This window comes from Rhizobium sp. CFBP 13644 (assembly GCF_014842165.1).
GTDB lineage: Bacteria > Pseudomonadota > Alphaproteobacteria > Rhizobiales > Rhizobiaceae > Agrobacterium > Agrobacterium tumefaciens_C.
Genome location: NZ_JACYVF010000005.1, coordinates 115,344 through 230,686, shown reverse-complemented (window position 1 = coordinate 230,686; position 115,343 = coordinate 115,344). Strand labels below are relative to the sequence as shown.

Genomic DNA, 115,343 nt, shown 5'->3' with positions numbered 1-115,343 from the left:
CAGGGCTCGATCTGCTCATCGCTCCAGATGCCTGCGCAGCCGGGAGTAATACGACCTTCCGGTGAGACGGCAGTGGCCTCGGCAACGATCAAACCTGCGCCGCCGCGCGCCAGGCCAGCCAAGTGGACATAATGCCAATCATTGATCGTGCCGTTCTCGGCCGAGTATTGGCACATTGGCGATACGACGATGCGATTTCGCAATGTCACGTCTTTAAGGGTGAAGGGGGTAAAAAGGGATGACATGATTGCTCCAACTGATAATCAGGAACCATCATATATGCTTTCGGTATTTCGATTACAATCGAACTATCCAATAAGATTTTCAAATGCTAGGTTACGTCATGCGCGCAATTCCACATCCCTGCATGAAAGACGTCACGCTCACTCAGGTGCTCTACGCTCTCAGCGATCCTGTAAGGCTGGGCGTTGTGCGTCAGTTGGCGAATGACGGGCAGGCCACATGCTCTGCCCTTGATGGGGGAAGACCGAAGTCCAGCATGTCCCACCATTTCAAAGTCTTGCGCGAGGGTGGCCTTGTTTTCACGCGCACGGACGGGCCATCGCACTTGAATGAGTTGCGTCGTGCAGAGATCGATGAGCGCTTTCCCGGCTTGTTGAACGCTGTCCTTGCCGCATCGGATTAGCAGGGTTGATGGCCACGCTCTGCCACGAGCCTGTCAAAAGAGCGGCTCGCGCAACCTGCTTCTAGTCCGGCAGGTCTTTAAGGATCAGGAGCCGATTGCCTGGCGCGTAGGCCACGACCTTTTCTTGCTCAAACGCATCCAAAACGGCAACGATCTCGCTTTGCGAGAAGCCTGCCGCATTCATTGGCATTGCGATGTCGTTCAAATTGAACGACATTTCCGGTGATGCCTTGAGCGTACGCAGACGCTCCAGCAAAGCGACTTCTGTTTCAGAAAATCTGTTCATGTGAGCGTTTATAGGCCTATTTCCACTCGCATGTCTTTACCTGATCGGCGTTTATCCATCTACGCAGTGGTCTGCGTGCGCCGCCGCTCATAGGTAATGTAGAATTTTACAGTATTGTTTATGTTGAAATATATAAAGCTAATATATCAGTATAAAATATCGATAAAAAGCGTATAATCTGCGCTTATTGCTATAAAAAATAAATTTTGAACGTTTCAATTAAGATTATTTTTACAATCCGGCCTAAGAATGAATTGGCGGAAACAGATACTCGCCATGGTCGAAATATCCTTGCGGATGGCATGTGACTGACTTTACCTCTCATTGGAGGTTCGGCCTTTTACTTTCGGGCAGGGGTGGAAGAGGTGCAGTGCGCCGCATATGTGCAGGTCGATGTAGACCTTGCTGCCGGCGGCATGATGCCAACTTCTCCTGGAAGGTATCATGTTCAATTTTCGAGACAGATCCCGCATCGAAGCTATCGTCTGGATCGTGGCTTTTATTGTCATTGCGACTTTTGCAGTCATGCTCGATGCCCACGAGGAGATCGATGCGTTTTTTAGATCTCACGAACATTATCAATTGGACGAAATCGTCACTGCGCTTGCTATCGCTGGTGCCTTCGGCCTTGCTTATTCCGTTCTGCGCTTGAAAGACCTGTGGGTCGAAGGCAACCGACGTCGTCTCGCCGAAGAAAAGGCCGCAAATGCCGCTTACCACGACGGTCTGACGGGTCTGCCCAACAGACGCTCACTCGACGCCGCCATCAGTGAATTTGACACGCGAAAGTCCAAGCGATCCAAGCATGCGGCTTTTTCCATAGACCTGACCGGGCTGAAGAAGGTGAACAGCGAACTGGGGCAGGCTGGCGGAGATGCTGTTCTAAAGGAAATTGCTATTCGGCTGCTGCACCTGGAGCCTGACGATAAGGTATTCCACGTTGGCGGTGATCGCTTCATGCTCGTCACCAACAGCCCAAGTTTTTCCAATCCTGAAGCTTATGCCCAACGGATCCTATTCGCTATCTGTCGACCGATTGAGTTTCAGGATGTCTCGATAGAGATCGCCGCAAGCCTCGGCTACGCATCCTTCCCCGACGACGCGAAGGATTTTTCGGGTCTCGTGCGGTTTGCTGAGAGCGCCATGTACGCGGCCAAGAAAAGTGGTCCCAATGTGATACTGGCCTTTACGCCTGCGATGGACAGGAAGGACCGTGAACGTGCGCAAATGCTGGCTGATTTGAAAGCAGCAATTCAAGCCAATACGATTTCTCCCCATTATCAGCCGCTGATAGATTTGAAGACCGGAGAGATTGTGGGTTACGAGGCATTGGCCCGGTGGGAAATTCGGCCTGCTCAATTTGTTCCGCCGTGCGATTTCATTCCCTTGGCTGAGGAGACTGGACTGATCTCGGCGCTGACCGAACGCCTGTTCCTGCAAGCATGCAAGGATGCAATGACGTGGCCCCCGCACACGATCCTCGCCTTCAATCTATCGGCTTCCCTGTTGGCAGACCGACTCCTAGGCCTTAAGATCCTGAAAATCATCAATGAAACGGGCTTGGCGCCACAGCGCGTTGAACTTGAGGTGACGGAAAGCGCGATTATTCTGGATGCCGAAAGCGCGCAATTCGTTCTCAACAATCTTGTTCAAACAGGAATCAAGCTTGCTCTTGATGATTTTGGCACGGGGTATTCCAGTCTTTCGCAACTCTCGAGTTATCAGTTCCATACGTTGAAAATCGACCGTAGCTTCATTTCGAGTTTTGAAGTGTGTGAGAAGCAGGACAAAATCGTGAAAGCGATTATTGCCCTGGGGGCAGGCTTGGGAATGAAGGTGACGGCTGAGGGCATCGAGAACGAGGGTCAACTCGCAAAGCTGGAGGCGCTGGGCTGTGATCTTGGGCAGGGTTATCTGCTGGGCAAACCGATGTCCGCGAAAGCCTTACGGTCACACAAAGTGTTCCGCATCCATAACCTCATGCCAGCAGCCAACAATCATTCAGCGTAATGCCCGGCACCCTGATATCGCTGCATAACAGCATGGATCATTAACCATGCCAACGTGATCGCCCCGACCATTTACCTCTTGCAAAGAGAAATGACCGAGGTTGTGGCTCGCTGGAATGAATACCAGGAGCAATGGAAAATGGCGAAAATTCTGATTACCGAAGATGAAGACGCATTGCGCGTCTTCGTGGCCCGCGCATTGCGCCTGGATGGCCACGAAACCCACGAAGCCGCTGATGGTGAGCAAGGGTTCGAGAAGCTGAGCGAACATACGTTCGATCTTCTGCTCTCTGATATCCGCATGCCGGTCATGGACGGGATCGAGCTGGCGCATCGCGCTTCATCGCAATTTCCGAACCTCAAGATCTTGTTGATGACGGGCTATGCCGAACAGCGTGAACGCGCCGATGACCTGATGGAAAAGATCATCGACGTTGTTCCGAAGCCTTTCGCGCTGCCTGATATTCGCAAGGCGGTCGCACGCGCACTCGCTGCGCCCCATGCTTGACGTGAATGCTAGTCGGATTTTGCGTCCGCAAGTGCGTTCAGTCGACCGATGATGGCGGAAAAATCATAGGGCTTGGAGAAGAATTCTGCCGATTCTGGCAGGTCGATATCATCGGGTGTCAGTCGGCCTGATGCCACGATGATCCCCGCCTCCGGGAAACGCTCAGCCACGACGTGGGCCAGGTCGATGCCGGTCAGTTCTCCTGGCATCTGAATATCTGTGAACAGCAAGTGCACGGTGTGCTCGGAGATGAGAACCATCGCCTCGTCAGCCGTTTCAGCCTCAATGATGCTGAAACCAGCGTCTTCGAGGGCATCAATCAGCGTCAACCTTATTAAAGGCTCGTCTTCCACCACCAGCACTGTACGCACACGTCACCTCCATTGAAGTCTTGTGCAGGAACCCGTAGAGCTTGGATGGGTTCCATGTCGTTTTTCGACAAGAGGGTGCCTTTGCGATGTGCCTGCCATGTTGACACAGCGCCTCGGTGACCCCGCCAGCAAATGCCAAGAGCGCCCGGACGTATGTCCGGTGCGGTCAGTTTCGAGAGGGAGACGCTTCAATGACGATCCAGGGACCAGCCCAGCCTGAGTGGAATGCAAGGGAGCTGCGCAATGCCATCAAGTCAGCGGGTGTTGCACTCTGGACATGGAGCGTGGGTGACGACAATTTCGTGATGGATGCCAAGGGCTATGAGCTGTGGGACCTCTCTGCGAAGGCGTCGTTGAAGTTTGAAGACCTGTCCATCAAGGTTCACCCTGCCGATCGAGACCGAGTAAGGGCATCGTTTGTTGCTGTCAAAGCCTCTGATGGGCCATTCGAAATCGATTTTCGCATTTTGACGAGCAATGAGGAGGTGCGTTGGATTTCTGCGCGCGGCGAGGGGAACGAAGGTGGCGCCGACTCCGACAAGATGTCGGGAATTTTTCTGGATGTGACAGGCCGCAAACAGGCAGAGGAAGGTCATGAACTGCTTGCCGGTGAAATGAGCCACCGCGTTAAAAATCTGCTGGCACTCGCATCGGGCTTGACGACCATCACTTCCCGCTCAACCGCGACGAAAGAGGAGATGGCGCTGCAGCTGACCCAACGCTTGGCCGCGCTTGGGCGCGCACATGATCTCGTGCGGCCTTTGCCCGATGGGCAGGGAAGTGCTGCGTTGCTGGGAGATTTGTTTGCCGTGCTGCTTGAACCTTACGATGACACGGGTGCATTTTCCGGCCGGGTGCGCGTGGCTGTGCCGCGCATGGGCCTTGGGGAAAAGGCAGCAACGGGCATCGCTTTGATGATCCACGAACTGGCCACCAACTCCCTTAAATACGGTGCGCTTTCCACCGCGGAAGGATTGCTGGACATTTCGGGAAGCAAAACCAATGACGACATTGAGATTGTCTGGTCCGAACAGGGTAGAAAGGCAGCTCCTCCTAAAACCACTGAAGGATATGGTAGCAAATTACTGAACCGCACCGTCACAGGTCAACTCGGCGGCTCTATCGAGTATAACTGGACCGATGGCGGCGTGTTGATAACGCTGCGCATGAAAGGCAGCTTTCTGGCCCGCTAAGGCCATAACGGTTCCCGTGTGTCAGCGCGCAACGAGCTGCATGTTGAGTGGTTTTTCAGGGCGCAGCGTTAGCCGCATGATCGGCTTTGGAGCGTGTGTTTGAATGGTTGCAAGGCGTACCTTCTGCAAAAGCACCGCCAGAATGGCCACAGCCTCCATCACGGCGAAGGCATTGCCAATGCAAACGCGGGGTCCAGCGCCAAACGGCATGTAAGCGTATCGATGCCTTGATTTGCTGGCCTCTGGATTGAAACGCTCCGGATCGAAGACCTCGGCGTCAGGCCAGATCGAGGCATGTCGATGGACCGCATAGATCGGCACCATAAGGACGGTGCCGGCGGGAATGAGATATTCACCGAGGCGGAAATCCTGCAAGGCCGTGCGCGTGATGACAGGTGCTGGTGGATAGAGCCGCATTGCCTCGGAAAAGACCTGGCGTGTATAGGTCAGCTTTGAGATGTGTTCGGCAGTCAGATCCTCGCCTTCCGTCAACCCGTCGATCTCGCTCAGAACCTTTTCCTCAATCTCTGGATGGCGAGCCAGCAGGTCGAATGTCCAGGCCAGTCCGAGCGCCGTTGTCTCATGGCCTGCGGTGATGAAAGTCATCAGATTGTCCACGATTTCCATGTCGGTCATCGTTCGGCCTGTCTCAGGATCCGCTGCCGAGAGAAGCATTGAGACCAGATCGGTCCGTTCCGCGGGCGCAGCGCGCCGTGTCTCGACAACGCGCATGAGGCTTGAACGCAGGAATTCAACAGCCGCCCTTGCCTTGCGGCGGCCGGGATAGGGCAGCCACTCCGGTGCTTTCAATATACCAAGAGCAAGGGTCCAGCCCGTTGGTTTCAGAAAATCGGAAATGCTGCGTTCCACCCTCTCGACGTCAATGCCATGGCCGCCGGACATCATGGTCTCCACGATGATGTCGAATGTCGTGTGCATCATCTCGTGACCGATATCGATATTCTTCGAGCTGTTCGCTAGCCACTTGTCTCGCGTCCGCTGTGCTGCCGCAATCATCACCGGCTGCAACTCCAGAAGCTTATCGTGCCGAAATGCGCCAGCAACGGATTGGCGCTGCCATTTCCAATGGGCACCATCGGCCGTCAACAGGCCCTGGCCAAGGGCTGGCCCCAGTGCGCGTCGAACCTGATCGCCTTTGCACAAGGCGTCCGCATTTTTGACCAGTGCTTCATGGATGAGGACCGGATCGGCAATGTGCACGGTTATCTGTCCGGCGGTCTTTGAGAAGACAACGGGTTCCGTAAAAATCGACGGAGGAATGGCGTCGAGCGGATTGCGAATGATGGCCGCAAGAATTCTGGGCGTTGATTGCGGGGTGACAGGAAAACGCTTCGCCGTTTGTTCCTCAGCTCCGGTCGTCATGTCCATGGCATCTTTCCTTGATTGCGGGCGGCAACAGCTATAACTCACTAAGGTGTTCACCCAAACAAAAGTAAGGTGCACACCTTAATTCTGCAAGAGGGAATGCGATGAAATCGACGATGCGTGGGGGGAGCGACAAAAAACCAAGCACGCGAAATCGTATTCTCAAAGTGAGCCTTGCCTTGTTGAATGAAAAAGGGCCGGATCGAGTGACGACGGCGGAAATTGCGCGTACGGTCGGGATCAATGAAGGGAACCTTTATTATCACTTCAAGACAAAAGAGGCTCTTCTGGTCGCTTTGTTTCAGCAACTCGAAACCGATGCGATCGCGTTTTCATCAGCCATTGGTGCCAATGAGATAACCGAGGCTGGCGCCTATCCAGCCTTCATGCGCGACTGGTTTTCGATTGTCTGGACGCATCGCTACATGTTCCGTGATCTTCCCGGCGTCATGGCCAACGCGCCTTCCCTGAGAGAGCCAATCGGCGTTTTGAGTGGTGCCATACGTCTTGCTGTGCAAGCGGGGATCACACAAATGGGGGATGTCGGTCTGATCGACATTCCGGAGGGTGAGGCCGCCGCACTCTTGGCAAATGTCTGGATCGTATCCACCTATTGGGCGGTCTATCTCAGCCTGCAGGAAGGTGTTGAGGACTTGCGTCCGCACCATCTCGATTGGGGGCTAAACCAGGTAACCAGCCTCTTCAGGCCTTATCTTTCACCCAGCGCATTGCAAGAATTGCAAGCGCTGCTGGCGCAACCTTTCGCAACAGGCGAGCGGTCCTGAGCAAGCTATGTCTTTTTGCATGGCTGCGGTGCAATGTCGTCTGTTTATTGTGCGCTCGAATTTGGTATGTTGTTTTCATCGAAGCGATGCACCTCCTCCCGCAAAGCTTCGAATTCAGGCGGCCCACTCCTCCTCCCAGGGCACGTCTGTCGGAACAGCGGCACTCCTCCTCCCAGCCGTTGTTCGGTTCTTTTCGAAAAGCCTGCCGCACCTCCTCCCGCGGCAGGCTTTTTCGTTTGAAATTATGCTGGGGCGGCTTTCAAAATCCGATCACATCATTGGTCAAGCCGCAAATGCCTGCTCGCCGCCAATCCATGTGCTGATGATGGCGTGGTCCTCATCCAGAACGACGAAGTCAGCGTCGCATCCGGGCTTCAACGATCCTTTCGTGTCGCCGACACCTGCGGCTTGCGCCGGATAGACCGTCGCCATGCGGATGGCTTCCGAAAACTCGATACCGAGCACTTTGTGGATGAAGAGCACGGAGGACAACATGTCGATATCGGCACCGGCAAGAGTCCCGTCGGCAAGCGTCAGGCGTCCGTCTTTCCGATAAATCTGCCGATCGTTCAGCAAAAGACCGTCAAGATCCGTTCCAATCGTCGACATGGCATCGGTGACGAGGAAGACATGGCCGGGGCCGCGCTTTGCACGGATCGCGGCACCCAAGGACGCAGGGTGCACGTGAAAGCCGTCTGCGATGATGCCACAGGAAAGCTCACCCAGATCGAGCGCGGCTCCAACTAGGCCGGGCGAGCGGTTTTCCAGCGGGCTCATGGCATTGAAAAGATGTGTCACCACGCGCGCGCCAGCATCGGCATAGGTCTTGGCGGTCTCGTATGTCGCGTTGGTGTGACCCAGGCTGACGATAAAACCGGCCTCTGCGAGTGACTTCACTTGCTCAACCGTTGTGTTTTCCGGCGCGACCGTAATCATCAGCGCATCGAACTTGTCTGCGACAGCGAGCAAACGCTGAAGATCAACATCCTCCATCGGCCGGATCAGCGCAGGATGATGCGTGCCTTTGCGCGCCACGGAAAGATGTGGCCCTTCCAGGTGCAGGCCAAGGAAGCCTGGAACACCAGCCGTCTTCGCGTCAAGGCCAGCCTTGATTGCCGCAGCCGTAATCTCGGGCGTATCCGTTATCAGCGTCGGCAGAAGTGCTGTGGTGCCGAATTTGGCATGGGCCGCGCAGATCTGGCGTATGCCCTCGACGGATTGGTCGTCGTTGAGCATGACGCCGCCGCCGCCATTGACCTGCAAATCGACAAAGCCGGGAATGATGGTCGCGCCATTGGCGTCAATCCGCTCACGCCCTGATGGCGTCTCTGCCATCGGTACGAGGCCGGAAACCTTGCCGCCGCTCAGCAAAAGGGCACTGTTCACATGCCAGGAAAAGCCATCGAAAATCCGGGCGTTTGTCAGCACTCTTTCCATGGTCAGTGGGTCTCCGTGACTTTTTTAAGAGCAGGCGGCGCGTCAGGGTTGAAGCCCCTCGACCGAGACCATGCTTCCACGAAACCATAGAATGGCACAATGAGAGACAGTGCGTCGGTCAGCGGGTGACCTGTCGCTACAAAGGGAAGACGCCGCGCATGGGATGCGCCATCAGCCGTGATGAAGGAAAGTGCGCCCTTCTCGCCAAGACTGTCTGCGGTCGCAAGGACGGAGGAAAACGCGGCATCGCGGGCGGCGAATGTCACCACGGGAAATCTCCGGTCGACAAGCGCTACCGGGCCATGCAGAACCTCGGCGCTGGAATAGGCCTCCGCATGCATTTCCGAAGTTTCCTTGAACTTCAGCGCTGCCTCGCTGGCAATGGCCAGAGATGGGCCACGGCCCAGCATGAATAGCGATTCAGCATTGCCCAACTCGTCCGCCAAAGCCTGCCAATCCAGCGTTATCGCCTGCGCCAGTTTTTCCGGCAATTCTTGAATGGAGCGTTGTAGCTCAGCGTCTGCGGTCCATTCAGCGAGAATGGCGAGGCCCGCCAACACGGAATTGAAGAAGGACTTGGTCGCCGCAACGGCAAGCTCAGGGCCTGCATTGATATCGACAGCATGTTCTGACGCATCTGACAAAGGCGAGGGCTGGGTGTTCGTCAACGATATCGTCAGCGCACCAGATGCGGCTGCTGATTGGGCAAGTGCCACAATATCGGGACTTTTGCCGGATTGCGATATAGAGATGGCCGCTGCGCGATCCAGTTTCAGCGATTTGCCATAGATCGAGGCTAGCGAAGGCCCAATCGAGGCCACGGCACGGCCTGCCTGCTGCTCAATCGCATATTTCAGAAAATGAGCCGCATGGTCTGACGACCCTCTGGCGATGGTAATGAGAAAATCAGGGTTGCGATCTCGCAATGCTTTGCCAGCCCGTTGCAAGGCATCATGCGAGTGGCTGAGAAGACGGCTGGCGGCCTCGGGTATTTCATCAATTTCCTGGCGCATATGCGTTGGCATAGTATTCTCTTTTCTGTCAGTTCAATGGCCGCATCAGCCGTCAGTCAGGGTCATTTCCGCAACGAAGTCATAGGCATCACCGCGATAAAGCGAGCGCGTCAGTTCCACCACACGGCCGGAATCCAGATAGGAAATGCGCTCGATGGCAAGGCCCGCAGAGCCTTCCGGCACCGCCAGCAAGGCGGCATCCTCGCGTGTCACATTGCAGGCTGAAATACGCTGTACGGCACGAACCGGCTTAAAACCTGTGCGATGCAGTTCAGCGTAAAGCGATGATGTCACCGCATGCGGGTCAGGCAGGATATCGGAAGCAAGGCTCGCCCGCTCGATGGCAAGCGGCAATTCATTGGCAATGCGCAGCCGCTCCAGCCGCGCCACCATCATATCGACCTTAAGACCCAACATCATCATCTCGTCCGAAGAAGGATGGAAAAGCCCCCGGCCAAGCCATTCAGACCGGGTCACATAACCGCGCCGCGCCATGTCTTCGGTAAAGGAGGTCAGCCGTGACAAGGGTTGTTGCAGACGCGAAACGGGTTTCATGACGAAGGTGCCGGAGCCGTGCTTGCGGTTCAGTAATCCGTCCTTCACCAGATCATCGACGGCCTTGCGCACGGTAACCCGGCTTACATTGGCAAATTCTGCAAGATCGCGTTCCGGCGGCAGCGCCTGTCCGTGGCTGAGTTTGCCAGACAGGATTGCATCCTCCAGCGATTGGCGGAGCTTCATGTACAGCGGTCCCGATCCGCTGGATTGAAGATCATCGGGAGAGAGAAACTGCGACAGGCTTTCCATCATGCAGCCCCTTCCATCGCATTCACGAAGGTTGCTTTCGCAAGGGCGACAGCGCCTGCTAGCGCATCGTCAACCGCATGTGCAAGTCGTTCACGGTGACGGTCTGAGAGATAGGGCGCATAAAGTGTCGATAAGCCACCTAGCAGACACAGCCTGCCACCGCTCGTCATCTCGGCTACGCGATCAAGCGATGCGTCGATGAAGCCCGCGGCTTGTTTCAAAATGGAGAGTGCTGCCGCATCGCCAGCGGTGGCAAAATCGAACACGCGGGGTGCAAAGCGCGCATAATCGCCGGGCTTTGCGCTCTGCGAAAATGCGACCATCTTGCGCGGTTGATTGGCGAATTCGTCAAGAAGCGCACGCGTCATTGTCGTTTGCTGAGCGATGCCGTCATAGGCGAGCAAGCTTTCCTGCAATGCCATCTGGCCCAAACGTCCGCCACTTCCCAGATCTCCGAGATGATAGCCCCAGCCGCCCACATAGTGGATAACGCCTGCGCTGCGGGCGATATAGATCGTCCCGGTGCCGAGAATAGCCACCGCCCCATCTCCGTCCCCCAGCGCGCCCTGAAGCGCAATCAGCCCGTCTGATTCGATGACAGAACGGCGAAAGGGCAGGCGTGGCATCACATAGGCGACGGTGTTTTCGACGTGGTTACCCGCAAGGCCGAGATAGGCACTGGCATTTTCAATGAGGCTTGCATCGAGCCCAGCATCTACAAAAGCTGCTTTCGCAGCATCCGCGATATTTGCGACGGCAGTATCCGGCGCTGTCATGATGTTGGATGCGCCGCTTTTGCCACGACCGAGAATTCGGCCTGATGCATCAGCGACTGCCGCCCGGCAACTTGTGCCGCCACCGTCGATTCCCACGAGATATCGCTGCATGAAACTGTCTCCTGAAAAGAAGATACCAAAAAAATACCAATATCCAAGAGGGAAAAATTGATTTCCATTAAAATCTAAATAAGCAATAAAAACCAATCAATTAAGCAGACGTTTCTCGCTTCCTGGCCTCAAAAGTAAATCTAATATGAAAAGATGCTGGACAATTGGTATTTTTTTGGCATTAAATTCGGCGGCAGGGAGTTTTTCGATGAGCGCTGGCGGAACTGAAGGTTTGCACGAAAAGGCGAAGGGCCTCGACACCATGGTGCCGGGTGACATCCTGTCGCTTTTGAGCGCGGGCCAGCAGGAGGCGGCGCAGTCTGTCAATGCCGCTCATGACGCCATTGCGCGTGCATCGGCACTTGCTGCAGATGCAATCGCGGCTGGGCGCATGCTGGTCTATGTCGGCGCGGGCAGTTCAGGGCTGATGGCGATGGCCGACGCATTGGAATTGCCCGGCACTTACGGCATCGGGCGCGAACAGATCGCCATCCTGTTTGCCGGAGGCGCCAGCAATCTCTCTGATATGCCCGGCGCGCCCGAGGATGATGTCGAGCAGGCGAAGATCGACGCTGAGATCATCTGTGAAGGTGACTGTGTCATTGCAATCACGGCAAGCGGATCGACGCCTTATGCATTGGCTGTCGTGCAGGCCGCGCGGGAAAGAGGCGCGAAAGTCGTAGCGATTGCCAATAATGTCGGCGCAAAAATCTTCGATATGTCCGATGTCTCGGTTCTTCTTAAAACTCCGCCGGAATTTGTATCGGGTTCAACCCGCATGGGCGCTGGAACGGCGCAAAAAATCGCGCTCAACATGTTTTCGACATTGATGGCCATTCGCCTCGGTCATGTGCATGACGGCTATATGGTCAACCTGCGGGCGGACAACAAGAAACTCGTCGAGCGCGCTGCACGGATTGTATCCGGCGTGACCGGCGTAGATATAAGCGAAGCTGGACGATTGGTGGAAAAGGCGTCCGGCTCTGTGAAGATCGCAATCCTGCTTGCAGCAGGCGCGAAGACGAAGAATTCAGCTGAGCATATGCTGGAGGAAAGCGGCCACAATGTGCGGCGCGCACTTCAGCTGATCGGCGAATGAGACTGGCAAAAATCACAGTTGTTGAGCGCCTTGAGGGCGTTACATCAAGAGGGAGAACAAGATGACCCGCACTATCACCAAGGCCCTGCTGCTGGGCGCAAGCCTTTTTGCCTATGCAGGGCTCGCATCTGCGCAGGACGTGACGCTGACGATCGAAAGCTGGCGCAACGACGATCTTGCGATCTGGAAGGACAAGCTTATTCCAGCGTTTGAAGCCAAGAACCCCGGCATCAAGCTCTCGTTTCAGCCTATGGCACCGACTGAATACAATGCGGCACTGAATGCCAAGCTGGAATCCGGTTCCGCTGGCGATCTCATCACCTGCCGCCCCTTCGATGCTTCGCTTGAGCTTTTCAAGAAGGGCTATCTCGGTGACCTGACCAAGAATGCCGGCATGGCGAACTTCTCCGACGTGGCAAAGACCGCATGGTCTACGGATGATGGCGCTCAGACATTTTGCGTGCCGATGGCCTCCGTTATCCATGGCTTCATCTACAACAAGGACGCTTTTGAAGCGTTGAAGATCGAGGTGCCGAAGACGCAGGCCGAGTTCTTCGCCGCTCTCGACAAGATCAAGGCTGACGGCACTTATGTTCCGATGGCGATGGGCACCAAGGATTTGTGGGAAGCCGCGACCATGGGTTACCAGAATATCGGTCCCAACTACTGGAAGGGCGAAGAAGGCCGTCTTGCGCTGATCAAGGGTGAGCAGAAGCTGACCGATGCCGATTGGGTCAAGCCTTACGAAGTGCTGGCCAAGTGGAAGGATTATCTCGGCGACGGTTTCGAAGCGCAGACCTATCCTGACAGCCAGAACATGTTCACGCTGGGCCGCGCCGCGATTTACCCGGCCGGTTCCTGGGAAATTTCTGGCTTTAACGCGCAGGCGCAGTTCAAGATGGGCGCATTCCCGCCACCGGTCGAGAAGGAAGGCGATACTTGCTACATCTCAGACCATACCGATATCGGCATGGGCATGAATGCAAAGTCGAAGCACCCTGCTGAAGCCGCGAAGTTTCTGGAATGGGTTTCTTCGGCAGAATTTGCCGACCTCTACGCGAACGCCCTGCCGGGCTTCTTCAGCCTGAACAAGACAGCCGTGAAGATGGCTGATCCTGTTGCGCAGGAATTCGTGTCCTGGCGCGAAAAGTGCAAGCCAACCATCCGCTCCACCTACCAGATCCTTTCACGCGGCACGCCTAACCTCGAAAACGAGACCTGGGTTGAATCCGCCAATGTGATCAATGGTACGGATACACCGGCTGTCGCCGCTGAAAAGCTGCAAAAGGGCCTCGACGGCTGGTACAAGCCTTCCAAATAAGTCGATTTGTTCAGGGCGTGGCGGTTCAGAAGCCGCCATGCTCTGGAACATCGTCTTTGTCGCATATTATAGCCGGATCATCGATTGCGCGGGCATGGTTCCGGGTAACACGGCTTCCTTTTTCCAAGAGTTCGGACTGGTCCCATGAGCGCCGATATGACTTCAGACGATCAACGACCGATTAAGCGGCCCGTGCGCTGGCACATTTTCGTGTTCATGCTGCCGGCCTTTCTTGTCTACACCGCCGTCATGATCATTCCCTTGGGCAGCACGCTCTGGCTTTCCTTTTTCAATCAGGTGGATGGTCAGAGAATTTTCGTCGGCCTGCAGAATTTCAGAACGCTGTTTGGAGAGGAGCGCTGGTCTGCCGATCTCTGGAATGCGCTCCTCAACAACACGATCTTCTTTATTATTCATATGCTGGTGCAAAACCCCATCGGCGTGGCGCTCGCAGCTTTGCTTTCGCTGCCGAAACTCCGGTTCTCTGCCTTTTACCGCACCGCAATCTTTTTGCCGACATTGCTGTCTTTCGTCATCGTCGGCTTCATCTGGAAGCTTATTCTATCGCCGCTCTGGGGTGTTGCGCCCACCCTGCTTGATCTTGTGTACCTGAAATCGCTGTTTGCGCCGTGGCTTGGCAAGCCCGGCTCGGCACTGATTGCGGTGTCACTGATTTCGGTCTGGCAATATGTCGGCATTCCCATGATGCTGATCTATGCGGCCCTATTGAACATTCCCGATGAGGTGATCGAGGCTGCGGAAATGGACGGCATTACGGGCTGGAGCCAGTTCTGGAAGATCAAGCTGCCGCTGATTCTTCCCTCCATCGGCATCATTTCCATCCTGACCTTCGTCGGCAATTTCAATGCCTTCGACCTGATCTACACCGTGCAAGGCGCGCTGGCCGGGCCGGATGGATCGACGGATATTCTGGGCACGCTGCTGTACCGAACCTTCTTCGGCTTTCAGTTGCAGCTTGGAGATCGCTCCATGGGCGCGACGATTGCAACGGTCATGTTCCTCATCATCTTGGCCGGTGTCAGCCTCTATCTCTTCGCCATTCAGCGCCGCATGCGCCGCTATCAGTTCTGAGGGGAAAAGCCATGTCGAAAGCCCGCTCATCTTTAGCTCGCACGCTCGGTGCCCACGCAGTTCTCATTACCTATACGGCCATCGCACTGTTTCCGGTGGTTCTGACCATCATCAACTCGTTCAAGTCGCGAAATGCGATCTTCCGCAATCCGATGCATCCGCCGCTTCCTTCGACCTTCGATCTGGTGGGCTACACAACAGTCTTGGGGCAGGGAGATTTCGTGCACTACATGCAGAACTCGCTGATCGTAACTGTCGTGTCGATTGCGCTTGTGCTGCTCTTCGGTGCCATGGCCGCATTTGCGCTCTCGGAATATCGGTTCAGGGGTAATACGTTGCTGGGCCTCTATATGGCGCTGGGTATCATGATCCCCATCCGTTTGGGCACCATCGGCATTTTGCAGGGCATGGTCGCAACAGGACTGGTTAACACCCGAACCGCCCTTGTTCTGGTCTATACCGCACAAGGCTTGCCGCTTGCCATTTTCATATTGTCGGAGTTCATGCGCACCGTTTCCGATGATCTCAAAAATGCCGGGCGTATCGATGGGCTATCGGAATACAAGATTTTCTTCCGCCTTGTCCTGCCGCTGATCCGCCCTTCCATGGCAACGGTTGCCGTTTTCACTATGATCCCGATCTGGAACGATCTTTGGTTTCCGCTCATCCTCGCCCCCAGTGAGGCAACGAAAACCATCACGCTCGGTACGCAAATCTTCATCGGGCAGTTCGTGACCAACTGGAACGCCGTGCTCGCCGCGCTTTCGCTGGCAATCGCGCCAGTTCTTGTTCTCTACACGATTTTCTCGCGGCAATTGATCCGTGGTATCACAGCAGGAGCGGTCAAATGAACGCGCAACCTCTGAAGGTTCTCGTCGCCGGTCTTGGCAATATGGGCATGAGCCACGCGCTTGCCTACGCTGCTAATCCGGGCTTCGAGATTGTCGGTCTCGTCAATCGCTCTGCGGTCCCCTTGCCCGAACCACTGGCAAACTATCAAATCCTCCCATCCTTTGAGGATGCTCTGGCGGAACTGAAGCCGGATCTGTGCTCGATCAATACCTATTCCGATAGTCACGCGGCCTTTGCCATCAAAGCGATGGAAGCAGGCTGCCATGTGTTTGTGGAGAAACCGCTGGCAACCACGGTGGAAGATGCGGAGCGCGTGGTCGCATGCGCCCGTGCCAATGGCCGCAAGCTTGTCGTCGGTTACATTCTGCGCCACCATCCATCGTGGATGAAGCTCATCTCGCTCGCACGCGACCTTGGTGGCCCCTATGTTTTCCGCATGAACCTCAACCAGCAGTCTTCGGGCAAGACCTGGGCCACCCACAAGGCGTTGATGCAGACGACACCGCCCATCGTTGATTGTGGCGTGCATTACGTCGATGTCATGTGCCAGATCACGGACGCCAAACCGGTCTCAGTGCGCGGCATGGGCCTTCGCCTCTCCGACGAGATTGCGCCAGACATGTACAATTACGGCCACTTGCAGGTCACGTTCGATGACGGTTCGATTGGCTGGTATGAGGCGGGCTGGGGGCCGATGATTTCGGAGACAGCTTTCTTCGTAAAGGACGTGATGTCGCCCAAGGGTTGCGTGTCCATCGTGATGGACCCGAACGCAAAATCCGACGACATCGACACCCACACGAAAACCTCGACAATCCGCCTGCACAAGGCCGCGACCGGCCCGGATGGCACCTTCAAGGAGCCAGACCAGTTCCTCCAGATGGAAGGTGAGCCGGGGCATCAGGAGCTTTGCGACCGCGAGCAAGCCTATGTGCTGAAGGCCATTCGCGAAAACATCGATCTGAACCGACACATGACCGACGCCGTTCAATCGCTGCGCATCTGCCTTGCGGCGGATGAGAGCGCGCGAACCGGCCGCATGGTCGACCTGTGAGACTGGAGAGCATCCGTGGGTAATCTGACACTCAAATCCGTCGCCAAATCCTTCGGCACTGTCGAGGTGCTGAAAGGTATTGATCTGGAGGTCAAGGACGGCGAATTCGTCATCTTTGTCGGTCCATCGGGATGCGGTAAATCCACACTGCTACGCACCATTGCGGGGCTTGAAGATATCAGTTCTGGCCAGATCGTCATCGACGGGCGCGAAGTTTCAGCTGTCCCACCAGCCAAACGCGGCATCGCCATGGTCTTCCAGTCCTACGCGCTTTACCCGCATCTGACGGTCAAAGACAATATGGGCCTCGGCCTGAAACAGGCGGGAACGCCGAAGGAAGAGATCGAGACGCGGGTAGCGAATGCATCCAACTTGCTGTCGCTCGGGCCATATCTTGAGCGGCGCCCGGCGGAGCTTTCTGGCGGGCAGCGTCAACGCGTGGCTATTGGCCGTGCGATTGTGCGTGAGCCAACGCTCTTCCTGTTTGATGAACCGCTGTCCAATCTCGATGCGGCATTGCGTGTTCAAACCCGGCTTGAAATTGCGCGCCTGCACCGGCGCCTGAAGGCGACGATGATTTACGTCACCCACGATCAGGTCGAAGCCATGACCCTGGCCGACAAGATCGTTGTTCTGAACGCCGGTCGCATCGAGCAGGTTGGCTCGCCGATGGAGCTTTATAATCGTCCAGCCAATCTGTTCGTCGCGGGTTTCATCGGCTCTCCGCAGATGAATTTCATCGACGCTGATCGCCTCGGTGAAACCGGCTACAAGACGCTTGGTATCCGTCCGGAACATCTCGTCTTGTCACGTGATAGCGGGACCTGGTCTGGCAAAGTCGTGCATGTCGAGCATCTGGGCGCAGATACGATTGTCTATCTGGAAAGCGAAACCATTGGCTTGCTGACCGTGCGCCTGTTCGGCGAACACGCCTATGCTCCAGATGATATCGTCCATGCGTCGCCCAGCGGCGGTGCTACCCATCGCTTTGGCGAAGACGGCAATATCGTCGCCTCCTGATCACCCTTCCATAGTGAGGCCTCTGGTCCATGGCTGATATTCTGCTTGAGGTCTGCGTCGATGACGTTGCGGGGCTCCACGCTGCCATCGAGGGTGGCGCGGACAGGATTGAACTGTGCAGTGCACTTGCGGTGGGCGGGCTGACGCCCTCGGTCGGGCTGATGAGCCTTGCGGGTCGATGCACCGTTCCGTGCTATGCGATGATCCGACCGCGCGCGGGAGACTTCGTCTACTGCGAGGATGAACTGGCCGTGATGGAGGACGATATTAGATTTGCCGCGACATGCGGTATCTCCGGCATCGTCTTTGGCGCAAACCACGCCGATGGACGTTTGGACGAAGAGGTTTTGAAACGACTGTCGGATTTGGTCGACTCCATGCCACGTACCCTTCACCGGGCCTTCGATCTAGTTCCTGATTTGCCGCAAGCCGTTGATATCGCCGTTGCCTGTGGGTTTGAGCGTATCTTGACATCAGGCCGCGCGCCTTCCGTTATCGAAGGATTGTCCGATCTAAGAGCCACTCTGGATATTGCGGGTGATCGCATCTCCATCATGCCTGGCGCTGGCGTCAATCTTCAAACCGTCGATGCTTTGCTGGATGGCGTCACGATTAAAGAGGTGCACTCTTCGTGCTCTTCGAGTGTGGCTGTCGAAAAGCCCGCTGTCACGGCCTTCGGCTTTTCAGATACTTATATCAAGGGCACCGACATTGCCATCGTTCGCGCCATGAAAGCCCGATTGGCAAATTAAACGAGCGATCCCCGAACAACAAAAAGCCGCAGGCTACCCTGCGGCTTTTTCGTTTGAACTCTGGATGAGGCTTATACAGCCTCTTCCATCTTGTAGTCGGTATTCGCAGGCTCTTCCTTATGCTGGATGAGCGGCCGGTTGCCGGACATTTTTCGCACCAGCACATAGAAGACTGGCGTCATGAAGATGCCGAATATCGTGACCCCGATCATGCCTGAGAACACCGCGATGCCCATGGCCGAGCGCATTTCCGCACCGGCACCAGTCGAGATGACAAGGGGAACGACACCCATGATGAAGGCGAGCGATGTCATCAGGATCGGGCGCAGGCGAAGGCGGCTTGCTTCGATGGCTGCAGCCACAGGCGTTCGGCCTTCAAACTCCAGTTCGCGGGCAAATTCCACAATGAGGATCGCGTTCTTTGCCGAGAGACCCACAAGAACGATGAGGCCGATCTGGGTGAAGATGTTGTTGTCACCGCCTGTCAGCCAGACGCCCGTCATCGCCGCCAGCACACCCATCGGCACGATCATGATGATCGCCAAGGGCAGTGTGAGGCTTTCATATTGCGCGGCCAGCACCAGATAGACCAGCAAAAGCGCCAGCGGGAAGACGAGGAAACCCGAGTTTCCGGCAAGGATTTGCTGATAGGTCAAATCGGTCCACTCGTAGGCGATGCCGGCTGGCAGCGTCTCATTGGCGATGCGCTCTATGGCAGCCTGCGCCTCACCCGATGAGAAGCCCGGAGCCGGACCACCGTTGATATCGGCGGCGAGAAATCCGTTGTATCGCGTGGTGCGTTCAGGTCCGGTCGTGGCGTCAACTTTCAGGAGGGCCGAAAGCGGTATCATCTGACCGTTGGACGATCGCACCTTCAACTGACCAATATCGTCTGCCTGCGCCCTGAACTTCGCATCTGCCTGCACCCGCACACTGTAGGTGCGGCCAAAGGCGTTGAAGTCATTGACGTAAAGAGAGCCGAGATAGATCTGCAATGTCTCAAAAACATCAGTCACGGATACGCCGAGCTGCTCAGCCTTTGCGCGATCCAGATCGGCATAGAGTTGCGGCACATTGATCTGGAAGCTGGAGAACAGCCCTGCCAGTTCCGGTGTCTGATAGGCTTTCGCAAGGAAGGCTTTGGTCACCTCGTCAAGCTGTTGATATCCGAAGCCAGCGCGGTCCTCGATCTGCATCTTGAAGCCGCCCGTGGTGCCGAGACCGTTGACCGGTGGTGGCGGGAACATGGCGATGAAGGCATCCTGAACAGCGCCGAATTTCTGGTTGAGCGCCATTGCAATGGCCCCGCCAGAAAGTTCCGGTGTCGTGCGCTCCTCGAACGGGCTGAGCGCCACGAAGACGACGCCCGCATTGGAGCTGTTGGTGAAGCCGTTGATGGAGAGGCCGGGAAACGCAATCGCGTGTTCGACGCCGGGCTGCTGCATGGCGATCTCGCTCATGCGCTTGATGACGTCTTCAGTGCGGTCAAGGCTCGCCGCATCCGGCAATTGCGCAAAGCCGATCAGATACTGCTTGTCCTGTGCGGGCACGAAACCGCCGGGCACCGCGTTGAACATGCCATAGGTAGCGCCCGCCAGCACGACATAAACGATCATCACGATGCTCTTGCGATTGAGCAGCCCGCCCACGCTTTTGCCGTAACCATTCGAGGCGGCACCAAAGGCGCGGTTGAAGCCCCGGAAAAAGCCGCCAAATACCTTGTCCATGCCCCGTGTCAGCCAATCCTTTGGCGCATGGTGATCCCTGAGAAGCAAGGCAGCCAGTGCTGGAGACAGGGTCAAGGAGTTGATGGCGGAGATGACGGTGGAAATCGCAATCGTCAGCGCGAACTGGCGATAGAATTGGCCCGACAGGCCTGAGATGAAGGCGAGCGGTACGAAGACCGCGACCAACACCAGCGCGATCGCAATGATTGGGCCAGAAACTTCCTTCATGGCGCGATAGGTTGCGTCGCGCGGAGAGAGGCCGTTTTCTATGTTGCGTTCAACGTTTTCCACCACCACGATGGCATCGTCCACGACGATACCGATGGCCAGCACAAGCCCGAAGAGGCTCAGCGCATTGATCGAGAAGCCGAAGACATACATGACCGCAAACGTACCGATAATGGATACGGGAACGGCAATCAGCGGGATGATCGAGGCGCGCCATGTCTGGAGGAACAGGATAACGACGATCACGACAAGCGCGATGGCTTCCAGCAGGGTATCGATGACCTTGTCGATGGAGGCGCGCACGAACTGAGTCGTGTCATAGACGATTTCGTATTTCACGCCATCGGGCATCGCGGCCTGCAAATCCTGCATGGTTGCGGAAACCTGATCGGAAATGGTTATTGCGTTGGAGCCCGGAGCCTGAAAGACGGGAATGGCAACCGCCGATTCACCATCCAGCAGTGAGCGTAGGGCATAATCCGCAGCGCCGAGTTCGACGCGAGCCACGTCACGCAGGCGGGTGATCTCGCCATTCGTGCCGCTCTTCACGATGATGTTTCCGAACTCCTCCGGCGTTGAAAGGCGGCCCTGCGCGTTGACGTTGAGCTGAAGATCGACGCCCGTGAGGCTTGGCGAGGCGCCGATGGTGCCTGCAGCAGCCTGCACGTTTTGTTCGCGAATGGCATTGCTGATATCGCTGGCAGCCAGATTGTGTTCAGCAGCTTTTTGAGGATCGATCCAGACGCGCATGGAATAATCGCCAGCGCCGAAAATCTGCACCTGTCCCACGCCTTCAATGCGCGCCAGACGGTCCTTGATGTTGAGGACGGCATAGTTGCGCAGATAGGTGAGGTCATACTGATTGCCGGGCGAGACCAGATGCACGACCATCATCAGGTCTGGCGAGCTCTTGACGGTGGAGACGCCAAGGCTTCTGACTTCCGCGGGCAAGCGTGGCTCTGCCTGCGAAACACGGTTCTGCACTAACTGCTGCGCCTTGTCGGGGTCCGTTCCGAGCTTGAACGTCACAGTTAGCGTCATTACGCCGTCAGATGTCGCCTGACTGGACATGTAAAGCATGTCCTCGACGCCGTTGATCTGCTCTTCCAGCGGTGTTGCAACCGTTTCAGCAATGACCTTCGGGTTTGCGCCTGGATAGGTGGCACGAACCACGATGGAAGGTGGAACGACTTCTGGATATTCGGAAATCGGAAGCGCGCGCATGCCGATGAGGCCTGCCACGACGATAAGGACCGATAGAACGCCAGCAAAAACTGGCCGGTCTACGAAAAATCTGGAGATGTTCATGATTTAGCCCTCTCCGGGTGAAAATCTGGACGCAAAGGACCGCTCCGGTGGCAATAGTCACCGGCAGGTCTTCGTGTCCTGTTCTGATCAATGGGACGGCGGACCCCTTGGGAGCAGGCCCGCCGGATTTTTTATTGCGAGGCCGCGACCTTGTCTTCGGTCTGTGGTGCTACGACAGCGCCGGGGCGAATGCGCTGCAAACCGTTGACGACAATCTTGTCTCCGGCGGCGAGACCGCTTTCAACGACCCGCATGCCATCCGCAGATGGGCCGGGCTTGATCTGTCTGTAGTCCACCTTGTTCTCGCCATCCACGACGAAGACATACTTCTTGTCCTGATCCGTGCCGATGGCGCGATCGCTGATAACGATGCGGTTTTCGGACTTTGGCTCACCCATGCGAACCCGTACGAACTGGCCGGGGATCAGGCGCCCATCCGCATTGGCGAATACGGCGCGAACACCAATTGTGCCGCTTGCGCTGTCCACCTGATTGTCGATCAGGTGCAGGGTGCCCTTGATCGGCGTGCCTTCATCAGCCAGCGTGCCCACTTCAACTGGAATTTGCTCCAGAGCCTGAAGCGCCCCATCCGATACGGGCAATTGTGACAAGGCTTTTGAGACCATTTCTTCGCTTGCGTTGAAGCCCGCATAGATTGGATCAACGGAGACAAGGGTGGTGAGTGCTGGCGAGGTTGAGCCAGCGGCCACAAGGTTGCCAACGGTAATTTCGAGCTTTCCGACACGCCCAGACACAGGAGCGCGCAGTTGCGTATAGTCAAGGTCCAGTTGCGCTGTTGTCAGTGCCGCCTTTGCGGCCCGTGCCTGCGCCTCAGCGTCAGCAACATTGCTCAGCCGCTGGTCGAGATCACTTTGTGAGATGGTCCGGTTCTCAGACATCCGGCGACCACGTTCAAGTTCGGTTCTTGCAAGGCTGACTTTGGCTTCGGCGGAGGCAACCTGCGCTTCCGCACCGGCAACTGTTGCCTGGTAAGGTGCAGGATCAATTGTGAACAGGGGATCACCGGCCTTTACCAATGCGCCTTCACGAAAATGAACTGCTTGAATCTGGCCGGCGACACGAGAGCGGATCTGGACGCGCTCGACAGCTTCCAGCCGTCCGGAAAATTGCTGCCAATGCGTCACATCGCGGCTTTCGACCACCGAGACAGTCACGGGAATTGCAGGCGTTTCAGCCGGTGCGGATGCAGCTATGGCATCGTTTTTCATGGGAAGATCGAAGAGAAATGCGGCCGCTGCTACGGACACGGCAAGGCCTAAGCCGGCACCCGCAAGGGCACGGCGCTTGTTCTTGAGCGTCATGGGATACTCCTTGGCTTCGTCTGAAGCCGATCAGTGATTGTGGGTCTGACTGCTAGTTCTTAAGGTCTTGAATAAAATCCGCAAATTCGGTGCAAACAGCAGAGAGCCACTTGCCACCTTCCCCGCGATAAAGTCCCGTCCAGCCATCGCCGGAAGGGAAAACATGTTGCCGAACCGTCACTCCCGCCGCGATGAGGCGACTTGCGTAGTTGACGGTCTCATCGTGCAGAGGATCATCCTGCGCGGTAAAAATGAGTGCCGGTGCGACACGGTCGAGCCGCGTGCACTGGCACGGTGCGGCATAAGGGTGCACAGAACCACATGCCTTTGCCAGATAACGGCTCCATCCCTCGGCCCACCGCTGGCGCATGCCAATCTTGTCGGCGTCGCGAAAAGAGATCGATGCCATAAACGGGTCGATCATCGGTGACAGCAAAATCTGCCCTGCGACCTTTCCCGGCATCCGATCCCGCGCCTTCAGCGCCAGACCGGCAGCAACGTTGCCTCCGGCCTCTTCACCGGCCACAAACAACAGCGACTTTGCACCACCATATTGCTTTCGGGCGCTGCTCAAGCAATCCAGCGCCTCAAAAGCACAATCGATCACGGCCGGAAATTCGTTGCCCGACAGCGTGGTATAGTCGGCCTCGATGACAACCGCACCCTGATCTGCCAGTGCTCTCGCGACCGGTAGTTCCAGTCGCTGGCAGCCCTGTTCCTGAAACGACCCGCCGCCGAGATAAAGCACCAGCGGCGGAGAGCGGTTTTCACTTTCGCTCCTGTAGATACGCACGGAAAGAGGTGGCTGCTTTGAGCCGCTGCTTTCCATAGTATGCCACTGCGTGTTCATCTCTTGCCCTCGGCAGGTTGTTCGAAAGAACCGCTCTTGCCGTCACTTCCAAAATCGATATTATTGTTCGGAAGAAAATGCGCAAGTACGCAAAAATGGAAACACTATTCCAAAAATATGGATAATAAAGATTGGGAGGGCGTCATGGATCAGCTTTCGGCAATGCGTGTCTTTGCACGCGTGGTGGAAACGGGCAATTTCACACGCGCAGCCGCGGCGTTGAACATGCCAAAGACGACCGTGACGAATATGGTGCAGGGTCTGGAGGCGCATCTGCAAACCACCCTTTTGAACCGCACCACACGCAGGGTGATGGTCACGACCGATGGTGCCCTCTATTACGAACGGGCGATCCAGATCATATCCGAAGTGGACGAGCTGGACGCAAGCCTTTCGAGCGCCAATGTTCAGCCCTCGGGCCGATTGCGTGTGGAGATGGCAGGTGCATTCGCCGATAATGTCATCATACCCAACCTGTGTGACTTCCACGAGCGTTATCCTCTCATCCGGCTCGACCTCGGCGTTGGGGACAGGCTTGTGGATTACATCGCCGAAAACGTGGACTGTGCCTTGCGGGTGGGAACGCCGCGCGACCAGTCGCTCATCGCCCGTAAGGTGTCTGATCTGGATTTCGTGACATGCGCCGCTCCGCGCTACATCGAAAAATTCGGTATGCCGTTGCAACCGGAGGAGCTGGAGGGCGATCACTACAGCGTTGGATATCTGAACGCGACCACCGGACACATCATGAATTTCGCATTCGATAACGGCACGCGCTCAATTGAGGTCAATCCGCGTTACATCATTGCCGCTAATGACAGCCGCACCTATCAGAATGCGGTGCTGGCCGGTCTGGGCATCGGTCAGCTTGCACCCTTTACCATCCGCGACGAGCTGGCAAAGGGAAACCTTGTGCGCATTCTGCCTGAGTGGAACCATAAGCCAGTGCCCATCTACATTGTCTACCCGCAGACACGGCATGTGACCAACAAGGTGCGTGTCTTCGTGGATTGGGCCGCCAAGTTGCTCAACAGAAATGCCTTGGGCGCACTTTAGATGCTGACGGCAAAGATGGACGTGCCATCCACTGAATAAGTCATCAATGCGGGGAACGTTGCCCCGCCCATATCGTTTGCTGCACACACACAGGAGACAGATATGACCAGTTCAGACACAGATATCGGTAAAGTTTGGGAACTCGCTGACAAAATCGGGTTTTGCATGCTGACAACCCAGACCGGCACGGATTTGCGTGCCCGCCCCATGTCGGCCTATTCCGAACAGCTTGAGAACGCTTTCTATTTCCTCACAGATGTTGCAAGCCACAAGGATGAGGAAATTTCCCGCTCTCCCAATGTCTGCCTCGCATTTGCCGATTCCAAAGGTCAGAAATATGTTTCTATCTCCGGCGTCGCAGAGGTGCAGAATGACCGTGAGAAAATTAAGGAATTGTGGGCCACGCCCGCAAAGGCCTGGTGGGATAGCGCAGAAGATCCATCCATTCGGATTTTGAAAGTGACGCCATCCTTCGCAGAATATTGGGACAGCCCAGGCACTGTCATCAGCTATATTAAAATGGCTGCAGCCGCCGTCAGCAACACGCGTCCCGACATGGGTGAGAACGCAAAAGTCGAAATGTAGGGTTTCACGAAATCTCAGATTTTCAATAACTTTAGCATTCTGGTTGGCGGAGGCTCGCGCCTTCGCCAACCTCGCGCTTCCGATAGGCTTTCACACTCCTACATGGGGCGGAACCGCCCTCAGAAATCCGTCGGCTGGTTCATGCCAACGCTACCTTAGGTAGTTCTTTATTATAAAATTAGCATGGACGGGTGAGCGACTCACGTTCCTCGTAGTCAATCATCGACCCCAACTCCTTTCCCCTGCAATTTTGATGGGCCTGACGGAGCTAACCTAGTCTGTCATTTTTTTGAAGTAAATTTAGATGCATGCGTCCCCCGACGCAGCATTTAAATCAATGAGTAAGAATATAATGCTATTTCATAACTACTTCTATGCTGGATGGGCCCGGCACGGTCGTGCGTTTATTCGGGGGAATTTTAATGGCGCGCATATTTTCTTACTTTTCTTTCAGGTTACTTCTCACGTTTTTGGCGAGTTTGCCGCTAGCAGCCGTTGCGGTGCTAGGGGCCATCGTCACATTGGATACATATCGGGCGTACCAGAAGCTCTTGGACGCTTCGGTGCTTGAAAGTCTCGCTGCCAATGGCGGTCGGCTAATGATTAATCTACCCGTAGAAAGTGCAGCGTCTGCTGAGCAGCGCTCCCAGGCGCGTAAGAATACGGATGACGCCTACAACGCAGTTGTTCAGAGCTATGATAAAGTGGTCGAGGTAGGCTATGCGGATCCTCTGCTTCTTCAGATCAAGCGTAACGTTGATGAACGATACGCCAAGCTTGCCGAATTTCGAACGAAAGTAGACACGGGAACTGCCGAACCACTGGCAAGTCTGGCATATATGCAGCCGCTGTCTTCAGCCTCGATCCGTCTGGCAAGCCGTGCCGGTAACCTTATGGAAGACCGCGACCTTTTGCATGGTGTGACCGGCTATAATGCGTTTTCGCAATACAACGAAGGTTACCTTGTGTTGAACCGCCTCGGTATACAGTATGCGAAAAATGGAACCCTTTCGCTTGATGAGTATGCGCGGGTCCATGCAGCTACCACTCAAATTCGCATCTTTAATCAAGGCGTCCAGGAATTTGTCGCCCCTGAAGTTGTTGGTCGTCTCGATGCCTTCATGCAGTCCCCTCCAGGACTTATGATCCAAAAGGCCATAGACGGTATGTCGAAGAACACCACCTTCACTCCAGTGCCGGCTGACCTGGAAAACTGGACAAAGGCGATGGTTGAGCGTCGCGATCTGGTCAAGGACCTGCTGCTCGCAACCTCCAAAAACGTTAGGACAACGGTCACGTCGAAGCTCGACAAGGCCTATGAATCTCTTCTTGTGTCCCTGTCTATCCTCGCAGCCTTCATCATCGTTGCGATCAGTCTTTCCGTAGCGACCGCGCGGTGGCTCTCAAGCGCGATCCGCCGCGTCAGTTCTCGCATGTCTGATCTTGCCGCTGGCAACACACAGGATCACATTCCCTTTGCTGACCGCAAAGACGAAATTGGGGACATTGCACGCTCTGTTGAAATTTTCAGGGATGCCGCAATTCGCAATCAGGCGCTTGAAGCCGAAGCTGAAGATAGTCGTCGCCGGTCTGAAGGTGAACGTTTGAACCTTCAGCGGCAGGCAGAAGCCGATGCCGAAGCACGCCTCAACCAGGCAACGGCATCGCTTGCTGCCAGCCTTCGTCGTCTTGCCGACGGTGATATGCAGTGTGAGGTCCGTGAAGCGCTGGCGCCTCAGTTCGAAACACTGCGCGAAGACTTCAACGCGTCCGTTCGCCAACTGCGTGACGCGCTGCTCAGCGTCAATAATTCTGCCACGACGGTAGCCGGCGGCTCGAAAGAGATTTCGGACGCATCCGACGATTTGGCGAAGCGCACAGAACAGCAGGCTGCGTCGCTGGAACAGACCGCGGCGGCTCTGGAAGAGATCACCTCTAACGTGGTCGCCACAACAAGCCGCACATCAGAAGCTCGCGATGTTGTGCGCAACGCTCGGTCTCGTGCAGATGAATCAGGCTTGGTTGTGCGTAACGCCGTTGCGGCCATGGAACGTATTGAAACGTCGTCGCAGCAGATCGGTCAGATCATCGGTGTCATTGATGAGATTGCCTTCCAGACGAACCTGTTGGCTCTGAATGCGGGCGTTGAAGCTGCCCGAGCAGGTGAGGCAGGCAAGGGTTTTGCTGTTGTTGCTCAGGAAGTTCGTGAATTGGCGCAGCGGTCGGCGAAAGCGGCCAAGGAAATCAAGACGCTTGTCTCAAATTCAGCTGTCGCCGTTTCGGAAGGCGTGAAGCTTGTTAGTGAAACGGGTGAGGGGCTCACGGCCATCAAGGACCTCGTCCAGACCGTGACGGCCCACATGGATGCTATTGCCACGGCCGCTCAAGAGCAGTCGCTGGGTCTTGCCGAAGTGAATACAGCCGTCAACCACATGGACCAGGCCACGCAACAAAACGCTGCGATGGTGGAAGAGATGAATGCTGCCGGTGCCGCGTTGGCGCAGGAAAGTGGTTCGCTGAGCGAGCTACTCTCCCAGTTCAAGCTCGGAACAACAGGCAGGATGAGCTCATCGGCTGGCCAAATGGAGCGTCAGGCCGTTCAATACAGGCGAAGTGCATAATTGCCAGGCCGCTAAAGCGTTGGTTTGCGTCCTCCGTTTGTTCGCAAGGACAAATGGGGGTCGCCATGCCAGCACGGCTAACCGCCAGACTGACNCAATTCCGGCAGCTACTCAATCCAAAGGAACAACCTGTTCTGAAACACGTTCAGGCTGGCAGCAAACGTTACGATTAAAGTACGCTAACGTTCTCAGCCTTAGACTTGCCCGTCTTGCGGTCCTGGCCGACTTCAAAGCTGACCTTGTCGCCTTCTCTCAGCGATCCACCGCGCTGCAAGGAAGACACGTGAACGAATACGTCCGTGCCGCCATCCTCTGGCGTGATAAAACCAAAGCCCTTGTCGTCGTTAAAAAATTTTACAGTGCCAGTTGGCATGACAGTTCCTTTCGAGTTCCTGAAGCGATTGCCTTCGCTGCGGACTTTTATAATGCAATTGCCCATCAATCAACTGCCATAGCGACGACGCAAAAGCTATGGTGAATTGATACAGATGTTGATGTTAGATGATTTTTTGCCCTGACAGCGAGGGTGCTGCCAGGGTCGAGGCGTTACAACGTCCCGCCAAGCTCATCTTCGATATGCGCACGGATGATTTCGTCGAACGAGGTCTCTGCCGTAAAACCTAGAGACTTGGCGCGTGTCGCCTCAAATCCCGGTGCCCAACCGGCAACCATTTTCATGATCATTTCATCCGGTTCGCGGCGGATTAGGCCAACAGCACTCTCTCCCGCAACCCTTCGCAATGCTTCGATCTGTTCACCCACGGTGGCGCTCAGCCCCGGCATGGAGAGTGCGCGGCGGGGGCCGACCTTATCGAGGCCAATCGTTGCGCCATGCAGAAGAAAGCCCACGGCAGAACGGGGCGATGTATGCCAGTGGCGCACGTCGTCCGAAACCGGGAGTACGGCTTCGCGACCGATCAGAGGCTCCCGCAATATGTTGGAAAAGAAGCCGGATGCAGCCTTGTTCGGGGTGCCGGGGCGAATGCAGATTGTTGGTAGCCGAATGGCGATACCATCAAAAAAGCCTCGGCGGCTGTAATCAGACAGTAGGAGTTCGCAGATTGCCTTCTGGGTGCCGTAACTCGTCAGCGGCGTCGTGTGGTAATCGTCTGAAATCGGGTAGGGCACGGGTGCGCCGAACACTGCGATGGAAGAGGTAAAGACGACGCGGGGCTTGTAGCCATCGACGCCATGGGCAAGGCGAATGGCGTCAAAGAGATAGCGGGTACCATCCAGATTGATGCGATAGCCCTTGTCGAAATCAAGCTCTGCTTCGCCAGATACAATGGCCGCCAGATGAAAAATCACATCGGGGCGCGTTGCTACGAGCTTTTCGGCCTCGCCCACCGTGGACAAATCTGTTTCTCGCGCGTCGACAACGCCATCAAAACCAGCGGGACCTTCCGGCGCGATGACATCGACCAATGTCATTTTGGAGACCTGATCTCCGCCCAGATGTCCTTCGCTTGCCAATTTGGCCGCGAGCTTGCGGCCTACCATGCCAGCCGCGCCTATGATCAGAACATGCATTTCGTTTCCTCCTCCACACATATGCTCAATGCCCAACGGCATTCACAATGCAGCCGAACATTTCTATTGTAAGGTTGTCTGATAACCATATATTGCTGGCTTGAAAACAGGGATTTGGCCATATCCCATCGAAAATGGCTCCCATGCGTCAATTAACGTGGTGGGTCGGCGTAGATTTAATTGAAAGGCAGGACCATGAGTGCAGATGTCGGGACTTCAGTCGGGCGTCGCCAAGCCTCTTTGTCTGCGGCACTTGGCAACGATATGGTGCTCGTTGACCCCGTAGAAATGTTGCGGTTTTGCCGGGATTGGCATGGGGATGTGACAAGCGGCGCGATTGCCGTTCTGCGCCCTCGCTCTACCCAAGATGTCTGTGCGGCGGTCAAGCTATGCCGTGAATTGGGAATTTCCATTGTCCCGCAGGGCGGCAACACGGGTCTCGTGCTCGGCGGGATTCCCGATCAGCCAGAAGCACAGGCCATCCTGAGCCTGGAGCGCATGAACTCGGTGCGCAGGATTGATGCGGATGATTTTTCCGCCGTGGTCGAGGCGGGTTGTGTGCTTTCGGAGTTAAAAGATCGAATTGCCGAAAAGGGGATGTTTTTTCCTCTGGCGCTGGGCGCGCAAGGCTCTTGTCGCATTGGCGGTAATGTTGCCACCAATGCCGGCGGCATCAACGTACTTCGCTATGGCATGACCCGCGAACTGGTTCTGGGGCTAGAAGTTGTGTTGCCGGATGGCACTGTTTTTAATGGTCTTTCGACCCTGCGCAAAGACAATCGTGGCATTGATCTCAAGCAGCTCTTCATCGGATCTGAGGGCACCCTTGGCATTATCACCGCCGTCTCTCTCAAGCTGACGCCCTTACCCGACCAGATTGCAACGGCGTTGCTCGGTTTGAATTCCCTCAACGATGTGATGAGCCTTTATCGTCGTGCACGGCGACAATGCTGTGACCTGATGTCGGCGTTCGAATTCATGCCGCCACTTGCGTTCACGCTGGCCAAGGAAGCGATCCCTGATCTGCCGATCCCAATGGCGGCAGACTATCCGGCCTATGTGCTGATGGAAATTTCCGGATCCGGGTTGATTGATATCTCCGATTTGATGCAGCGCTTTCTGGCTGGTGTCATGGAAGACGGTCTGGTCGTTGATGGAGTTATCGCAGCGTCGGAGGCGCAGACCCGAAACCTGTGGAAAATACGGGAGGGAATGAACGAGGGGCAAGCCAAGCGTGGTCAGCACATGCGCACGGACATTTCCGTTCCCCTTTCCCGTCTCGCTGATTTTGTGGAGGAAGCTGAAAAGGCGGTGAGTGAGGCGCTCCCAACATGCGTGAGCGTGTCTTACGGTCATGTGGGAGATGGCAATGTTCATCTGAACGTCCTGCCGCCGCAAGGCTCCTCCAAAGAGGAGGCTGCTGCGATGATTTATCAGGCCAAGACAGTCGTGAATGGTGTCGTAGACCGCTTCAGCGGCAGCATCAGCGCCGAACACGGCATTGGTCGTCTGAAGCGTGCAGACTTCGAGGAGCGCTTGGAGCCTGCGCATCGCAACTTGCTGGCGGCGTTGAAGCGGGCCATTGATCCATCCATGGTGATGAATCCCGGATGCCAATTGAATTTTCCGGACAGATCATAGAATAATCCGGCACCATGAAAGGTAGGCAGAGTGAATGGTGGCGGATTTTGGCCAGATAAAGCGTAATGAGCATCTCCCGGCGCGCATCGCGGGACATATTGGCAAGGAAATTGCCGATGGTCGAATCATGCCCGGAGAAAAACTGCCGACGGAACACATCCTGGCCAAAACCTTTGGTGTGAGCCGTTCCGTTGTGCGTGAGGCAATCGCAGAGTTGCGCAATGAAGGGCTGGTCGAAACGCGGCAGGGCATCGGCGCTTTTGTGACTGAAGCGAAAACACGCGGCTCCATTCGGATCGAGCACGCGGCTCTTCATGATCGCGAAAGCTTCCGCAGTCTTTTCCAGCTTCGTATTCCCCTGGAAATTGAGGCGGCAGGGCTCGCCGCGATCCACCACGACGCTGATGATCTGGCGCAACTGGACAAGGCGCTGGTCCTTATGACCGGTGCCGCGAAATGGACGGAAGAGGGAATTGTTGCAGATCTTGCCTTTCACAGGGCATTGGCTGCGGCCACCCACAATGAATATTTTCCGCTTTTTATCGGCTTCATCGCTGAGCGGATCAGCCTCACCATTAACGCCGCTCGCGCTACTGCGGTTCTTGAGGAGATTGTGGAAATCACAATTGCCGAGCATGTGGCCATCCGGGATGCTGTCGCAACGCGTGATCCCGTCAAATCGCGTGCCGCGATGCGCCACCATCTGATTGGTGCGGCGGAGCGCATCGATCTCACCCTTGAGGTTTACTGACAAGCAGTGCCGCCCTGTGGGCAACAATCATTTGCATCGTATTGCCGCTTCTTAGCTGCTGGACATGATGCAAAAGTCATACTAGAGAACGTTTAGGAGTATTGTCAGACATCCTGACAAGAAGGCAAGTACGTGCTGGAGGGCATGGCTTGCTTGGAAATGGGAGGAGCACCTGTGAAAAGCGATCGTGTACTAAGCGCAGAGTCCATTTTGCCGGATGATGCTGCCAGCGCTCTTCTTGTCGGCCGTGTTTGGTCCAATGCTCGCGGTGGACCATGCCCGGTTCTCATATCGAACGAGCGTGTGCTTGACCTAACCAATATTGCCGCGACAATGACGGGCCTGCTTGAGACGGCTGACATCGTTGCCCGCTTGCGCCAAGCGCGTGATCTGCTGGACCTTGGCGATCTCCAGAGTTTCCTGTCGAAAGAAGCAGGTTACCTCTTAGCTCCCATCGACCTGCAAGCCGTAAAGGCCGCCGGTGTGACCTTCGCCGACAGCATGCTGGAGCGAGTCATCGAAGAGCAGGCGAAGGGCGATCCGCGCCGCGCTCAGGATATTCGCGCCAAGCTCGCGCCGGTTCTCGGCGATAGTCTTCGTGGCCTTGTTGCCGGTTCCGAACAGGCCGCGGCGGTAAAGGCCTTGTTGCAGGATATGGGCCTCTGGTCGCAATATCTGGAGGTCGGCATCGGGCCGGATGCTGAGATATTTACCAAGGCCCAGCCCATGTCATCTGTTGGCTGCGGCGATCTTGTCGGCATTCATCCCATCTCGCAATGGAATAATCCCGAGCCTGAGGTCGTTCTTGTCCTGCGATCCGATGGTACGGTCCTCGGCGCGACCCTCGGCAATGACGTGAACCTGCGTGATGTGGAGGGGCGGTCGGCTCTGCTGCTGGGTAAGGCGAAAGACAATAATGCTTCCTGCTCTATCGGCCCGTTCATCAGACTTTTCGACGACGGCTTCACCATGGAAGACCTGCGCCGGGTTCGGGTTGGCCTGAAGGTGCAGGGTGAGGATGGGTTCGAGATGACAGGCGAAAGCCCGATGGAGGCCATCAGTCGCTCGCCAGAAAGCCTTGCGGCCCAGTTGCGCAACCGCAACCACCAATATCCTGATGGCGCTGTCCTTTTTCTCGGTACGATGTTCGCGCCCGTCAAGGACCGTCGTGGTGCGGGGCAGGGGTTTACGCACGAAGTCGGAGACCGGGTGGAAATCTCCACTGCAAAGCTCGGGCGGCTGGTGAACTGGGTCGAGCGGACCGATGCGTGCCCGGAATGGACTTTTGGCGTTAGCGCCCTCATTCGTAATTTGGCAGAGCGCGGCCTTCTGGAGAAGGTGTGACCCATGCAAAGAGCCATTGATCTCTTCTTTCGTTTCCTTGAACTCCTGTTGATCCTGCTGCTGTCCGGCATGGCGATCATGGTGTTCGTCAATGTCGTCATGCGGTACGGCTTCAACTCCGGCCTGAACGTATCCGAAGAAATGTCCCGATACTTCTTCGTCTGGCTCACCTTCATAGGTGCGGTCGTCGCCTCCAGGGAACATGGTCATCTCGGCATCGAGACACTCGTTATGTTCCTTTCCCGCCGGGGACGCATTATCTGCATGTCTCTTGCCAACGTCGTCATCATTGCCTGTTCCGGCATATTTTTCTGGGGAACGTGGAAGCAGTTCCCGATTAACGCCAGCATGTCTGCTCCCGTAACCGGCATGTCGATGATCTGGGTCTATGGCGTCGGTCTCTTCACTGGCGCCGGAATGGTACTGATCGCCTGCGAGCGATTGTTCCGATTGCTGACAGGGCGCGTGACGGACGAGGAGATTGCTGTCTTCGCCGGTGAAAATCTGACGATTGAGCAGCTGGCGGAGCGTACCTGATGACCCTTCTTGTCTTCATCGCATCGCTTTTGGGCGCCATGGTTATTGGCGTGCCCGTTGCCTTTGCATTGATGTTCTGCGGCGTCATGCTCATGTGGTTTATGGGTATGTTCAATACGCAAATCATCGCGCAGAACATGATTGCGGGTGCTGACACCTTCACGCTGCTGGCGATCCCGTTTTTCATTCTGGCCGGTGAATTGATGAATTCTGGCGGCTTGTCCCGCCGCATCATCGATTTTGCTATCGCTTGCGTCGGGCATATTCGTGGTGGCCTCGGTATCGTTGCCATTCTGGCCGCGATCATCATGGCGAGTATTTCGGGCTCCGCCGCAGCCGACACCGCTGCTCTCGCTGCCATCCTGCTGCCAATGATGGCAAAGGCTGGTTATAATGTGCCGCGCGCCGGTGGCTTGATTGCCGCCGGTGGCATCATTGCACCCGTCATTCCTCCGTCCATGGCGTTCATCGTCTTCGGCGTCTCTGCAAACGTTTCCATCACGCAGCTTTTCATGGCCGGTATTGTCCCCGGTTTGCTGATGGCGCTCGCGCTCGTCGTTGCCTGGTTGATCGTCGTGCGCAAAGACAAGGTTGAGCCTTTGCCAAAGGCGCCGATGTCGGAGCGTTTGACGGCAACGGGACGTGCGGCCTGGGCGCTGGGTATGCCTGTCATCATTCTCGGTGGCATCAAGGCTGGTGTGGTTACCCCGACTGAAGCTGCCGTAATCGCCGCTGCCTATGCGATGTTCGTTGGCATGGTGATCTACCGCGAATTGAAACCACGAGATTTGGCTGGTGTCATTCTGCGGGCTGCCAAGACCACCTCGGTCATCATGTTTCTGGTTTGTGCAGCGCTGGTTTCGGCTTGGCTTATCACGGCTGCCAACATACCGGCGGAGATCGCGGGCTATATCGAGCCGTTGATTGACCGGCCGATGTTGTTGATGTTCGTTATCATGGCGCTCGTGCTGGTGGTCGGTACTGCTCTTGATCTGACGCCAACCATTCTCATCCTGACACCGGTTCTGATGCCCATCGTCAAACAGGCTGGCATCGATCCCGTCTATTTCGGTGTCATGTTCATCATGAACAATTGTATCGGGTTGATCACGCCGCCAGTAGGCGTGGTGCTGAATGTCGTCAGCGGCGTCGGGAAGATCCCGCTGGGCAAGGTGACGATCGGCGTCTGGCCGTTCTTGCTCGCCCAGACGATTGTTCTGTTCCTGCTGGTCATATTCCCTGACATCGTGCTCGTGCCTGCCCGTTGGCTGCGCTAGCGCTTCGCAATCTACACGTCGTTTTCAATCGATCCTGGGAGGATAAAATGAGAAAACTGCTACTAGCCACCACAGCAATTGCCTTCAGCATGGTGTCGGCATTGCCGGCTTTTGCGGAATACAACGCTCGCAACATCCGTATTTCCAACGGCATCAATGCCGATCACCCCGTCGGTGATGGCATCAAGGCCATGCAGGCCTGCCTCGACGGAAAGTCCGGCGGCAAGCTAAAGATTACCGCATTCTGGGGCGGTGCCCTCGGTGGTGACTTGCAGGCCACGCAGGCTCTGCGCTCAGGCGTTCAAGAAGGCGTCGTTACATCTTCATCGCCTCTCGTTGGCATCATTCCCGAGCTTGGTGTTTTCGACTTGCCATTCCTGTTTGCTACACCGCAGGAAGCCTACACCGTGCTTGACGGCAAGTTCGGCGATATGATGAACGAGAAGCTCGCGGCAGCGGGACTGGTTAATCTTGCCTATTGGGAAAACGGTTTCCGGAACCTCTCGAACTCCGTCAGACCCGTGACCAAGTGGGAAGACTTTTCAGGGATGAAGGTTCGCGTCATGCAGAACAACATTTTCCTGGATACTTTCAAGAATTTGGGTGCGAACCCAACCCCGATGGCATTCGGCGAAGTCTTCTCGGCTCTGGAAACCAACGCGATCGATGCGCAGGAAAATCCTTACGTGACGATCGACACCTCGAAGTTCTTCGAAGTCCAGAAGTATATCACCGAGACCAATCACGCCTACACGCCGTTCCTCTTGCTCTTCTCCAAGGCAATCTTTGATACCTACACGCCGGAAGAGCAGGCAGCTCTTCGTGAATGCGCTGTTGTCGGACGTGACAAGGAGCGTATGGTCATTCAAGAGCTGAACAAGAAATCCCTCGAAAAGATCAAGGAAGCCGGACTGAAGGTGAACACGCTGTCACCGGAAGAGCAGGCGCGTATTCGTGAAAAGTCGATGGTCGTCTACCAGAAGCACAAGGACCAGATCGGTGCTGGTGTGGTTGATTCCATCGTTGCGGAACTTGCGGAAATCCGTAAGTAACGCTCGATATCGATCGCAAGAGAAGGGGCCGGGTTGGATGACCTGGCCCTTTTTTATTGCCGCGATGCAGACATTGGCTACGCCTGACAAAACGATAAAAGCAATTTATCATATGTTTACGCGCAACATATCGTATGAGACTATTCGGTTGTCGGGGTCGCACGCGACCCTGTGATGAGAAACCGGAGAGCGCAGATGTATCTCGGAACCCAATTACCGGCCCGCAACGATGACGATTATCGAGTGATGAAGCAGCTCGGCGTCAACAATGTCTCGGCAACGCCGCCGGGTGATTGGCGCAAGTGGGACCGCGAAACGCTTGAAGCATTCCGCGAGAAAATTGAAAGCTTCGGTCTTACACTCGATATGACGCAGCTACCGATGCCATCGAACCATGTTGATGGCGATTCCCCATGTCGGGACATCATGCTCGCCGGCCCGGACCGCGACAGCCAGATCGAAGGTATCTGCAAGCTTATTGAAAACTGCGCCGCTGCGGGCATTCCCTCTGTCCGCTACAATTTTAATTACATCGGCATTCCGCGCACGCCCATGGAGCCCGGACGCGGTGGGTACATGGCCGAAGCATTCCGTTTGGAGCTTGCCAATGCCAATGAGCCTGCGCCGAATGGTGTCGGCACACTCGATGAAGATACAATCTGGGAGAGGGTCGATTATTTTCTGCAGAGAGTAGTGCCGGTTGCGGAAGCGGCAAATGTTCGGCTTGCATGCCACCCTCACGATCCTGCAACGCCACCAGGCTATATGGGCGTTACACGCGTTCTGGGTTCCGTTGAAGGCATGAAGCGTTTCGTCGGAATGCATGAAAGCCCCGTCCACGGCCTTAATTTCTGCATCGGCACACTAGGTGAAATGGTCGAGGATGTTTCCGAAGTGCCTGAGATCACGCGGTGGTTTGGCGAGCGTGGCAAGATCATGAATATTCACTTCCGAAACATTGTCGGCAAGCGATACTCTTTCCGGGAAAGTTTTCCAGAAGAAGGCGATATCGATATGCCTGCCGTGATCGATGCGCTTCGCGACACGGGCTACAAATACATGGTCATGCCAGACCACGCGCCGACGCTGTCTGGCGACAACCAGCAACAGGTCGCTTTTGGCTTCTGCTATGGCTACATCGCTGCGTTGCTGCAAACGCGGAGCTGAGGCGTCTCACTCGTTCCGGCGTCGTCGGGACTGTGCCGGATATGATCCGGCACAGCCACATTGTGCCGTTACCGGCGTGCTATGTCGCCCGCCAATCGGAATGGGCTTGAGACGACCGCACCGGCTGCATCAAACACGAAAGCACCGATGTTTGTGCCCTTTGTTTGCATGCGCCTTTCCGCGTCGGCAAGGTCGCCCGAAAACTGGGCGAGGGCCGCATAGCGATCGTGGCCCAAACCGTCGGATGACTTCAGGGACGAAATGTCGATGACAGTCAGGCGCTCTTCCTTGGCTGTCTGCTGGATGAGAGGGTCATTGATATCCAGCATCCCAACGCGTGGCCTTTCGCCGCCCACAAAGCTGGAAATTTTCAAGGCACTATCGCTGTTTGATACCAGCAGCGTGACAGGTGTGGGGATGTGGCCAATGTCCGCGAGTTGTGATTTGAACACGTCTGCATCGATATCGGGCGCTGCCAGAACGATCTGGAGTTTCGAAAGAACATTACCCTGCCCCTCAAGCCTCAATTGTCTTGCTGCCTCCATCGACAAGAAGCCGCCCATGCTGTGACCAAACAGAACGATGCGCTTGACCTTTGGTGCCTCCGCAATTGCCTTCAGGAGAGAGTTGAGCTGCGAGCGAGAATACAGGACAGCGTCCCGGTCGGCTACATAGCCTGTTACGCTGGCGGCAGATGGCCAGGAGAACATGATTGGCGAGCCGATGGCAGTGGCGTCTGCCGCCATTTGCGCGGTTCGATATAGCGCCTCCTGATAGGAGTAATTGTAGCCATGTACGAAGACAGAAACTGTGCCGTCAAATCTGGTAGAATGCGTCGCATCCTTGACGAGAGAATCCAGCGTCAGCCTCTCTCGCTTCGTTACGATATATTGCTGTTTCGGGTTGGGCTTTGCAGAAGGATATGCAATCGAAATGTCCTTTCTGTCGGGCGGGACTGAAAAAACAAAACGATCATATTGAACGTCGTTCCCCCATCGGTTGCCAAACGAGTGGTCCTTTGGCTCGAAAACGCGGTTCGTAACAGCAAGCACATCAACCGTTTGTGCAGGCGTGGTGCGCAGGACGACAGGCTTGAGAACCTCGGTACCAGGGCGGGAAACGCAGCCGGACAATGCCAAGGCAAGGGCGGATACTATGAAAATGCGGCGTGGGAGTTCGCCCATGCAGAAGTGAAGAATCGTCACGCTCAATATTGCCTTGCTGATGAGATGGAAAAAGAGGGCGCTTGCGCGCCCTCCTATAGATCAAGCCGTTGCCGGTTCGTGCGGTTTCTGGTTATCGTCTTCACGCGGAATTCGGAACCAGGCGACGTAGAGTGCCGGCAGGAACAGAAGGGTCAAGACCGTTCCGACGACAATACCGCCCATCATGGCGTAGGCCATCGGCCCCCAGAAAATCTCGCGCGAGATCGGTATAAGCGCAAGCGTCGCGGCTGCTGCGGTCAACATGATCGGCCGCATACGATGCTCGGTAGCCTCGATAACGGCACGCCAGGGGCTGACACCTTCTTCTCGTAGTTGCTCGATTTGTACCACAAGGATCACCGAGTTTCTGATCAGAATTCCGATGAGTGCGAGAATCCCGAGGATCGCCACAAAGCCCATCGGAGCATTGCTGAGCACGAGGGCTGCGACAACCCCGATGAGGGCCAGCGGAGCGACGGCGAAGACCAGGAACAGTCGGCTGAAGCTCTGAAGCTGGAACATCAGAATCGTCGCCATGACCAATAGCATCATCGGAGCCACGGCCGCGATGGGTCCCTGCGAGTCTGCACTCGATTCGACGGATCCACCGATTTCGATCTTGTAGTCTGTCGGCAGTGAAGCGGTGAATTTTTCGACTTCAGGCTTCAACTGCTCGACAATCGTCGCTGGCTGGGTTGGGCCGACAACGGCTGCCTTGATGATGATCGTCGGCATGCGGTCACGACGACCGATCATGGGCTGTTCCAGTTCGTAGCGGAACTTGGCAACAGCTGAAAGCGGCACGGCTTTTCCGTTTGATCCCGAAAGCTGAAGATTTCTGAGCGTATCGATTGAACCGCGTTCAATATCTTCAGCTCTGCCCACGACGTCGACCAGATAGATATCGTCTCTGACCTGGGTCACAGCTGTGCCCTTGACCACGTCGTTCAGCAAGGTCGCAATATCCTGAGACGAGACGCCAAGCTGGCGGGCTTTATCCTGAAGGACATCTACCTTCACTACGCGAGACGGTTCGTTCCAGTCATACGCCATGTTGGACAGAAGTGGATTGGCGCCGATGATGGTCCCAAACTGTTGCGCCAATTGACGCACCTTCTGGATGTCAGGGCCGCTGATGCGATACTGAACGGGTTTTCCGACTGGCGGGCCGATGTCGAGAAGTTTCACAAACGCATCTGTGCCAGGGAAGGTCGTTGACAGATAGGCCTGAATGTCGGTCCGGAGCCGGTTTCTGGCTTCAATATCCTTCGCTACGATAACGACTTGGCCGAACCATGGAGCAGGGCTCTGCACATCGTAGGACAGAATGAACCGGGGTGCGCCTTCGCCGACATAGGTTGACCAATGGTCAATGTCGCCATTGCCCACGAGTTTTTCGGTCTCGAACTGCGTCAACTGCCTGTTGGTCTCGGCAATCGTGCTGTTTTGCGGCAGGCTCCAGTCAATCACCAGCTCGGTACGGTCGGATGCCGGGAAGAACTGCTGCTGGACGAGGCCCAATCCACCAATCGACAAGCCGAAAATGACGATTGTCGTGATGATGGTGACCCACCGCCAGCGCATGGCGAGCCGGAGCGACCATGCAAAGGCACGCGTGAAGCGTCCCTGGTTGTCGTGGTGGGATTTCATGGTTTTCGGCAGGATAACCACGCCGAGCAGCGGCGTGAACACGACCGCGACAATCCACGATACCACAAGAGACACGGCAATGACGACGAAGAGCGTGAATGTAAATTCACCAGCGGCGCTGTTGTTGAGGCCGATCGGAATAAAACCGGCAACCGTCACGAGAGTACCCGTTAGCATTGGAAATGCAGTCGATGTGTAGACGTAGGTGGCGGCCTTTCTCAAGTTATCGCCAGCCTCCAGCCGTGAAACCATCATTTCGACGGCAATCATCGCATCGTCCACGAGCAGGCCAAGAGCGATAATGAGCGCACCGAGCGAGATTCGCTGAAGCGAGATACCCGAATACTCCATGAACACAAAGGTGATGGCCAGAACGAGTGGAATGGATACGGCAACGACGAGGCCTGCACGCACGCCCAAGCTGATGAAGCTGATGGCGAGAACGATGGCGATGGCTTCAAAGAGCGCGGTCGTAAAGCCGGAAACAGCTTCCTCAACCACGGCGGGCTGGTCGGATACACGCTCAACGGTCACGCCAATGGGGAGGTCCGCCACCACACGCTTCAGTTCTTCGTCAAGATCCTTGCCGAATGTCAGAAGGTTTGCGCCGGGCTTCATGCCGATGGCAAGACCAATGGCTGGCTTGCCCTTGAAGCGGAAAAGCGCAGATGGCGGGTCCACGTAGCCGCGCTTGATTGTTGCAATGTCGGTCAAGGGGAAATAGCGATCATTGACCCGGAGATTGATGGTCTTCAGGCTCTCTTCTGAAAGGAAAGCTCCGCCAACTCGCAAAGCGATGCTTTCCGGTCCTGCATCGACAAAGCCGGACTGCGTTACCGCATTCTGTGCCTGCAAGGTGCTAATGATTGCCTGTCGGTCTATTCCGAGTGCGGCAATCTTGCGGGTAGAGAACTCAAGATAAATGACTTCATCCTGCTCGCCAACAACATCGATCTTGCCAGAATTCGGAACGGTCAGCAGCCTTTCGCGGGCGCCTTCCACAAGGTCACGCAATTGCCGCTGGGACAGGCCATCCGAAGTGAATGCGAAAATATTGCCGTAGACGTCACCAAAGGTGTCGTTGAAGAATGGGCCAATCACACCGCTTGGAAGGTCACCCTTGATGTCGTTCACCATGTTGCGAACTTTGACCCAGTTTCCGGTCACGTCTTTCGCCTGGGTGGTCGCCAGCAGCTCAAGGTAAATGGTCGTTTGACCGGCCTTGGTCTCGCTTCGCGTATAGTCGAGAGCATCAAGCTCCTGAAGCTTCTTCTCGATCCTGTCGGTAACCTGCTTTGCGACCTCTTCGGCAGAAGCTCCCGGCCACTGTGCGTTGATGATCATCGTCTTGATCGTGAACGCAGGGTCTTCTTCGCGTCCCAGATTGATGTAGGAAAAAGTCCCGGCAATCATGAAGATGATCATGAAGTACCAAACGAGCGAACGGTGATCGAGCGCCCAGTCAGAAAGATTGAACGATTTCACTGGGCATTCTCCTGCTCGATACGTACGGCCTGGCCGTCCTTCAGTTGGTTGACGCCGGCCACCACCACACGGTCGCCTGGGTTGATGCCCGAGGATACGATAACGGGGCCGCCTGGAACGGATGCTGGATCGACAGTTATGTCACGGGATGAGACTTTTGCGGCCTTTTCATCAACAATCCAGACGCTGGTTTTGGAGCCGTCGACCTTGATTGCCGATGGCGGCACGCGAATGATGGACTGAGCGTCGGCAGTCGCGGTTGCTGTTACGACCGCACCGAGACGGAGCGCGTCAGGCGGGTTGATTAATGTCAGCTTCGTCCGGAAGGTGCGTGTTGCATCGTCAGCCTCTGGCGCGATTTCACGAACCACGCCTTTTGCGTGATAGCTGGCGTCAAGCTGCAGAGCCACATCGAAGGCGGCGCCTGATTTGAGCAATGCTCCGGCCGTCTCGGGAACATCTATGACTGCGTCTCGCTCTTTCGGCTGCGCCACGGTTATAACGCTTTGTCCGGCAGATACGACCTGTCCAACCTCGGCAGACGTTTTGGTAACAACGCCGTCAAACTCGGCAAGCAGACGGGAATATCCCAATTGCTCGTTGGCCTTGTCCAGATTTGCCTGAGCCTTGTTCACGTTCGCCACCGCGGTTTCGCGTTCCTGCTGCGCGCTTTCGAAGGTTGCCTTCGCAGCAGACTGGCGCTCGAAAAGGGTTTGCTGGCGCTGCTCATTCGTCACGGCATTGGCAAGCTGAGCCTGCGCATTGGACAGATCTGACTGCGAACTCCTGACAGCAAGCTCCAGAGAAAGCGGATCAATTGCTGCGAGGACATCGCCCTTCTTGACGATATCGCCGACCTGCACGTTACGCGCAACGATGCGTCCGAGAATGCGGAAACCGAATTGGGTTTCAATGCGTGCGGTGACAGTTCCCGGCAGCGTCAACGTCGCTGCAGGGGCGGGCTGAACGACAACGGACAGCACAGGTCTCGGCTTTTCCACCGTTTCCTCATGCTGTTCACAGGAAGTCAGAAATGTTGCGGCAGCCAAAAGCGTTGCCGCGGTCAAGGACGTCTTCATTGAGCGGCTCCCTCGTATGTCACAGTTTCTCCAAGGGCCAAGAATTTCGTGCCGGTTACGACAACCATTTCACCTTCGGAAAGGCCTGACAGGACCGAGAAGTGGCCATTCGCATATTTTCCAACTTTGATTTCGCGCACGGATACCGCGGCAGTTTTGGGATCGATGACCCAGACTGCAGTCTTGCCTCCCAGCGACGTCATCGCAGATGATGGAAGCTCGATGGTATCGACGGGTTTGTAATGCGCAATGGCAACAACCGGGCTGCCGAGCCTGACATCAGCTTTTGAATCCAAGGTCAATTTGACGCGTATCGTGCCTGTGGTGGTATCCAGCGTGGGCGAAATTTCGCGCACCGATGCCTTCATCTCATTGCCACCGGATAGCAGCTTGACGATGATATCGTTCTGAATTTCCCCACCCAGCAGGCTCGTTTCGTCGGCCTCGATGACTGCATCGCGTGGGCCGTCATGGGCGAGCGTGAAAATGAGCTGGGCTGCCTGGGCAACCTGGCCGACCTCCGCATTGCGGGCGGTGATGATGCCGTCGGCGTCCGCTTTCAACTCGGTCTGCTCCAGAGCATCACGCGCGGTGTCTACCTGCGCCTGTGCGGACTGAACTGTGCCCTGACCAGTCAGAAATGCTTCCTGCGCCTGATCCAGCGCTGCTCGCGTTGTGACGCCGGTGCTGAAAAGACTTTGCTGGCGGTCATAGGCCTGCCGCGCTTGAGTCTGCTGGGCCTGTGCCGATTGAAGCGTGGCCAGCGCGACCTGGAGGTCCGCCTTCTGCTCTTGCGGGTCGATGCGGGCAAGAACCTGCCCATTGGTGACATGGTCACCAATGTCGACGAACCGTTCGACGATGCGTCCGCTGACACGGAAAGATAGATCGGACTGTACCCGGGCGCTGATTTCACCGGTTGTCGTGATGACATCGGCGACGGGAAGCGTTTTGACCTGAACCACTTCTACACGTCGCGGTGGCTTCTTTTGCGCTTCTTTCTCAGGCTCGCAGGCTGAAAGCCCTGGCAGTGCTGCCGCCAGTAAGGCGATTGTTGCGTACCGTCTCATTTATTGCCTCTTGAACCATAATGAATAGGTGATACATTTGACTTACTGGGTAGTCAATGAAATTATTGTGTCTCGAATTGATCGAGCGCACATGGTTAAGGATAGTTATGGCAAGTCTGACACGCGCCGAACAGAAGGCACTTCGGCCCACGCAAATCTTGGAAGCGGCATTTCAAGAGTTTGTAGATCACGGCTTTACCGCCGCTCGCGTGGAAGACATCGCTGAGCGTGTGGGTGTCACCAAGGGTACAGTGTATGTATATTTCCCAACAAAGGATGAACTTTTCTCGTCGATGATCCAATATATTGCCGTTCCGATGAAAAATGTCATTGGCGATATTGGAGAGCTGAAGGGCAATGCAGCAACGCGCCTTGAGACGCTTCTACGGGAGCTTTATCATCGGTTGCTCAGGGAGAGGCGACTGCGACAGTTGCTGCGGTTTGTTGTAGCCGAAGGTGCGCGCTTTCCCGAGGTTATAGACACCCACCGCGACGAACTCATCGAGCCCATTCACGCCCGTATACAATCCATCCTCGACGAGGGGGTTGAAGCGGGAGAATTTGTCGGCGGGCCAAGGGCAAACGCTTGTCTTATTTTCGCGCCCATCGTTGCGATCGGCATCGAAACGCTCATCTATGAGGACCGCCGAGAACTTGATCTTGAGTCCTACATCGATGCCCATATTGATCTGGTGATTGGGTCGCTTTTGGTTGATCGCAACTCCCGCTCATAGCCCACGCTGTGTGGTTGGATTGTTTGTCACGTCGAGACGCGCTGTCAGCTCGGGCAGGTGGTCGCGTCTCATCGTGCCGGTTTGCAGGTTCCAAGCGTCATCCTCATGAACTCCGCTGCTGAACAAACACTGCCGGATTGATAGCAGTGAAGGCTTGACTTTGCGTTGCGGTCATAGTTACTAAGTTGTAACTGGTAAGACCAATTGACCAGATGGGATCTGGGAGGATTTCATGTTTGTGGCCCTGGAACCACGCCGTCTGCACAGGCAGGTGGCGGATCAAATCCGTTCGCTGATCGAAACGGGCGAGTTGAGCTTGGGCGCAAAGCTTCCATCTGAGCGGGATCTTGCCGAGCGGTTCGCAGTGTCCAGGCCGACGGTTCGGGAAGCGTTGATTGTTCTGGAAGTGGAAGGGTATATCCACATCCGGATGGGTTCCGGCGTTTACGTCAGTCAGCGCACGAACCACGCTCCCAAGGCCTTGCCGGTCGACGATAATGACAGCCCGTTTGAAATTCTTCAGGCGCGCAGCATCCTAGAAAGTGCAATTGCGGAGGAAGCGGCGCGGGTTGCAACGGCTGAAGGTATTCAGCGGCTGGACGATTGTCTCAGGCAGATGGAGAATGCCATTGGCGATCCCGTCAACATGCTGGTTCAGGACCGCGCATTTCACACGGCCATAACAGATATCATCGGCAACGCTACGCTGCATCGGTTTACCGGCCAGATCTTTGACCGGCGCATGACACCGTATTTTGAACGGCTGGCCAGCCACTTTGAAGGTCCGCAGACATGGCGTCTGGCTCTTGATGAACATCGGGTCATTCGAAATGCGATTGCCCAAAACGACGCGACAGGTGCGCGCGATGCCATGCGGCGCCATCTGATGCTGTCGCAGAAAAGGTTTTCCGAAAGCTTCGGGGAGGAGCCGTAGGCGAAGTATGTTCGTTCCGAGAGGGAGGAGCATGAAAACAGAGAATCTGACATCAATCCGGGAGGGAAAACAATGTCATTCAAAATCATCAGCTTGCTGGGTGCAACGGCGATCGTCGCTGTATCCGCATTTGCAGCCCAGGCGCAGACCGCGCTCAAATGGGCCCATGTTTACGAAACAAGTGAGCCTTTCCACACCGAATCCGTCTGGGCTTCGAAGGAAATCGAAAAGCGTACGGAAGGCCGTTACAAGATCGACGTGTTTCCTGCATCGCAGCTCGGCAAGGAGGTTGATATCAACCAGGGCCTGAAACTGGGAACGGTCGATATGATCATTTCGGGTTCCAGTTTTGCCGCCCGTGACTACAAGCCTATCGGCGTCACTTACTTCCCTTACATCTTCCGCAGTCCTGAACATCTGATCGCTTACACGAAGAGCGACGTGTTCAAGCGCCTTGCAAAGGGTTACGAGGACAAGACGGGCAACGTCATTGCCGCCGTCAGCTATTACGGCACTCGCCACACCACAGCCAACAAGCCGATTGCGACATGTGCTGATCTGGCCGGCGTGAAAATGCGCGTTCCTGACGTTCCAGCCTATCTTGCCATGCCCCGCGCATGCGGCGCTAATACGACACCTATTGCTTTCGCCGAGGTCTATCTGGCGCTTCAGAACGGAACTGTCGATGCGCAGGAAAATCCGCTGACGACCATCGAGGCGAAGAAATTCTTCGAGGTGCAGAAGAACATCGTGCTGACCGGCCACATCGTCGATCACCTCAATACGGTGATTTCCAAGAGCCGGTGGGCGAGCCTTTCCGAGCAGGACAAGAAAATCTTTGTCGATGTGATGCAGGAAGCCGCAACTCGCACCACGAAGATCATCGAGGAGCGTGAAAACAAGCTGGTCGACGATTTCAAGTCGCGTGGCTTGACGGTGACTGAGGTTGATAAGGCCGACTTTGAAAAGAACGTGATCGAGAAGGTTAAGTTCGAGGACTTTGGTTACGACAAGGCCGACTGGGAAGCCATCCGCGCCATCAAGTAAGCCCGTGCCCCGCGCGGTTTTATGAGCCGCGCCGCCTTTTCTTCTCAGTCGGGATAAATCAATGTCGCAGGAAATTCATACTCAGGTCACGCCTGAGGAACTTGCCCTCACATTCGATGAGCCACCACCCAATGCCGATCTCTCGGTCTATGCTTTCGAGGACTGGCTAACGCTCGCTCTTTTCTGGATCATGACAGGCTGCGTTTTCCTGCAGTTCTTTACCCGTTATGTGCTGAACGACAGTTACGCCTGGACAGAAGAGATTGCCGTCAATTGCCTGATCGCTGTCGTCTTCATGGGCTCCGTCATGTGCGTGCGCATGTCGCGCCATATTCAGGTTGATGTTCTCTACCACTACCTGCCGCCGCATGTGACGCGCGTTATGTCTCTGGCTGTAGATGTGCTGCGCATCGGATTTTTCGCCTACACATCATGGCTGATGTGGCGCTATCTAGAGATTGTTGAGGGTGAGGAAATGGTCACCGTGGCGCTGCCACGCAGCATCGTTTTCTACACGGTTTTTGCAGCTTTTGTGCTGATGTTCCTGCGATCCATACAGGTGTTCATCGCCAATATCAGGCGTGGCTATTCCGTTCTTGAGAGACCGGAAGAGTTCCAGAGCGTGGAGGAGGTTTGATATGCTGGTATTGATTGGCTCATTCCTGCTTCTGATGCTCATCGGCCTGCCGGTTGCCATTTCCATGGCATCAGCATCGCTTCTTTATATTCTGGCCTTCAATGTCGCGCCTGATATCATTGCCGCACAGCGCATGATTGCGGGTATCGAGAGCTTTCCGCTTCTGGCCGTCCCGTTCTTCATTCTGGCGGGAAACCTCATGAACTCCGCTGGCGTAACCGGGCGCATCTATTCCTTCGCCGTCGCACTGGTTGGGTGGATGAAGGGTGGTCTTGCTCAGGTCAACATCATCGGCTCGGTCATCTTCTCTGGCATGTCTGGAACGGCCCTTGCAGATGCGGCTGGCATCGGCACCATCGAAATCAAGGCCATGAAGGATCACGGTTATCCGGTCGAAGCAGCCGTTGGCGTTACAGCCGCCTCTGCCACGCTGGGCCCGATCTTTCCGCCATCCCTGCCTTTCGTGATTTACGGAATGATGGCCAATGTCTCGATTGGCGCGCTTTTCATGGCGGGCATTGTTCCGGGCGTCGTCATGACCTTGCTGATGATGATTACGGTGACGGTTTTCGCCTATATCAAGAACTGGGGTTCCGATACGCCATTCAGCCTGCGCACCATCTTCGGCGCGTCGCTGGAAGTTCTTGTCGTCATGCTGGTGCCGGTCAGCGTCTATCTCATGACCTCGCTCGGCCTGTCGCTCAACTGGGCCATTGTCATTGCGCTTGTCGTGCTGGTTGCCTGCGACTGGTACTTCGACTTCTCCGCCGTTATGGCGCTGATGACACCGGTCATCCTCATTGGCGGCATGACCATGGGCTGGTTCACGCCCACCGAAGCAGCCGTTGCCGCTGTTCTGTGGTCGCTGTTCCTCGGTCTCGTGCGCTATCGCACCATGACCTTCAAAACACTGGCCAAAGCGACATTTGACACCATTGAGACTTCGGCGTCCGTGCTCTTCATCGTGGCGGCGGCATCGGTGTTTGCGTGGTTGTTGACGGTGTCTCAGGCCGCGCAAGTGCTGTCAGCGGCAATCCTGACAATCACAGACAGCAAGTGGATATTCCTCATCCTCGTCAACCTGCTGATGCTGTTTGTCGGCTGCTTCCTTGATACGATTGCGGCCATCACCATCCTCGTGCCCATCCTTCTGCCGCTGGTTCTGCAGTTTGATATCGATCCGGTGCATTTCGGCCTCATCATGACACTCAATCTGATGATCGGCCTGCTGCATCCGCCACTCGGCATGGTGCTGTTCGTGCTGTCGCGGGTGGCGAGACTGTCGGTGGAGCGCACGACGATGGCGATCCTTCCCTGGCTGGTGCCCCTGTTCATCGCCCTCATTCTCATCACTTTTATTCCTGCGGTCACCCTGTGGCTGCCAACGGAGATGGGATTGATCCGCTAAACTACGGACCCGCGCGGCTCTCCGCGCGGGCTCACCTCATCTCGAAAAACGAAAGTAGACATTCATGTCGACACGCGTCGCGCGTCTTTATGGCAAGCAGAACCTCAAGGTCGAAACGCAGGATTTCGCGCAGCCGGGCGCGAGCGAGGTGCTCCTGCGCATGGCTGCGGGCGGCATTTGCGGGTCTGACCTCCATTACTATCAGGATGGTGGCTTCGGGCCTGTTCAGGTGCGAGAGCCAATCATATCTGGCCATGAAGCATCGGGTTATGTCGAAGCTTTGGGAGATGGTGTAACGGGTCTTGAGGTCGGCGCACTCGTTGCGGTCAACCCTTCACAACCCTGCGGCGCGTGCCCCCACTGCGCCATCGGCCAACCCATTCATTGCCATGACATGCGCTTCATGGGCAGCGCCATGCGTCTTCCCCATGAGCAGGGCATGTTCCGCGACTGGCTTGTCGTTCCGGCAAAGCAGTGCTTTTCGTTCGAAGGCGATACTACTCCCGCTGAGGCAGCATGCGCCGAGCCGCTTGCGGTTTGCCTTCATGCGGTGGCGCAGGCTGGTGATATCAAGGGCAAACGTGTTCTGGTGACCGGCGCTGGTCCCATCGGACTGCTGACGGTTGCGGCTGCGAAACATGCTGGTGCGGCAGAGATTGTTGTTACGGATCTTGCCGATGCGGCCCTTTCCCGAGCGCCGTCCATGGGTGCCCGCCGGACGATCAATGTCGCCAAAGACCCACATGGCCTTGCACCCTATCAGGAAGATAAAGGCACATTCGATATCGTCTTTGATTGTTCTGCCGCCGGTCCCGCATTGCGCTCGGCATTTTCAGCCATAAAGCCGCGCGGCACTCTCGTTCAGGTCGGCGTCACAGGCGATATCACAATCCCACTGAACAGCCTCGTTGGCAAAGAGATCGTCTGGCGAGGCTCCCAGCGTTTTGATCAGGAATTTGCCGTGGCCGTGCAACTCATTTCGTCGCGCAGGATCGATGTTCGCCCGATCATTTCCCATGAGTTCCCACTTAAACAGGCTATCGAAGCATTCGAGCAGGCCGGTGATCGCTCCGTTGCCTGCAAGGTGCAGATCACCTTTGGTGGTTCTCACTAAGTTTTGAAGGATAGAAATATGAAGCACACATGGCGCTGGTTCGGCCCCGTGGACAAGGTTTCGGTGCGGGATGCCGCGCAGGCAGGTGCCGAGGGCATTGTCAGCGCGCTTCATCACATTGAAACGGGCTCCGTTTGGCCTGTCGATGAAATTGCCAAGCGGCACGAAGCCATCAAGGCCGGTGGCCTTTATTGGGACGTGGTGGAGAGCGTTCCCGTCTCCGAGGACATCAAGACCCAGACGGGCGACTGGAAACAGCATATCGCCAATTGGCAGGAAAACCTGCGGCGCCTGTCTTCCAGCGGTATTCGTACTGTTTGTTACAATTTCATGCCGGTGCTGGATTGGACCCGCACGGATCTGCGTTGGGAAACGCGTCACGGTGCAAAGGCCATGCGGTTCGATCTGGTGGATTTCGCCGCATTCGACATTCACATCCTGAAACGGCCCGACGCGAAATCCGATTATCCTGAATGGCTTATCGATGATGCTGCCAGACGCTTTTCCGAAATGCCGGATAGCAAGATCATCGATTTGGGCAGGAACATCGGGGCGGGCCTGCCGGGTTCTGCTGATGGCTACACGCTTGACCAGCTTCTGGAAAAGCTGCGCTCATATAGTGGCGTGGACCGTTTGCGGCTGCAATCCAATCTGGTTGATTTCCTGTCGGAGGTTGTTCCGGTGGCGGAAGAGGTGGGTATCAATCTCTGCGCCCACGGCGACGATCCGCCCTGGCCCCTGCTCGGGCTGCCGCGCATTCTCTCTACCCAGGCCGATTATGCGCATATGCTGGATCAGGTAGACAGTCTGGCAAATGGGGTTACGCTCTGCACCGGCTCGCTGGGTGCGCACAAGGATAATGATCTGCCGATGATCGCGAAGGCCTTTGCGGACCGTATTCATTTCGTACATTTGCGCAACGTAACGCGTGATACCGATACGGTTCCATGTTCCTTCTTCGAGGATGAACATCTGGAAGGCGCAACCGATATGGTGGCCGTCATCGCTGCGTTGCTGGAAGAAGAAAAGCGCCGTCGTGACGTGGGGCGCGAGGACCATCGCATCGCCATGCGGCCAGATCACGGGCAGGAAATTCTTGACGATATCGCCCGCGGCGCCCAGCCCGGCTACCCCGCCATCGGTCGCCTGAAGGGATTGGCCGAATTGCGTGGCATCGAGCGCACACTTCTTCATCCACAGTTCGGTCGAGTATAGCATTATGAACAGATTAACTGCCTCCACCTCTTTGCCCCAAACCGTTACCGTCCCGGCCTTTGATCGCAAGACACTGAAGCCCGGCATCTTGCATTTCGGCTTGGGTGCTTTCCACCGTGCCCATCAAGCCGTCTTCACCCAGAAAGCACTTGAGCACAGCTTCGGCCCTTGGGGCATAGTCGCCGTCAACTTGCGCTCGAACGAGCCTGTTCAGGCGCTGGCAGAACAGGATGGCCTCTACTCCGTCATCGTTCGAAGTGCCGAGGGAGATCGCGCTGAAATCATCGGTGCAACAGTGGACTGGCTTTGTGCAGCCGAACAGAGAGAGGATGTTCTTGGCCATCTGGCCAGTCCGGATATCCGCATCGTCACCCTGACTGTTAGCGAAAAGGCATACGGCCTTGACCCCGTGACAGGAGGGTTGGACTTTAAGCACCCGTCAATCGCCGCAGACCTTGCCAATCCGCATGCTCCTGCGGGTGCAATAGGCTATCTTGTTGAAGGTATTGCCAGACGACACGCGCAAGGTCTCAAGCCGTTTACGGTCCTGTGCTGCGACAATCTTCCGTCCAACGGCCATGTTGTTCGCCGCCTCGTTCTGGAACTGGCAGAGCGACGTGACCCGGAACTGGCACGCTGGATTAACGAGAACGGCAAATTTCCCTGCAGCATGGTCGATCGCATCGTACCCGCAGCGACGGATGAAACCCGCCAACGTGCGGCGCAGCTGCTGGGTGTCGAGGACCGCCTCGCCATTGAAACGGAACCCTTTCTGCAATGGGTGATCGAGGATGATTTCGTTTTTGGTCGTCCGGCGTGGGATGCGGCAGGTGCCGTGTTCACGCAGGCGGTTGAGCCTTATGAAAACATGAAGCTTCGGCTTCTGAACGGCTCGCATACGCTTATTGCACATTTGGGCATTCTCCATGATCTGGAGTTCGTGCGCGATGTAATGGCGGTGCCGGAGTTTGTGGAAAAGGTGAAGCGGCACATGAAGGCAGCCGCTGCCACGCTTGCATCAGTGCCGGGCATTGATCTTCCTTACTACCAAAACGAATTGCTTGAACGCTTCGCCAACCCGACGATTGCCCACCGCAATGAGCAGATTGCGATGGATACCAGTCAGAAGCTGCCCCAGCGGATCATGGCTGCCGCGGTTGAGGCGTTGGCTGCGGGGCACGATGCCGCCGAGTTTGCCTATGTGGTCGCCCTATGGATTGCGTCTGTTCACACGCGCGGCAACCTGAATGATCCTCGCAAGGATGAAATCCTCTCTGCGGCAAATAATCAGGAGAAAACTGATCCATCGGCTGCATTTTTCGCCGTCGAAGGCCTGTTTCTCGCCGAACTGGTGCAGAATCGTGCCTGGCGCGATCTGGTTAATCAGGAACTGGCCGGTCTGTCATTCTGACCTTTGTCGCAGCCCCCCCAAAGAGAAAACCCGGCGATGATCTCGCCGGGTTCTTGTTTTGCGGTGATTGCTCAGCCTTAGTCCATCTTGTGGATGTCGCGGTCCTTGGTTTCCGGCAGGAACAGCATGCCGACGACCAGTGTGATACCTGCGAAAATGATCGGGTACCAAAGGCCGTAGTAGATATCACCCTTGGCAGCACTCATAGCGAATGCGGTTGCGGGCAGAAGACCGCCGAACCAGCCGTTACCAATGTGGTAGGGCAGGGACATGCCGGAATAGCGGATGCGGGTTGGGAACATTTCCACCAGCAGAGCGGCAATCGGGCCGTAGACCATGGTCACATAGATGACGAGGACGGTTAGAACCGCAATGATGGCAATCCAGTTCACAGCGGCTGGGTCGGCGACCATGGCAAATGCGCCACCGCCAGCAACTGTATAGACGGCCATCTCAGTTGCGCCGTTCAACTCTGGCGCTGTCATCAGCTTGTCTGCCACCAGCTTTTCGGCAGGCACTGTTTTGGCAGGTGTTGCGCGCACGGTGTCGGCATTCAGTGCAAGTTCCGGGTTTGCAGCAATGAAAGCATCAAGTTTTGCTGCGGGAACCTGTGCGGCGCCGCGCACCAGTGGGTAGCCACCGTCCTGAAGAGCCATGTTGATCTGCTTCTGGAATGCGCGGTCGTTTGCTGCGGCATTTGCACCGGCAGCGGCGGCATCATAGCTGGTGATGGTCTTTTCGCCAATCTTGACCGTTGCTGGCTGGCCTGCCAGTCCTTCGACAACATCGTAAGGCACGGAGTTTCTGGTCAGGAACGAGGTCGCAATATCGCAGGATGTGGTGAATTTCGCCGTGCCGGTTGGGTTGAACTGGAAGCGGCAGTCGCCAGGTGCGGCGGAGACGGTTGCGCGAACCGAGGCCTGAGCCTGTGCAAGCGCAGGGTTACCTGCCCATGTCAGTGCCTTGAACAGCGGGAAGTAGGTCAACATGGCCAGAACCAGACCTGCCATGATGATGGGCTTGCGGCCGATCTTGTCAGAAAGCCAGCCAAACAGGACGAAGAAGCCGGTGCCGAGAAGAAGAGCGCAGGCAACCATAATATTGGCCGACTGGCCGTCTACCTTCAAAATGCTCTGCAGGAAGAAGAGCGCGTAGAACTGACCGGTGTACCAGACGACTGCCTGTCCGATGACGGCACCAACCAGCGCAATGATCGCGATCTTGGCGTTTTTCCACTGGCCGAAGGCTTCGCTGAGTGGAGCCTTCGAGGTTTTGCCCTCTTCCTTCATTTTCTTGAAGGCAGGCGATTCGCTCATTTTCAAGCGGATCCAGACGGAGACACCAAGCAGGATGACGGACAGCAGGAACGGAATGCGCCAGCCCCAATCGGCGAATGCCTCACGGCCGACGGCAAATTGAACGCCGAGAATGACCATGAGCGATAGGAACAGACCAAGTGTCGCGGTCGTCTGGATCCAGGATGTGTAATAGCCGCGACGGCCATTTGGCGCGTGCTCGGCCACATAGGTTGCCGCACCGCCATATTCACCGCCGAGTGCCAGACCCTGCAACATGCGCAGGATGATGAGGATGATCGGCGCAGCAATGCCGATTTGCGATGCGTTGGGGAGCACGCCGACCAGGAAGGTCGAGAAGCCCATGATGAGGATGGTGACGAGAAAGGTGTATTTGCGGCCGACGAGGTCGCCAAGGCGTCCAAACACCAGCGCACCGAACGGACGAACCAGGAAGCCTGCGGCAAATGCCAGCAGCGCGAAGATGTTGCGTGTTGTTTCAGGATATTGGCTGAAGAAGTTCGCGCCAATGTAGATGGCCAATGAGCCATACAAATAAAAGTCGTACCACTCGAAGACCGTTCCCAAAGAAGAGGCGAAAATCACCTTCTTCTCTTCACCCGTCATGGGGCGGGCCTTTTCGTTGCCCGCGGCTACTACGTTCGCCATTTTCTGTCCTCCACAGATCGATGAGTGACACATCGCAACAGTCCGACTCCCCCGGACTGCCCTTGCGGCACGATGCACCTGAACACAGAGTGGCAGAAAATGAACGAAAGGAAGAGCGATCCTTTTGGCTTATGACTTTAGTCTAATCCGGGCGGGCCTGAAATTTTTCGCAACATGGTCGCGCTACGCCTCGGAAGGCCAAATTGCAGCGTGTTTGCGCTTGACAGGAAATGCAAACACCATAATAGCTTTGCCGAGAAAAGGAGCACGATTTTGATGAGACATGTCACAGACATGACTGTCATGCATAACCCGGCAGAGTTTGCCGGTGATCGGTCGCGCCTTGCCTACTCCATCCGAATTACGGCCAAAACGACGATTAAAACCGTCTGACGTCTCTGGCCCACCGCTCTCTCCCCGGTTTGGTCGGGGAAGAAGGAAGCCGCAGGATTGCGGGTTCCCCCTCACCAAAAACGAGGAGAGGTAGAAAGAGAGCTTGATCATGGGTTTCAAAGTTGCAATCGCAGGCGCTACCGGCAATGTCGGTCGTGAAATGCTCAATATTCTCGCTGAGCGCGGGTTCCCGGCCGATGAAGTCGTCGCCCTGGCGTCGGCTCGCAGCCAGGGCACGGAAGTGTCCTACGGTGACCGCACGCTGAAGGTCTCCAATATGGAGAACTACGACTTTTCCGACACCGATATTTGCCTGATGTCTGCTGGTGGAGACGTATCCAAGAAGTGGTCCCCCAAAATCGGCGCCCAGGGCTGCGTCGTCATCGATAACTCATCCGCATGGCGCTATGATCAGGACGTTCCACTGATCGTTCCAGAGGTGAATGCTGACGCTATTGAAGGCTTCCGCAAGCGCAATATCATTGCAAACCCGAATTGCTCCACGGCCCAGCTCGTTGTTGCCCTGAAGCCTTTGCATGATGCGGCCACAATCAAGCGCGTCGTCATCTCCACCTACCAGTCGGTGTCCGGTGCCGGCAAGGAAGGCATGGACGAGCTTTTCCAGCAGACACGTGCTGTCTTCGTTGCCGATCCTGTTGAAACGAAGAAGTTCACCAAGCGCATCGCCTTCAACGTCATTCCGCATATCGATGTGTTCATGGAAGATGGATACACGAAGGAAGAGTGGAAGGTTCTCGCTGAAACGAAGAAGATGCTAGATCCGAAGATCAAGGTTACATGCACAGCCGTGCGCGTTCCGGTTTTCATCGGCCATTCTGAATCCGTGAACATCGAGTTCGAAAACGAAATCACAGCGGATCAGGCGCGTGATATTCTGCGTGAAGCACCCGGCTGCCAGGTCATCGACAAGCATGAGAATGGCGGATACATCACGCCGGTTGAATGCGCTGGCGAAGATGCCACGTTCATTTCGCGCATTCGCGAAGACGCGACTGTTGAAAACGGTCTGAACATCTGGGTCGTATCCGACAACTTGCGCAAGGGCGCTGCTCTGAATGCTATCCAGATCGCCGAGCTTCTCGTCAATCGTGGCCTCATCAAGCCACGCACTGCGGCTTGATACTATTTTTTAACAAATGTTAACTATAACCCGCCCATTCCACTGTGGGAATGGACGGGTTTTCAGACAAACTGTTCATCACGGGCTGTTTATTTGCCGGTTTTGATGTCAGCAGGCAGGCTGAAAGCCATACATCTCAGTCAAGTGGTGACCGAGTTAGGGCGCGAACCCAAAAACTTTGAAGGCAAATTCTGATGCGGGCACTAAAAGCTTTTTCCGTTGGCGTAGTTATGGTTTCCGCAATGGCGGCAACGTCGGCTATGGCGGCGCAGTGCGGTAATACTTCTGCGGGCTTTGATGCCTGGGTCGGCGCATTCAAGCAGGAAGCTGCGGGCAGGGGTGTCAGCCCATCGGTTCTGGATCGTGCATTTTCGAGTGTCTCGTACAATCAGGCAACGATCCGTGCAGACCGAGGTCAGCACAGTTTCAAGCTTTCGTTCGATCAGTTTATGCAAAAACGCGGTGGTCAGGCGATCATTTCGCGTGGCAAGGCCATGAAGAAGAACAACGCAGCGCTTTTTGCCAATATTGAGCGTGCCTATGGCGTTCCGGCTGGCCCGCTGCTCGCCATTTGGGGCATGGAAACCGGCTTCGGCGCTTTCCTTGGAAACCAGCACACCATGTCCGCCGTGGCGACGCTGTCCTATGACTGCCGTCGTTCCGAATATTTCACCGAACAGCTTTATGCTGCGTTGAAACTGGTCGGAAGCGGTGATCTGAGCTCCACCGCCAAGGGTGCGGCACATGGCGAAATCGGCCAGACTCAGTTCCTTCCTCTCAACGTCGTGCGTTATGGCGTCGATTTCGACCGCAATGGCCACATTGATCTGGTTGGTTCGCGCGCCGACGCTCTTGCTTCGACCGCCAACTTCCTTGTCGGTCACGGTTGGCAGCGTGGCGCTGGTTACCAGCAGGGCCAGACAAACTACACCGCCATTCAGGGATGGAACGCTGCAAGCGTCTATCAGCAGTCCATCGCCTTCATCGGCAAGGCCATCGACGGCCAATAATCCTTAGAGATATCAAGGCGATCTCATCGCCTCAGAGAAAGGAATGACCGCGCATGTGTGCGGTCATTCGTCGTTTTGGAGTGCCATCAAGGCTTAAAGTCCGAGCGTGCCTCTGACTTTGTTTCAGAGGTCACGGACGGCGGAAGTCGCCTGTCTTGCTGTCCATCACCCACAATTCCCCAGTCGAAATATCAAACCATGCACCGTGCAACCTGACCTTTCCCGCGGTTTCCTGAGCCTTGACGAAAGGAAATGCGCGCAGGTTGCTGATGGAATTGCGAATGGAAACCCGCTCCATTGCAGTTTGTCTTTCACCCGAGGTCATCACGTCGTTGCTTTGGATCTGCTCGGCAGCGGACTTGACCATGTTCATCCACTTGCCAATGAAATCGCCGGGCGACAAGGGTTCGAGGTTCGGATCGAGCGCCGCCTGTATGCCGCCGCAACGGCCATGGCCCATGACGACAATGTCTTTTACCTTGAGGACCTGCACCGCATATTCAACGGCGGCAGATGTGGCATGGTACTGACCGTCAGGCTCGTAGGGCGGAACCATGTTGGCGACATTTCGCACGACAAACAGCTCTCCCGGGCCGCAATCGAAAATGGTTTCCGGCGCGGAGCGGGAGTCACAACAGGCAATGATCAGCGTTTGCGGCTTTTGGCCGGTGTCCGCCAATGCGCGGTAGCGTTCACGCTCATCGGTGTAACGACCGCTCATGAAGTTCTTGTAGCCGTTAAGGAGGTAGTCTGGAAAATCTTTCATGATATCGCAGTACCGTTGTGCTGGGCCAGGCTCGTAAATGAGCACGGCGTGTTGAAAATCCGACGTTATGATCCGTTATTTGCGCTTGCTGCGGTATGGATGCAAGAGATGGCGCATCTGCACCATGGCCATAGGTGTGGAAAGACTGGACGCATCGGTCTCCAGCGTCAGTTCGTTCGATCCTCTTTTCATCGTGCGGGCGAGAACCTCAAACACGCTTGCAGTTGCCAGTTGAAGCGCCTTTTCATCGTCTAATCCCTGCAGTAGCCGAGCGAGGAAAAGCGCCGAAAGGAGATCGCCCAGACCGTTCGGAACGTTCTCAATGGCACGATGTTCAGCAAGAAGCGCATGACGACCGCTGAGGAAAAGGTTGCCTATCCCGCCCACCGTCATCGGGACAGCCGATGTGACAAGCATTTTTGGCGGACCGAGCGCTAAGGCCGCATCGATGATTTCATTGTTCGTCTCAAGCTCGGCACCGCTCATCCACGCAAGTTCATATCGGTTTGGCGTGGAAACTGTGGCAAGCGGTATCAATTCATCCCGGATGGCCTGTGCTGTTTCCTTGGGTATGTAGAGTCCACCCTTGTCACCCATAACGGGGTCACAAACATAGATGAGCTCGGGGTTGGCCTGCTTCATGTCGCGGATCAGCCGCGCTACCGAACACACCTGCTCGGCGCTTCCGAAATAACCGGTGAGGATTGCGCGGACTTCACCTGACCATTTCGATGTTGCCAGATCCTTCATCGCGGAATCAAATTCGGTATTGTCGAACCGCAGACGGGTAGATGGTCCATGGCCGGGGTGCCAGGGCATGACGATGGTGGGAACGGCCCAGACTGGAAAGCCTAAAGTCTCGAGCCCAAACACAACTGCACGATTGCCGACAGAACCACGCATCACGTGGCTGGAAATGACGATGACGGAGCCGTTGGTATTGTCCTGCATGATGCACTCATTCCACATGGCAGCGGTCATGACGCAGATTTGGCGCCTTCGGCCGCGTAATTGGTTTCGTCATGGCACAATGCTGCGCGGCTTTCCACTGTTAGTGTGGTATCCACGTGCGGTTTTTACCGGGTCACTTCCCGGCGCGCTCCAGTGCCTTCAGCACAGTGCGCTCGGAAAGGTTCAGATAGAGGTCCATTTGCGTGGCCGCATCCTCTACTTTTCCTTTGATCACCAGGCCCAGTATCTGCTCATTCATGTCCACGAAGGGAGAATGCAGCTGCTCCGGGTCGTTCAACAGCCCAAAGCTCAGGCGCAGTTCGGCGGCAACGCGCGCATAGAAATCGCTGAGCCTGCTGCTGTCGGAAAGATCAATGACGGCGGCATGAAATTTCATGTTGGCACTGCCAACTTCCCGCCACTCCTGCCGCTCGCGGTGGATCTTGGCTGCCTCGACCGCATCACGCATCGTGGTGGTCGCAGGATGTTTCGGCCAAGCTTGACGCAGTGCGCCGCATTCCAACATGCGTCTGACGCGGTAGATATCGATGATCTGGTCCGTGCTAGGCGTCGAAACGAAAACACCGCGATTGGCTTCATGCCGCAACAGGCCGTCTTTTGTCAGCAGCCGGAAGGCTTCGCGCAGCGAATTTCGGGAGACGTCGAGGCGTTCGCTGAAGGCTGCCTCGGAAAGCCTCTGCCCTGGCACCAATGCCCCCGTGATCAAGAGATCGCGGATATCCCGCGCTACCCGATCCGCTAGCGGCAGTGATTCCATCACGGTGTTGTCCTGGTGGCCGTTCATTCGCAGTCGATTGTCCCGATGGCGGTGTTGCTGATGCCGGCTGCAATATCACAAAAACATGGCAACGGAGATAAAAATGATGCTTAGTTTCGCGCCAATGGTGCCAAAAATTGCGCAGAATGAAAGAACGATATAATTTTATTGTTCAACAATGTTGACAATTTTGTAGATGCCGCCAAAGTTGCTTTAAAGTATCCGCGAGGGGCGGATGCGCTAAGGAGAAAATCCATGGAGCCTACAAAAATAGCTCAAAGTGCCGAGTTCGTTAAATCCCGACGAGCGTCTCTGACCGCAGCTGTCTTTCTGATGGCGACCTCGGCCATCGGTCCCGGTTTCATCACACAGACCGCAACATTCACAACCAAGCTCGGCGCTGCTTTCGCCTTTGCCATTCTGGCCTCCATCGTGATTGATTTCGTTGTCCAGCTGAACATCTGGCGCATCGTCACACTGACGCGGATGCGCGCTTCCGACATCGCGAACGCTGCGATACCGGGTTCGGGATATGTGCTCGCTGTTCTCGTGATTGTTGGTGGCTTGTTTTTCAATATCGGCAATATTGGCGGTTCGGGTCTTGGCCTTAATGCCATGCTTGGTCTGGATCCCAAACTTGGCGGTGCGCTGAGCGCGCTTCTGGCCATCGGCATATTCTTGTCGAAACGCGCAGGCATGGCTGTCGACAGGTTCATCATTTTCGCAGGCATCCTGATGATCGTTCTGACGGTCTATGTTGCCTTTGTTTCTGGCCCGCCTGTTGGTGATGCCCTTTTCCAGACATTCCTGCCTTCCACTATCGATTTCGCGACCATCACGACGATTGTCGGCGGTACTGTCGGTGGTTACATCACTTATTCCGGCGCTCATCGCCTGCTCGATAAGGGCATGGTCGGCGTTGAAAATCTCGGTGCAGTCAACCGTGCAGCACTCACGGGTATCGCGGTCACCGGCGTCATGCGCTACGTTCTGTTCCTTGCCATTCTTGGTGTGGTCGCTAGCGGCGTTGTTATTGATGTGTCGGGCAAGGGTGCAAACCCTGCTGCTCAGGCTTTCCAGGCCGCTGCGGGCGATATCGGCTTGCGCATCTTCGGCGTCGTTCTGTGGGCTGCGGCCATTACTTCGGTGATCGGTGCCGCCTATACGTCGGTTTCCTTCATTACCGTTTTCAAGCAGGACATCAGTGAACGCGCTCGCAACATTGCGACTGTCATTTTCATCGCGGTCTCCCTGTTCTTCTATGTGGTCATAACGACACCTCCAGCGCAGATGCTGGTTTTCGTTGGCGGATTGAACGGTCTCATCCTGCCCATCGGCCTGTCGATCTTTGTCTATGCTGCCTGGGCGCGCTCTGATCTTATGGCCGGTTATCGCTATCCGCGCTGGCTCTTGGCACTCGGCGTTATCGTCTGCGCACTGACCTGGTATATGGGCTACAAGTCGATCGGGCCGATTTTCGCCCTGCTCTTCTCAGCCGCATAAGGAGAACACAAACATGGCTTCCATCGATTTGAACAGCGATCTTGGCGAGGGCTACGGCGCGTGGGCCATGGGGGATGATGCAGCCATGCTGGCAGTCGTTTCCAGTGCCAACATTGCCTGCGGTTTTCATGCGGGCGATCCGGCGGGCATTTTCCGCACGGTGAAGGCCGCTGCCGAGAAAAATGTCGTCGTGGGAGCCCATGTCTCCTATCCGGACCGCGTCGGCTTCGGCCGCCGCGATCTGGATGTTACGCGCGAAGACCTGATGGCCGACGTTATCTATCAGATCGGTGCGTTGAAGGGTCTGGCGCAATCGGCGGGCACATCCGTTCGTTACGTCAAGCCGCATGGCGCGCTTTACAACCGCATCGCCAATGATGCTGTTCAGGGTCAGGCCGTTATTGATGCCATCAAGGCAGTTGATCCGGCGCTTGTTCTGATGGGGCTTGCGAACGCACCTATTCTCGAACTTGCGCGTCAGTCAGGCCTTACTGTTGTTGCCGAGGCCTTCGCGGACCGCGCCTACACGCCGGATGGCCAACTCGTGTCGCGCCGAGAAGCGGGGGCTGTTCTGCATGATGCTGAGAAGATCGCCCAACGCATGGTGCAGCTTGCCCGGAACGGCACGTTGGAAGCCATTGATGGCAGCGTGATTAGCATCGAAGCGCAATCGATCTGCGTTCACGGCGACAGCCCTGGCGCGGTCGCCATTGCCCAACAGATCCGGCAGCGTTTCGAAGCCGAGGGCATCGATATCCGTTCTTTCATCTCAAAGCCGTAAAGGGCCAGCGATGACCATTCCGACATCTTATCTTCAGCATACCAATGCAGATACGGCGCGCGCTGCACGCGCCCAGTATCGCAATGGTCTGGTCGCGCCGACACCCGGCATCGCACCGGGCTTCACACAGGCCAACATGATCGTTTTGCCGCGAGACTGGGCCTATGATTTTCTGCTCTATGCGCAGCGCAACCCCAAAGCCTGCCCGGTACTGGATGTATCCGATCCCGGCTCACCGACGACTTTGCTGGCACCGAATGCCGATCTGCGCACGGACCTGCCGCTCTATCGCATCTGGCGGGATGGCAAACTGGCAGAAGAAACCGCAGATGCCGCGGCGGCCTGGGCAGAGCACGAGGATCTCGTCGCGTTTCTGATCGGGTGCAGCTTTACCTTCGAGACACCCATGGTGGAGGCTGGCATTGAAATCCGCCACATGACGGATAAGTCCAATGTGCCGATGTATCTGACCAACCAGCCTTGTCGTCCCGCCGGACGTTTGAAGGGCAATATGGTCGTTTCCATGCGTCCTATTCCTGCTGCTCGCGTTGCCGATGCGGCAACGATTTCGGGCAGGTTTCCCGCCGTTCATGGTTCACCTGTCCATGTTGGCTCCCCGCAAGAGATTGGCATTGCCGACCTCGCAAAGCCTGATTTTGGGGATGCCGTGCGCATTGAACCCGGCGAAGTGCCAGTATTCTGGGCCTGTGGCGTCACGCCTCAGGCGGCCGTGATGGCGTCAGGCGTGCCCTTTGCGATTACCCATTCTCCGGGGCATATGTTCATTACCGACATTCCGGATTCTGCCTATCATGCGTGAGGACAAGATGCGTTTTTTACCGGTCAGTCTCACGACGATCCTTGTTGAGCTTGCCGATCTCGATCAAACGCTGGCGCTATTTGCTTCGCTTCAGGCCCATCCCGTTGAAGGCATCGAAGAGACGGTGCCAGCCGCGCGGACGCTAATGATCCGTTTCCGGCCCGAGATCATCTCCGCGCAGGCGCTGGCGGCGGACATCGCGACCCGCGATCTCTCCGCAAAGATAGCGCCTTCCGACCAGCTGATAGAAATTCCGGTGCGTTATAATGGTGAAGATCTGGCTGATGTTGCGGAATTGACTGGCCTCAGCGTTGATGAAGTCATCAAGCGGCATACGCAGAGCGAATTCACCGTTGCCTTTAGCGGTTTTGCGCCGGGCTTCGGTTATCTCGTTGGTGGTGATCCCACCTTGCATGTGCCGCGCAGGCAAAGTCCGCGCACGCGGATTCCGGCAGGCTCGGTAGCGCTAGCGGGAGCTTTCAGCGGCGTATACCCGCAAAACAGTCCCGGCGGATGGCAGATTATTGGCACAACACCCCTAAAAATGTGGGATATTGAGCGCGAGCCCGGTGCGCTGTTCCAGCCAGGTTACCGCGTGCGCTTTTTTGATATGGATAAGGAAAGCGGCAAGGTCGTTGTTCCCCAATCAAAGCCTGCTGCAACCAAGGCCACCGCCAAACCAGAGGCGGCCCGGTTCGAGGTTCTGGCCGCGCCCATGCCGGTTCTGTTTCAGGACCGTGGACGTTTCGGGCAAACGGGGCAGGGCGTATCGGCCTCCGGCGCGCTGGATCAATCCGCTTTCAATGCGGCGAACCGCATCGTCGGCAATCCTGTTAATACGCCCTGTCTGGAAATCACGCTGGGAGGCTTCTCCTTCAGAGCAACGAGCCGCGCCGTTATCGGCATTGCCGGTGCCGCTGGCGTTATTACGGTTAAATCAGAAGCCTATAGCTTCGAGAGTTCTGCCTACGTGCCGATGGCGCTTGAACCGGGTGATGTGGTGACCTTTGGGCATGCCGTCAAAGGCATGCGCTGTTATCTCAGCGTCCGTGGCGGCTTTGACGTTGCGGCGGTTCTCGGAAGTGCTGCAACCGACACCTTGGCCATGGTTGGGCCAGAGGTTTTGACGGCAGGTTCGGTGATTCATCTACGAAACGAGACGTCAGGCCTTTCCAGCGTCTCGATCAATGAAGCACCTGCCTTTGACCTTCCGGGTAAAGATGATGTTGTCACGCTCGATGTCGTCATGGGTCCCCGCAGCGACTGGTTCACGCAGACTGGGTTAGAGACGCTGACAAGCCAGCTTTGGCAGGTCACACCGCAATCCAGCCGCGTGGGCATTCGCCTTGCCGGTGATACGCCGCTTGAGCGCAGAGACAGCGCGGAGCTTCCCAGTGAAGGCACCGCAAACGGTGCAATCCAGATACCCCACAGCGGTCAGCCGGTTCTGTTTCTGGCCGATCACCCCCTGACGGGTGGTTATCCGGTCGTTGCTGCCGTTGCCGAGCATCATCTTGATCTCGCGGGGCAAATTCCGGTTAACGCCAAAATCCAGTTTCGCCCGCTTGGGCCTTTCGCCGAGATATCGGCGAGCAAGAACACAGAGCTTTCGGGAGACAAGCCATGAAAAAAGTGCTGATTGCCAATCGTGGCGAGATCGCAGTGCGCATCATCCGCGCATGCCGTGACTACGGCGTCGGTTCGGTCGCCGTTTATGCGGATCCTGACCAGGATGCGCTATTCGTCAAGCTGGCAGATGAAGCCTATGGGCTTGAAGGTGTCCGTCCTGCGGAAACCTATCTCGATATTGCAAAACTCATCGCCATCGCCAAGCGTTCGGGCGCGGATGCTGTCCATCCAGGCTACGGGTTCCTGTCTGAACGGGCGGAATTCGCGCAGGCGGTTATCGATGCAGGGCTGATTTGGATCGGGCCTGATCCTCAGGTCATCACCATGCTGGGCGACAAGGTCGAGGCACGACGCCTTGCCAACAGCGTCGGCGCACCCTTGGTTGCGGGCAGTGACGGCCCCGTCGCAACGGCTGCCGAAGTGACCGCCTTTGCGCAAGCGCATGGCTTGCCGGTTGCCATCAAGGCGGCGCATGGCGGTGGTGGGCGCGGCATCAAGGTCGCGTGGAAGATGGAAGAGATCGCCGATCTCTATGATTCCGCCGTGCGTGAGGCCACAGCCGCCTTTGGCCGTGGCGAATGTTTTCTGGAACGGTTCCTGGATCGCCCGCGCCATATCGAAGCGCAGGTCATTGCCGATAAGCACGGCAATGTCGTGGTGCTTGGCACGCGCGATTGTTCGCTTCAGCGCCGAAATCAGAAGCTGATTGAAGAGGCGCCAGCGCCGTTCCTGCAGCCTGAGCAGCGTCAGAAAATCCACGATTCTGCCAAGGCCATTTGCGCTGCGGCGGGTTACTCCGGCGCGGGAACGGTGGAGTTCCTGCTGGGCGTAGATGGCACCATCTCGTTTCTGGAGGTCAATACGCGCCTTCAGGTTGAGCACCCTGTGACGGAAGAGACCACGGGCATCGATCTGGTCGTCGAGCAGTTTCGTGTGGCTGAGGGGCATCCGCTCCAGATCCTCGAAACGCCTGAGCCACGTGGACACTCCATGGAATTTCGCATCAACGCAGAAGATCCCGGTCGCGGGTTTCTGCCAACGCCCGGCGCAATTACCGTGTTCGATCCGCCATCCGGCCCCGGCATTCGTCTGGATAGCGGTGTCGTCACCGGATCGACAATCCCGGGCGTGTTCGATTCCCTCATGGCAAAGCTGATTGTGACTGGCACGGACCGGGAGCAGGTGCTGCGCCGTGCACGCCGTGCGCTGCAGGAATTCCGCATTGAGGGCGTGGCGACAGTTCTGCCCTTTCACCGTGCGGCGATTGATACGCAAGATTTTATCGGGACTGATGGTTTCAAGGTTCATACACGCTGGATCGAAACGGATTTTGCCGACATGCCCGATGCGATGGAACGGCAAAAGCCTGTTGACGACATTGCGATGACACGCACATGGCTGGAGATAGACGGAAAGCGCGTCGCCGTTGGCCTTCCGCATCTGTTGTTGGCTGGCCTCGGTTCCGCAGGCGGTGCGGGTAAGCCCGCATCGGAAACGCATTCCGAAAACGCCGGTATCGTCGCGCCCGTTTCGGGAACACTTCAGTCTTTCAAGGTGGAAGATGGATCTGCGGTCTCAGAGGGCGATCTGGTTGCCGTGATGGAAGCCATGAAAATGGAAACGCAGGTTACAGCACCCAAGGCAGGCACGGTTCGTTTGCGTGTCAAGGAAGGTGACTACCTTCAGGCCGGAGATACGCTGTTCGTGTTCGACTAGGCGCCGTTCAACCCGATCAGACGTCATGGCAATGGAACCTTGCGTCGATTGTGAGCCGTCAATAACGGCCCCCGTCGGCGCAAGTGGCTATAATATCGCCCCATTGTTTGGGATAGGGTGGCGAACCTATCATGGACGCCGGGCAGCATATTGGATACCGAAAATCAGATATTCATCGGGCAGGGTCTTGTCCCTCAAAGATCACTGCCCGACGATGTTGAAGACATTCAGCGACGGACCTTTGATTATTTCTGGCTTGGCAGCCACCCGATTTCTGGATTGGCACGAGACCGCCTGCGCTCTGATGGCTCGGTCATCAACGAAATTGCATCCGTTTCAGGCACTGGCTTTTCATTTCTCGCAATCGTCGTGGGCGCGGAACGGCGCTGGATAACCCGTGACGAGGCGCTGGATCGTGTCACGCGAATGGTCGCAGCCTTGCATAAGGCAAAGCGTTTTCACGGTGCATTTGCTCATTTCATTCATGGTGAAACCAGCGAGGTCATTGCCTTCGGGCCGAAAGATGATGGCGGCGATCTGGTCGAAACGGCCTTGCTGCTGCAGGGTCTGATATGCGCCCGGCAGTATTTCTACCGTTCCACATTGGCTGAAACCCGCTTTCGCGCCCTTGCAAATGACCTGATCGGATCCGTCGAGTGGGACTGGTACACGCGGACAACGGATGGCCCGCTGTGGTGGCACTGGAGCCCCGGACGGCGATGGTCGCTGGATCTGACCATCACCGGTTGGAATGAAGCCCTGGTTAGCTATGTGCTGGCCGCAGGCGCTGAGAAACACGCGATTGATCCGGTCCACTACCACAAGGGATGGGCACGGTCGGGTGACATGGTGAATGGCAACTCCTATTTGGGAACGGTCTTGCCGCTGGGCGAACCCTATGGCGGGCCACTGTTTCTCTCGCAATATTCCTTCTGTACGCTGGACCCGAGGGGCCTTTCCGATACCTATGCGGATTATTGGCAGCAGGTGGAGGCGCATACGCGGATCAACCATGCCTATTGTCAGTCAAAATATCCAGGTTCGGATATTTGGGGAATGACCGCCAGCGATGGCCCGAAGGGCTACCGCGTCCATTCTCCAACGCAGGATGATGACATCATCTCCCCGACCGCTGCTCTCTCCAGTTTTCCTGTCTGCCCCGACGAAGCAATGGCTGCGGCCCGTGCGTTTCTGAGCTATGACGGTGGCAAGCTGTTGGGGCGATACGGCTTTGTCGATGCCTTCTCTCCGGTCACCGGTTGGATTGGCGAAACGCATCTGGCCATCGATCAGGGACCCATCGTGGCAATGATGGCGAACTATCGCTCCGGGCTGATCTGGGCCTTGTTCATGGGCGCACCGGAAGTCCAGCGCGGCCTTGACCGCCTTGGCTTTCGGGTCGGCGATCCACAGAATACGCCTGACCACATCTAACGCTTAGTCTCGGGGTATTCCCGCTGGACGGAGCAACCGACGTTGTGCGCCGATGCGGAATGGTGCGTTCATGGCGCCGTACCCCGCATAATTCTCCCGCCTTTCTACAATTTCGAAGAAGAAGCCTTCGCCAAATGTTTGGCTGTAGATCTGGAAATATTCCCCGTGGTCGTCACGGTCGTAGAGAATGCTGGAAGCGCGTAGCGCGTCGGAAAACTCTGGCTCCAACCCGAAACGTGCCTCTAGATCATCATAATAGTTGCGGGAGATAGGCAGGGCTTGAAAGCCGCGTGCGTGCAGTTCGCGCGCCGTTGCAAATATATCGTCGGTCGAGAAAGCAATGTGCTGGATGCTGGTGCCGAAGCCTTCTGCCAAGAACTTTCCAGCGAACGTCTTGCGGTTGTCAGCGCCATTCATTGTCAGGCGGAAATCGGGTTTTGGGAGGCTTTCTATGGCCTGGCTGCGCACGAGGCCGCCCGGTTCCACCACATCAACCATGGGGGTGCGGCGCATGGAGAAAATCGACGTGTAAAACAGCAGCCATGTCAGCATTTCATCGTAGCGCGTTGTCTGAGCCAGATGATCGATGCGGGTCAGTCCGGCATCTCCAGTGGTTTGCGAAGGAAGCTGCGAAAACTCTTTGTCCCAGATGGAAGCAAGGTCAGGCGATCCATCAAGGAAATAGATCACGCCATTTCCGACGCCCTGAATGGCTGGAATTGAGGCTTCGCCACTCTTGCGCGGCTCAAAAAAGGTGGGTGCACCCAGTGCAGCCGCCCGCTCCAGTGCTGCCTTCGCATCATCGACCTTCAGGCCGAAGGCATAGGCGTTCGTGCCATGCACCGAATAGGACGCGCCGGCAAAGCTGTCGCCGGTGCTGTCGGTATTGATGACGATGCGAATATCGCCCTGCGTGTAGAGCTCAACCTCCCGATTGCAATGGCGGGCAGATTTCGAGAAACCCAGCGTGGTCAGCAGCGTTTCAAGCTCGGCCTTCTCGTTCTGCCCCGTCGTGAACTCCACGAATTCCACACCGCTTGTTTCCACAGGCGCGGGCATATTGGGCACGTCAATACGAATATCGGGCTCCAGACGGTGAACTTTGTCCATGAGATTGATGAGCGAGCGGTGGCCATCTTCTGCGAGCAGGCGGGCGGAGCCGCCACGGAACTGGTCGTTGAAAATCTCCAGTGACAAAGGCCCGGCATAACCGGTTGCGGCGACAGCCCGCATGAAGTCAACGACTGGAAGATCCCCTTCGCCCGGCATGTTTCTAAAATGGCGGCTCCAATAGAGGAGGTCCATGTCAAACAGCGGCGCGTCCGCCAGTTGCACGATGAATATCTTGTCGCCGGGAATGGAGCGGATCGAGTTCGGGTCGATCTTGCGTGACAGGGTGTGAAAGCTGTCGAGAATGATGCCGACATTGCTGTGGTCGGCCCGGCGCACGACTTCCCAGGCATCGCGGTGGTCGTTGACGTGACGCCCCCAGGCCAAAGCCTCGTAGCCGACGCGCAGACCGTGCTTTGCGGCACGTTCTCCCAACTCATGGAAATCGGCAGCGGCCCGGTCTATTCCACCCAACGAAATCTGCGAGACGTTGGAGCAGATCAGCATGAGTTCGGTGCCCAGCTCTCCCATGATATCGAACTTGCGTTCTGCTCGTTCAAATGCACGCTGGCGGTGCTGGTCGGGCATGCCTTCGAAATCACGAAAGGGCTGGAAGAGGGTAATTTCCAGGCCGTGGTCTTTCACCATCGCACGCACTTCACGGGGGGAGGCATCATAGGTCAGGAAATCGTTCTCGAAGATTTCGACCCCTGAAAAACCCGCCTTGGCTATTGCCGCAAGCTTTTCGGGAAACTCGCCGCTGATGGAAACGGTCGCGATGGAGGTCCGCATGGGCTGCTTCTGCGTATCGATGCCGGAGATGACCATATTGCCTTCCTTTCCGTGATTATGTACTAATTAGTTAATAGTGACGGTTTCAGTTCGGGCCGATTGGACTATTGATAGGTGTATGATGACGAAAGCGGCGACTTCGAACAGCACCCTTGCGCCTCGGCAAGCCAAGCGCGACCCGGAGGGTGTGCGACGCGATATTCTTTGCGTTGCCATGGATGAGTTTGCGCAAAACGGCCTGTCTGGTGCGCGCATCGATGAGATTGCTGCGCGTACCCGCACATCCAAGCGCATGATTTACTACTACTATGGAGACAAAGAGGGCCTCTACCAACAGGCGCTTGAAGCTGCTTATGCGCAGGTGCGCGGCGGTGAAAGCGGCCTTGAACTGGACGAGATGGAACCGGTTGCAGCACTCGACAAGCTCTGCAGGTTCACCTTCGATCACCATCGTCGTCACCCTGCCTTCATAAGAATGGTCATGATCGAGAACGTTCACCATGGCCGTCACATGCAGGCTTCTGAAACGATCCGAGAACTCAACCGCCCCGCGATCGATGCCCTGCAGAATGTTCTCGTGCGTGGCCAAAAGCAGGGCGTCTTTCGTGAGGGCGTCGGCGCGCTTGAACTGCACTGGCAGATCAGCGCGCTGTCGTTCTTCAACGTTTCGAATGCTGCGACCTTCTCGTTCATTTTCGGTGGCAACCTGTTTACCGACGATGGTCAGGAAACCCTTTCGAAGCATGTCGCGGAAATGGTGCTGCGCTATGTGCTTCGGGTTGAACATATCGGGGCTACCGAAAAGACCGGTCGGTAAAGCCGGTCCACATCTTGTGGTCACTACGCGCAGACGATGTCATGTCGCAGCCTCATCCATGCAAAGTTCGTCAAAGTGCGCACGCATGCGGGTCGGATCTGGCTCCAGACCCGAAAACAACCGGAAAGCACCCACGGCTTGGAACACAGCCATGCCACCGCCGGGCAGAACCTGACAGCCTTTGCTGACCGCTTCGGCGAGCAATTGCGTGATAAGCGGCATGTAGACAATGTCTGCAACCCAATGGCGGGGCTCGATCAAAGCTGGTGGTACCGGCATTCCGGGATGCGCAGGCATGCCGGTGGGTGTTGCGTGGATCAGGCCGTCTGCGTGCGGCAAGGAGTCTTCCGGCTTCTCGACGACAAAAGCGCGTTCTGCCCCGAACCGATGATTGAGCTGTTCTGCAAGCTGCGCCGCGCGGTCTATATCCTGATCGAGAATATCGAGACGTTGAATATCCAGCTTCAAAGCGGCGTGCGCCACCGCAACGCCTGCGCCGCCAGCGCCAATCAACAAAACGCGGTCGCGCTTTGCTTCGGGCAGGCCCGCTTTGAAACTTTCATGGAAGCCGTACCAGTCCGTATTGTGGCCGGTTCTTTTGCCATCGCGAAACACGACGGTGTTAACGGCACCCAGCATCCGCGCATCTTCCGACAAATCATCAAGGAGGGGAATGACCCGTTGCTTGAAGGGGTGGGTAATGTTGACGCCTGCAAAACCAAGGCTTTCCGCCTCATCAAGAAGATCCGGCAAGGCGCTTTCCGGCAGGTTCCGGCTGATGATGTCAATGAACGCGTAGTCGTAGTCGATGCCGTGGGCGGCACCTTCACGCATGTGCATTGCCGGTGTTTTTGAAAGCTGGATGTCGGCACCGATCAGCCCGACTTTCAATGTTTTTCTGTCTGTCATGTCGGTATTCTCATCAGGGAAAGGCTGCTTGGAAGAGGCGGAGGCGCTGCCCACTAATGGTGCGCAAGAATTTCACCAAGGAAGGTGCGGGTCCGCTGATGTTGAGGGTTCTTGAAGAACTCTTCCGGCGGCGCTTCTTCAATGATTTCACCGGAAGCCATAAACACAACGCGGTCTGCCACCTGCCGGGCAAATCCCATTTCATGGGTCACGCAGATCATCGTCATGCCGTCCTTGGCAAGTCCGATCATGGTGTCGAGGACTTCCTTGACCATTTCTGGATCAAGAGCCGATGTCGGTTCATCAAACAGCATGGCCTTGGGCTCCATGCAAAGCGCGCGCGCAATGGCTGCGCGTTGCTGCTGGCCACCGGACAGTTGGGCCGGATATTTGTCTGCCTGATCGAGGATGCGAACACGTTCGAGATACTTGCGCGCTGTCTGGTCGGCATCTGCCTTCGACAGGCCCTTAACGCGCATCGGCGCAAGGGTGCAGTTTTCGAGAATTGTCTTGTGCGGGAACAGGTTGAAGTTCTGAAACACCATGCCGACTTCACGCCGGACCGTGTCAATGGCACTTGCTGATGATGTCAGCTTGGTACCCTCGACGGTGATCGTGCCCTGTTGAATGTCTTCAAGGTGATTGATGCAACGGATCAGCGTCGATTTGCCTGAGCCTGACGGCCCGCAAAGCACGATCTTCTCGCCTTTGCGAACCGTCAGATTGATATTCTTCAGGGCATGAAAGGATCCATACCACTTTTCCACCGCTTCAAGAGCGATCAACGGAACTTGTGTATCGGTGGTTTGCAGCATGGGAGCCTCCAGCTTACTTTACGGTGAAGGGGATATCAGGGAGGGATTCCGGGAAGGCCGGAACGTCCCGCTTCATCCACTTCGTGTAGATCTTCGCCAGTTCGCCATTGCCCTTGATCTTCACCAGGAACTCGTTGACGGAGGCGTTCCAGTCTTTTTCGCCAGGACGCGTGCCAGCGCCATTGTAAAGCGTGGTCAGATCGAACTTGGATTCGTATTTTCCGGCAGCTGCCGCGTTGAGGCGATCACCGTAAAACTGGTTGCCACCGACCACTTCGACCTGACCTGAGATCAGAGCCTGAATATTGGCAGCATCATCATCAAATCGAAGGATATTGGCTTTGGAGCCAGCACCAGCGGTGATGGACGTATCCATTGCACTCGACTTGGGAACGCCGACAGAAACGCCTGTCAGGTCATCGTAGCCAGCAATCTTTTTGTCCTTTGGTCCGTAGACCGAGAGAACGTTGCCCGCGTATGGCTGGGAATACTGGATGGTCTTTGCGCGTTCTGCTGTCATGCCCATGGTGGCAAACAGCACGTCTACCTTGCCTGTCATGAGAGCAGGGATGCGGTTTGCGACCGCCAGCGGCACAAACTGAACCTTGACGCCTAGGTGGTCGGCAAATGCCTTACCGATGTCGGCGTCAAGTCCGTCCTGAACGCCCCTGGAATTCACAAAGCCCCAAGGTGAGTTGTCGCCCTGAATACCGATGACGACGGTGCCTTTGGCCTTTGCTTCTTCAAGCGTGCCGGCAAAGGCGTTGTTCGATGCCATAAGTGGCAGGGTTACGGTGGCTGCGGCCAGCGCAAGCACCATACGGCGATTGATTGTCTTGCTCATGAACTTCATAGTTTGCTCCTCCTTACAAAGCAGATCTTATGATTTAGCGTGATGCGGTTTGAAGGCGTTTTTCCACCCCGGCGCCCCACAGGGAAAGCGGCCAGCAGATCAGAAAATAGATGAGGCCAACGATGGCAAAGACCGTCAGTGGCTTGAATGTCTGGTTCGAAACGATCTGTCCGGCACGCGACAACTCAACGAAGCCAACAATTGCTGCAAGCGACGTGCCTTTGATGAGCTGGACAAGAAAACCGATGGTCGCTGGCAGCGATATCTTGAAAGCCTGCGGCAGGACGACGTCTTTCATGCGCGAAACATAGTGCAGACCGAGTGCCTTTGCGGCCTCTGTCTGGCCCTTCGGCACGGCCTGAATGCCGCCGCGCCAGATTTCGCCCAGAAACGCGCTGGCGTGCAGCGTGAATGCGATGGCCACCGCAAGCCACGCATCGATGTCCAGACCCACCAGTGCCACGCCGTAGTAGACAACGAAGAGCTGCATCAGCAGCGGAGTTCCCTGGAAGATGGCGATGTAACCGGCGGTCACACGCTGGCCGATCTTGTTGTCGACTGTTCTGGCCATGGCAACGCAAAGGCCAAAGACTCCGCCGCCGATAAAGCCGATGAGCGCCAATGCCACGGTCCATTTCAGACCCTGCATCAGGAAGAACAATTCATTGGTGCCGATAGATGTCATCGCCTTTGCCTCACTTGACCGGGTAGCTGAATGACAGGCGCGAAATCAGGGCGAAAACGGCCATCATCAGAGACGAAATGACGAGGTAGAGAAGCGTGATGGAAAAATAGACCTCGAATGAACGGAATGTTTCAGCTTCGATCCGCTGAGCAACGGACGTCAATTCATAGGCCGCAATCGATGTGCAGACCGATGTTGTCAGCGTCAGCATGATGAACTGGCTGGTCAGAGAGGGATAGACCGCGCGCAGCGCAGGCTTCAGAATGATGTGGCGGAAGATCTGCGAGCGGCGCAATCCGAGCGCCAGCCCTGCTTCAATCTGCCCCTTGGGAACCGCATCCACACCGCCACGAATGATTTCGATGGCATATGCGCCGCCATTCAAGGCCAGAGCAACAATCGCGGTTGTCGTGGGGTTCAACCGCAGGCCCATCTGCGGAAGCGCGAAGAAGATGAAGAAAATCTGGACCAGAAATGGCGTGTTACGGATGATCTCGACAAAGGCAATGACGAGTGCGCGCAGCGGCTTGACGGAAGATCCACGGGCGACAACGCCGAGTACCCCGATAATCGTTGCCAGAAACATGCCCGCAAGCGCGAGGCCGATTGTTGCGAGGCACGCCAAAAGCAATTCCGGCAGGCGGTCGTAAACTGCCGAGAAATCCAGCGTATATGACATCTGTCCTCCCAATCCCGCAAAGCGTCGATTTGCTCTGCTCCTGCCATTTTGCGGGACGTTTTGCACCGTCCTTGTATCTTGCCGAAACCAGCGCCTCCCGCGCATCAATCCATCGGCAACACAATGTTTGTACCAGTTAGTTCAAATCTGTCAAGCGAGACGGATTTCGATACGTCACGGTCATTTTCACTGTGGTCGAGGCGGGTTTCTGCACAATTTGATGACCGCAAATCGCGTGTGAAAAGCGATGGTGACGCTCACATGCAAGCAAATGCGCTAAGGACTCATATTCGACCCGCTGGCGTCATCCATTTGCTGATCGTGATCGTAATATCCAGACAACATGAGGAAATTTCTGCATGACGCATTGTCGGAACCTTGTCTTTATTCTGGGGGATCAGCTCTCTCCGTCGATGTCCAGCCTTCGCGGGGCAGATCCAGCGAGCGACGTGATCCTGATGTGCGAGGTTGCTGAGGAAACCATCTATGTCCGGCATCACCGCAAGAAAATTATCTTCATTCTCTCGGCTATGCGCCATTTTGCCGAAGAGCTAGCCGGTCTCGGCTTCACGGTCAGGTATGTGCGACTGGATGATGAAGACAACACGGGATCTTTCACAGGCGAGTTGAAAAGAGCGGTCGACGATCTGCATCCCCAGGCAATTGTGGTGACCGAACCCGGTGAGTGGCGCGTCCTGAACGAGATGAAACGCTGGGAAGCAGAAACCAATGTCCATGTCGACATTCGCGCGGACGACCGGTTCCTCTGCTCGCATGAGGAGTTTGCCCGTTGGGCCGATGGCCGAAAGCAGCTCACTATGGAGTTTTTCTATCGTGATATGAGACGCAAAACCGGGCTGTTGATGGAGGGAGAGGCTCCTGCAGGCGGGCGCTGGAATTTCGATAGCGAAAATCGATCCCCGGCCAAGCCGGATCTGTTTCGCCCCCGTCATCCGCGGTTTGTACCAGACGAAACGACCCGTGCCGTGATGGACCTCATCGAAGCGCGCTTTCCCGATCATATGGGTTCATCAAATGGATTTGCCTTTGCAGTGACGCGGGCTGATGCGCAGGCATCTGCCGACGCATTTATTTCAGACTTTCTTCCCAAATTCGGAGAAACACAGGACGCCATGGTCACTGGTGATCCGTTTCTCAATCATTCCCTGCTGTCGTTTTACATTAATATCGGTTTGCTCGATCCGCTGTCGGTTTGCCAGGCCGCTGAACGTGCCTATTTGCAAGGCGATGCGCCGATCAACGCCGTCGAGGGCTTCATTCGCCAGATTATCGGATGGCGGGAATATATGCGGGGTATCTATTGGCGCTTCATGCCTGAATATGCGCAGCGCAATTTCTTCGCCGCAAAGCGGCCGCTGCCGGATTTCTTCTGGACGGCAAAAACCGACATGGCCTGTTTGGCGACGGTGATTGGTGAGACCATTGAAAATGCCTATGCCCATCACATTCAGCGCCTGATGATCACCGGCAACTTCGCCATGCTGGCGGGGCTCGATCCCCATGCGCTTCATGAGTGGTATCTGGAAGTCTATGCCGATGCCTATGAATGGGTTGAAATGCCAAATGTCATAGGCATGAGTCAGTTTGCCGATGGTGGTCTGCTGGGCTCGAAACCCTATGCCGCCAGCGGCGCTTATATTTCCCGCATGTCGGATTATTGTGAAAACTGTCAATATGATGTGAAGCGCAAAACCGGTGAGGGAGCTTGTCCCTTCAATGCGCTCTACTGGGCTTTTCTGGATCGGAATGCTGAAAAACTGTTCGGCAATCACAGGCTTGCTCAGCCTTACGCCACGTGGCGGCGTATGAGCGAGGAAAAACGGAAAGACTATACCGACAGCGCGCAAGCCTTTCTGCAAAAGCTGGATGATGGTGTCCCGGTCTGATCGCAGCTGTAAGGAATCTTTATTTTTTCCTTATGTAGCGGGCCTGCATTCCCAATCGAACCCTGACGTGGTCAGGGCGTAGGGTGGGTTTCTCAACAAATGGAGAGACCCACATGTCTGACCTTTTCTTCATCCTCGGAGGCAGTGCCTTGCTGATCGGCTTTGCCGTTTATGCACGTGCGCTGAACAAGCTGTGAGGGCGACATGATTGAAGCTTTGCTCGCGCTGGCCGTTGCCGGCGCTCTTGTCGTCTACCTCGTCGTGACGCTTTTGCGTCCCGAACGCTTCTGACCTTACGGGAGAACGTCCATGACCATTCTCGGGTGGCTGCAGATCAGCCTCCTTTTCCTCGCCGTGCTCTGCGTTGTCAAACCGCTGGGACTTTACATGGCGAAGGTGTTTTCAGGTGAACGAACCATTCTGTCGCCGGTCTTAAGCCCCATCGAGCGTGGTATTTACCGCGCCGCTGGCGCCAGCCCGGAAAAAGAACAGAACTGGCTTACCTATACGCTGTCGATGCTTGCCTTTTCACTGGCGAGCTTTCTCGTTCTTTACGCGATCCTGCGCCTCCAGGCCTATCTGCCGCTCAATCCGCAGGGCTTTGCAAACGTACCGGCGGATCTGGCCTTCAACACCTCTGTCAGCTTCATTACCAACACGAACTGGCAAAACTACGCCGGTGAAGCGACCATGAGCCATTTGAGCCAGATGGTTGGGTTGACCGTTCAGAACTTCCTGTCGGCTGCCGTCGGCATCTCGCTTGCCATGGCATTCACGCGTGCTTTCATGCGTTCGCAGGCCACAACCCTAGGAAACTTCTGGGTCGATATGACCCGCGCCACGCTCTACGTTCTCGTGCCGCTCGCCATCGTTATCGCGCTTGTTTTCGTGTGGACGGGTGTGCCGCAGACGCTGGATGCCAGTGTTACGGCAACCACGCTTGAGGGTGCACAGCAGGTGATTTCTCTTGGGCCTGTCGCAAGCCAGGAGGCTATCAAGCAACTGGGCACGAATGGCGGCGGTTTCTTCAACGCCAATGCGGCTCATCCATTTGAAAATCCAACGGCATTTGCAAACTACGTCAACATATTTGCCATGCTGTGCGTTTCATCCGCGCTCGTCTACACTTTCGGCCAAATGGTGGGCAACCGCCGCCAGGGCTGGGTGCTGTTGTCGGCCATGGCCACTCTCTTGATTTCGGGTGTGGCAGTAATCTACTGGGCGGAAGCTTCGGGCAACTCCATCCTGACATCGCTGGGCGTGGACGCGCTTCAGGGCAATATGGAAGGCAAGGAAGTCCGCTTCGGTCAGGCCATGACCGCCCTTTATGCAGCCGTTACGACAGGCCTTTCCAACGGTGGCGTCAACGGCATGCATGGCTCGTTCACCGGCCTTGGCGGCTTGGTGCCCATGTTCCTCATCCAGCTCGGTGAAATTCTGCCCGGCGGTGTTGGCTCTGGTCTCTACGGCATGCTGGTCTTTGCGCTTCTGGCCGTTTTCGTGGCTGGCCTGATGGTGGGAAGAACGCCGGAATTTCTGGGCAAGAAAATCGAGGGCCGGGAAATGAAATGCGCCATGCTGGCGGTTCTCATTCTGCCGGTAGCCATTCTTGGTTTTTCAGCGGTTTCGGCCATGCTGCCCATGGCAGTTGCCAGTGTCGGCACGGCGGGTCCGCATGGGCTTTCTGAAATTCTGTATGCCTATACCTCTGCGGCTGGCAACAACGGCTCGGCTTTCGGCGGCCTCTCCGGCAATACGCCCTGGTACAATACAACGCTTGGCATTGCCATGCTTCTGGGTCGCTTTGCCTATGTCATTCCTGTCATGGCTATTGCTGGCTCGCTTGCTGCAAAGGTCAAGGTTCCCGCCTCCAATGGTACGTTCCCGACGGATGGCCCTCTGTTTGTCGGCCTCCTGATCGGCATCATCATCATTCTCGGCGGGCTGCAATATTTCCCGGCTCTGGCACTTGGCCCCATCGTTGAACATTTCGCGATGCTCGCTGGCCAGACCTTCTAAAGGAAAACACTCATGTTACAAAAGCCAGCACAATCTGGTCTTTTCGATCCTGCAATCGTCGTCCCCGCCATTCGGCAGGCCTTCGTGAAGCTCGATCCCAGACAACTCTACCGCACACCTGTCATCTTCGTAACCGAAGTCGTGGCCGCCATGGTGACCGTCATCTTCATTCGCGACCTGCTAACCGGCAACGGCACAGCTGGGTTCTCCGGTCAGATCGCCGCATGGCTCTGGTTTACGGTTCTGTTTGCAACCTTTGCCGAGGCCGTGGCCGAAGGCAGAGGTCGTGCACAGGCCGAAAGCCTGAAGCGCAGCCGCTCGGATCTCAACGCGCGTCGGCTGGATGCCAATGGTGTGGCGCAGTCTGTTCCCGCCACCATGCTTGCCGTGGGCGATATCGTTGTCGTTGATGCTGGCGAGCTTATCCCCGGTGACGGTGAGGTCATCGAAGGCGTTGCTTCCGTTAATGAAAGCGCCATCACCGGCGAATCCGCGCCCGTCATTCGTGAATCCGGCGGTGACCGTTCGGCTGTCACGGGCGGAACGCAGGTTCTGTCCGATCAGCTCAAAATCCGCATCACCACCCCGCAGGGCGCAAGCTTCGTGGACCGGATGATCGCGCTTATCGAAGGTGCGGAACGCCAGAAGACACCGAATGAAATTGCGCTGTCCATTCTGCTGTCCGGTCTGACGCTAATATTCCTCATCGTCGTGATTACGATCTGGGGCCTTGCGGGTTACTCCGGCACTGTCCTTTCTGTCACCGTTCTGGCAGCTCTCCTCGTCACGCTTATTCCCACGACGATTGGCGGATTGCTGTCGGCGATTGGTATTGCGGGCATGGATCGCCTCGTTCGCTTCAACGTTATTGCCACCTCTGGACGTGCTGTCGAAGCGGCTGGCGATGTTGATACGCTGCTGCTGGACAAGACGGGTACGATCACCTTCGGCAACCGTATGGCCGCCGATTTCATCCCGGCACCCGGCGTGACCCAGCATCAGCTGGCAGAAGCCGCGCTTCTCGCCAGCCTGTCTGACGAAACACCGGAAGGCCGTTCTATTGCAGCACTTGCCACAGGCGAGTTCGGGCTTGCTGCACCCAAGGCCGTGATTGACAATACGATCGCCTTCAGCGCGCAGACACGGCTTTCCGGCGTGGATATGGGCGCTCATCAATTGCGCAAGGGTGCCATTGATGCCGTGTTGAAATTCACTGGCATGACGGACAAGGACGCTCCGCGTGAATTTCTGCAGGCGGTTGAAAGCGTTGCTCGATCTGGCGGCACGCCGCTGGGAGTGGCTGACGGCAAACTCCTGCTCGGAGTCATCCACCTGAAGGACGTGGTGAAACCAGGCATTAAGGAACGCTTTGCCGCTTTGCGCGCCATGGGTATCCGCACCGTCATGGTCACCGGCGATAATCCAGTCACCGCCGCGGCAATCGCCTCCGAAGCCGGTGTCGATGACTTTCTGGCTGAGGCAACGCCGGAAGACAAGCTGGCCTATATCCGTCGCGAACAGCAGGGCGGTCGCCTGATTGCCATGTGTGGTGATGGCACCAATGACGCACCAGCGCTGGCGCAGGCCGATGTGGGCGTGGCCATGCAGAGCGGCACACAGGCCGCACGCGAAGCCGCCAACATGGTCGATCTCGATTCCAGCCCAACCAAGCTCATCGAGATCGTTGAAATCGGCAAGCAGCTTTTGATGACGCGTGGATCGCTGACGACGTTTTCCATCTCCAATGACGTCGCCAAGTATTTTGCGATCATCCCGGCCTTGTTCGTCACCACCTATCCAGCGCTTGCTGCCTTCAACATCATGGGCCTGTCCTCGCCGCAATCGGCAATTCTGTCCGCCGTCATTTTTAACGCCCTCATCATCATCGCGCTCATTCCTTTGGCGCTTAAGGGCATCGCATACCGGCCATCCAGCGCGGCCGCCCTGTTGCGCCGTAACCTCCTGATTTATGGCCTGGGCGGTTTGCTTCTGCCCTTTGCCGGAATCAAGATTGTCGATCTCGCCGTTTCGGCCCTGCACCTGGTGTAATCATGCTTAAATTTCTTCGACCCGCATTTGTCGTTCTTGTTCTCCTGACGCTGGTGACCGGCGTTGCCTATCCGCTGGCGGTCACCGGCATTGCTCAGCTTGTCATGCCGCAGCAGGCGAATGGCAGCGTCATTCGTCAGGGTGTTGCTGTTGTCGGCTCTGCCCTGATTGGCCAGAACTTCACGTCCGAGCGTTATTTCTGGCCGCGCCCTTCGGCAACCTCGCCTGATCCCTATAATGCTGCGGCGTCTTCCGGCTCCAATCTCGGCACGACATCGGCCAAGCTGAAGGACCGTGTGGCCGCCGATATCGAACGGCTTAAATCGGCAGGTATCACAGGCGCTGTTCCTGCCGACGGCGTCACCGCCTCCGGCTCGGGTCTTGATCCGCATATTTCGCCGGAATTTGCGCAGGCGCAGGTCGCCCGCGTGGCTGCTTCGCGCCAATTGACTCCCGAACAGGTGCAAAGTCTGCTTCTTGAGCATACCGAAAAAGCGGCTCTTGAAATTATCGGTGAGCCGCGCGTGAATGTGCTAGAGCTGAACCTTGCGCTGGATGCGCTCAAGAGCTGATACGGATGCCGACACACGAGCCTTACGAGACCAACCGTCCCGATCCTGATGCATTGCTTGCCCTGGCGGAGAAAGACCGCCGGGGCAAGCTGACGATTTTTTTAGGTGCCGCCCCCGGTGTCGGCAAAACCTATGCGATGCTGAACCGCGCGCAGCGACTACGTGTTGACGGAGCGGAGATCGTCGTCGGGCTTGCCGAAACCCATGGCCGCACCGAAACATCCGCCCTGCTGGACGGGCTTGAGATATTACCCCGGCTTTCGGTTTCCTACCACGGCAAGGATTTGCAGGAATTTGATCTTGATGGTGCGCTGGCCCGAAAGCCCGCCATCATCATCGTGGATGAGCTTGCCCACTCCAACCCGGAAGGCTTCCGGCATCCCAAACGCTATCAGGACATAGACGAACTCATCGAAGCGGGCATCGATGTGTGGACCGCGCTCAACATCCAGCATCTGGAAAGTCTGTCCGATCTTGTGGCCCAGATCACCGGCGTCAATGTGCGCGAGAGAATTCCCGACACCGTCCTGAAAAAGGCCGATGATGTGCTGCTCGTTGATTTGCCGCCCGCGGAGCTGATCACGCGCCTGCAAGACGGTAAGGTCTATCTGCCAGCCAGCGCAAGGCGTGCTGCCGACCGCTTTTTCCGTCTGGGAAATCTGACGGCGCTGAGGGAACTGGCGCTTAGGCGCACCGCCGACCGGGTAGACGATCAGATGATCGACTATCTCAGGCAAAACGCTATCGAAGGCCCATGGGCGACCGCCGAGCGTCTGCTGGTTTGCATCGGTGCAGATGCGCTTTCCGAAAAGGTCGTACGGGTGGCGAGCCGCCTTGCTTCGGGCTTGAATGCCCCTTGGCTGGTCGTCAATATTTCCCATTCTGACCGGGAGACGATGGACGATGACGATTTACGGCGCATCGATGACACGTTCCGTCTCGCGGAGAAGCTGGGGGCTGAAACGCGCCGGGTGACCGGTAGTGATTTCGTGACCGAGATCATGAAGCTTGCCAAACGCGAACATGCAACGCAGATCGTGATCGGTTCGCATTGCCGACGGTGGTTGCGAAATCCGTTGCGCACAAGTCTCGCCGACGCTCTCTCGCAGGAAACGAGCGGCATTGGTCTGCACCTTGTGACTGCGGATGATAAGACGTCGCGTATAACCGGTCGAAAATTTGTCTTTCCGCCGTTGCCGACCCTCGCGAAGCCTTTCGGCATCGCCTTTTCATGCGTGCTGCCAGCGGTGCTGCTTGGCGCGCTGATTGACCGCATTGTCTACCTTCCTAATATCTCGCTCCTGTTCCTGATCGCGGTGCTGGGTGCTGCCACCTATGCCGGTTTTGCCGCAGCCCTTATGGCCGCAATGCTCTCGGCGCTTGCCTACAATTTCTTCTTCATTCCGCCTCTCTACACCTTTACCATCGCGTCTCCGCATGAGGTGTTTGCGCTCTTTATCTTCGTTGTGGCTGCTGTGCTGGCGGGCAGTCTTGGCTCGCGCATTCGCGATCAGGCAAAAACGGCGCGGGCGCGGGCAGCGGCAATGCAAGCGCTCTATGATTTCGCGCGAAAGCTTTCCGGCACGGCCGATGTCGACGAGGTGCTATGGGCTTCCGTAAGCCAGCTGCATGCAGGCATCAATCGCAACATCGTGCTTCTGCGACCGAACGGCGATACGCTGGAAACGGCAGCCGCCTGGCCCCCCGATACGGAACTTGGCATCTCGGAGATAGCCGCCGCACGATGGGCCAATTCCAGAAAGGAAGCAGCGGGCGCTGGCACGGGCACATTGCCAAATTGCCGGTTTCAGTTCCGTCCGCTCACCAGTCCGCATGGTGTTGTCGGTGTCTGCGGTTATGAGATTAGCATCGAACCGCTTGATTCCAACGCAGAGCGCATGTTCTCTGCCATCATAGACCAGACCGCAACCGCCATAGACCGTGCGCGACTGTCATCGGAAAGCGCAAAACAGGCGGTGCGGCTGGAAAGCGAACGGTATCGCGAAGCCCTTTTATCTTCCATATCGCACGATTTGCGCACACCACTTGCCACCATTACCGGTGCCGTGACCAGTCTTCGGGAACTTGGCGAACGGATGACCCCGGAAAGCCGCGACGATCTCCTGCAATCGATTGAGGAGGAGGGCGCGCGGCTGAGCCGTTTCGTTGCCAATCTGCTGGATATGACCAGAATTTCAACCGGGACACTTCAGGCCAAACGCGAATGGGTTGATGTGAGTGATGTCGTGCGCTCGGCAACGGAGCGTGCGCGCAAATACTTCCCCGCACAGAGTTTCGAAACCGGCATCGCGACGGATTTGCCGCTGTTGCGCGGCGACAGCGTGCTTCTGGAGCAGGTTCTGTTCAACCTTCTGGATAATTCGGCGAAATATGGTGGCGGGGAACCCGTCAATATCTATGCGCGCAGGGATGGCAAAGAGCTGGTTTTGTCGGTGACTGATCAGGGCAAAGGCATTCCAGCCGTTGATCTCGACCGCATCTTCGAAAAGTTCTACCGCCGCTCCAAAACGGATGGACGCTCACCCGGAACGGGCCTCGGCCTCTCTATCGCGCGTGGCTTTGTCGAGGCGCTTGGCGGACGCATCCACGCTGAAAGCCCGGCTGTGAGAAAGAGAGGCACTCGTATTGTCATGCGTTTCCCGATAGAGGAAAAAGAACAGACTTTGGGATCATCATGACACTTGCCCGTATTCTCGTCGTAGATGACGAACCGCAAATCCGGCGATTTCTGCGGCCAGCGCTGGTTGCTGCAGGTTATGATGTCATTGAGGCCGAGAATGGTACCGATGCGCTAAAAGCCGTTGCAACCGCTGCGCCAGATGCCGTGATCCTTGATCTCGGCTTGCCGGATATGGACGGCAAGGACGTGATAACAAGCCTTCGCGGCTGGTCTGACATTCCCATCATTATACTTTCCGCGCGCGACCGCGAGGTGGAGAAGATCGCTGCCCTTGACCTGGGCGCTGATGACTACATCGAAAAGCCGTTTGGAATTGGCGAACTGACTGCCCGTATCAGGACCGCCATGCGCCACCGGGCAAATGCCGGAAAAGCGCCAACCGTCGTCCATGCGGATGGGTTGCTGATCGATGTGGTGCAGCGGATGGTCTCGAGAAACAGCCAATCCATTCGCCTTACACCCAAGGAATACGATCTGCTGACCCTGCTTTCGCAGCACGCCGGACGCGTCGTCACGCACCGAACACTTCTGACATCGGTATGGGGACCTGCCCATGAAGAAGACCTGCATTATCTGCGTGTCTTCATTGGCCAGCTTCGTCAGAAGATCGAGCGTGACCCAACGCAGCCAAAGATCGTTCAGACGGAACCCGGTGTCGGATACCGCCTGATCAGCGATTAGAGCGCGAATGCATCCACGCGCTTGCCCTCTGCGCGGAAGAGCTTTTCCAACGCGGCGAGGTCAGGCGCAGGCGGGGCTTTTGCCAGAGCCGCTTTGGCTTGGTCGTCCGAAGGCAACGCCATGGCAGCCGTAATCAGAAGAGTTTCACCCGGTGGTAGACTGCCACGCAGTTGCGGCACCAAAGTGCGGGCATGGATGAGGTTGGTGTTGGCAATCGCCAGATGAGCCACGCCATCGCGCAGCGATCCAGGCGATAGATCGACAATTACGCTGATATCCTGCTGACCAAAGCAGACGGCCTTGCCACGGGGAATCTCGCTCGTATCGCGATTTAAGTCGGCGCGTTCTATGGCAAAACCACCTTCAGATGTTTTCAGTGCGTAAGGAGTTCTGATCCGGTGAACTCTCAGATGCCACGGGTTTTGTGGAATGAGCCATGTCTCGACTACCACATCCCGCCACGGTCGCCAGCGGGAATAGAGGTGGTCGCCTGCGATGAGTGCCTCTTCCATCGTCTCGCGTGTGCGGAAATGAATGCCATCGTCCGATAGACCCAGCATGCCATCGAAGCTCGCCGTTGCAAAATGGCGGTCGTCTGCCTCGATGTTGAAAGCATAGCGTGTGGAGTAGACGAATTTTGAATATTTCTCCTGCGCCCCGCGCATCTTGTCATGCTGCTGGCCGGAAGAGAGAACGACCACATTGCCTAATGTGTGGAATGCGACCATGCCGGGCTTTGGCAAGGGAACCGGTTCGGCAAATGTTTCAGGCTCGGCTTCTGGCGCTGTCCAGAACGGATGGTCGGCGGGAAGTGCAAGAGGCAGGAAGAACTTGAGCGCCCAGTAAGGCGAGCAGGGGGAGTTGTAGCTCTCACTCATCAACAAGTTGGGATAGCCATAACCGATGGATAGCACGCCATCGCGCTCACAGATCGGCAGCTTTGACCACCATCTGATGTGGCGCATATAATAGCCTTTGGTCTCAGACCACGGCAGAGCCTCCAGATTGGCAAAGGCGAGCCCGCCCCAGAAACCGCCTGCGGCGAAACGATAGGTCTGGCTGCGCCCGAATGCGAGCGATGCGCCGTCTGGGCCAAACCAGTGGCGGATGTCGCTGGCGAAGGTTCTGGAACGCTGAAGCAATCGCGTCTTTCGCTCATCATCGCCATGGGCAAGAACGGTATAGATCAAGCCGTAAAAGTGCATGGCGAAGGGGACGTAGTGGTCAACCCGACGCACCGGCCCATCGCGGTACCAGCCATCGCCGATGTCGAACGTTTCCAGTTCATCGAGATAGGCGTGGGTTTTGGACGTGTCGAAATTGACCCCGACCCGTGTGAGACCGAGATCGATCAGCACGCGGAAGAATTTCCAGTTATTATCAACGAATTCGCGTTCACGCGCAGCCAGAAGATAGGCGGAAACAACCTGCTTGTCGGTCTCGCTCAATGGCTCCCAGATGTGCTGCGGCACCATGGCCAGCGCAAAACCAATCGCCGCCAGTTCCACCAGTCGCTGGTTTCTGTCTGAGACATCGCCCCAATATTCGTCGTGGTGAGGGTTGGTGCCGGCAGCCAATCCGCGCCGGTAGAGGTCCCAATACTGAAAGTCGTATCCGCCTGCGGCCAGGGGAACGATACCCCAGAGCGGCCGTGCAAAACCCTCAAGCTCGGCAGCAGGAAAATCGAATATTGCCCCCGTTGCACTCAGCCGCACTCTCGCGCCACCCTCAGAGAAATACGGCAGAAGCGGATTGAAAAGATCCATCACCGCTTTTGCAAGATCGTCCCGCGTCTGTAGCGGATTGTGAAAAAGCGGGTTGGCCTTGGCGCTATCGTGATGCACGGCAAATCTTCCAATTGGGATCATGAAAATGGCGGTCGCGAGAGGCCCCCCGCGACCGCCTGATGGTTACTTGATGGCTTTTACGCCATCGTCCATGTCCTTGATGCCATCTTCGATGGAGATATTGTCGGTCATCAGCGCATCATGGACGCGGTTTAGAACAACCTCGATCTTTGCGGCATTTGGATTCACGGCCATTTCCAGATAGGCCTTGCCCGCCTTCAGCGCATCCTTGCTATTCTGGTCTTGTGGGAAGCCAGGGAGGGCTGCGATGGTCTGTGCGACAGTGTCAGATCGCAGCGCCGGGAATGTGCCCGTCGAGGCCACGATGGCTGCCCCTTCCGGGCCGGTAACGAACTTGATGAAATCAAGCGCGGCCTCTTTATGCGCGGAGTTGGAATTGACCGAGAGGCCTGATATCTGCGCGGCCGTCGTGCCTGCTTCAACACCTTCAGGATGCGGGAACTTCACGATACCCCAATTGGCGCTCTTGGATTCGCCCGATTTGACCTTGGCGATCTGCGTTCCCATGAACCATGTTCCCATGGGAAGCATGCCGATGGTGCCGTTGAAGAACAGCGCGGAGTAGTGCGTGTTGGAAGTCTTCAGCGATGCATAAGAGGGAATTGAGCCGCTCTTTTGCAGCGCAAGCGCGCGTTCGTACCAGGGCTTCAGAAACGCGTAATTTCCATCCACCAGCGTCTGCTTGCCATCCTGAATGCCGGGCAGTTGAACGGTTGAGCGCCAGGTGTGAAGCAGCGCGCCATAAACGCGGTTTGCCCCCATGCCGCCCTTGAGCTTGGTGGCGATCTCATCAAACTGTGCCCAGGTCATATCATTGGTTGGATAAGGCACACCTGCCTTGTCGAAGATGTCCTTGTTATAATAGACGATCCAGAAATCCGAACGGAAGGGCAGGGCGTAGATCTTGCCGTCGACCGTCAGCTCCTCGATAAGACCACCATATCCGGCGGGGTCAATCTTCTGGTCTTTCATATAGCTGCTGAGATCGGTGATGTTTCCGGCACGCACAAGGTTGGCATAGCCCGGAACATCCTTGATGGTGACGATGTCGATGTCTTTGGAGCCGCCGGTCAGCTGCGTTGAGATCATCTGGGTGTAGTCCTGCGAACCGAGATCGACAGGCTCAAAGGTAACATTGGGGTGCTTGGCTTTGTAGGCATCCATCAGCGGTTTGAAATAAGCGCCCTTATCAAGATCCCAGAGTGCCCATTTAAGGGTAACGGGTGCATCGCTCTGAGCAAAGGCTGCGCCGCCCATGCTCATGGCGAGGCTGATGCCTGCTGTGGCCAAAGCGAATGCACGTCGTGTGGTGTTGAATCCCATAGTCGGTTTCCTCCCGGACTGTGTTCGATTTTTAGTGGTCTTGTGAGTAACGTGTCCCTGCAACGCGAGAGCTCTGCGCCTGCGCTGCGGCAAAGCAGACCGCAAACATGCCAAGCGAAAAATTGATTGTGGCGGGCATGAAGACCGACACCGGATAAAGCAGGATATGCGCGAGCCAGAGCGCGGCCACGAATGCCAGAGCTGCAAACATCGGCAAAGGTTTTACCAATGCGAGAAGAGCGGCCCGCCGAAAAAGGCTTGCAAGCGAAAGCTCGTGCGTGACAGTGAGCACGATGGCATAGGCTGAGGCCAAGGTGACAAAAAGGGTCATGATGATACTGATCGCCAATGGCATGCTGTAGATCAGCGCATCCTGAACCAATCTTGCATAGGTCATGACGGCGCATATGCCAGCAGCCATCACCAACGCGCAGACAGCAACAAGAAGAGTGCCGCGAAACGCGTAGCGCCTGAAAGCCTCGGCAAAATCGCGCAGCAAATAGGTGTTTTCATCCGCAACGATGGAGCGTGAAACCCGTGCCATGGCCAGCGTTGCCGCCGGGATCGTTACCACAAGCAGGCTGGCTATAAGGAAGAGCAGATTGAGCTTCACCAGTTCCCACCATTCCCGTTTGAGAATGTCGAAGAACAGGGCAAGGCCAGTGGCGCGCGGGGCATCCTTGTCGATCCCGGCTCCCTCCCTCGTCCACAGTCCTTCAAGCCATTGCATCATGCGCCTCCCAGCGGTTTAGTAGAGGATGGAACGTTCCGTTTCCGGGTCGAACAGCTGCGCGCCGGTCAGGTCTGCCACGAGTGTGATGTCATCGCCAATTTTGCCCCGGAAACGCGGAGATACACGCGCGATAAGTGCCTTCCCGCTGGCCACGAGATTGAGATGAACCTCCGACCCCATTGGTTCGGCGAGTTCCAGTGATGCATTGAACGGCACGGTATTGGCCGCATTGATATCGGCTGGCGCAAACTCGTGAAAATTCTCCGGGCGGATGCCAAGGATCACATCCTTGCCTTCATAAGGCCGCAGCCGTTCAGCATCGATATTAGCGGGCAGAGGCATAGGCTTTCTGTCGAAGATTGCCGTGAAACGCTCTCCGTCGCGCTTTAACGTTACCGGCAGCATGTTCATCTGCGGAGCGCCGATGAAACCGGCAACGAACATGTTGATGGGGCGGTCGTAAAGCTGCTGTGGCGTGTCGACCTGCTGGATGTGCCCGTCTTTCATCACCACGATGCGATCTGCCATCGTCATGGCTTCGATCTGGTCATGCGTTACATAGATGAACGTCGCATCCAGCCGTTTGTGCAGCTTGCTGATTTCAGCGCGCATCGTGCCACGCAGCTTTGCATCCAGGTTGGACAGCGGCTCGTCCAGAAGAAAGACTTCCGGGTTGCGCACCATCGCACGGCCCAGCGCCACGCGCTGGCGCTGCCCGCCGGACAGCGCTTTTGGTTTGCGGTTCAAGAGATGGGTAATATCGAGAATATTGGCCGCTTCCTTGACTTTTTCGTCAATGAAATCGCGTGGAGCTTTGCGCAGTTGCAGACCAAACGCCATGTTTTTGTAGACCGTCATATGCGGATAAAGCGCATAATTCTGGAACACCATGGCAATGTCACGGTCCTTGGACGGCACGTCGTTCATCACATCATCGCCAATGCGAAGCTCACCGCCGGAGATTTCCTCCAGCCCGGCAATCATGCGCAAGGTTGTTGACTTGCCGCAGCCGGAGGGGCCGACCAGAATGATGAATTCCTTATCGGCAATTTCCAGATCAATATCGTGAACGACCTTGAGCGCGCCAAAGGTCTTGTTCAGTTTTTTTAGAGAAATGCTTGCCATTGTTCCCTCACGCGCTCACCAGTAGGAGGCCCACTTGCGCGAAAGACGCGTCAGTGCTTCCAGATAATAATAATCACCCCAGGACACGCATTCATCGACACCTTCACCACGGCAGGTGTTGTGCGGTGTCTTCTTCGAATAGGTGCCGTGCAGAAGCTGTCCGTTGGATATCGCAGGGTCCTTGACTGAATAGATATCGACGAGGCTTTTGATCATCCGCCGGGCCAGATCGCGATATTGCTCAGCCTTTTCAGGCTCTTCCAGATCGGCCATGTCCAGCAGGCCGCAGGCAACGATGGCCGCTGCCGAGCTGTCACGCGGCTCATTGTCCCCGTCTGAAAAGACCAGATCCCAATAGGGCACAAGATCGTCTGGCAGACGCTTCAGGTAAAAGGCGAGCAGCCGCTCAAAGGCATCGCGATAGGCTGGCAGGCGCTCATAGCGATAGGAAAACGCCATGCCGGCGATACCCCAGGCTTGGCCCCGCGCCCAGTAGCTTTCGTCGCTGTAACCCTGCTTCGTTACACCACGCACTGGCGCACCGGTCTCCGGGTCCATGTAAAAGGTGTGGTAGGTGGAATCGTCTGGACGGACGGAATGCGCTAGCGTCGTGCGGGCATGCGCCAAGGCAACGGTGCGATAGTCTTCCCGACCCGTCCGCTCCGCTGCCCAGTAGAGCAACGGCAGGTTGAGCAGGCAATCAATGATGTAGCGATATTCATTGGGGTTACCCTTGGCGCCCCACGCCTGAATGAACTGGCCAACAGGCTGAAACCGCTCCATCAACTGGTCGGCTGCCATCAGCGCTGCTCGTGCGCCATCCTCATCGCCCACAAGTTTCCACGCGGCGATGCAGGAGGGCGAGTAGAGAAAACCCATATCGTGGTGGTCTGTCTCGATGCGATGTTCGATACGGTGGAGAAAACTCTGTACCTGTATCTGCGCTGCGTATTGGAAGACCTTGTCGCCCGTATGCTCGAAGGCAAGCCAGATTTGGCCGGGCCAGAAACCAGCAGTCCACTGGTTGTTTTCAACGGCTGGATAGACGTTGCCAACGCTCGAATGATTCTGCGCCTTGTAGGTAAACCCCGGCAGATTGCGTCGCACCTGCTCCACAGCGGTCGCCATCGCGGCACTGATTTCGGCGTCGCTGATCGGGTTTGGTTGGGTGTGTTGAACTTGCAGCATGATTTCAACCCTTGATCCCGGATGAAGCGACGCCTTCGACGAAGAAACGTTGCAGCGCCAGGAAAACGATGAGCACCGGGATCAACGCCACAACCGATGCGGCCATGATCAGACCGTATTCGGCGGAATATTGTGAAATGAACATGCGAAGCCCGATCTGGATGGTCTTCAGCTCGGTTTTCGTCAGATAGATCATCGGTCCCAGAAAGTCGTTCCAGGTGGTGACGAAGGTGAAGATCGTCAGCGTCGATAGCGCAGGCTTGGAAAGCGGCAGCATGATCTTCGCCCAAATCTGGTACTCGTTCATACCATCGATGCGCGCCGCTTCGCAGAGTTCGTTGGGTATCGACATGTAGAACTGCCGCATCAGGAACACGCCGAAGGCCGTGAAGGCTTGCAGCAAAATCAGTGCAAGGTGGGTGTTGTTGAGACCGAACTCACGCATCAGCAAAAACTGCGGCACCATATAGACCTGCCACGGCATGGCGATGGTGGCGATATAACCCAGAAACAGCGTGTTTTTGTAGGGAAAGTTCAGCTTCGCAAAGGCATAGGCCGCAAAACTTGACGTCAGCAGCTGCATGATCGTGACGATGATCGTCAGTTTTGACGTGTTGTAGATGAACAGCGCCAGCGGGATTTTTGTCCAGATCTCGGTGTAGTTCTCCCAGCGCGGCTGTGACGGTATCCACTCGATGGGAAAGGCGAAAACATCACGGCTGAGCTTGAGCGATGCAGACAGCATCCACACGAACGGCAGCAACATCACGACGGTGATGGCGATGATGGTGGCGTAGACGGCAATCGTTCCAAGCGTGACTTTTTTGCCCATAATGCGCATCGCTTCAGTCCTCCCGCTGTCTTTTGAACTGGATGACGGTGACGGCAAGCACGAGGAAGAACAGCACCAGAGCAATCATGCTGGAATAGCCGAGATCCCAGGAGATGAAGGCCTCGTTATAGATGTGGTAGACGAGAACGAGCGTCGACGTGCCAGGTCCGCCCTGGGTGATCATGTAGACCTGATCGAACACCTTGAAAGATTGGATCGTGAGCATCACGGTGACGAAAAACGTGGTCGGTGCCAGCTGTGGCAAGGTGACGTGGATGAATTTCTGCCAGGCATTGGCACCATCCAGCCCCGCCGCTTCATAAAGCTCAGAATTGATGCCCTGCAACCCGGCCAGATAGATCACCATGTAGTAACCCATGCTCTTCCAGATGCCGAAGAGGATCACCGTGACCATGGCCCAGTGCCTGTCTGCCGCCCAGCCGGGCATATCGGCAGGGTCCATGCCAAGCGTGTAAAGCAGCATGTTGACCGGACCCATTTCCGGATTGAAAATCATGTTCCATACAACTGCCACCGCGACCAGTGAAGCGACATAGGGAAAGAACATCGCCGTGCGGAAGCAATCACGCCCGAGAATTTTCTGGTTGAGGAGGACGGCAAGCCCCAGCGCGCAGGCCAGCGTCGCCGGCACAGAAACCACGGTGTAAACAATCGTGTTCCAGAAGGCGGAAATGAAGGCCTTGTCTTCAAACAAGCGCCAAAAATTATCGAGCCCCGCAAAGCTCATCGCATTCGAGCCATCCCAATGCATGAACGCCAGTGCGAAAGCAAAGAGGATGGGGCCGAGTGTGAAGATGGCAAAGCCAAGAAAATTCGGGGCGATGAAGGAATAGGCGATCAACGCATTTTCTAAGCTGCGTCGTTTTCTTGAAACGATACGCACTTTCTTTTTGCGGTATGGGGCCGCCTGCGTGTCAGACGCGGTCGTAATGGCCACGGCACTTCTCCCATTGTCGGCCAACCGTCATCATGATCGGCGTAGACCGGCTGCAACATCTCCTGCGATCAGCTTTTCAGCCTGACGCCTCCTGCCGTTTTGATAACATAAAATATGCATTGGTCAAACAACTTCACATAACATCAGACAAATTCTCTGGAGATCTGAAAAGACGTATGATAGGAGCAAGCATCTGACATCGGATGCGCGGGAGGTTCAGGGCGTGTTTGCAGAAATGATACCGCTCTTGCCAGAACGGCTCGAAGACTTTGCCGCGGATGTCACCGTTGACCGCATTCGCGCTTGTGCGTCTGATGAAAGCCGTGCGCAGCTTGTCGATCTGGCTGTGAAGGCAATGGATGAGCCATGGTCTGTCATCCTCGCAAGCGATTATCTGGAATATACATCCAGCGGAAATCGCTCGCGCTTCGAGGCGCTTTATTTCGCCCGTCGGCTCAAGCTCAATGCGTTGGTTCTGGGCGAATGTATCGAAGGCGAAGGCCGTTTTTTGGCCGCTATAACGGATGGCCTATGGCTCATATGCGAAGAGAGTGGCTGGCAGTTGCCAGCGCACAATGCCCATGTGAGGGGTGGCTCGCGAACGCCACTTCCTGATCCGCAAAACCCTGTCATTGATCTTTTCGCGGCGGAAACTGCGGCCAACCTGGCACTCGTATCGCACCTTCTTCACAAAAGGCTCGATCCAACGCTGGTTGCGCGGATATCCGCCGAAATCGACAGTCGCATAACCGATCCCTACCTCACGCGGCACTTCTGGTGGATGGGAAATGGTGCTGAACGAATGAACAACTGGACGGCGTGGATCACGCAGAATGTGCTGCTTGCCACATATCTGCGCCCCACCGGGCAGGCTACGCGCCGCGCCGTTCCGGAGCAATCACTGAAAAGCCTCGATGCGTTTCAAAAGGACTATGCCGCTGATGGTGCCTGCGAGGAGGGTGCTTTGTATTATGGGCATGCAACGCTGTGCATGTTCGGTGCTATCGCTGTTCTCAACGAGGCGGCATCCGGCGTCATGTTGCCCCTTCTCAGGCACGACAAGCTTCGAAATATGGCGGAATTCATCAGTCACATGTACGTCGCTGACAACAGGTTCTTCAACTTTGCAGATGCTCCGGCACGGTTTGAAACCTGTGGCCTGCGTGAATACTGGGTCGGCAAAGCCATCGAATCCCCCCAGCTTCAAGCCTTTGCCGCAGAGCGGTGGCGGACATCATCCAAGCGGCTGATGCAGGATGAGTGGAACCTCTGGTATCGGGTGCAGGCAGTCCTGCTGGGTCAGGAGCTGACAGAGTCTTCGCTGACGCCGCCTGATAAGGATGACATTTTTTATCCCGGCATTGAACTCGCGATTGCTCGTGATGACGCTTACGATCTTGCGGTCAAGGGCGGCAATAATGGTGAGAGCCATAACCACAATGATGTCGGTAGCATCACACTTTACAAGAATGGGCGACCGCTTCTCATCGATGTTGGAGTGGAGACCTACACGGCCAAGACTTTCTCGCCGCAGCGCTATGACATCTGGACGATGCAGTCAGCCTTTCACAACGTTCCCACCTTCGGCGGCGTCATGCAGGCCGATGGCGCGGCTTTTTCGGCTAGAAATTTCCATGTCGATTTCGGCGGTGATTGCGCCGAAATATCGCTCGATCTTGCTGCGGCCTATCCGCTTGAGGCTGGTGTGCAAAGCTACACCAGAACGGTTCGGCTTGTCCGCGGCCAGCACGTGGAGATCATCGATGAACATAAGCGCGGCAGCGATGCCGTTTTGTCGCTCATGACAGCAGAGATGCCAATTGTTGATGGAGATGCTCTGGTCATTGGTGGCATCGCATCTGTTGATGTTGAGGGGGGAGGTATCCCGACCGTTGAAGCGATCAAGATCGATGATCAGCGTTTGCGCCAGTCCTGGCCAGAAACCATCTACCGCACACTCATTCCAATCAAAGGCAATCGCCTTCGCCTTGTCATCCGCTAAGGGAGAATGCTAATGAAGCTAACATTGAAAGTCGTGGACGCTATGGGAACGGTCTTGGCGCAAGCGAGCGCGGACGGTGAGGCCATTCTGGTTTATCGCGGCGAATATGCACAAGGTGACATGATCAATATTGAGGCAACAGAGCCGTGCCATCTGGATGTCAGCCTTGATGCGGGAATGCCGTCAGCGCGTGTTTTCATGGCTGGAACCGATTTTTCGCTACCTGTTCCCTTCGGGGCGACCCGCAAGACCTATCCACCCCAGGCCTTTCTAGGAAATTTGCACCGAATTTCGGTCTGTCATCTTGATCAGCAAGAGGCAAAGACACGCCGTAATCTGGCCCTCAACCCGTTTGACCACCACGAAAACAAGGCGCTCTTTCCCCATGCCAGCGCCAATGTGGAAACGCGCGGAGAGGCTGTTTTTGCAGCCCGCAATGCCATTGATGGCGAAAAAGCCAATACGGACCATGGCTTCTGGCCCTATACGAGCTGGGGCATCAATCAGGACCAGACGGCGGCGCTGACGCTCGAATTCGCACGGCCTGTCCAAATCGATCAGGTCACCTTGTATCTTCGAGCCGATTTCCCCCATGATGCGTGGTGGAATGAGGCCAGCCTGACATTTTCTGATGGCCATACACTGACCGTTCCACTGCTCAAATCCGGCTCTGCGCAGGTCTTTGCGATGTCGCCAAGGATCGTAGAATGGGTGCGGGTGCATGACCTGAAAAAAGCAGATGATCCTTCACCGTTTCCGGCGCTCACGCAGCTGGAAATATGGGGTTCCGATGTCGCTTGAAGTGGTGAGCTTTTAGTTGGCTGAAATTCCGCGCAGATCGCGCATCATCTCGCGATAGCGGAGCTGGCTTCCACGCAAGTGCTCTTGCATGGCAAGCTTCGCGGCCTGTTCGTCGCGGTCTGAAATTGCAACGATGATAGCCTCGTGCTCCCTGTGGATCAGGCGGCGATAGGCGGTTTGGTCGACTTCCTCCAGTTTCGGAACAAACCTGGATTGCGGAATGGCCGCTGGGCCATGCAGTTGGAGAAACTGCGTGAACAGGGGATTGTTCGTTGCTGCCGCAATTGCGAAATGCAGTGCCAGATCGGCTTCGCGGATGGATTGGTTCTTTTCGATGCAATCCAGCACCCTGGCATGGCAATCGAAGATTGCTTCTTCCTGAGAGGGGGAGCGGCGAAGAGCGGCAAGGCCGGCGGCTTCAATTTCAAGCGGGGTCCTGATTTCCAGTACCTCCAGATCCGAAGAAAGCCTCGCCTTATCGACGTTGACGGGCGGTCGGACGTCCTTTTCCGTTTTCAAAACGAATATGCCCGCCCCTTGCCGAACTTCGACTAGACCGTCGTGGCGCAGCGCAGCGATGGCCTCACGGACAACAGTGCGGCTCACGCCATGCTCTTCTGTCAGTTCCACCTCACTGGGCAGCCGGTCTCCCGGGCTGTATCGACCGGATGCGATAACGTCCCGCAGAATGCCGCTGAGTTGGCTAACCAGCGAAGCCCCGTTTTTCGGGCGCTCTTTTCGATTGAGGTGCATTTCGGTGACTCATGGATAAGAACGACATCGATATCATCACATACATATGATGATTTAACCAATTTGCCAATCAATTCATTATTTGTCTGATGTTTTGGCAGTCTCTTATATAGGGTGGGAAGCAATCACCTTCGATATCTCGCTTGCAAGCTGATCCTGCGTGTAGGGTTTACCCAGTCTGCTGATTTCCAGATCCGTGCCTTCCGGCAGGTCGGCATAACCAGTTGCGATAAGGATTGGAAGATTGGGGATCAACTCTCGCGCCCTGCGGGATAGCTCTGCACCATTCATGCCCGGCATCGAAAAATCCGTCACCAGCAGATCGAAGGGGCGGTCGCTGGCCAGCAATTCAAGCGCCTGTTTCCCGGAATTTGCCTCAACGACTTCATGTCCAAGATCTTCCAGCATGTCGACCGAGCTCATGGCAATCAGCGGATCGTCGTCCACCATCAGAATCCTCAATGATCTGTCGACAGGGGAGTTGTTTGCTTGCGCGGGCGCGGCTGGTTCCGCGGGGCAGCCCGCATCATCGGCATAGACCGGCACCCATAGCTCAGCTGTGGTGCCTTTTCCCTTCGTGCTTTGCAGAATGAGTGCGCCTTTTAGTTGCAACGCCAGTCCGTGGATCATGGAAAGGCCAAGGCCGGTGCCCTTACCAAGCTCCTTGGTCGAGAAGAAAGGATCAATCGCCTTTTTCAAGGTTTCTGCGTCCATGCCAACGCCTGTATCTGCAACGGAGAGAACGATATAGTCTCCTGCAGAAAGCTCTGGCGTCGAGTGCTCAATGTTGTCTTCGCGCAGGCTGATCGTCACGGTGCCGCTATCAGGAGTGGCGTCTCGCGCATTCACGACGAGATTGAGGAGAGCGAGCTCGATCTGGTTCGCATCGCCCAAAGCAAAACGCAGATCCGCATCAATCGCGCGCTCAAGCGAAATACGCGAGCCGGCGGACCGACGGAGCAATTCATCCATGTCCTCAACAAGCTTGGGCATATCGACCGGTTTGACCTGCAGGTCCTGCCTGCGGGCAAACGCCAGAAGCCGCTGCGTCAGCGACGCGCCACGCTTTGCACCCTTCAGCGCACCATCGATAAGCCGGGTGGCTTTCTCATCGCCGGAGACGTGCTTTGCCAGCAGTTCGAGATTTCCCATTACCGCCATGAGCAGATTGTTGAAATCATGTGCCACACCGCCGGTGAGTTGGCCGATGGCCTCCATCTTCAGCGCTTGCCGCAATTGCTCTTCGGCTTTTTGCCTATGATCCACCTCGGCCATGACAGTTTCATGGGCCTTCAGCAATTCCGCCGTTCTTTCGGCTACGCGTAGCTCCAGAGTTTCGTTCACGCGGCGCTGTCGCTCAACGATTTCCTTGCGCTCGGTTATGTCAGCCGCGACACCGACCAGCTTGCTCGGTACGCCCCGCCTATCACGATAAAGCTGTGCTTTCGTTTCCACCCAACGCACAGAGCTATCGGGCCGGCTAATCCGGTACTCGATGGCATATTCGCTACCATTTTCGACGGTATCGTGAACCGCAGCTTCCACGCGCAAGCGGTCGTCTGGATGGGCCTTGGCTAGAAGGTCCTGATACGTGCAAGCCGCATCCGCCTCAAATCCGAAGATGGTCTTGCACGCCGCAGAGCTGATAAAGCACATCGACGACAGTTCAAGCTGCCACGAGCCGAGCCTGCCCGCACTCAACGCAGTTTGAAGCCACAATTCGCTATCTGCCAAAGCTTCGATCTTGGCTCTGGCATCGAACTGGCGAAGACGGTTTCGGTATGCGGTTCTGGAGACGCTGATGAAGGTGGTGACATGGAACGGTCGTTCCAGAAAGCTGACATTGCCGAGAATCTCCGAGAGCCGCAAAGCTATCGGGTTGCGATCTGGCCCTCCACCACGATGGGTCAGAACGATGAAGGGCAGGTCGGACCACGCGGCTTGCGCGCCGATCCATTCAGAAAGGCCCCGCAAGTCTGCGGAGCGCAAAGTGTCCTCTGTTACGACGACGAATGCCACATCCTCGCCCAGCGCTGATACCATGCTGGGCAAAGAGGAGACCGATCGTGAGTCTATGCCCGCTTCCGCGAGGATAGATTTTGCTATGTCAGCATCTCTGCCATTTGGCGTATAGATGAGCGCGAAGTGTCCGGGATCAATAATTTTCCGAGCTTTCTTAATCTGGAGAGTCGATAGACTTTTCGGGCATCAAAAACGGGACACCCCTCAGCACGCCCTGGAAGGACGAAATCGGTTCTCCGAGCGTCAAACCGCTCTCGTTGATCTTGTATTCGCGGATCGTGTCTTCATGCATGCCGGTTCGTTTTTTGATCACTGACACGGCCCTTCTGACGCGGCCGACAGCCTCGAAATAACGAAGCAGGATGACTGTATCTGCCAGATAGGTTACGTCGACAGGTGATTTCATGTCGCCGACAAGGCCGTGCTGAGCAACCGTCAGAAAAGTGTTTGCCCCCTGCCTGTTCAAGAACTGTAGCAGCTCATGCATGTGCAGTATAAGGGCATTTTCCTCGGGCATTGATGCCTGATACCCGTTGATACTGTCGATCAGAACGGTTTTCGCATCATATTTTGCGACCTGTTCTCTCACGCGTTGGGCAAACTCACCGGGAGACAGTTCGGCTGCATCAAGTTGCTCGATGTAGAGGCTGCCTTCGTCGCGCATGGCCTCCAGATCGATGCCAATATGTCTCATTCGATTGAAGAGCAGGCCTAGTTCTTCATCGAAAATAAACATCGCTGCCTTCTCCCCACGCGCCAGGGCGGCGGCAACGAACTGGATGCCGAAAATGCTTTTCCCTGTGCCCGCAGGCCCAATGAGGAGAGTGCTCGATCCGCGATCAATGCCGCCACCGAGGAGCCCATCGAGACTATCAATGCCACTGCTGAGCGTATCTCGCATAAACGTCGTCTTGTGTTCGACAGCCCGAAGACGCGGGAAAACCGCGACGCCACCCGTGCGAATGACGAAGTCATGGTAGCCGCCACGGTAGGATTGTCCACGATACTTCAAAACCCTCACTCGCCGACGTTCCGAACCATAGTTCGGGGAGAGTTCTTCAAGGTGAATAACGCCATGCACGACGCTATGAACCGTTTTGTCGAGAGTATCAGCGGTCAGGTCATCCAGTAGTAAAACCGTCGCGCCCGACTTCGAGAAAAAGTGCTTCAGTGCCAATATCTGGCGCCGATAGCGTAGGGAACTCTGGGCAAGCAATCGAATTTCCGAAAGGCTATCGATGACCACTCGATCAGGTTTTATCCTCTCGAAGGCGTCAAATATCAGCTTCGTCGTTTCACCGAGTTCTAGGTCGGAGGAATACAGCAGGCTCTGCTGCTGGTCCGCATCGAGCAGGCTTTCCGGCGGCACCAGTTCGAAAATTTCGATGTTCTCGTGCAGAACCATATTGTGAGACGCCGCACTGTCGCGCAACTCCTGTTCAGACTCCGAAAGACTTATATAGAGGCAGCGCTCACCCCTCACTGCTCCCTCAATCAGAAACTGCAGCGATATTGTCGTCTTGCCGGTGCCGGGAGAGCCCTCAAGCAAAAACACGTGACGCCGTGTCAGACCTCCAGATAAAATGTCATCCAGTCCTTCAACGCCCGTCGTCGCTTTGCTATCGATTTCTCGCATGATTATTCCTGTGTTGGCCACGTTATTGTTGACGTCATCATCAGTGATATTGAGGAAAATGATTTATATGATTTCCGACAGAAATGATTTCGGAGCAGTTTCAGTTCCAATTCGGGCGATAAGCAGTCTTTGATGAGCAGTACGCCGCGTCCGGCAGGCGTTTGCGGATGATACGTAATTTCGTGGAACGCCCGGCAGCTTGGCACGAGGTCCGCCAGTTAACCCTTTGTTATCCATACAGTTAAAGTTTTAGGCAAATTCTAACGGAATTGCGGAACGTGCCTTACCTTTGTGCCATTCTTAGCCAAAACCGCAATCAGACGCACAGTCCAGGATGTGTTTTAGAATTTAGTGGCCAGCTTGGGTCACAGTGTAAGAACAAAGTGTGGAGTAAACCTATGTCGAAGACCCTGAAATCTGTTGCAGCTGCAGCCCTTGTAACCTTTGCGGCAGTACCGGCGTTGGCCGCAGATCTATCATCCTACGAGGCGCCGGCGCCTGCTTATTCCGAGGAACCCAAGACCTCCTGGACTGGTGCCTATGTCGGCGGCCACCTCGGCGCGGCTATGCCAAGCGCCAACCCTTTCAAGGGCGGCAAGGGCTTGGCGCTCGGCGCGCAGGCGGGTTACGACTATGATCTCGGATCTGCCGTCGTTGGTGGTGAAGTTGAAGCGACGCATCTGGGCGACACCCGTGCCAAAGTGCCAAATGGTAACCTCAAGGAACGCTGGCGCGCAGCCGCGAAAGTTCGCGCCGGTGTTAAGCTCGACGACACGCTGGTCTACGGCACAGCCGGTCTGACCGTCACCAGCCTGCGTGATGGCGGCGGTGTGACAGGCCCTGACGGCATGAAGGAAGGCTACCTGCTTGGCGCAGGTGCGGAGCACCGCTTTACGCCACAGGTATCTGCCAAGGTTGAATACAACTATGTAGCAACAGACGATGTTCGCACCTTCTCCAACGGCGTCACCTCGCACACGGATTTGACCGACCACGTTGTTAAAGGCGGCGTGAACTACCGCTTCTAATTTTGAGACAGGCGGCGGACCAGTTCCGCCGCCTTCTAGCTGCCTAGCCGAGCAATATGCTTAGACATCGCAACGGAGCCATCAGGCCGCATCCGTCGGCAATGAGGGGTGAATTTTAAGGGTATGCGCTCCGCAGTCGAGCTGTGCATCGCCAAGTACTATAAAATTCAATGCCTTACGTTACGTAAGTGGTTGCTGAAAGGCAACAGCACGCTTGTTACCGTTCTCATCTTTTCAATTTTCAGCTTCACTGTTATTGTCCGTAATCGCTTTGATGCTATTCCTGCGTGTATGTGATTCTGCTGCGGGGATGTCGGATGAAGAAGGTTGCGTCGGTACTTCTTTTGGCTTTATTGGCCGGTTGTGCAAAGCCCTCGGATGGTCCGACTGCCGGAAATATCCGGTCAGCAACTCTTCCCAAAACCAACGAAAAAATTCGTGTTATCGAGTTGGCGGATGCGCCTGCAGCGCCATTGTTGCAGTCTTCGCTGGAAACCGCGAACGGCCCCGGCCTGACTGCCTTGCGCAATACTGGCTATAATTCTCAGCGGCTCCGTCGCGGCGATGTTATTGACATCACTGTATTTGATACAGGCGAGGATGGACTTTTCTCGTCGACGCAGAGCAAGACCCTTAACCTCGGACGCTTTACGGTTGATCAGAGCGGCAGCGTCAATCTGCCCTTTATCGGCAAAAAGCGCGTGATCGACTCGACACCGGAGGGCTTGCAGTCGCAGGTCGTGACCGGTCTCAAGGGCTCTGCAGTCAATCCCCAGGCTGTTGTCACAGTTGTCGATAAGCCGACCAGCGCGGTTATGCTGAGCGGAGCAGTCAAGACGCCAGGCAAGATTGCCCTGACTGCCCGACAGGAGCGGGTGCTGGATGTTATCAACCAGTCTGGAGGGCCAACAGTAGCGCCGGCTGCAGCGCAGGTGACTGTTGTTCGTGGAAGCCAGCGCGCCAGCGCCTCTCTGGATCGCATCATGCGGGAAGATCGCCAGAATATTCGTGTGTCACCAGACGACCAGATCATGATCGATGGCGATGCCTCAAGCTTCACTGCGCTGGGCGCATTTAAAAGCGCAGGCGAGTTCCAGTTCGAAACTGGAAAGATGACGCTTGCCCAGGCCGTTGGCCGTTCCGGTGGTTTGCTGGATGACCGTGCTGACGCCCGCAATGTCTATGTTTTCCGCAATGAGATTGTGAATGTGCCGACCCGGGCACCTGCGGGCTCGAAAGATCCGATCGCTTTCACATCAACGATGAAGCCGGTGATTTATCACGTCAATATGCGTGATGCGTCCAGCATCGCCTTGATGCAGCTCTTCCAGATGCAGAAGGGCGATGTTCTCTATGCGAGCAACGCGCCGCTGGTGGATTCTGCCAAGCTGCTGACGGTCTTCCAGAAGAGCGTGCCAACCGCAGCAGCGCCGCCGCCCGGCGGTTCAAACTGATTTCTGCCGAGGCGAGGCGGCGTTGATATGACGTCACGCGCCGCTGAGAAGAAGAGCCGCATCTGTAGCAGAACGAGGGCGCTCTGATGCGTCTGGTGAGGTGCATAGTTGCACAAATCTCATGAGCTTTTCATCCGCCTCGCCATCGACGGCACTCAGCATCCGCTCTGCGAGCCTTCCGACCGAATAGATATCGTGCTTCGGGTGTGCCGCTTCGCCCGCCATTTGCTCTGGCGCTGAAAACGCGGGTGAACCCGCTTGCTTGATACCGTGCATATGGTGGAACTCGCCTGTTTTCAACGTTATCCCGAAATCACCAAGCCGAGCCTTGTCGAGTTCTCCGGCTGGAACGAGAAGATTTGTGGGCGTGATATCGCCATGGACGAAATCCGCAGCGTGAAGAGCAGCCACAGCGCCAAGAAGCCGTTGCAAGGTGCTGTTGATCTCATGCGGCGTCAGTTTTCTGATGCTCAGTAGAGATGCCAACGTATAAGGTGTCCATGGCTGCAACAGGCCCGGCCGCCCGTCCGTCAGCCGCAGCAGCGCCGAGCTTTCCTGAAGGCATGGATGCCGAATGGAAAGCCCGATCTCAGCTTCTCTTCGCAGGTTCTGAACGAGAAAGGCATCATCACGCGCTTTTTCCGGCACCGTCTTGATGGCGAATGAGGTGCCGAGGTCGCGATGCGTGACGCGCAGGATTTGTGTGGTTTCCGTTTCGTGGACCACGGCCTCAAGTGTGAAACTGTTCTCGATAAAGTCAGGATTTTGACGAGCCAGCGCCTTCGCCTTGCGGTCAAGCGCATCACGAATACGATCTATCATGTCGTCCGGTGTTTCGGACCGTCGGATGGCGGCCCACAAATCGGCAAAACGTCTTGCAACCTCGTCATTGTTGCTCAAGCCGGTTTCCGATCACAATCGCGCTGATATTCTCTCTGATATTCTCGATAAGCGCTTCCTGTATCAGAGCATTGGCGCAATCCTCGATCCGCGTTTCTTGCAAGATCTCGGCCACCACGCGCTCCTTCAATGCCTGTATCAGCGGAAAACTGCAAAGCAGCAGGCGGTCGCGCAAGCCCCATTCTTCGCTTAGTGTATCTGGACGGAACTGTTGGGAAAGCCCAAGGCATTGCGACAGCTGCTTCCTTATGCCGACGCTGACGTGATCGCGCGAGAGCATATGCATGGTGCCATCCCGCATCAGATAGGCGCGCGCATCACCTGACCATAAAACTCTCAGAGTGTTTTCAACCAGAGATGCCAGAATCACGCTTGCCATCGGGCGTGGTGCTTCCGTGCCGACCCGGCGTGATAGCAACAGGCTGTTGACGGTGCCGAGTTTGCCTTTGATATCCTGCGCGACAAATTCAGCATGGTCGGTGCTGGTTATGTCTGTTAGCGCATTCATTGTCAGCCTTGCAGCCTCGACTGCTGCATTGCTGTCTCCCACACCGTCGGCAATGGCAAAGAGAGGAGGGCTCTTTGAGACGAACAGTGCATCCGCATTGGCGCTGAGGCGCGTTCCTGGATGGGTGGCATAACTGTAAACAAGTGAAGCCGCGGGTGCAGCTTGTTGCGGTGGGGTTGGCGCGGCGGCGGGTTTTGGCGGGACCGCGGATTTGGTTTCGGTCGTCGCTTTTTGAGGCGGTGTTGAGGCAGGGGCTGCATCCGTGGCCGCCTCGTCCGTGGCAATCTGCTCACGAAAAAGCTTCACGAAATCCGTTGCCTTCGGCTTTCCTTCGAATTTCATACCGCGGGCGCGGCGCGTGTCGGCGTCGATGTACCACCACAGGCTTATCGGTTCCCCGGAGCGGGCTGAAAACCTGATATCTTCATCTTCGCCCTTCGGTTTAGGCATTCGCAACCGTTTGATCGCGGTGGTGAAACGTTGCATGTCGAAGTCTTGCGTCATGGATGTTTCGGCCACCGCTTCTGCGGCCATGAACCACGTATCATCAAGATAGATCGTTCTTGGGTGATAGTTGAAGTCTGCCATCTGCGCCAAGACGACCAGTGGATATTTACGACCAACCCTGTCCCGGCTGGGCAAAAGAATACCCACATAGGCATTGGGGCCCCAAATTCCGCGCTCGGTAATGAAGCGCAATGGCGGGGATGCGGAAAATACGGAATTCCAGCGCGACGCGAATGCATCAGCACAGGCGTGCATTCCGGCCTGTACCCAGCCATCGAGGGCGCCGATAAGATCGCGGTCCAGACCCTCGGAGAGGAAATCTCCGTGGCTCTGGATTTTCCCGAAAAAGCCAATCCGGTCGCTTTCGACCGCTGCTTTTGCGGGAGTGCTGACTTGCTTTGCCATCAGACTGACAAGTCAGCTCTGCGGCGTCGGTCTAGTTTCATTGTCATCATCCCCTCCGTTAAAGGTGACATCTGTCGCTCAGAATTGAGCAGGGCAGCTAAACTTCGCAAGCGCGTCCAGCCTGAAAGGATTGAGCACTGATCCAAATTGAATATCGAACTCTGCCACCTGACCGCTATTCTCAAACCTCGCTCGCAACAGATCACCGGCTTGATTATCGATTTTAGCATCATCGAGCAGGCGGAAAGGAGACCAGTCTCCGTTTTCTGTTTTCGCCTGCTGCCAACCACCTGGCTGGAAGGCGATGCGCGAAAGATTGGCGGAGTTGGCCTCCGATGGCCACGTGATGGATTTCGCCTGAACCGGACCATGATAATAGACGACCCGCTCGCCTTCGATTTCCAGCATCACCGCGCTGGATGCCTGAGACAGCGACACCGGCTTTACGTTGATGGAAACGGCTGGGACTTCACTTCCATTGGGAAAGAATGCGCGGAAGATCTTGTCGGCATTTTCGAACTGCGCAATGGCGTCGCTCGGTATGCTCGTCGCGCCAAATGTGCCCTTCCAACCCCATGGGTTTGTCGTCTTGTCCACGAATGGCTCCATGCGCTGTTTGAAGAACGTCTGGAAGGTGCCGGTCGGGCCGAAAAGCCTCGTGAAATCCGCCATCGCAACATCTCTCGGCGATGCCCGATCAAATGGGTAGCGTCCAGAAACTATGGATGAGCAAAGTGAAGCTGCCTCTGCCGCCCAAAGGTCGGCAATCCGGCCACGGGCGGATTTGACCGCTAGCGAGCCGACATCGGCGGCAAGCCCAGCAACCCATATATCAAGCGGTGCCGGAAGCTGACGGGCCTCTTGCAACAGATCCTGATTGGCTTTCGTCAGCTGGCTGTCCACATCGAACACCTTCGCCACCTCATCTGATGTGGTTGAGGAGCGTGCCAATTGCTCATGCAGTTCTTTGATATTTGCCAGAAGCTGTTCGGATGGTGAACCAGCGTCCTTGCTGCCATTCTCCTGGTTGGCACTGCCTGTACCTTTCACCGCCAGCATGTCGCGCAGAGGGCCGTAGGGGTCGGAGGCATCGACGGTCGCAGATAAAATCGCAGCGGTATTGTCGCCGTCTGCGGTTGAGGCAAGTGTCGTCAAACTTGCCCCCGCATTGGGGCGCAGGTCTGTGGCATCGGCAATGGATCTGGCGGCTTCAATGACAATGTTGCGATCATTGGCCAGAATACGTGTGGTCTCCACCGCGTCACCAAGGCTTTGCGAAGGCTTGATGCGGACATCTGTGAGAAGGTCGTTCCAGCGCTTTTCAAATCGGTCGAAGTATATCTGAAGGGCGGCCTGCGCCACGGTTTCAACCGTTGCACCACGAATGGCATCGTCAGACCCGCGAACCCAGGCCTCAGACAATGCGACGCGAGAGGCATAGGAGACCTGTGGAATGACGACGCTGCGATATCCATTGGCGGTAAACAGCCCTTCGATACCATCCACCAGCGGTGCCTTGCTTTCACGTTCCACGGCACGTTCGCCAAGCGGACCGAACGCACCAGAAGGGTTCCACTCCGCAAGCTCGCGTGCCTGCGGAAGGCCGGCCAGAATATCATAGGCACGCGCACCTATGGCCTGATTCCGGATTGTATCGCGCGCTTTAGAAATCAGCCTCGCATCAAGTTCAATCGGTGCAAGTGCACCAGTTGCCAGAGCGCGAGCGTGTCGATTGAGTGCATCGCGGGCAGCAGCGCGCCCATCCCCCGGATAGAGTGAGGCAAACATATCCTGCGACTGCACAGTCATGAAATCGCGGTCGAGATTACCAAGACCACCCAGCATGCCGTAAAGCTTAAGTGAGTTGAACGTGCGGGTCACATCGTTCTCATCTTGCAACTGTTTTTGCAATTGCACGATCATGCGTGGCAGGAGCAGTGCATTCAGCGCGCGCTGGTAGGCGTCCCGCTGCCGTCCCGCGATCTTTTCTTCCTGATCCAGGCCGAAGCCAACGTTCCAGACGCGATCCTTCTGAAAACCGGAATTCACGTCGCGCAGATTGTCGAGAGCGGGCAGGATGCGCAGAAAATCTGCATCGGATACATTGCGGACCGGAATGCCCTGTACCAGCTGCTGATAGGCGTTGAGCTTGCGGTCTGCTTCCGCCAGCGCCTGCGTGTTGGCGAAATAGGTAAAGATCCAGCCAGCAAAGACGATGGCGACGACAGCCGTACATACGCCGTATGCTAGGCGCCGGACCAGCAACTGTCTGCCGGAAAGGCGCTTGTCACGCATGACGAGTGCGGCTTCCGGAAAGATGACGTCCTTGAAAAGGCGCACGAGAAAGTAACTGCGGTGGGCGCGAGGCGCTGTTGTGCCAGCTTCCGCCTGTGTGCCCGACGCAAAGTAGACACCCCGGAGCAACGGCGATTCGATGAGCGGCGAACTGGCGCAAAGCTCGCTCAGTGCCTCGTGCAGTCTGTCCTTGAGCTTGGAAAGTTCTGCCGGGAAGCGGAAAATGCGCCCCCTGATCTCGGCATTCTGCTCCTGTTGCAACCGTTCGATCAGCATCGCATCGACACGCTGCTGCAACAGTTCAAATTCTTCGAGAAAGCGTTGCGGAAGGTCCTGCCCAGAATAGCTTTCGTCCAGCTTGAATGTCGTGCCCCAGACCTGATGGCGATCCGTCTTGTTGAAGCCATCGAAGAATTCGATGAAGCCATCCAGAAGGTCGGCCTTTGTCAACACGACATAAACAGGCACGCGGGCGTGCAGATACTCGTCCAGTTCCGACAGACGCTGCCGGATGGAGCGAAGCTCTTGCCGCTGCTCTTCCGGGTCACGCGTCAGAAGGTCGTGGATGGATAGAGTGACGAGGGCGCCGTTGATAGGCTGGGAGCGACGATAGCGCCGAAGGAGATTGAGGAAGCCCTCCCATCCAGCCTTGGATGAGCCGTCGAGATCGTCCTGTGTTGTATAGCGACCGGCGGTATCGATGAGGATTGCCTCGTCCGTGAACCACCAATTGCAGTTTCGCGTGCCGCCAATCCCCTTCACAGCGCTTTCGCCCAGAGCGTCACCCAGCGGAAATTGCAGGCCGGAATTTGTGAGCGCCGTGGTCTTGCCGGAACCGGGCGCGCCAAAAATCACATACCAGGGCAGATCGTAGATATAGCCGAACCGCTTCTTTGTAACGCGGCGCAAGAGGGCAAGCGCTTCCTTCAGTCGGGTCTGTATCTCCCCGACCTCTGCATTCCGGTTGTTCAGCGCCTCCTGCTCGATGCTGTCTACGAGTTCCTTGTCCTGCTTGCGGGCACGGAAAAGTGTGACGGCGATGTAGATGATCCAGATCAGCAGGATAATGCCGATGGCGATCAACCGCGCTTGGGTTGTTCCGAATGGCTTGAACGTGCCGAAGCTGACCAGATATCCGTAAAACCAGATGACGACGCAGAGCGCCACGGCCCACAGCAAGGAGATGAAACGCCTACCAATGATGGAAGCGTAGCTATCGACATATGACCGGATCGTATAAAAATAACTCAGCGGGTTCATTGCTGGGCCTCACCTGGTTGCTGTCCGGTTGTCGTTGTAATTGTGGGGGAAAGAATGCCCGCTTCGCTCAGTTGCTCGCCGGGATTGGTCAGCACCATGATTTCAGTTCTGCGGTTCTTCTCGCGACCTTCCGCCGTGTTGTTATCGGCAATCGGGTCACTATCGGCGCGGCCCTCGGTCAGGATGGCATCGGGACCGGTGAAGGTGGAGAGAATATCGCCCACCGCCTTGGCACGAGCTTCCGAAAGGTGCCAGTTTGATGGAAACTGGATGGTTTTGATCGGCACATTGTCCGTGTAGCCGATAACAACCGCACGGAACTTGTCGGCCGCAAGTGCGCCGCCAATTCGTTGGATCAGATCACGAAATTGCGGGCTGACATCGGCGCTTCCCACATTGAAGAGGCCGGAATTGTTGATGCGCACGCGAAGGCGCCCATTCACATTTGCCAGCGTTACCAGATTTCTTTGAACCTCTGGCTGGAGGAAAGCCATCAGATTATCCAGTCGCGTCGGTTTTGGCGGCTCGACAGTCCTTGGTGGCTCGGCTCTCGGTTGCTGCGCGGCGATTGTGGGTGTTTCGGGTGGGGAAGGCGGTGTTGTGATCAGCACACTCGGCGTATCCGTTGGCGGCAACGATGCCAGCCGCTCGAAGGTTGTGTCGGAGGCGCTGTTCAGAGACAGGGTGAAGAACAGATAGCCAAAGGCAAAGGCCAGTGCGATCAGTGAGAGCAGCGTCCAGAGTGCTGCCATGGTACGCAGCGGCGTGTGGCGGGCTTGGACACCCTGCCAGTGTGGAGACAGTTCACGCTCAAACACGCCATATTGGCCAATCAGCGTTTTATAGAGGCTGTCGCGAATTCGGGAAAGCTCGAGCGCTCCCTTGGCGGAAACGCGCGTGCGCCCCTCAAACGCCAAAGAAAGGCTGAGATAGAGGAGCAGCAGAAGGTCCTTGTTGGCACCCGGCGACTGGTGGAAATGGTCGAGAATGTCGAATACGCGGTCACCGCCGGTCACATCATTATGGAAGGTGGAAACGAGGCCGGAGCGCGCCCATCCCGCACGCACGCCCCAGGGCTTGCTCAAGATAACGTCATCCACGGTCGCACAGACCACGTAATGAGCGGCTCTGGCGCGTTCCGGGCTGATACGGGCTGACCCCAGGTCGCGCTCGTAACGCGTGATGGCCTCCATGCAGGCACGGCGCAGATGTTCGGGGTCCGGCTCAACATCGCTGAAGCGCAGCACATGCGCGAGGTTGAGCAACGGCGCTGCCGATTGCACCAGCGTTGGCACCTCTTCTCCGCCGAAACGGAAATTGGAGAGCAAAGCGTCGATCGGCAGCGAACTATCGCCGCGTCCCGCACGGGGGGGCACGATGTCAGTCTCGATGATGTCATCCAGAATGGCAGCCATGTTGCGGGCATTTTTGTTTCGAAGCCGACTTTCGTCAGTGATTTCCACCACTGTCGGCAAATCCTGCCATGAAGAAGGCTTGTCGTTGCTCATTCGCGTAACGCCCACATTTCCATCTCAAGGCCGGGGAACTCACCCGCGAGATGCAGCGCAATTGCGCCAGAGGTTTCAAGCTGCTTCCAAAGAGGTGACTTGGTGTCGATTTCGAAATAGATGGTGCCCGAACGATAGGGGAGCTGACGCGGCAACACTGGCAGAGAGCGGACGGGGATGCCCGGAAGCGCCACATTGACCAGCTCTGAAATGCGCTCCACCGGACCGACCTTGATCTGCGCTGGCAGTTTGCGGCGAATGTCCTCGGCGGACATGTCAGCTCGCACGGCGAGAACGAAGCCGGAGTCGCGCAGGAGGGTGCGATCATGAATGGTTCCGACGCGAACGCCGTGCCTGCGTTCCACCAGTTCGATGGCTACAGCGGCCTGCTCCAAAACGGCTGAGAGCGATGTGCGCAGATCATCGAATACCGCGGCAAAACTGGTCTTCAGATCGTCATGCCGATAGGGCGGAAAATCCGTTGCGCGCTTTTTATCCGTCGTGAATGTGGCAAGTTCACCGGCCAGCTGAATGCAATCCTCGTAAAAGCGAATGGGGTGGAAGCGCGTTGCATTGGCGGAACGGTGAGCAAGCAGCGGATCGGCGCGATTGAGTATCTGCAGAAGGAAGTAATCCCCCACTTCCGCCGTGCCTCTGATCGTCGGATCACCGATCCGCTCCGAAATGGCCTGTGCCCGGTGCCTGACGATGCCAAGCAACTCGGTCAAAAGTTCGCTCAGCCGAGATGACGCGGCGCAGTTCAGCACCGGCGGGATGAAATCTGGGTCCAGGATTACGGCGCGGTCAGACCTGACTTCAACAACGCGAGCCAAACCTATGAGGTCATAGCCGGAAAGATCATCACCGGTTTTCAGGAACTTCAGGCTTAGCCGTCCAACTTCGATGGGTGCTACGAAATCGGTATCAACATTGGCGTCCGTGGCCTCATAGGTCGTGGCAACAATCCGCACGCTGTTGACATCGGCTTTTCCACCGGTGGACATGTCAGCCTTGCCGGGTTGGCGGGCGGGAAGCGCCAGATACACAATGGCATTCTTGACGCTCTCATCCAGATCGAGCGGCAAAGGAAGGTCGGTATCTTCAGGGGCTTCAAACGGCGTTCCATCCGGCAGGATACCGCGCAGATTTGACAGGGCGAACTGCCCGATGGCAAGTGCGCTTCGGTCTATGCCAATCTCTGCCACACCCCAAGGGTAGGGCGAGAGATTGCGCGTCGTGTTGCGCACAAGTCGTTCCGTCCAGCGGTCGGATTGCTGAAAATGTTGAACGCGAAGGAACATGCCCTCGCTCCAGGCGACCCGGTTTTCATGCCTCATCTTGGTTGCTTACCCCCTTGGTGTCTGTTTGGCGTGGGTTGAGAGCCTCTTCAGGTCCGGCGTCTCCACGCGCTGCCCGTTGAAGAAACTCCCTGACCGATAAAGCTCGGCCACCCTGTTCGAATTGCTTTTTGAATGTGGACCAGTAGTCCGTTCTGCTGATCATCTGCCGCCATTGCTTGCGGGCAAGCAGGGTGCGCCAGTCGTTCTGCGCGTCTGCCTTCGCTTCGATCAGCCTCGGCTCCAGCTTGAGCGTGGAGGTACGGATCAGCGTTTCGAGCGATGACGCAAGGAGCCGTTGCTGGCGAATGAGGCCTTCAAGTCGCGCCCTGTCGGTCGTTGCATCGGTCTCATGCACGAGGTCGGCCGGGTCGATATCCAGAACGGCCAGGCATTCTGCCGTTTCTCTTTCCAGTTGCGTCAGAAGATCATCGACCGGGTCATGACCCGGCGCGCTGTTCAAAGCCTCCGGCTCCTTTTCCTGCGTTTCCGATTCCGGTGTGAAGATCGCGTCGAAATCCTGAGCGTCCGGCTTCGGCTTTGCAGGGCGGGACACGAGTACGGGAATGTTCATTGCATCGGTATGTTCGTGCTTGCTGCTTTCGACCGGCTCCTCGTTCCAGTCATTTGGCAGCACGGTGCCAACGCCACTGGTGGAGGGCGGGGCATCCCAGCCCACTTCCACATTGCGCGAGATGGTCTTTGTCTTCTTCCCCGATGGGCTTGGTTCAGCATCAGGCCAGCCGTCATTGGAAGCGCCTGCGGCGATCGGCCCGCGTGAGGCACGACCGCTCGGGGCAATGTCTGAGAGGATTGCCGAGATTGTCATTGTCTCGTCGCTGATGCGCAGTGACTGGTCGGGATCACTAAAATCCGCCTCTGCCTCACCGGTAATCACGACCTCGAAAGTCCGCGTGCCGATGCCGATGCGTGAGCCACTTTGCAGGCGGCTCGTCTCTCCCTCCAGCAGCTGCCGCCCATCGACCTGCGTGCCATTGGCGCTTTGGTCGACAATGAAGAACCCGGCCTGATCCCGGGAAATAGTGCAATGATGCTTGGAGACTCGCCTTGCATCATCGTTCACCTGCCAGTCGCTGTCGCTGGAACGCCCAATCATGCGACTGCCGTGTTCGAGGCTCCATTGGTTAGGCTTGGCTGTGCCGTTCGTTTGTGTGTCCTTCAGCACAAGTTTCATGATAGCGCCCTCACGCTTGAGACCGCCGAGCCTTCGCGCTCGGTTACGATTGCATCCATGCTATCCTTGCCTGCCGGTGCCACCCGTGCCCAGCTGTTCCAACCAAGCCTTGCCGGGGAGGCGTCCTGGCCAAGGCGGCAAAACGGAATGTCCTCTTTCTTCAAAATGACCTGAACATCGAAATCGAAACCGCTGCCGACGAAAAGGCGTGCCACGGCGAAGATTTCGGCAAGACGTTTCGAACCGGGCGTCAGCGCCAGATAATCCGCATAGCCAACCGGGCCGAGAACGATGCGAAAGCGGCTGCTGAAATCCTCGATGGCACTGCCAGCTGTCACGTTCTGGCCCAGACACAAGCCACCGGCTTGCCCAAGCTGGCTTTGCTCGTGGACAGGCAGCGGCACCCAGCGTCTGCAGAACTGCTCGATGGTTACAGGCAGGCCGGTGAATTCCTGCAGCATCGAAGTCAGCGCCGTCGTGTTGCGATTGCGATTTGCCAACAGGCCGCTGAACCGAAGGAGAACGTCGTCCTTGACGCCAGCGTTATCACTCAAACCTGCAGTGCCAAAGCCTGTCAGGGCCAGCAAGGTCTTGCGGAAAGCATTGTTTTCGCGGTCTTGCGACCAGCGCAGCCCACGCGCCATCCGGTATTTTTCGGTCGCCGAAACAAAGAGTTCGCTGAAACGGGCGGCAAACAGGTTGAAGAAGCTCGTCAACGCCTTGGAGCGATTGCGCTCCTCGCGCTGCTGCAATTCCGAATAGCTAGGCGGCAACGAACCCAGCGGCCCGATGATAGGGGCAAAGGCAGAGCGCAGTTCGAGCGTGCCATTCTTCCTGCGATAACCGCTGATAACAACGGGGGTAGGGCGGGCACCGTTATGCGATCCGATCGTCAGCTCATCATCGGAGGCCAGATGCTGCGCAACCCGGAATGCCGTGGCAGGCTCGAAGCCACCTGGGTTCGTTGCCAGAAGCTCTGCTTGCTGTTTCTCAATGTCGAGCATCTCACGCTGCATCGTCTTCCTCCTACAACAGGGGTCGGTCCGCCGCACGGGCAGGCCAACGGGCAAGAGGTTCGGAGTGGCCCCGCATTGTCGCGGTCAGGCGGGTGAAGCTGTTGATCGAGGTGTAGAGCCCGAAGAAATGGTTGAGCACACTGGCGAAGATGTAGGCCGCAGGCCTGTCGATCATTGCTGGGTCGAATTCGAGCGTGATGTCAGTGCCGGGAACCATGGCAGAGCCAATGCGCGCATGGGAATTACGGGCTTCGACTGATGTAATCGCGTCCACCAGCTGTCGCGTTTCAGGCGAGTCGCGGAAGGCATAAAGGGAGAGAATATCCTTCAGCGGAGCGCCACCATTATCGAATAGCGAAAGGTGATTGAGCAGCAGGTGCGAGACCAACCGCCATTCTCGCGCCGAACGTTCACTCATGCGGATGGCGGGCGTTGGCGGCATCAAGGCCTGGATCGAGCCCACGGCCTCGTTGCCTGCCGAAAGCTGCAGAAAGGGATGCCCGCCACCAAACGGAAGCTGGCTTGGCAGTTCGCGGTTGATGCACAGCGTATCGACGCTTGCGACAACATCAAGCGGCCCCAGAGGGCCACGCTGCTGATCGATGAACGCAATATCCGTATCGGACGAACCGTCATCATCATCAAAACGGCGATAGGTCTGCCAGAACACGTTGGAGCCGTTGCTGCGTTGCGTGCGACCGAAGAAGGGTGATGTCTTCCCGATCTGGCCGGAACGGGTGGTCAGTTGTACGTTTTCCACGCCATAAATCTCGCGGGTCCGCTGCCGTCTTGCGTCCGGCAGCAAGCGATATTCCGTTCTTGTGCCATCAAGCGTCAACGGCTCACAGCTCTGCTTGAAAAGATTGATGACGGGTGACGCGTTGAGCACGAAATCCTTCGCGGCAACCATTCTCTCGAGGCGAGAGTCGGCGGCATCAAGATAGATGTAGAGCTCACAATCGCTCCCGCCCCATTGATCGAGCCCGGCAATATCGAGACACAGGAACTTTTGCGGAAGCGCGAAGAACTCTGTCAGCAGGCGGTAGCCATCAAAGCTGTTTGCCGGGTAGGGCAGCATCGCCTCGTCCTTCGAGAAGCCCGATGGCTTCAGGCTCGACGGCGGTAGAAACACGGCGTTGCGGTCTTCGGAATGCTGCGCAAGCGCAAGGCCGATGCAGTGGTTGGTCAGCAGTTCATGAAGCGCCGTTGCCTGCTGCCACGCCGAGGAAATGAAGACCTGCAATGAATTCAGACCCATTTCGCCAAAGCTTGTGGGCCGGGGCGAGGTGGTTCGCAATGAAAGGCGCAGACACGATGCGGCTCCAGCGGATGAGGGCGAAAAGGGCGCATCGATCGGCTGGCTGGCAAGCGTCGCAGAGGCGATCTCCAGAGGTACGATGTGGACGTCCTGTGTGGTGCGGAACCGGCAGCTTTCACCGCCAATCGGCTCTGCCAGAATTTCACTATGTCGGGGCAGGGTCTGCAGGGTTGCGAGCGCGGGGCTGGGCGAAAAATGCACGACGCTCATGGAGGGCAGCGGTGCAAGATAATGCGGGTACAACGTCTCCAAGAGGCTGTCGGAAAGCTCCGGAAACTCGTCATCCAGCTTTTGGCGCACGCGGGCTGCGGAATAGGCAAAGCTTTGTATCAACCGTTCGACATGCGGATCATCGGCAACCTCGCCGGTCATCCGAAGTCGGCCTGCAATCTTCGGGAAAGCGGCAGCGAAGCGAGACGCGCGCTTTCGCAGTGCAAAGAGCTCGTCATTGTATTTTTCGAGAAAGCCTTCAGCCATGACCCGCCTCCACAAGGAAACGCTGCGTCGATGGATCAATCTTGGACTCAAAGCTGATCGGCGGCATACCTTCATGAAGGCGGAAGGTCGCGTTGATCCGCATCCGCAAAGCCCGGTCTCCATCAATGCGGTTTTTTACGATCGTCACCGTCACGTCGGACAGGCGCGTTTCGAACATCGAAATCCGCCTTTCGATTGTCTGCGCCAGCTTTGCCTTGGATTGGTCGGTCACCAGATTTGCCGAGAGAATGCCGTCTACGCCATAGCTCACCAGCGCGTCCGTCAGCTCCTTCAATACAGCGGGCGGACCTGCCGGATTGCGCCTGGTGTTGAGCAGCTGCTCAAGATCGCGCCTGATGACTTCGCGCATCTCCCGCACTTGGTCGGAAAGACTTGTCGGCGGATCGCTCTCCATATCCGGCGCGTCATCCAGCAGCCGGTCGAGAACCGAGCGAGCCAAAGTTCTTTGCTTGGGGCGGTACTGTTCCAGCGGATCAACCAAGGGCAGACTGCCTTTCTTGTTCATGCGCCGGTGCCGACATGCTGGAGATTTCATGGAAAGGCACAAGATCATCGCCAACAATCAGGCAGCGTTGCCCGCTGCCAGTCACAAGCGCCGCGTCCTCGTCCCAGACTGTTTCGCGCGCTAGCAGCAGTGATGTGCTGGTGTCATTGCTATGGTAGAGCGCAGGCAGCAGGACTGAGGCGATAGCGCCATCGCGAAGGGTCAATTCCGCCTGCCGGTAGGCGAGATCACGCGGACGGCTCATGGGTTCTATAGCGAGGCTTTCGATGCGATCATAATCGATCCAGAGATATTTTCCGCCGTTGGTCAGCACTTCAAGCGCGTGAGGTACACGGTCGTCGAGGTCGCGGATGTAGCCCGCCTTGCCCTCGTTTACGGTGAGGGAAATTT

At 56.3% G+C, this 115,343-nt stretch carries 97 protein-coding genes (2 of these 97 cut by a window edge); 50 read left to right on the top strand and 47 right to left on the bottom strand.

The genetic code is table 11. From position 1 onward, the window contains the following. On the bottom strand, window positions 1–245 hold the beginning of the coding sequence (locus IFT53_RS15050) for an NADH:flavin oxidoreductase/NADH oxidase (protein WP_192065801.1). 847 nt of this gene lie to the left of the window's left edge; 245 of the gene's 1,092 nt are visible here — the first part of the coding sequence; the start codon lies at window positions 243–245; its stop codon lies beyond the left edge, outside the window. A gap of 98 nt (window positions 246–343) precedes the next feature. Here IFT53_RS15050 and IFT53_RS15045 point away from each other — a divergent pair, with 98 nt between their 5' ends. Then, window positions 344–646, top strand: coding sequence for an ArsR/SmtB family transcription factor (locus tag IFT53_RS15045; RefSeq protein WP_192065799.1), 303 nt, complete (start codon window positions 344–346; stop codon window positions 644–646). Between the two features lie 61 nt (window positions 647–707). On the opposite strand, the gene IFT53_RS15040 is transcribed toward IFT53_RS15045, so the two are convergent. Beyond that, on the bottom strand, window positions 708–902 hold the full coding sequence (locus IFT53_RS15040; protein ID WP_244656336.1) for a hypothetical protein: 195 nt from the start codon (window positions 900–902) through the stop codon (window positions 708–710). A 474-nt stretch (window positions 903–1,376) separates the two neighbouring features. Here IFT53_RS15040 and IFT53_RS15035 point away from each other — a divergent pair, with 474 nt between their 5' ends. Both IFT53_RS15035 and IFT53_RS15030 read left to right on the top strand, forming a co-directional pair. Then, a complete protein-coding gene (locus tag IFT53_RS15035) occupies window positions 1,377–2,942 on the top strand; it encodes a putative bifunctional diguanylate cyclase/phosphodiesterase (RefSeq protein ID WP_192065795.1) in 1,566 nt (521 codons plus the stop codon). Between the two features lie 138 nt (window positions 2,943–3,080). Continuing rightward, window positions 3,081–3,449 carry a response regulator gene (locus IFT53_RS15030; RefSeq protein ID WP_042617187.1) on the top strand — a complete coding sequence of 123 codons (369 nt, stop codon included), beginning with the start codon at window positions 3,081–3,083 and terminating at the stop codon, window positions 3,447–3,449. Between the two features lie 8 nt (window positions 3,450–3,457). On the opposite strand, the gene IFT53_RS15025 is transcribed toward IFT53_RS15030, so the two are convergent. After that, a complete protein-coding gene (locus IFT53_RS15025; protein ID WP_042617129.1) occupies window positions 3,458–3,820 on the bottom strand; it encodes a response regulator in 363 nt (120 codons plus the stop codon). A gap of 191 nt (window positions 3,821–4,011) precedes the next feature. On the opposite strand from IFT53_RS15025, the gene IFT53_RS15020 reads away from it, so the two are divergent. Continuing rightward, window positions 4,012–5,013 carry a sensor histidine kinase gene (locus IFT53_RS15020; protein ID WP_192065793.1) on the top strand — a complete coding sequence of 334 codons (1,002 nt, stop codon included), beginning with the start codon at window positions 4,012–4,014 and terminating at the stop codon, window positions 5,011–5,013. A 21-nt stretch (window positions 5,014–5,034) separates the two neighbouring features. Here the strand turns inward: IFT53_RS15020 and IFT53_RS15015 are convergent, their stop codons facing one another. After that, window positions 5,035–6,402: a cytochrome P450 gene (locus IFT53_RS15015; RefSeq protein ID WP_192065792.1), complete on the bottom strand. Its 1,368-nt coding sequence runs from the start codon at window positions 6,400–6,402 to the stop codon at window positions 5,035–5,037. A 101-nt stretch (window positions 6,403–6,503) separates the two neighbouring features. On the opposite strand from IFT53_RS15015, the gene IFT53_RS15010 reads away from it, so the two are divergent. Then, window positions 6,504–7,184: a TetR/AcrR family transcriptional regulator gene (locus tag IFT53_RS15010; protein WP_192065790.1), complete on the top strand. Its 681-nt coding sequence runs from the start codon at window positions 6,504–6,506 to the stop codon at window positions 7,182–7,184. Between the two features lie 282 nt (window positions 7,185–7,466). Here IFT53_RS15010 and nagA read toward each other — a convergent pair whose 3' ends face one another. From nagA to IFT53_RS14990, 4 genes are read right to left on the bottom strand one after another with little or no spacing between them, the layout of a single operon-like run. Further along, window positions 7,467–8,627 carry an N-acetylglucosamine-6-phosphate deacetylase gene (gene nagA / locus IFT53_RS15005; protein ID WP_192065945.1) on the bottom strand — a complete coding sequence of 387 codons (1,161 nt, stop codon included), beginning with the start codon at window positions 8,625–8,627 and terminating at the stop codon, window positions 7,467–7,469. Beyond that, complete coding sequence (locus tag IFT53_RS15000; RefSeq protein WP_192065788.1) at window positions 8,624–9,646, bottom strand: SIS domain-containing protein; 1,023 nt, start codon at window positions 9,644–9,646, stop codon at window positions 8,624–8,626. Before IFT53_RS15000 ends, nagA begins: the two co-directional genes overlap by 4 nt. A 33-nt stretch (window positions 9,647–9,679) precedes the next feature. Continuing rightward, a complete protein-coding gene (locus IFT53_RS14995; RefSeq protein WP_192065786.1) occupies window positions 9,680–10,444 on the bottom strand; it encodes a GntR family transcriptional regulator in 765 nt (254 codons plus the stop codon). Beyond that, window positions 10,441–11,328, bottom strand: a complete 888-nt coding sequence (locus IFT53_RS14990) for a BadF/BadG/BcrA/BcrD ATPase family protein (RefSeq protein ID WP_192065785.1) — start codon at window positions 11,326–11,328, stop codon at window positions 10,441–10,443. Before IFT53_RS14990 ends, IFT53_RS14995 begins: the two co-directional genes overlap by 4 nt. A gap of 208 nt (window positions 11,329–11,536) precedes the next feature. Here IFT53_RS14990 and IFT53_RS14985 point away from each other — a divergent pair, with 208 nt between their 5' ends. The 7 genes from IFT53_RS14985 (at window position 11,537) to IFT53_RS14955 (ending at window position 18,518) form a co-directional block, all read left to right on the top strand. Then, a complete protein-coding gene (locus tag IFT53_RS14985) occupies window positions 11,537–12,427 on the top strand; it encodes an N-acetylmuramic acid 6-phosphate etherase (RefSeq protein ID WP_192065783.1) in 891 nt (296 codons plus the stop codon). 61 nt (window positions 12,428–12,488) lie between these two features. Further along, window positions 12,489–13,748: an ABC transporter substrate-binding protein gene (locus IFT53_RS14980; protein ID WP_192065781.1), complete on the top strand. Its 1,260-nt coding sequence runs from the start codon at window positions 12,489–12,491 to the stop codon at window positions 13,746–13,748. A 144-nt stretch (window positions 13,749–13,892) separates the two neighbouring features. Further along, on the top strand, window positions 13,893–14,840 hold the full coding sequence (locus IFT53_RS14975) for a carbohydrate ABC transporter permease (protein ID WP_192065780.1): 948 nt from the start codon (window positions 13,893–13,895) through the stop codon (window positions 14,838–14,840). 11 nt (window positions 14,841–14,851) lie between these two features. Next, the gene (locus tag IFT53_RS14970; protein WP_192065778.1) at window positions 14,852–15,691 is read left to right on the top strand and encodes a carbohydrate ABC transporter permease; all 840 of its coding nucleotides are present in this window, start codon (window positions 14,852–14,854) and stop codon (window positions 15,689–15,691) included. Continuing rightward, window positions 15,688–16,746 (top strand): Gfo/Idh/MocA family protein, encoded by a 1,059-nt coding sequence (locus IFT53_RS14965; protein WP_192065776.1) that lies wholly within the window; start codon window positions 15,688–15,690, stop codon window positions 16,744–16,746. Before IFT53_RS14970 ends, IFT53_RS14965 begins: the two co-directional genes overlap by 4 nt. Before the next feature lie 15 nt (window positions 16,747–16,761). Further along, window positions 16,762–17,766 carry a sn-glycerol-3-phosphate ABC transporter ATP-binding protein UgpC gene (locus tag IFT53_RS14960; RefSeq protein ID WP_192065775.1) on the top strand — a complete coding sequence of 335 codons (1,005 nt, stop codon included), beginning with the start codon at window positions 16,762–16,764 and terminating at the stop codon, window positions 17,764–17,766. Window positions 17,767–17,795: 29 nt separating this feature from the next. Further along, window positions 17,796–18,518: a copper homeostasis protein CutC gene (locus IFT53_RS14955; RefSeq protein ID WP_192065773.1), complete on the top strand. Its 723-nt coding sequence runs from the start codon at window positions 17,796–17,798 to the stop codon at window positions 18,516–18,518. 71 nt (window positions 18,519–18,589) lie between these two features. On the opposite strand, the gene IFT53_RS14950 is transcribed toward IFT53_RS14955, so the two are convergent. The 3 genes from IFT53_RS14950 to IFT53_RS14940 form a co-directional block, all read right to left on the bottom strand. Next, a complete protein-coding gene (locus IFT53_RS14950) occupies window positions 18,590–21,781 on the bottom strand; it encodes an efflux RND transporter permease subunit (protein ID WP_192065771.1) in 3,192 nt (1,063 codons plus the stop codon). A gap of 131 nt (window positions 21,782–21,912) precedes the next feature. Then, entirely contained in the window at window positions 21,913–23,103 is a 1,191-nt protein-coding gene (locus IFT53_RS14945) for an efflux RND transporter periplasmic adaptor subunit (protein WP_192065770.1), read from the bottom strand. A gap of 52 nt (window positions 23,104–23,155) precedes the next feature. Further along, window positions 23,156–23,953: an alpha/beta hydrolase gene (locus IFT53_RS14940; protein ID WP_192065768.1), complete on the bottom strand. Its 798-nt coding sequence runs from the start codon at window positions 23,951–23,953 to the stop codon at window positions 23,156–23,158. Between the two features lie 144 nt (window positions 23,954–24,097). Between IFT53_RS14940 and IFT53_RS14935 the strand changes: the two genes are divergently transcribed. The 3 genes from IFT53_RS14935 to IFT53_RS14925 all read left to right on the top strand — a co-directional run bounded on the left by IFT53_RS14935 (window position 24,098) and on the right by IFT53_RS14925 (window position 28,215). Continuing rightward, window positions 24,098–25,009 carry a LysR family transcriptional regulator gene (locus tag IFT53_RS14935; protein WP_192065766.1) on the top strand — a complete coding sequence of 304 codons (912 nt, stop codon included), beginning with the start codon at window positions 24,098–24,100 and terminating at the stop codon, window positions 25,007–25,009. Between the two features lie 102 nt (window positions 25,010–25,111). Continuing rightward, window positions 25,112–25,594, top strand: coding sequence for a pyridoxamine 5'-phosphate oxidase family protein (locus tag IFT53_RS14930; protein WP_192065764.1), 483 nt, complete (start codon window positions 25,112–25,114; stop codon window positions 25,592–25,594). A gap of 374 nt (window positions 25,595–25,968) precedes the next feature. Then, window positions 25,969–28,215: a methyl-accepting chemotaxis protein gene (locus IFT53_RS14925; RefSeq protein WP_192065763.1), complete on the top strand. Its 2,247-nt coding sequence runs from the start codon at window positions 25,969–25,971 to the stop codon at window positions 28,213–28,215. Window positions 28,216–28,384: 169 nt separating this feature from the next. Here IFT53_RS14925 and IFT53_RS14920 read toward each other — a convergent pair whose 3' ends face one another. Further along, window positions 28,385–28,588, bottom strand: a complete 204-nt coding sequence (locus IFT53_RS14920) for a cold-shock protein (RefSeq protein ID WP_042617110.1) — start codon at window positions 28,586–28,588, stop codon at window positions 28,385–28,387. A 173-nt stretch (window positions 28,589–28,761) separates the two neighbouring features. Next, window positions 28,762–29,745 (bottom strand): D-erythronate dehydrogenase, encoded by a 984-nt coding sequence (gene denD / locus IFT53_RS14915; protein ID WP_192065761.1) that lies wholly within the window; start codon window positions 29,743–29,745, stop codon window positions 28,762–28,764. A 195-nt stretch (window positions 29,746–29,940) separates the two neighbouring features. Here denD and IFT53_RS14910 point away from each other — a divergent pair, with 195 nt between their 5' ends. The 7 genes from IFT53_RS14910 to IFT53_RS14880 all read left to right on the top strand — a co-directional run bounded on the left by IFT53_RS14910 (window position 29,941) and on the right by IFT53_RS14880 (window position 37,514). After that, window positions 29,941–31,386 carry an FAD-binding oxidoreductase gene (locus tag IFT53_RS14910; RefSeq protein WP_192065759.1) on the top strand — a complete coding sequence of 482 codons (1,446 nt, stop codon included), beginning with the start codon at window positions 29,941–29,943 and terminating at the stop codon, window positions 31,384–31,386. Window positions 31,387–31,420: 34 nt separating this feature from the next. Further along, on the top strand, window positions 31,421–32,137 hold the full coding sequence (locus tag IFT53_RS14905; protein ID WP_192065758.1) for a FadR/GntR family transcriptional regulator: 717 nt from the start codon (window positions 31,421–31,423) through the stop codon (window positions 32,135–32,137). A gap of 159 nt (window positions 32,138–32,296) precedes the next feature. Continuing rightward, entirely contained in the window at window positions 32,297–33,481 is a 1,185-nt protein-coding gene (locus tag IFT53_RS14900; protein ID WP_192065943.1) for a fumarylacetoacetate hydrolase family protein, read from the top strand. Window positions 33,482–33,484: 3 nt separating this feature from the next. Beyond that, complete coding sequence (locus IFT53_RS14895; protein ID WP_192065756.1) at window positions 33,485–34,018, top strand: TRAP transporter small permease; 534 nt, start codon at window positions 33,485–33,487, stop codon at window positions 34,016–34,018. Beyond that, window positions 34,018–35,295: a TRAP transporter large permease gene (locus IFT53_RS14890; protein WP_042617104.1), complete on the top strand. Its 1,278-nt coding sequence runs from the start codon at window positions 34,018–34,020 to the stop codon at window positions 35,293–35,295. The genes IFT53_RS14895 and IFT53_RS14890 overlap by 1 nt, the downstream gene beginning before the upstream one ends. A 47-nt stretch (window positions 35,296–35,342) precedes the next feature. Next, window positions 35,343–36,347, top strand: coding sequence for a TRAP transporter substrate-binding protein (locus IFT53_RS14885; RefSeq protein ID WP_042617103.1), 1,005 nt, complete (start codon window positions 35,343–35,345; stop codon window positions 36,345–36,347). Between the two features lie 195 nt (window positions 36,348–36,542). Continuing rightward, on the top strand, window positions 36,543–37,514 hold the full coding sequence (locus IFT53_RS14880) for a mannonate dehydratase (protein ID WP_192065754.1): 972 nt from the start codon (window positions 36,543–36,545) through the stop codon (window positions 37,512–37,514). A 68-nt stretch (window positions 37,515–37,582) separates the two neighbouring features. On the opposite strand, the gene IFT53_RS14875 is transcribed toward IFT53_RS14880, so the two are convergent. The 4 genes from IFT53_RS14875 to IFT53_RS14860 are packed head-to-tail and all read right to left on the bottom strand — an operon-like array spanning window position 37,583 to window position 44,003. Further along, window positions 37,583–38,719 carry an alpha/beta hydrolase gene (locus IFT53_RS14875; RefSeq protein WP_342365814.1) on the bottom strand — a complete coding sequence of 379 codons (1,137 nt, stop codon included), beginning with the start codon at window positions 38,717–38,719 and terminating at the stop codon, window positions 37,583–37,585. A gap of 60 nt (window positions 38,720–38,779) precedes the next feature. Further along, window positions 38,780–41,854, bottom strand: coding sequence for an efflux RND transporter permease subunit (locus IFT53_RS14870; protein WP_192065752.1), 3,075 nt, complete (start codon window positions 41,852–41,854; stop codon window positions 38,780–38,782). Then, window positions 41,851–42,933, bottom strand: coding sequence for an efflux RND transporter periplasmic adaptor subunit (locus IFT53_RS14865; RefSeq protein WP_192065751.1), 1,083 nt, complete (start codon window positions 42,931–42,933; stop codon window positions 41,851–41,853). The genes IFT53_RS14870 and IFT53_RS14865 overlap by 4 nt, the downstream gene beginning before the upstream one ends. Continuing rightward, complete coding sequence (locus tag IFT53_RS14860; RefSeq protein ID WP_042617099.1) at window positions 42,930–44,003, bottom strand: efflux RND transporter periplasmic adaptor subunit; 1,074 nt, start codon at window positions 44,001–44,003, stop codon at window positions 42,930–42,932. Before IFT53_RS14860 ends, IFT53_RS14865 begins: the two co-directional genes overlap by 4 nt. A 107-nt stretch (window positions 44,004–44,110) precedes the next feature. On the opposite strand from IFT53_RS14860, the gene IFT53_RS14855 reads away from it, so the two are divergent. From IFT53_RS14855 to IFT53_RS14820, 8 genes are all read left to right on the top strand, one after another. After that, entirely contained in the window at window positions 44,111–44,737 is a 627-nt protein-coding gene (locus tag IFT53_RS14855; RefSeq protein WP_192065749.1) for a TetR/AcrR family transcriptional regulator, read from the top strand. Window positions 44,738–44,969: 232 nt separating this feature from the next. Then, window positions 44,970–45,671: a FadR/GntR family transcriptional regulator gene (locus IFT53_RS14850; RefSeq protein WP_192065747.1), complete on the top strand. Its 702-nt coding sequence runs from the start codon at window positions 44,970–44,972 to the stop codon at window positions 45,669–45,671. A gap of 72 nt (window positions 45,672–45,743) precedes the next feature. Next, window positions 45,744–46,718 (top strand): sialic acid TRAP transporter substrate-binding protein SiaP, encoded by a 975-nt coding sequence (locus tag IFT53_RS14845; RefSeq protein WP_192065745.1) that lies wholly within the window; start codon window positions 45,744–45,746, stop codon window positions 46,716–46,718. Window positions 46,719–46,779: 61 nt separating this feature from the next. Next, a complete protein-coding gene (locus IFT53_RS14840; RefSeq protein ID WP_192065743.1) occupies window positions 46,780–47,355 on the top strand; it encodes a TRAP transporter small permease in 576 nt (191 codons plus the stop codon). Between the two features lies 1 nt (window position 47,356). Beyond that, window positions 47,357–48,763 (top strand): TRAP transporter large permease, encoded by a 1,407-nt coding sequence (locus tag IFT53_RS14835; RefSeq protein ID WP_192065742.1) that lies wholly within the window; start codon window positions 47,357–47,359, stop codon window positions 48,761–48,763. Window positions 48,764–48,827: 64 nt separating this feature from the next. Next, on the top strand, window positions 48,828–49,877 hold the full coding sequence (locus tag IFT53_RS14830; RefSeq protein ID WP_192065740.1) for an L-idonate 5-dehydrogenase: 1,050 nt from the start codon (window positions 48,828–48,830) through the stop codon (window positions 49,875–49,877). An 18-nt stretch (window positions 49,878–49,895) separates the two neighbouring features. Further along, the gene (uxuA, locus tag IFT53_RS14825; protein ID WP_192065739.1) at window positions 49,896–51,092 is read left to right on the top strand and encodes a mannonate dehydratase; all 1,197 of its coding nucleotides are present in this window, start codon (window positions 49,896–49,898) and stop codon (window positions 51,090–51,092) included. Between the two features lies 1 nt (window position 51,093). After that, the gene (locus IFT53_RS14820) at window positions 51,094–52,503 is read left to right on the top strand and encodes a mannitol dehydrogenase family protein (RefSeq protein ID WP_446737681.1); all 1,410 of its coding nucleotides are present in this window, start codon (window positions 51,094–51,096) and stop codon (window positions 52,501–52,503) included. A gap of 77 nt (window positions 52,504–52,580) precedes the next feature. Here the strand turns inward: IFT53_RS14820 and IFT53_RS14815 are convergent, their stop codons facing one another. After that, window positions 52,581–54,467, bottom strand: coding sequence for an MFS transporter (locus IFT53_RS14815; protein ID WP_192065735.1), 1,887 nt, complete (start codon window positions 54,465–54,467; stop codon window positions 52,581–52,583). A 502-nt stretch (window positions 54,468–54,969) separates the two neighbouring features. Here IFT53_RS14815 and IFT53_RS14805 point away from each other — a divergent pair. Next, window positions 54,970–56,001 (top strand): aspartate-semialdehyde dehydrogenase, encoded by a 1,032-nt coding sequence (locus IFT53_RS14805; protein ID WP_042617089.1) that lies wholly within the window; start codon window positions 54,970–54,972, stop codon window positions 55,999–56,001. 194 nt (window positions 56,002–56,195) lie between these two features. Further along, entirely contained in the window at window positions 56,196–57,011 is an 816-nt protein-coding gene (locus IFT53_RS14800) for a lytic murein transglycosylase (RefSeq protein WP_042617088.1), read from the top strand. Window positions 57,012–57,141: 130 nt separating this feature from the next. Here the strand turns inward: IFT53_RS14800 and IFT53_RS14795 are convergent, their stop codons facing one another. From IFT53_RS14795 to IFT53_RS14785, 3 genes are all read right to left on the bottom strand, one after another. Continuing rightward, window positions 57,142–57,777, bottom strand: a complete 636-nt coding sequence (locus tag IFT53_RS14795; RefSeq protein WP_192065733.1) for a carbonic anhydrase — start codon at window positions 57,775–57,777, stop codon at window positions 57,142–57,144. A gap of 75 nt (window positions 57,778–57,852) precedes the next feature. Beyond that, complete coding sequence (gene pdxY / locus IFT53_RS14790) at window positions 57,853–58,728, bottom strand: pyridoxal kinase PdxY (RefSeq protein WP_192065731.1); 876 nt, start codon at window positions 58,726–58,728, stop codon at window positions 57,853–57,855. Between the two features lie 133 nt (window positions 58,729–58,861). After that, window positions 58,862–59,506 carry a GntR family transcriptional regulator gene (locus tag IFT53_RS14785; RefSeq protein WP_192065939.1) on the bottom strand — a complete coding sequence of 215 codons (645 nt, stop codon included), beginning with the start codon at window positions 59,504–59,506 and terminating at the stop codon, window positions 58,862–58,864. 255 nt (window positions 59,507–59,761) lie between these two features. Here IFT53_RS14785 and IFT53_RS14780 point away from each other — a divergent pair, with 255 nt between their 5' ends. From IFT53_RS14780 to IFT53_RS14755, 6 genes are all read left to right on the top strand, one after another. Then, complete coding sequence (locus tag IFT53_RS14780) at window positions 59,762–61,009, top strand: NRAMP family divalent metal transporter (RefSeq protein ID WP_042617086.1); 1,248 nt, start codon at window positions 59,762–59,764, stop codon at window positions 61,007–61,009. A 13-nt stretch (window positions 61,010–61,022) separates the two neighbouring features. After that, entirely contained in the window at window positions 61,023–61,790 is a 768-nt protein-coding gene (locus IFT53_RS14775; protein WP_192065729.1) for a LamB/YcsF family protein, read from the top strand. Between the two features lie 10 nt (window positions 61,791–61,800). Beyond that, window positions 61,801–62,610 (top strand): putative hydro-lyase, encoded by an 810-nt coding sequence (locus IFT53_RS14770; RefSeq protein WP_192065728.1) that lies wholly within the window; start codon window positions 61,801–61,803, stop codon window positions 62,608–62,610. 7 nt (window positions 62,611–62,617) lie between these two features. Further along, window positions 62,618–64,237 (top strand): 5-oxoprolinase subunit B/C family protein, encoded by a 1,620-nt coding sequence (locus tag IFT53_RS14765; RefSeq protein ID WP_192065938.1) that lies wholly within the window; start codon window positions 62,618–62,620, stop codon window positions 64,235–64,237. Beyond that, window positions 64,234–65,955, top strand: coding sequence for an acetyl/propionyl/methylcrotonyl-CoA carboxylase subunit alpha (locus IFT53_RS14760; RefSeq protein ID WP_192065726.1), 1,722 nt, complete (start codon window positions 64,234–64,236; stop codon window positions 65,953–65,955). Before IFT53_RS14765 ends, IFT53_RS14760 begins: the two co-directional genes overlap by 4 nt. Window positions 65,956–66,105: 150 nt before the next feature. Then, on the top strand, window positions 66,106–67,389 hold the full coding sequence (locus IFT53_RS14755) for a glucoamylase family protein (RefSeq protein ID WP_244656333.1): 1,284 nt from the start codon (window positions 66,106–66,108) through the stop codon (window positions 67,387–67,389). A 3-nt stretch (window positions 67,390–67,392) separates the two neighbouring features. Here IFT53_RS14755 and IFT53_RS14750 read toward each other — a convergent pair whose 3' ends face one another. After that, on the bottom strand, window positions 67,393–69,291 hold the full coding sequence (locus tag IFT53_RS14750; RefSeq protein ID WP_192065934.1) for a bifunctional sugar phosphate isomerase/epimerase/4-hydroxyphenylpyruvate dioxygenase family protein: 1,899 nt from the start codon (window positions 69,289–69,291) through the stop codon (window positions 67,393–67,395). Window positions 69,292–69,412: 121 nt separating this feature from the next. Here IFT53_RS14750 and IFT53_RS14745 point away from each other — a divergent pair, with 121 nt between their 5' ends. Next, the gene (locus tag IFT53_RS14745; RefSeq protein ID WP_192065932.1) at window positions 69,413–70,108 is read left to right on the top strand and encodes a TetR family transcriptional regulator; all 696 of its coding nucleotides are present in this window, start codon (window positions 69,413–69,415) and stop codon (window positions 70,106–70,108) included. A gap of 39 nt (window positions 70,109–70,147) precedes the next feature. Here the strand turns inward: IFT53_RS14745 and IFT53_RS14740 are convergent, their stop codons facing one another. From IFT53_RS14740 to IFT53_RS14720, 5 genes are all read right to left on the bottom strand, one after another. Next, window positions 70,148–71,017 carry a shikimate dehydrogenase gene (locus IFT53_RS14740; RefSeq protein WP_192065724.1) on the bottom strand — a complete coding sequence of 290 codons (870 nt, stop codon included), beginning with the start codon at window positions 71,015–71,017 and terminating at the stop codon, window positions 70,148–70,150. 53 nt (window positions 71,018–71,070) lie between these two features. Continuing rightward, complete coding sequence (locus tag IFT53_RS14735; RefSeq protein WP_192065722.1) at window positions 71,071–71,832, bottom strand: amino acid ABC transporter ATP-binding protein; 762 nt, start codon at window positions 71,830–71,832, stop codon at window positions 71,071–71,073. Between the two features lie 13 nt (window positions 71,833–71,845). Then, complete coding sequence (locus tag IFT53_RS14730) at window positions 71,846–72,652, bottom strand: transporter substrate-binding domain-containing protein (protein WP_446737680.1); 807 nt, start codon at window positions 72,650–72,652, stop codon at window positions 71,846–71,848. 67 nt (window positions 72,653–72,719) lie between these two features. After that, window positions 72,720–73,370 (bottom strand): amino acid ABC transporter permease, encoded by a 651-nt coding sequence (locus IFT53_RS14725; RefSeq protein WP_192065719.1) that lies wholly within the window; start codon window positions 73,368–73,370, stop codon window positions 72,720–72,722. A gap of 10 nt (window positions 73,371–73,380) precedes the next feature. Continuing rightward, on the bottom strand, window positions 73,381–74,049 hold the full coding sequence (locus tag IFT53_RS14720) for an amino acid ABC transporter permease (RefSeq protein ID WP_192065717.1): 669 nt from the start codon (window positions 74,047–74,049) through the stop codon (window positions 73,381–73,383). A gap of 359 nt (window positions 74,050–74,408) precedes the next feature. On the opposite strand from IFT53_RS14720, the gene IFT53_RS14715 reads away from it, so the two are divergent. From IFT53_RS14715 to IFT53_RS14685, 7 genes are all read left to right on the top strand, one after another. Then, window positions 74,409–75,956 (top strand): cryptochrome/photolyase family protein, encoded by a 1,548-nt coding sequence (locus tag IFT53_RS14715; protein ID WP_192065716.1) that lies wholly within the window; start codon window positions 74,409–74,411, stop codon window positions 75,954–75,956. Window positions 75,957–76,160: 204 nt separating this feature from the next. Next, window positions 76,161–76,247, top strand: a complete 87-nt coding sequence (gene kdpF, locus IFT53_RS24140; RefSeq protein WP_065700206.1) for a K(+)-transporting ATPase subunit F — start codon at window positions 76,161–76,163, stop codon at window positions 76,245–76,247. A gap of 18 nt (window positions 76,248–76,265) precedes the next feature. Further along, window positions 76,266–77,975 carry a potassium-transporting ATPase subunit KdpA gene (gene kdpA / locus IFT53_RS14705; protein WP_192065713.1) on the top strand — a complete coding sequence of 570 codons (1,710 nt, stop codon included), beginning with the start codon at window positions 76,266–76,268 and terminating at the stop codon, window positions 77,973–77,975. A 12-nt stretch (window positions 77,976–77,987) separates the two neighbouring features. Beyond that, window positions 77,988–80,024: a potassium-transporting ATPase subunit KdpB gene (gene kdpB, locus IFT53_RS14700; RefSeq protein WP_192065711.1), complete on the top strand. Its 2,037-nt coding sequence runs from the start codon at window positions 77,988–77,990 to the stop codon at window positions 80,022–80,024. A gap of 2 nt (window positions 80,025–80,026) precedes the next feature. After that, window positions 80,027–80,596 carry a potassium-transporting ATPase subunit KdpC gene (gene kdpC / locus IFT53_RS14695; protein ID WP_192065709.1) on the top strand — a complete coding sequence of 190 codons (570 nt, stop codon included), beginning with the start codon at window positions 80,027–80,029 and terminating at the stop codon, window positions 80,594–80,596. Window positions 80,597–80,601: 5 nt separating this feature from the next. After that, window positions 80,602–83,295, top strand: a complete 2,694-nt coding sequence (locus IFT53_RS14690) for a sensor histidine kinase (RefSeq protein WP_192065708.1) — start codon at window positions 80,602–80,604, stop codon at window positions 83,293–83,295. Continuing rightward, on the top strand, window positions 83,292–83,978 hold the full coding sequence (locus IFT53_RS14685; RefSeq protein WP_192065706.1) for a response regulator: 687 nt from the start codon (window positions 83,292–83,294) through the stop codon (window positions 83,976–83,978). Before IFT53_RS14690 ends, IFT53_RS14685 begins: the two co-directional genes overlap by 4 nt. On the opposite strand, the gene IFT53_RS14680 is transcribed toward IFT53_RS14685, so the two are convergent. From IFT53_RS14680 to IFT53_RS14650, 7 genes are all read right to left on the bottom strand, one after another. Next, a complete protein-coding gene (locus tag IFT53_RS14680) occupies window positions 83,975–85,822 on the bottom strand; it encodes a DUF2264 domain-containing protein (protein ID WP_192065705.1) in 1,848 nt (615 codons plus the stop codon). The genes IFT53_RS14685 and IFT53_RS14680 overlap by 4 nt on opposite strands. A gap of 66 nt (window positions 85,823–85,888) precedes the next feature. Further along, entirely contained in the window at window positions 85,889–87,169 is a 1,281-nt protein-coding gene (locus tag IFT53_RS14675; protein WP_192065703.1) for an ABC transporter substrate-binding protein, read from the bottom strand. 31 nt (window positions 87,170–87,200) lie between these two features. Continuing rightward, window positions 87,201–87,899 carry a DUF624 domain-containing protein gene (locus IFT53_RS14670; RefSeq protein WP_192065701.1) on the bottom strand — a complete coding sequence of 233 codons (699 nt, stop codon included), beginning with the start codon at window positions 87,897–87,899 and terminating at the stop codon, window positions 87,201–87,203. 18 nt (window positions 87,900–87,917) lie between these two features. Continuing rightward, the gene (locus IFT53_RS14665; RefSeq protein ID WP_192065699.1) at window positions 87,918–89,027 is read right to left on the bottom strand and encodes an ABC transporter ATP-binding protein; all 1,110 of its coding nucleotides are present in this window, start codon (window positions 89,025–89,027) and stop codon (window positions 87,918–87,920) included. A gap of 15 nt (window positions 89,028–89,042) precedes the next feature. Then, complete coding sequence (locus tag IFT53_RS14660; protein ID WP_192065697.1) at window positions 89,043–90,215, bottom strand: glycoside hydrolase family 88 protein; 1,173 nt, start codon at window positions 90,213–90,215, stop codon at window positions 89,043–89,045. A gap of 4 nt (window positions 90,216–90,219) precedes the next feature. Beyond that, a complete protein-coding gene (locus IFT53_RS14655; protein ID WP_192065695.1) occupies window positions 90,220–91,056 on the bottom strand; it encodes a carbohydrate ABC transporter permease in 837 nt (278 codons plus the stop codon). Between the two features lie 4 nt (window positions 91,057–91,060). Beyond that, window positions 91,061–91,951, bottom strand: a complete 891-nt coding sequence (locus IFT53_RS14650) for a carbohydrate ABC transporter permease (protein ID WP_446737679.1) — start codon at window positions 91,949–91,951, stop codon at window positions 91,061–91,063. A gap of 277 nt (window positions 91,952–92,228) precedes the next feature. On the opposite strand from IFT53_RS14650, the gene IFT53_RS14645 reads away from it, so the two are divergent. Beyond that, window positions 92,229–94,007 carry a heparinase II/III domain-containing protein gene (locus tag IFT53_RS14645; protein ID WP_192065691.1) on the top strand — a complete coding sequence of 593 codons (1,779 nt, stop codon included), beginning with the start codon at window positions 92,229–92,231 and terminating at the stop codon, window positions 94,005–94,007. Window positions 94,008–94,019: 12 nt separating this feature from the next. Beyond that, entirely contained in the window at window positions 94,020–94,808 is a 789-nt protein-coding gene (locus IFT53_RS14640) for a DUF7402 domain-containing protein (RefSeq protein ID WP_192065689.1), read from the top strand. Window positions 94,809–94,820: 12 nt separating this feature from the next. On the opposite strand, the gene IFT53_RS14635 is transcribed toward IFT53_RS14640, so the two are convergent. The 3 genes from IFT53_RS14635 to IFT53_RS14625 all read right to left on the bottom strand — a co-directional run bounded on the left by IFT53_RS14635 (window position 94,821) and on the right by IFT53_RS14625 (window position 99,219). Next, a complete protein-coding gene (locus IFT53_RS14635) occupies window positions 94,821–95,561 on the bottom strand; it encodes a FadR/GntR family transcriptional regulator (protein WP_192065688.1) in 741 nt (246 codons plus the stop codon). Window positions 95,562–95,666: 105 nt separating this feature from the next. Beyond that, window positions 95,667–97,580: an ATP-binding protein gene (locus tag IFT53_RS14630; RefSeq protein ID WP_342365813.1), complete on the bottom strand. Its 1,914-nt coding sequence runs from the start codon at window positions 97,578–97,580 to the stop codon at window positions 95,667–95,669. A gap of 157 nt (window positions 97,581–97,737) precedes the next feature. After that, complete coding sequence (locus IFT53_RS14625; RefSeq protein WP_192065686.1) at window positions 97,738–99,219, bottom strand: ATPase domain-containing protein; 1,482 nt, start codon at window positions 99,217–99,219, stop codon at window positions 97,738–97,740. Between the two features lie 398 nt (window positions 99,220–99,617). Between IFT53_RS14625 and IFT53_RS14620 the strand changes: the two genes are divergently transcribed. Next, window positions 99,618–100,247, top strand: coding sequence for an outer membrane protein (locus IFT53_RS14620; RefSeq protein ID WP_192065684.1), 630 nt, complete (start codon window positions 99,618–99,620; stop codon window positions 100,245–100,247). A gap of 317 nt (window positions 100,248–100,564) precedes the next feature. Next, complete coding sequence (locus tag IFT53_RS14615) at window positions 100,565–101,701, top strand: polysaccharide biosynthesis/export family protein (protein ID WP_192065682.1); 1,137 nt, start codon at window positions 100,565–100,567, stop codon at window positions 101,699–101,701. Between the two features lie 33 nt (window positions 101,702–101,734). Here IFT53_RS14615 and IFT53_RS14610 read toward each other — a convergent pair whose 3' ends face one another. The 10 genes from IFT53_RS14610 to IFT53_RS14565 form a co-directional block, all read right to left on the bottom strand. Further along, on the bottom strand, window positions 101,735–102,601 hold the full coding sequence (locus IFT53_RS14610; RefSeq protein ID WP_192065680.1) for a protein kinase domain-containing protein: 867 nt from the start codon (window positions 102,599–102,601) through the stop codon (window positions 101,735–101,737). Then, complete coding sequence (gene tagF / locus IFT53_RS14605) at window positions 102,588–104,021, bottom strand: type VI secretion system-associated protein TagF (RefSeq protein ID WP_192065678.1); 1,434 nt, start codon at window positions 104,019–104,021, stop codon at window positions 102,588–102,590. The genes IFT53_RS14610 and tagF overlap by 14 nt, the downstream gene beginning before the upstream one ends. 78 nt (window positions 104,022–104,099) lie before the next feature. Beyond that, window positions 104,100–107,576: a type VI secretion system membrane subunit TssM gene (gene tssM / locus IFT53_RS14600; protein ID WP_192065676.1), complete on the bottom strand. Its 3,477-nt coding sequence runs from the start codon at window positions 107,574–107,576 to the stop codon at window positions 104,100–104,102. Beyond that, window positions 107,573–109,084 (bottom strand): type VI secretion system protein TssL, long form, encoded by a 1,512-nt coding sequence (gene tssL, locus IFT53_RS14595; RefSeq protein WP_192065674.1) that lies wholly within the window; start codon window positions 109,082–109,084, stop codon window positions 107,573–107,575. The genes tssM and tssL overlap by 4 nt, the downstream gene beginning before the upstream one ends. After that, window positions 109,081–110,421, bottom strand: a complete 1,341-nt coding sequence (gene tssK, locus IFT53_RS14590; RefSeq protein WP_192065673.1) for a type VI secretion system baseplate subunit TssK — start codon at window positions 110,419–110,421, stop codon at window positions 109,081–109,083. The genes tssL and tssK overlap by 4 nt, the downstream gene beginning before the upstream one ends. Further along, on the bottom strand, window positions 110,411–111,616 hold the full coding sequence (locus IFT53_RS14585; RefSeq protein WP_192065671.1) for an FHA domain-containing protein: 1,206 nt from the start codon (window positions 111,614–111,616) through the stop codon (window positions 110,411–110,413). The genes tssK and IFT53_RS14585 overlap by 11 nt, the downstream gene beginning before the upstream one ends. Further along, on the bottom strand, window positions 111,613–112,632 hold the full coding sequence (gene tssG, locus IFT53_RS14580; protein WP_192065669.1) for a type VI secretion system baseplate subunit TssG: 1,020 nt from the start codon (window positions 112,630–112,632) through the stop codon (window positions 111,613–111,615). Before tssG ends, IFT53_RS14585 begins: the two co-directional genes overlap by 4 nt. A 10-nt stretch (window positions 112,633–112,642) precedes the next feature. Next, entirely contained in the window at window positions 112,643–114,427 is a 1,785-nt protein-coding gene (tssF, locus tag IFT53_RS14575) for a type VI secretion system baseplate subunit TssF (protein WP_192065667.1), read from the bottom strand. After that, window positions 114,420–114,929 carry a type VI secretion system baseplate subunit TssE gene (gene tssE, locus IFT53_RS14570; protein ID WP_192065929.1) on the bottom strand — a complete coding sequence of 170 codons (510 nt, stop codon included), beginning with the start codon at window positions 114,927–114,929 and terminating at the stop codon, window positions 114,420–114,422. The genes tssF and tssE overlap by 8 nt, the downstream gene beginning before the upstream one ends. Next, on the bottom strand, window positions 114,922–115,343 hold the 3' portion of the coding sequence (locus tag IFT53_RS14565) for a type VI secretion system accessory protein TagJ (RefSeq protein WP_192065665.1). It continues 403 nt past the right edge of the window; the window shows 422 of its 825 coding nt (coding positions 404–825); its start codon lies beyond the right edge, outside the window — the gene reads right to left on this strand; it ends in the stop codon at window positions 114,922–114,924. Before IFT53_RS14565 ends, tssE begins: the two co-directional genes overlap by 8 nt.

Excerpts from the sequence above, each read along its gene's own strand:
- IFT53_RS15045 (WP_192065799.1), top strand. The coding sequence starts at position 344 with ATGCGCGCAATTCCACATCCCTGCATGAAAGACGTCACGCTCACTCAG.
- IFT53_RS15035 (WP_192065795.1), top strand. The coding sequence starts at position 1,377 with ATGTTCAATTTTCGAGACAGATCCCGCATCGAAGCTATCGTCTGGATC.
- IFT53_RS15030 (WP_042617187.1), top strand. The coding sequence starts at position 3,081 with ATGGCGAAAATTCTGATTACCGAAGATGAAGACGCATTGCGCGTCTTC.
- IFT53_RS15020 (WP_192065793.1), top strand. The coding sequence starts at position 4,012 with ATGACGATCCAGGGACCAGCCCAGCCTGAGTGGAATGCAAGGGAGCTG.
- IFT53_RS15015 (WP_192065792.1), bottom strand. The coding sequence starts at position 6,402 with ATGGACATGACGACCGGAGCTGAGGAACAAACGGCGAAGCGTTTTCCT.
- IFT53_RS15010 (WP_192065790.1), top strand. The coding sequence starts at position 6,504 with ATGAAATCGACGATGCGTGGGGGGAGCGACAAAAAACCAAGCACGCGA.
- IFT53_RS15000 (WP_192065788.1), bottom strand. The coding sequence starts at position 9,646 with ATGCCAACGCATATGCGCCAGGAAATTGATGAAATACCCGAGGCCGCC.
- IFT53_RS14995 (WP_192065786.1), bottom strand. The coding sequence starts at position 10,444 with ATGATGGAAAGCCTGTCGCAGTTTCTCTCTCCCGATGATCTTCAATCC.
- IFT53_RS14990 (WP_192065785.1), bottom strand. The coding sequence starts at position 11,328 with ATGCAGCGATATCTCGTGGGAATCGACGGTGGCGGCACAAGTTGCCGG.
- IFT53_RS14985 (WP_192065783.1), top strand. The coding sequence starts at position 11,537 with ATGAGCGCTGGCGGAACTGAAGGTTTGCACGAAAAGGCGAAGGGCCTC.
- IFT53_RS14980 (WP_192065781.1), top strand. The coding sequence starts at position 12,489 with ATGACCCGCACTATCACCAAGGCCCTGCTGCTGGGCGCAAGCCTTTTT.
- IFT53_RS14975 (WP_192065780.1), top strand. The coding sequence starts at position 13,893 with ATGAGCGCCGATATGACTTCAGACGATCAACGACCGATTAAGCGGCCC.
- IFT53_RS14970 (WP_192065778.1), top strand. The coding sequence starts at position 14,852 with ATGTCGAAAGCCCGCTCATCTTTAGCTCGCACGCTCGGTGCCCACGCA.
- IFT53_RS14965 (WP_192065776.1), top strand. The coding sequence starts at position 15,688 with ATGAACGCGCAACCTCTGAAGGTTCTCGTCGCCGGTCTTGGCAATATG.
- IFT53_RS14955 (WP_192065773.1), top strand. The coding sequence starts at position 17,796 with ATGGCTGATATTCTGCTTGAGGTCTGCGTCGATGACGTTGCGGGGCTC.
- IFT53_RS14950 (WP_192065771.1), bottom strand. The coding sequence starts at position 21,781 with ATGAACATCTCCAGATTTTTCGTAGACCGGCCAGTTTTTGCTGGCGTT.
- IFT53_RS14945 (WP_192065770.1), bottom strand. The coding sequence starts at position 23,103 with ATGACGCTCAAGAACAAGCGCCGTGCCCTTGCGGGTGCCGGCTTAGGC.
- IFT53_RS14940 (WP_192065768.1), bottom strand. The coding sequence starts at position 23,953 with ATGAACACGCAGTGGCATACTATGGAAAGCAGCGGCTCAAAGCAGCCA.
- IFT53_RS14935 (WP_192065766.1), top strand. The coding sequence starts at position 24,098 with ATGGATCAGCTTTCGGCAATGCGTGTCTTTGCACGCGTGGTGGAAACG.
- IFT53_RS14930 (WP_192065764.1), top strand. The coding sequence starts at position 25,112 with ATGACCAGTTCAGACACAGATATCGGTAAAGTTTGGGAACTCGCTGAC.
- IFT53_RS14925 (WP_192065763.1), top strand. The coding sequence starts at position 25,969 with ATGCTGGATGGGCCCGGCACGGTCGTGCGTTTATTCGGGGGAATTTTA.
- IFT53_RS14920 (WP_042617110.1), bottom strand. The coding sequence starts at position 28,588 with ATGCCAACTGGCACTGTAAAATTTTTTAACGACGACAAGGGCTTTGGT.
- denD (WP_192065761.1), bottom strand. The coding sequence starts at position 29,745 with ATGCATGTTCTGATCATAGGCGCGGCTGGCATGGTAGGCCGCAAGCTC.
- IFT53_RS14910 (WP_192065759.1), top strand. The coding sequence starts at position 29,941 with ATGAGTGCAGATGTCGGGACTTCAGTCGGGCGTCGCCAAGCCTCTTTG.
- IFT53_RS14905 (WP_192065758.1), top strand. The coding sequence starts at position 31,421 with ATGGTGGCGGATTTTGGCCAGATAAAGCGTAATGAGCATCTCCCGGCG.
- IFT53_RS14900 (WP_192065943.1), top strand. The coding sequence starts at position 32,297 with ATGGGAGGAGCACCTGTGAAAAGCGATCGTGTACTAAGCGCAGAGTCC.
- IFT53_RS14895 (WP_192065756.1), top strand. The coding sequence starts at position 33,485 with ATGCAAAGAGCCATTGATCTCTTCTTTCGTTTCCTTGAACTCCTGTTG.
- IFT53_RS14890 (WP_042617104.1), top strand. The coding sequence starts at position 34,018 with ATGACCCTTCTTGTCTTCATCGCATCGCTTTTGGGCGCCATGGTTATT.
- IFT53_RS14885 (WP_042617103.1), top strand. The coding sequence starts at position 35,343 with ATGAGAAAACTGCTACTAGCCACCACAGCAATTGCCTTCAGCATGGTG.
- IFT53_RS14880 (WP_192065754.1), top strand. The coding sequence starts at position 36,543 with ATGTATCTCGGAACCCAATTACCGGCCCGCAACGATGACGATTATCGA.
- IFT53_RS14865 (WP_192065751.1), bottom strand. The coding sequence starts at position 42,933 with ATGAAGACGTCCTTGACCGCGGCAACGCTTTTGGCTGCCGCAACATTT.
- IFT53_RS14860 (WP_042617099.1), bottom strand. The coding sequence starts at position 44,003 with ATGAGACGGTACGCAACAATCGCCTTACTGGCGGCAGCACTGCCAGGG.
- IFT53_RS14855 (WP_192065749.1), top strand. The coding sequence starts at position 44,111 with ATGGCAAGTCTGACACGCGCCGAACAGAAGGCACTTCGGCCCACGCAA.
- IFT53_RS14850 (WP_192065747.1), top strand. The coding sequence starts at position 44,970 with ATGTTTGTGGCCCTGGAACCACGCCGTCTGCACAGGCAGGTGGCGGAT.
- IFT53_RS14845 (WP_192065745.1), top strand. The coding sequence starts at position 45,744 with ATGTCATTCAAAATCATCAGCTTGCTGGGTGCAACGGCGATCGTCGCT.
- IFT53_RS14840 (WP_192065743.1), top strand. The coding sequence starts at position 46,780 with ATGTCGCAGGAAATTCATACTCAGGTCACGCCTGAGGAACTTGCCCTC.
- IFT53_RS14835 (WP_192065742.1), top strand. The coding sequence starts at position 47,357 with ATGCTGGTATTGATTGGCTCATTCCTGCTTCTGATGCTCATCGGCCTG.
- IFT53_RS14830 (WP_192065740.1), top strand. The coding sequence starts at position 48,828 with ATGTCGACACGCGTCGCGCGTCTTTATGGCAAGCAGAACCTCAAGGTC.
- uxuA (WP_192065739.1), top strand. The coding sequence starts at position 49,896 with ATGAAGCACACATGGCGCTGGTTCGGCCCCGTGGACAAGGTTTCGGTG.
- IFT53_RS14815 (WP_192065735.1), bottom strand. The coding sequence starts at position 54,467 with ATGGCGAACGTAGTAGCCGCGGGCAACGAAAAGGCCCGCCCCATGACG.
- IFT53_RS14805 (WP_042617089.1), top strand. The coding sequence starts at position 54,970 with ATGGGTTTCAAAGTTGCAATCGCAGGCGCTACCGGCAATGTCGGTCGT.
- IFT53_RS14800 (WP_042617088.1), top strand. The coding sequence starts at position 56,196 with ATGCGGGCACTAAAAGCTTTTTCCGTTGGCGTAGTTATGGTTTCCGCA.
- IFT53_RS14795 (WP_192065733.1), bottom strand. The coding sequence starts at position 57,777 with ATGAAAGATTTTCCAGACTACCTCCTTAACGGCTACAAGAACTTCATG.
- pdxY (WP_192065731.1), bottom strand. The coding sequence starts at position 58,728 with ATGCAGGACAATACCAACGGCTCCGTCATCGTCATTTCCAGCCACGTG.
- IFT53_RS14785 (WP_192065939.1), bottom strand. The coding sequence starts at position 59,506 with ATGGAATCACTGCCGCTAGCGGATCGGGTAGCGCGGGATATCCGCGAT.
- IFT53_RS14780 (WP_042617086.1), top strand. The coding sequence starts at position 59,762 with ATGGAGCCTACAAAAATAGCTCAAAGTGCCGAGTTCGTTAAATCCCGA.
- IFT53_RS14775 (WP_192065729.1), top strand. The coding sequence starts at position 61,023 with ATGGCTTCCATCGATTTGAACAGCGATCTTGGCGAGGGCTACGGCGCG.
- IFT53_RS14770 (WP_192065728.1), top strand. The coding sequence starts at position 61,801 with ATGACCATTCCGACATCTTATCTTCAGCATACCAATGCAGATACGGCG.
- IFT53_RS14765 (WP_192065938.1), top strand. The coding sequence starts at position 62,618 with ATGCGTTTTTTACCGGTCAGTCTCACGACGATCCTTGTTGAGCTTGCC.
- IFT53_RS14760 (WP_192065726.1), top strand. The coding sequence starts at position 64,234 with ATGAAAAAAGTGCTGATTGCCAATCGTGGCGAGATCGCAGTGCGCATC.
- IFT53_RS14750 (WP_192065934.1), bottom strand. The coding sequence starts at position 69,291 with ATGCGGACCTCCATCGCGACCGTTTCCATCAGCGGCGAGTTTCCCGAA.
- IFT53_RS14745 (WP_192065932.1), top strand. The coding sequence starts at position 69,413 with ATGACGAAAGCGGCGACTTCGAACAGCACCCTTGCGCCTCGGCAAGCC.
- IFT53_RS14740 (WP_192065724.1), bottom strand. The coding sequence starts at position 71,017 with ATGACAGACAGAAAAACATTGAAAGTCGGGCTGATCGGTGCCGACATC.
- IFT53_RS14735 (WP_192065722.1), bottom strand. The coding sequence starts at position 71,832 with ATGCTGCAAACCACCGATACACAAGTTCCGTTGATCGCTCTTGAAGCG.
- IFT53_RS14730 (WP_446737680.1), bottom strand. The coding sequence starts at position 72,652 with ATGGTGCTTGCGCTGGCCGCAGCCACCGTAACCCTGCCACTTATGGCA.
- IFT53_RS14725 (WP_192065719.1), bottom strand. The coding sequence starts at position 73,370 with ATGACATCTATCGGCACCAATGAATTGTTCTTCCTGATGCAGGGTCTG.
- IFT53_RS14720 (WP_192065717.1), bottom strand. The coding sequence starts at position 74,049 with ATGTCATATACGCTGGATTTCTCGGCAGTTTACGACCGCCTGCCGGAA.
- IFT53_RS14715 (WP_192065716.1), top strand. The coding sequence starts at position 74,409 with ATGACGCATTGTCGGAACCTTGTCTTTATTCTGGGGGATCAGCTCTCT.
- kdpF (WP_065700206.1), top strand. The coding sequence starts at position 76,161 with ATGATTGAAGCTTTGCTCGCGCTGGCCGTTGCCGGCGCTCTTGTCGTC.
- kdpA (WP_192065713.1), top strand. The coding sequence starts at position 76,266 with ATGACCATTCTCGGGTGGCTGCAGATCAGCCTCCTTTTCCTCGCCGTG.
- kdpB (WP_192065711.1), top strand. The coding sequence starts at position 77,988 with ATGTTACAAAAGCCAGCACAATCTGGTCTTTTCGATCCTGCAATCGTC.
- kdpC (WP_192065709.1), top strand. The coding sequence starts at position 80,027 with ATGCTTAAATTTCTTCGACCCGCATTTGTCGTTCTTGTTCTCCTGACG.
- IFT53_RS14690 (WP_192065708.1), top strand. The coding sequence starts at position 80,602 with ATGCCGACACACGAGCCTTACGAGACCAACCGTCCCGATCCTGATGCA.
- IFT53_RS14685 (WP_192065706.1), top strand. The coding sequence starts at position 83,292 with ATGACACTTGCCCGTATTCTCGTCGTAGATGACGAACCGCAAATCCGG.
- IFT53_RS14675 (WP_192065703.1), bottom strand. The coding sequence starts at position 87,169 with ATGGGATTCAACACCACACGACGTGCATTCGCTTTGGCCACAGCAGGC.
- IFT53_RS14670 (WP_192065701.1), bottom strand. The coding sequence starts at position 87,899 with ATGCAATGGCTTGAAGGACTGTGGACGAGGGAGGGAGCCGGGATCGAC.
- IFT53_RS14665 (WP_192065699.1), bottom strand. The coding sequence starts at position 89,027 with ATGGCAAGCATTTCTCTAAAAAAACTGAACAAGACCTTTGGCGCGCTC.
- IFT53_RS14660 (WP_192065697.1), bottom strand. The coding sequence starts at position 90,215 with ATGCTGCAAGTTCAACACACCCAACCAAACCCGATCAGCGACGCCGAA.
- IFT53_RS14655 (WP_192065695.1), bottom strand. The coding sequence starts at position 91,056 with ATGCGCATTATGGGCAAAAAAGTCACGCTTGGAACGATTGCCGTCTAC.
- IFT53_RS14640 (WP_192065689.1), top strand. The coding sequence starts at position 94,020 with ATGAAGCTAACATTGAAAGTCGTGGACGCTATGGGAACGGTCTTGGCG.
- IFT53_RS14635 (WP_192065688.1), bottom strand. The coding sequence starts at position 95,561 with ATGCACCTCAATCGAAAAGAGCGCCCGAAAAACGGGGCTTCGCTGGTT.
- IFT53_RS14625 (WP_192065686.1), bottom strand. The coding sequence starts at position 99,219 with ATGCGAGAAATCGATAGCAAAGCGACGACGGGCGTTGAAGGACTGGAT.
- IFT53_RS14620 (WP_192065684.1), top strand. The coding sequence starts at position 99,618 with ATGTCGAAGACCCTGAAATCTGTTGCAGCTGCAGCCCTTGTAACCTTT.
- IFT53_RS14615 (WP_192065682.1), top strand. The coding sequence starts at position 100,565 with ATGAAGAAGGTTGCGTCGGTACTTCTTTTGGCTTTATTGGCCGGTTGT.
- tagF (WP_192065678.1), bottom strand. The coding sequence starts at position 104,021 with ATGGCAAAGCAAGTCAGCACTCCCGCAAAAGCAGCGGTCGAAAGCGAC.
- tssM (WP_192065676.1), bottom strand. The coding sequence starts at position 107,576 with ATGAACCCGCTGAGTTATTTTTATACGATCCGGTCATATGTCGATAGC.
- tssL (WP_192065674.1), bottom strand. The coding sequence starts at position 109,084 with ATGAGCAACGACAAGCCTTCTTCATGGCAGGATTTGCCGACAGTGGTG.
- tssK (WP_192065673.1), bottom strand. The coding sequence starts at position 110,421 with ATGAGGCATGAAAACCGGGTCGCCTGGAGCGAGGGCATGTTCCTTCGC.
- IFT53_RS14585 (WP_192065671.1), bottom strand. The coding sequence starts at position 111,616 with ATGAAACTTGTGCTGAAGGACACACAAACGAACGGCACAGCCAAGCCT.
- tssG (WP_192065669.1), bottom strand. The coding sequence starts at position 112,632 with ATGCAGCGTGAGATGCTCGACATTGAGAAACAGCAAGCAGAGCTTCTG.
- tssF (WP_192065667.1), bottom strand. The coding sequence starts at position 114,427 with ATGGCTGAAGGCTTTCTCGAAAAATACAATGACGAGCTCTTTGCACTG.